96 protein-coding genes, 4 tRNA genes and 1 pseudogene (1 of these 101 cut by a window edge) are annotated in these 113,896 nt (G+C 64.5%); 55 read left to right on the top strand and 46 right to left on the bottom strand.

Translation table 11 applies throughout. The annotated features are described in order from the left end of the window. A protein-coding gene (locus FSY59_RS18055) for a LysR family transcriptional regulator (RefSeq protein WP_003051983.1) crosses the window boundary here: on the top strand, positions 1–831 show its 3' portion. Its footprint begins 132 nt before the window's first position; the window shows 831 of its 963 coding nt (coding positions 133–963); the start codon falls outside the window, past its left edge; its stop codon occupies positions 829–831. A 30-nt stretch (positions 832–861) separates the two neighbouring features. Here FSY59_RS18055 and FSY59_RS18050 read toward each other — a convergent pair whose 3' ends face one another. The 5 genes from FSY59_RS18050 to FSY59_RS18030 form a co-directional block, all read right to left on the bottom strand. Continuing rightward, positions 862–3,144, bottom strand: a complete 2,283-nt coding sequence (locus FSY59_RS18050; RefSeq protein WP_148729458.1) for a molybdopterin cofactor-binding domain-containing protein — start codon at positions 3,142–3,144, stop codon at positions 862–864. A gap of 206 nt (positions 3,145–3,350) precedes the next feature. Beyond that, positions 3,351–4,037 (bottom strand): N-carbamoylsarcosine amidohydrolase, encoded by a 687-nt coding sequence (locus FSY59_RS18045; protein WP_148729457.1) that lies wholly within the window; start codon positions 4,035–4,037, stop codon positions 3,351–3,353. Next, positions 4,034–5,119 carry a 2,5-dihydroxypyridine 5,6-dioxygenase gene (locus FSY59_RS18040; RefSeq protein ID WP_148729456.1) on the bottom strand — a complete coding sequence of 362 codons (1,086 nt, stop codon included), beginning with the start codon at positions 5,117–5,119 and terminating at the stop codon, positions 4,034–4,036. Before FSY59_RS18040 ends, FSY59_RS18045 begins: the two co-directional genes overlap by 4 nt. Before the next feature lie 133 nt (positions 5,120–5,252). Next, positions 5,253–6,086, bottom strand: coding sequence for an alpha/beta fold hydrolase (locus FSY59_RS18035; RefSeq protein ID WP_148729454.1), 834 nt, complete (start codon positions 6,084–6,086; stop codon positions 5,253–5,255). Between the two features lie 11 nt (positions 6,087–6,097). Further along, on the bottom strand, positions 6,098–6,877 hold the full coding sequence (locus FSY59_RS18030) for an Asp/Glu racemase (protein WP_148729453.1): 780 nt from the start codon (positions 6,875–6,877) through the stop codon (positions 6,098–6,100). Between the two features lie 322 nt (positions 6,878–7,199). On the opposite strand from FSY59_RS18030, the gene FSY59_RS18025 reads away from it, so the two are divergent. The 4 genes from FSY59_RS18025 (at position 7,200) to FSY59_RS18010 (ending at position 13,639) form a co-directional block, all read left to right on the top strand. Continuing rightward, positions 7,200–8,357, top strand: coding sequence for an FAD-dependent monooxygenase (locus FSY59_RS18025; RefSeq protein WP_003051996.1), 1,158 nt, complete (start codon positions 7,200–7,202; stop codon positions 8,355–8,357). A 95-nt stretch (positions 8,358–8,452) separates the two neighbouring features. Further along, complete coding sequence (locus tag FSY59_RS18020; RefSeq protein ID WP_003051999.1) at positions 8,453–9,010, top strand: (2Fe-2S)-binding protein; 558 nt, start codon at positions 8,453–8,455, stop codon at positions 9,008–9,010. After that, positions 9,007–11,982 carry a cytochrome c gene (locus FSY59_RS18015; RefSeq protein WP_148729452.1) on the top strand — a complete coding sequence of 992 codons (2,976 nt, stop codon included), beginning with the start codon at positions 9,007–9,009 and terminating at the stop codon, positions 11,980–11,982. Before FSY59_RS18020 ends, FSY59_RS18015 begins: the two co-directional genes overlap by 4 nt. 340 nt (positions 11,983–12,322) lie before the next feature. After that, on the top strand, positions 12,323–13,639 hold the full coding sequence (locus FSY59_RS18010) for an MFS transporter (protein WP_003052002.1): 1,317 nt from the start codon (positions 12,323–12,325) through the stop codon (positions 13,637–13,639). Between the two features lie 81 nt (positions 13,640–13,720). Here FSY59_RS18010 and FSY59_RS18005 read toward each other — a convergent pair whose 3' ends face one another. Further along, positions 13,721–14,164: a MarR family winged helix-turn-helix transcriptional regulator gene (locus FSY59_RS18005; RefSeq protein WP_003052004.1), complete on the bottom strand. Its 444-nt coding sequence runs from the start codon at positions 14,162–14,164 to the stop codon at positions 13,721–13,723. 311 nt (positions 14,165–14,475) lie between these two features. Here FSY59_RS18005 and FSY59_RS18000 point away from each other — a divergent pair, with 311 nt between their 5' ends. From FSY59_RS18000 to FSY59_RS17985, 4 genes are all read left to right on the top strand, one after another. Next, positions 14,476–16,629, top strand: coding sequence for a formate dehydrogenase subunit gamma (locus FSY59_RS18000; RefSeq protein WP_148729450.1), 2,154 nt, complete (start codon positions 14,476–14,478; stop codon positions 16,627–16,629). A 10-nt stretch (positions 16,630–16,639) separates the two neighbouring features. Further along, a complete protein-coding gene (gene fdhF / locus FSY59_RS17995; protein ID WP_148729449.1) occupies positions 16,640–19,570 on the top strand; it encodes a formate dehydrogenase subunit alpha in 2,931 nt (976 codons plus the stop codon). Next, positions 19,570–19,809, top strand: a complete 240-nt coding sequence (locus tag FSY59_RS17990; protein WP_148729479.1) for a formate dehydrogenase subunit delta — start codon at positions 19,570–19,572, stop codon at positions 19,807–19,809. Before fdhF ends, FSY59_RS17990 begins: the two co-directional genes overlap by 1 nt. Positions 19,810–20,279: 470 nt before the next feature. After that, entirely contained in the window at positions 20,280–21,206 is a 927-nt protein-coding gene (locus tag FSY59_RS17985) for a DMT family transporter (RefSeq protein WP_043376844.1), read from the top strand. A 22-nt stretch (positions 21,207–21,228) separates the two neighbouring features. Here the strand turns inward: FSY59_RS17985 and FSY59_RS17980 are convergent, their stop codons facing one another. From FSY59_RS17980 to FSY59_RS17960, 5 genes are all read right to left on the bottom strand, one after another. Then, on the bottom strand, positions 21,229–21,759 hold the full coding sequence (locus tag FSY59_RS17980; RefSeq protein WP_003052014.1) for a cytochrome b: 531 nt from the start codon (positions 21,757–21,759) through the stop codon (positions 21,229–21,231). A 102-nt stretch (positions 21,760–21,861) separates the two neighbouring features. Continuing rightward, positions 21,862–22,350 (bottom strand): low molecular weight protein-tyrosine-phosphatase, encoded by a 489-nt coding sequence (locus tag FSY59_RS17975; RefSeq protein ID WP_148729448.1) that lies wholly within the window; start codon positions 22,348–22,350, stop codon positions 21,862–21,864. Then, on the bottom strand, positions 22,347–22,715 hold the full coding sequence (locus tag FSY59_RS17970; protein ID WP_003052019.1) for a hypothetical protein: 369 nt from the start codon (positions 22,713–22,715) through the stop codon (positions 22,347–22,349). The genes FSY59_RS17975 and FSY59_RS17970 overlap by 4 nt, the downstream gene beginning before the upstream one ends. 96 nt (positions 22,716–22,811) lie before the next feature. Beyond that, entirely contained in the window at positions 22,812–23,882 is a 1,071-nt protein-coding gene (locus tag FSY59_RS17965) for an adenosine deaminase (protein ID WP_148729446.1), read from the bottom strand. 50 nt (positions 23,883–23,932) lie between these two features. Next, positions 23,933–24,718 (bottom strand): sulfite exporter TauE/SafE family protein, encoded by a 786-nt coding sequence (locus tag FSY59_RS17960; protein ID WP_003052023.1) that lies wholly within the window; start codon positions 24,716–24,718, stop codon positions 23,933–23,935. 45 nt (positions 24,719–24,763) lie between these two features. Here FSY59_RS17960 and FSY59_RS17955 point away from each other — a divergent pair, with 45 nt between their 5' ends. Next, positions 24,764–27,334 (top strand): ABC transporter permease, encoded by a 2,571-nt coding sequence (locus tag FSY59_RS17955; RefSeq protein ID WP_148729445.1) that lies wholly within the window; start codon positions 24,764–24,766, stop codon positions 27,332–27,334. A 2-nt stretch (positions 27,335–27,336) separates the two neighbouring features. On the opposite strand, the gene FSY59_RS17950 is transcribed toward FSY59_RS17955, so the two are convergent. After that, a complete protein-coding gene (locus tag FSY59_RS17950) occupies positions 27,337–28,212 on the bottom strand; it encodes a LysR family transcriptional regulator (protein ID WP_043374839.1) in 876 nt (291 codons plus the stop codon). 216 nt (positions 28,213–28,428) lie between these two features. On the opposite strand from FSY59_RS17950, the gene FSY59_RS17945 reads away from it, so the two are divergent. From FSY59_RS17945 to FSY59_RS17925, 5 genes are all read left to right on the top strand, one after another. Then, entirely contained in the window at positions 28,429–29,913 is a 1,485-nt protein-coding gene (locus FSY59_RS17945) for an MFS transporter (protein ID WP_043376835.1), read from the top strand. Further along, positions 29,903–30,307 carry a group II truncated hemoglobin gene (locus tag FSY59_RS17940; RefSeq protein WP_050872310.1) on the top strand — a complete coding sequence of 135 codons (405 nt, stop codon included), beginning with the start codon at positions 29,903–29,905 and terminating at the stop codon, positions 30,305–30,307. Before FSY59_RS17945 ends, FSY59_RS17940 begins: the two co-directional genes overlap by 11 nt. A gap of 94 nt (positions 30,308–30,401) precedes the next feature. Beyond that, a complete protein-coding gene (locus FSY59_RS17935; protein ID WP_148729443.1) occupies positions 30,402–32,492 on the top strand; it encodes a bifunctional 2',3'-cyclic-nucleotide 2'-phosphodiesterase/3'-nucleotidase in 2,091 nt (696 codons plus the stop codon). Positions 32,493–32,596: 104 nt separating this feature from the next. Beyond that, a complete protein-coding gene (locus FSY59_RS17930) occupies positions 32,597–33,184 on the top strand; it encodes a LemA family protein (RefSeq protein ID WP_003052034.1) in 588 nt (195 codons plus the stop codon). Positions 33,185–33,188: 4 nt separating this feature from the next. Then, a complete protein-coding gene (locus FSY59_RS17925) occupies positions 33,189–34,217 on the top strand; it encodes a M48 family metalloprotease (RefSeq protein ID WP_003052036.1) in 1,029 nt (342 codons plus the stop codon). 63 nt (positions 34,218–34,280) lie between these two features. Here FSY59_RS17925 and FSY59_RS17920 read toward each other — a convergent pair whose 3' ends face one another. Both FSY59_RS17920 and radC read right to left on the bottom strand, forming a co-directional pair. After that, positions 34,281–34,937, bottom strand: coding sequence for a Smr/MutS family protein (locus FSY59_RS17920; RefSeq protein ID WP_003052037.1), 657 nt, complete (start codon positions 34,935–34,937; stop codon positions 34,281–34,283). Next, a complete protein-coding gene (radC, locus tag FSY59_RS17915) occupies positions 34,934–35,626 on the bottom strand; it encodes a DNA repair protein RadC (RefSeq protein WP_003052039.1) in 693 nt (230 codons plus the stop codon). The genes FSY59_RS17920 and radC overlap by 4 nt, the downstream gene beginning before the upstream one ends. 119 nt (positions 35,627–35,745) lie before the next feature. On the opposite strand from radC, the gene FSY59_RS17910 reads away from it, so the two are divergent. The 5 genes from FSY59_RS17910 (at position 35,746) to FSY59_RS17890 (ending at position 39,069) form a co-directional block, all read left to right on the top strand. Next, positions 35,746–36,216 (top strand): peptidylprolyl isomerase, encoded by a 471-nt coding sequence (locus FSY59_RS17910; RefSeq protein WP_003052041.1) that lies wholly within the window; start codon positions 35,746–35,748, stop codon positions 36,214–36,216. A gap of 164 nt (positions 36,217–36,380) precedes the next feature. Beyond that, the gene (gene ispH / locus FSY59_RS17905) at positions 36,381–37,370 is read left to right on the top strand and encodes a 4-hydroxy-3-methylbut-2-enyl diphosphate reductase (protein WP_003052043.1); all 990 of its coding nucleotides are present in this window, start codon (positions 36,381–36,383) and stop codon (positions 37,368–37,370) included. A 182-nt stretch (positions 37,371–37,552) separates the two neighbouring features. Then, the gene (serS, locus tag FSY59_RS17900; protein ID WP_148729442.1) at positions 37,553–38,869 is read left to right on the top strand and encodes a serine--tRNA ligase; all 1,317 of its coding nucleotides are present in this window, start codon (positions 37,553–37,555) and stop codon (positions 38,867–38,869) included. A 31-nt stretch (positions 38,870–38,900) separates the two neighbouring features. Next, positions 38,901–38,990, top strand: a tRNA-Ser gene (locus FSY59_RS17895). Positions 38,991–38,992: 2 nt separating this feature from the next. Continuing rightward, positions 38,993–39,069: transfer RNA gene (locus tag FSY59_RS17890), tRNA-Arg, on the top strand. Positions 39,070–39,194: 125 nt separating this feature from the next. On the opposite strand, the gene FSY59_RS17885 is transcribed toward FSY59_RS17890, so the two are convergent. Together FSY59_RS17885 and xsc are read right to left on the bottom strand one after the other, a co-directional pair. Then, the gene (locus tag FSY59_RS17885; protein WP_003052047.1) at positions 39,195–40,160 is read right to left on the bottom strand and encodes a bifunctional enoyl-CoA hydratase/phosphate acetyltransferase; all 966 of its coding nucleotides are present in this window, start codon (positions 40,158–40,160) and stop codon (positions 39,195–39,197) included. 224 nt (positions 40,161–40,384) lie between these two features. Next, positions 40,385–42,196, bottom strand: coding sequence for a sulfoacetaldehyde acetyltransferase (xsc, locus tag FSY59_RS17880; RefSeq protein WP_003052049.1), 1,812 nt, complete (start codon positions 42,194–42,196; stop codon positions 40,385–40,387). 134 nt (positions 42,197–42,330) lie between these two features. Between xsc and FSY59_RS17875 the strand changes: the two genes are divergently transcribed. The 3 genes from FSY59_RS17875 to FSY59_RS17865 are packed head-to-tail and all read left to right on the top strand — an operon-like array spanning position 42,331 to position 45,828. Continuing rightward, entirely contained in the window at positions 42,331–43,155 is an 825-nt protein-coding gene (locus tag FSY59_RS17875) for an IclR family transcriptional regulator (RefSeq protein WP_050872306.1), read from the top strand. Next, a complete protein-coding gene (locus tag FSY59_RS17870; protein WP_003052053.1) occupies positions 43,148–44,131 on the top strand; it encodes an AAA family ATPase in 984 nt (327 codons plus the stop codon). Before FSY59_RS17875 ends, FSY59_RS17870 begins: the two co-directional genes overlap by 8 nt. Next, entirely contained in the window at positions 44,128–45,828 is a 1,701-nt protein-coding gene (locus FSY59_RS17865) for a cobalt chelatase (RefSeq protein WP_148729441.1), read from the top strand. Before FSY59_RS17870 ends, FSY59_RS17865 begins: the two co-directional genes overlap by 4 nt. 134 nt (positions 45,829–45,962) lie before the next feature. Here the strand turns inward: FSY59_RS17865 and FSY59_RS17860 are convergent, their stop codons facing one another. From FSY59_RS17860 to FSY59_RS17845, 4 genes are all read right to left on the bottom strand, one after another. Then, the gene (locus FSY59_RS17860; protein WP_050872303.1) at positions 45,963–46,844 is read right to left on the bottom strand and encodes an ABC transporter permease subunit; all 882 of its coding nucleotides are present in this window, start codon (positions 46,842–46,844) and stop codon (positions 45,963–45,965) included. Beyond that, on the bottom strand, positions 46,837–47,625 hold the full coding sequence (locus tag FSY59_RS17855) for a taurine ABC transporter ATP-binding protein (protein ID WP_003052057.1): 789 nt from the start codon (positions 47,623–47,625) through the stop codon (positions 46,837–46,839). Before FSY59_RS17855 ends, FSY59_RS17860 begins: the two co-directional genes overlap by 8 nt. A gap of 66 nt (positions 47,626–47,691) precedes the next feature. Further along, entirely contained in the window at positions 47,692–48,699 is a 1,008-nt protein-coding gene (gene tauA, locus FSY59_RS17850; RefSeq protein WP_003052060.1) for a taurine ABC transporter substrate-binding protein, read from the bottom strand. A gap of 564 nt (positions 48,700–49,263) precedes the next feature. Continuing rightward, positions 49,264–50,685 carry an FAD-binding oxidoreductase gene (locus FSY59_RS17845; RefSeq protein ID WP_148729440.1) on the bottom strand — a complete coding sequence of 474 codons (1,422 nt, stop codon included), beginning with the start codon at positions 50,683–50,685 and terminating at the stop codon, positions 49,264–49,266. Positions 50,686–51,306: 621 nt separating this feature from the next. On the opposite strand from FSY59_RS17845, the gene FSY59_RS17840 reads away from it, so the two are divergent. Then, positions 51,307–51,705 carry a nuclear transport factor 2 family protein gene (locus FSY59_RS17840; protein WP_003052064.1) on the top strand — a complete coding sequence of 133 codons (399 nt, stop codon included), beginning with the start codon at positions 51,307–51,309 and terminating at the stop codon, positions 51,703–51,705. Positions 51,706–51,895: 190 nt separating this feature from the next. Further along, the gene (locus FSY59_RS17835) at positions 51,896–53,332 is read left to right on the top strand and encodes an amino acid permease (protein WP_003052067.1); all 1,437 of its coding nucleotides are present in this window, start codon (positions 51,896–51,898) and stop codon (positions 53,330–53,332) included. A gap of 51 nt (positions 53,333–53,383) precedes the next feature. On the opposite strand, the gene FSY59_RS17830 is transcribed toward FSY59_RS17835, so the two are convergent. Continuing rightward, positions 53,384–54,907, bottom strand: coding sequence for a PLP-dependent aminotransferase family protein (locus FSY59_RS17830; RefSeq protein WP_148729439.1), 1,524 nt, complete (start codon positions 54,905–54,907; stop codon positions 53,384–53,386). A 265-nt stretch (positions 54,908–55,172) separates the two neighbouring features. On the opposite strand from FSY59_RS17830, the gene FSY59_RS17825 reads away from it, so the two are divergent. The 3 genes from FSY59_RS17825 (at position 55,173) to greB (ending at position 56,141) form a co-directional block, all read left to right on the top strand. After that, positions 55,173–55,249: transfer RNA gene (locus FSY59_RS17825), tRNA-Arg, on the top strand. A gap of 147 nt (positions 55,250–55,396) precedes the next feature. Beyond that, positions 55,397–55,473, top strand: a tRNA-Arg gene (locus FSY59_RS17820). Positions 55,474–55,574: 101 nt separating this feature from the next. Next, the gene (gene greB, locus FSY59_RS17815) at positions 55,575–56,141 is read left to right on the top strand and encodes a transcription elongation factor GreB (protein WP_043376832.1); all 567 of its coding nucleotides are present in this window, start codon (positions 55,575–55,577) and stop codon (positions 56,139–56,141) included. Between the two features lie 132 nt (positions 56,142–56,273). On the opposite strand, the gene FSY59_RS17810 is transcribed toward greB, so the two are convergent. The 5 genes from FSY59_RS17810 to FSY59_RS17790 all read right to left on the bottom strand — a co-directional run bounded on the left by FSY59_RS17810 (position 56,274) and on the right by FSY59_RS17790 (position 61,898). Further along, entirely contained in the window at positions 56,274–57,611 is a 1,338-nt protein-coding gene (locus FSY59_RS17810) for a lytic murein transglycosylase (protein WP_148729437.1), read from the bottom strand. Between the two features lie 120 nt (positions 57,612–57,731). Continuing rightward, a complete protein-coding gene (locus tag FSY59_RS17805) occupies positions 57,732–59,987 on the bottom strand; it encodes a bifunctional (p)ppGpp synthetase/guanosine-3',5'-bis(diphosphate) 3'-pyrophosphohydrolase (protein WP_019043560.1) in 2,256 nt (751 codons plus the stop codon). Positions 59,988–60,091: 104 nt separating this feature from the next. Further along, a complete protein-coding gene (gene rpoZ / locus FSY59_RS17800) occupies positions 60,092–60,295 on the bottom strand; it encodes a DNA-directed RNA polymerase subunit omega (protein WP_003052081.1) in 204 nt (67 codons plus the stop codon). A gap of 18 nt (positions 60,296–60,313) precedes the next feature. Next, positions 60,314–60,943 carry a guanylate kinase gene (gene gmk / locus FSY59_RS17795; RefSeq protein WP_029158642.1) on the bottom strand — a complete coding sequence of 210 codons (630 nt, stop codon included), beginning with the start codon at positions 60,941–60,943 and terminating at the stop codon, positions 60,314–60,316. A gap of 61 nt (positions 60,944–61,004) precedes the next feature. Next, positions 61,005–61,898: a YicC/YloC family endoribonuclease gene (locus FSY59_RS17790; protein WP_043374811.1), complete on the bottom strand. Its 894-nt coding sequence runs from the start codon at positions 61,896–61,898 to the stop codon at positions 61,005–61,007. Between the two features lie 89 nt (positions 61,899–61,987). Between FSY59_RS17790 and FSY59_RS17785 the strand changes: the two genes are divergently transcribed. From FSY59_RS17785 to hemW, 4 genes are all read left to right on the top strand, one after another. After that, positions 61,988–63,019, top strand: coding sequence for a serine/threonine-protein kinase (locus tag FSY59_RS17785; RefSeq protein WP_003052087.1), 1,032 nt, complete (start codon positions 61,988–61,990; stop codon positions 63,017–63,019). Beyond that, complete coding sequence (locus FSY59_RS17780) at positions 63,016–63,921, top strand: PP2C family serine/threonine-protein phosphatase (protein WP_148729436.1); 906 nt, start codon at positions 63,016–63,018, stop codon at positions 63,919–63,921. Before FSY59_RS17785 ends, FSY59_RS17780 begins: the two co-directional genes overlap by 4 nt. Before the next feature lie 93 nt (positions 63,922–64,014). After that, positions 64,015–64,614: a non-canonical purine NTP pyrophosphatase gene (locus FSY59_RS17775; RefSeq protein WP_148729478.1), complete on the top strand. Its 600-nt coding sequence runs from the start codon at positions 64,015–64,017 to the stop codon at positions 64,612–64,614. A 191-nt stretch (positions 64,615–64,805) separates the two neighbouring features. Then, positions 64,806–66,035, top strand: a complete 1,230-nt coding sequence (gene hemW, locus FSY59_RS17770; RefSeq protein WP_003052094.1) for a radical SAM family heme chaperone HemW — start codon at positions 64,806–64,808, stop codon at positions 66,033–66,035. Positions 66,036–66,050: 15 nt separating this feature from the next. Here hemW and FSY59_RS17765 read toward each other — a convergent pair whose 3' ends face one another. The 5 genes from FSY59_RS17765 to FSY59_RS17745 all read right to left on the bottom strand — a co-directional run bounded on the left by FSY59_RS17765 (position 66,051) and on the right by FSY59_RS17745 (position 71,045). Next, positions 66,051–66,410 carry an I78 family peptidase inhibitor gene (locus tag FSY59_RS17765; protein WP_148729434.1) on the bottom strand — a complete coding sequence of 120 codons (360 nt, stop codon included), beginning with the start codon at positions 66,408–66,410 and terminating at the stop codon, positions 66,051–66,053. A gap of 150 nt (positions 66,411–66,560) precedes the next feature. Next, complete coding sequence (locus FSY59_RS17760) at positions 66,561–67,886, bottom strand: SPOR domain-containing protein (RefSeq protein ID WP_148729433.1); 1,326 nt, start codon at positions 67,884–67,886, stop codon at positions 66,561–66,563. A 96-nt stretch (positions 67,887–67,982) separates the two neighbouring features. Then, on the bottom strand, positions 67,983–69,296 hold the full coding sequence (fahA, locus tag FSY59_RS17755; protein WP_050872329.1) for a fumarylacetoacetase: 1,314 nt from the start codon (positions 69,294–69,296) through the stop codon (positions 67,983–67,985). Positions 69,297–69,492: 196 nt separating this feature from the next. Next, positions 69,493–70,314, bottom strand: a complete 822-nt coding sequence (locus tag FSY59_RS17750; protein WP_148729432.1) for a 3-hydroxybutyrate dehydrogenase — start codon at positions 70,312–70,314, stop codon at positions 69,493–69,495. After that, positions 70,311–71,045 carry a GntR family transcriptional regulator gene (locus tag FSY59_RS17745; RefSeq protein ID WP_043374803.1) on the bottom strand — a complete coding sequence of 245 codons (735 nt, stop codon included), beginning with the start codon at positions 71,043–71,045 and terminating at the stop codon, positions 70,311–70,313. Before FSY59_RS17745 ends, FSY59_RS17750 begins: the two co-directional genes overlap by 4 nt. A gap of 270 nt (positions 71,046–71,315) precedes the next feature. On the opposite strand from FSY59_RS17745, the gene FSY59_RS17740 reads away from it, so the two are divergent. Beyond that, the gene (locus FSY59_RS17740; protein WP_043374801.1) at positions 71,316–73,547 is read left to right on the top strand and encodes a hypothetical protein; all 2,232 of its coding nucleotides are present in this window, start codon (positions 71,316–71,318) and stop codon (positions 73,545–73,547) included. 199 nt (positions 73,548–73,746) lie between these two features. Next, complete coding sequence (locus FSY59_RS17735; protein WP_003052108.1) at positions 73,747–74,046, top strand: hypothetical protein; 300 nt, start codon at positions 73,747–73,749, stop codon at positions 74,044–74,046. A 125-nt stretch (positions 74,047–74,171) separates the two neighbouring features. On the opposite strand, the pseudogene FSY59_RS17730 reads toward FSY59_RS17735, so the two are convergent. Continuing rightward, positions 74,172–74,495, bottom strand: a pseudogene (locus tag FSY59_RS17730) (DNA/RNA non-specific endonuclease); the annotation flags it as partial. Positions 74,496–74,731: 236 nt separating this feature from the next. Further along, positions 74,732–74,911, bottom strand: coding sequence for a hypothetical protein (locus FSY59_RS27555; protein WP_148729430.1), 180 nt, complete (start codon positions 74,909–74,911; stop codon positions 74,732–74,734). Positions 74,912–75,149: 238 nt separating this feature from the next. Between FSY59_RS27555 and FSY59_RS17720 the strand changes: the two genes are divergently transcribed. The 3 genes from FSY59_RS17720 to FSY59_RS17710 all read left to right on the top strand — a co-directional run bounded on the left by FSY59_RS17720 (position 75,150) and on the right by FSY59_RS17710 (position 76,492). Beyond that, positions 75,150–75,464 carry a helix-turn-helix transcriptional regulator gene (locus FSY59_RS17720; protein ID WP_003052112.1) on the top strand — a complete coding sequence of 105 codons (315 nt, stop codon included), beginning with the start codon at positions 75,150–75,152 and terminating at the stop codon, positions 75,462–75,464. Further along, positions 75,461–75,808 carry an SRPBCC domain-containing protein gene (locus FSY59_RS17715; RefSeq protein WP_003052114.1) on the top strand — a complete coding sequence of 116 codons (348 nt, stop codon included), beginning with the start codon at positions 75,461–75,463 and terminating at the stop codon, positions 75,806–75,808. Before FSY59_RS17720 ends, FSY59_RS17715 begins: the two co-directional genes overlap by 4 nt. Positions 75,809–75,886: 78 nt before the next feature. Then, positions 75,887–76,492, top strand: coding sequence for an ATP-dependent Clp protease proteolytic subunit (locus FSY59_RS17710; protein ID WP_003052116.1), 606 nt, complete (start codon positions 75,887–75,889; stop codon positions 76,490–76,492). A 225-nt stretch (positions 76,493–76,717) separates the two neighbouring features. On the opposite strand, the gene FSY59_RS17705 is transcribed toward FSY59_RS17710, so the two are convergent. Together FSY59_RS17705 and FSY59_RS17700 are read right to left on the bottom strand one after the other, a co-directional pair. Then, the gene (locus FSY59_RS17705) at positions 76,718–77,749 is read right to left on the bottom strand and encodes a DNA/RNA non-specific endonuclease (RefSeq protein ID WP_148729429.1); all 1,032 of its coding nucleotides are present in this window, start codon (positions 77,747–77,749) and stop codon (positions 76,718–76,720) included. A gap of 118 nt (positions 77,750–77,867) precedes the next feature. Further along, entirely contained in the window at positions 77,868–78,668 is an 801-nt protein-coding gene (locus FSY59_RS17700) for an AraC family transcriptional regulator (RefSeq protein WP_148729477.1), read from the bottom strand. A 56-nt stretch (positions 78,669–78,724) separates the two neighbouring features. Between FSY59_RS17700 and FSY59_RS17695 the strand changes: the two genes are divergently transcribed. Then, entirely contained in the window at positions 78,725–79,453 is a 729-nt protein-coding gene (locus tag FSY59_RS17695) for an aspartate/glutamate racemase family protein (protein WP_050872328.1), read from the top strand. An 11-nt stretch (positions 79,454–79,464) separates the two neighbouring features. On the opposite strand, the gene FSY59_RS17690 is transcribed toward FSY59_RS17695, so the two are convergent. The 4 genes from FSY59_RS17690 to FSY59_RS17675 all read right to left on the bottom strand — a co-directional run bounded on the left by FSY59_RS17690 (position 79,465) and on the right by FSY59_RS17675 (position 84,931). Beyond that, on the bottom strand, positions 79,465–80,538 hold the full coding sequence (locus tag FSY59_RS17690; protein WP_003052123.1) for an XdhC family protein: 1,074 nt from the start codon (positions 80,536–80,538) through the stop codon (positions 79,465–79,467). A 168-nt stretch (positions 80,539–80,706) separates the two neighbouring features. Next, entirely contained in the window at positions 80,707–82,002 is a 1,296-nt protein-coding gene (locus FSY59_RS17685) for a cytochrome c (protein ID WP_003052125.1), read from the bottom strand. 23 nt (positions 82,003–82,025) lie between these two features. Beyond that, positions 82,026–84,320, bottom strand: coding sequence for a xanthine dehydrogenase family protein molybdopterin-binding subunit (locus tag FSY59_RS17680; protein WP_003052127.1), 2,295 nt, complete (start codon positions 84,318–84,320; stop codon positions 82,026–82,028). Positions 84,321–84,322: 2 nt separating this feature from the next. Next, on the bottom strand, positions 84,323–84,931 hold the full coding sequence (locus FSY59_RS17675) for a (2Fe-2S)-binding protein (protein WP_003052129.1): 609 nt from the start codon (positions 84,929–84,931) through the stop codon (positions 84,323–84,325). 450 nt (positions 84,932–85,381) lie between these two features. Here FSY59_RS17675 and FSY59_RS17670 point away from each other — a divergent pair, with 450 nt between their 5' ends. Beyond that, positions 85,382–85,861, top strand: coding sequence for a VOC family protein (locus tag FSY59_RS17670; RefSeq protein WP_003062636.1), 480 nt, complete (start codon positions 85,382–85,384; stop codon positions 85,859–85,861). A gap of 312 nt (positions 85,862–86,173) precedes the next feature. Continuing rightward, positions 86,174–87,232, top strand: a complete 1,059-nt coding sequence (locus FSY59_RS17665; protein WP_003052133.1) for a 3-keto-5-aminohexanoate cleavage protein — start codon at positions 86,174–86,176, stop codon at positions 87,230–87,232. A gap of 256 nt (positions 87,233–87,488) precedes the next feature. Here FSY59_RS17665 and FSY59_RS17660 read toward each other — a convergent pair whose 3' ends face one another. After that, positions 87,489–88,574 carry a porin gene (locus tag FSY59_RS17660; RefSeq protein ID WP_148729428.1) on the bottom strand — a complete coding sequence of 362 codons (1,086 nt, stop codon included), beginning with the start codon at positions 88,572–88,574 and terminating at the stop codon, positions 87,489–87,491. 378 nt (positions 88,575–88,952) lie between these two features. On the opposite strand from FSY59_RS17660, the gene FSY59_RS17655 reads away from it, so the two are divergent. The 4 genes from FSY59_RS17655 to FSY59_RS17640 are packed head-to-tail and all read left to right on the top strand — an operon-like array spanning position 88,953 to position 93,024. Further along, on the top strand, positions 88,953–89,759 hold the full coding sequence (locus FSY59_RS17655; protein WP_003052137.1) for an alpha/beta fold hydrolase: 807 nt from the start codon (positions 88,953–88,955) through the stop codon (positions 89,757–89,759). 34 nt (positions 89,760–89,793) lie between these two features. Beyond that, positions 89,794–90,765, top strand: coding sequence for a tripartite tricarboxylate transporter substrate binding protein (locus FSY59_RS17650; protein ID WP_148729427.1), 972 nt, complete (start codon positions 89,794–89,796; stop codon positions 90,763–90,765). A gap of 40 nt (positions 90,766–90,805) precedes the next feature. Beyond that, a complete protein-coding gene (locus FSY59_RS17645; RefSeq protein WP_003052141.1) occupies positions 90,806–92,323 on the top strand; it encodes a carotenoid oxygenase family protein in 1,518 nt (505 codons plus the stop codon). Further along, positions 92,320–93,024, top strand: coding sequence for an alpha/beta fold hydrolase (locus FSY59_RS17640; RefSeq protein ID WP_148729426.1), 705 nt, complete (start codon positions 92,320–92,322; stop codon positions 93,022–93,024). The genes FSY59_RS17645 and FSY59_RS17640 overlap by 4 nt, the downstream gene beginning before the upstream one ends. Positions 93,025–93,178: 154 nt before the next feature. Here FSY59_RS17640 and FSY59_RS17635 read toward each other — a convergent pair whose 3' ends face one another. From FSY59_RS17635 to FSY59_RS17615, 5 genes are all read right to left on the bottom strand, one after another. Next, positions 93,179–94,657, bottom strand: a complete 1,479-nt coding sequence (locus FSY59_RS17635; protein WP_255439553.1) for an aldehyde dehydrogenase — start codon at positions 94,655–94,657, stop codon at positions 93,179–93,181. A gap of 11 nt (positions 94,658–94,668) precedes the next feature. Then, positions 94,669–95,466: an SDR family NAD(P)-dependent oxidoreductase gene (locus FSY59_RS17630; RefSeq protein WP_003052147.1), complete on the bottom strand. Its 798-nt coding sequence runs from the start codon at positions 95,464–95,466 to the stop codon at positions 94,669–94,671. A 16-nt stretch (positions 95,467–95,482) separates the two neighbouring features. After that, complete coding sequence (locus FSY59_RS17625; protein WP_148729423.1) at positions 95,483–96,457, bottom strand: tripartite tricarboxylate transporter substrate binding protein; 975 nt, start codon at positions 96,455–96,457, stop codon at positions 95,483–95,485. A 113-nt stretch (positions 96,458–96,570) separates the two neighbouring features. After that, the gene (locus FSY59_RS17620) at positions 96,571–97,398 is read right to left on the bottom strand and encodes an IclR family transcriptional regulator (protein WP_148729422.1); all 828 of its coding nucleotides are present in this window, start codon (positions 97,396–97,398) and stop codon (positions 96,571–96,573) included. Between the two features lie 552 nt (positions 97,399–97,950). Further along, positions 97,951–98,793 (bottom strand): TauD/TfdA family dioxygenase, encoded by an 843-nt coding sequence (locus tag FSY59_RS17615; protein ID WP_043374787.1) that lies wholly within the window; start codon positions 98,791–98,793, stop codon positions 97,951–97,953. Positions 98,794–99,142: 349 nt separating this feature from the next. On the opposite strand from FSY59_RS17615, the gene FSY59_RS17610 reads away from it, so the two are divergent. Beyond that, positions 99,143–100,159 (top strand): AraC family transcriptional regulator, encoded by a 1,017-nt coding sequence (locus FSY59_RS17610; protein ID WP_003052155.1) that lies wholly within the window; start codon positions 99,143–99,145, stop codon positions 100,157–100,159. Between the two features lie 73 nt (positions 100,160–100,232). On the opposite strand, the gene FSY59_RS17605 is transcribed toward FSY59_RS17610, so the two are convergent. Then, a complete protein-coding gene (locus FSY59_RS17605; RefSeq protein WP_003052157.1) occupies positions 100,233–101,150 on the bottom strand; it encodes a LysR family transcriptional regulator in 918 nt (305 codons plus the stop codon). A gap of 112 nt (positions 101,151–101,262) precedes the next feature. On the opposite strand from FSY59_RS17605, the gene FSY59_RS17600 reads away from it, so the two are divergent. From FSY59_RS17600 to FSY59_RS17555, 10 genes are all read left to right on the top strand, one after another. Further along, positions 101,263–103,380 carry a 3-hydroxyacyl-CoA dehydrogenase NAD-binding domain-containing protein gene (locus FSY59_RS17600; RefSeq protein WP_148729421.1) on the top strand — a complete coding sequence of 706 codons (2,118 nt, stop codon included), beginning with the start codon at positions 101,263–101,265 and terminating at the stop codon, positions 103,378–103,380. 263 nt (positions 103,381–103,643) lie between these two features. Continuing rightward, positions 103,644–104,840 carry an acetyl-CoA C-acyltransferase gene (locus tag FSY59_RS17595; RefSeq protein ID WP_148729420.1) on the top strand — a complete coding sequence of 399 codons (1,197 nt, stop codon included), beginning with the start codon at positions 103,644–103,646 and terminating at the stop codon, positions 104,838–104,840. A gap of 141 nt (positions 104,841–104,981) precedes the next feature. Continuing rightward, positions 104,982–106,181 carry an acyl-CoA dehydrogenase family protein gene (locus tag FSY59_RS17590; RefSeq protein ID WP_043374780.1) on the top strand — a complete coding sequence of 400 codons (1,200 nt, stop codon included), beginning with the start codon at positions 104,982–104,984 and terminating at the stop codon, positions 106,179–106,181. 159 nt (positions 106,182–106,340) lie between these two features. Next, positions 106,341–107,468 (top strand): acyl-CoA dehydrogenase family protein, encoded by a 1,128-nt coding sequence (locus FSY59_RS17585; RefSeq protein ID WP_003052163.1) that lies wholly within the window; start codon positions 106,341–106,343, stop codon positions 107,466–107,468. A 171-nt stretch (positions 107,469–107,639) separates the two neighbouring features. Then, a complete protein-coding gene (locus FSY59_RS17580) occupies positions 107,640–108,431 on the top strand; it encodes an oxepin-CoA hydrolase, alternative type (protein WP_148729419.1) in 792 nt (263 codons plus the stop codon). Between the two features lie 39 nt (positions 108,432–108,470). Continuing rightward, positions 108,471–109,718 carry a CaiB/BaiF CoA-transferase family protein gene (locus FSY59_RS17575; protein WP_148729418.1) on the top strand — a complete coding sequence of 416 codons (1,248 nt, stop codon included), beginning with the start codon at positions 108,471–108,473 and terminating at the stop codon, positions 109,716–109,718. A 261-nt stretch (positions 109,719–109,979) separates the two neighbouring features. Further along, entirely contained in the window at positions 109,980–110,996 is a 1,017-nt protein-coding gene (locus tag FSY59_RS17570) for a tripartite tricarboxylate transporter substrate binding protein (RefSeq protein WP_148729417.1), read from the top strand. Positions 110,997–111,235: 239 nt separating this feature from the next. Next, complete coding sequence (locus FSY59_RS17565) at positions 111,236–112,249, top strand: tripartite tricarboxylate transporter substrate binding protein (protein WP_148729416.1); 1,014 nt, start codon at positions 111,236–111,238, stop codon at positions 112,247–112,249. A gap of 7 nt (positions 112,250–112,256) precedes the next feature. Continuing rightward, positions 112,257–113,231: a nitronate monooxygenase family protein gene (locus tag FSY59_RS17560; RefSeq protein ID WP_003052176.1), complete on the top strand. Its 975-nt coding sequence runs from the start codon at positions 112,257–112,259 to the stop codon at positions 113,229–113,231. 36 nt (positions 113,232–113,267) lie between these two features. After that, the coding region (locus FSY59_RS17555) for an electron transfer flavoprotein subunit beta/FixA family protein (protein WP_148729415.1) at positions 113,268–113,896 on the top strand (629 nt) is incomplete at its 3' end.

Below are 113,896 nucleotides of genomic sequence, written 5' to 3'. Positions count from 1 at the left end.
GGGGCCGTCATCGTGCGCAGGGGGCGGTCGTTTGCAGGTTTCACGCCTGAGGGCGAGCAGGTGCTGGCTACGGCTCTGGCCATGCTGCGCGCGGAAGAAGGTTTGCGCCAGGAGCTGAGCGCTTCAGCAGGAGCGCTGCGCGGCCAGTTACGCATGGCCGCCGTGCCCACGGCTATGCCCATGCTCACGCGCTTTGCGGCCATGCTGCGCCAGCGGCATCCCGGCATCACGCCCGTGGTGCTGTCCATGAGTTCGGCCGAGATAGAGACCGGACTCGAGGATCTGTCCCTGGATCTGGCTCTGGGCTACAGCGCCAGACTGCCGCGGCGTGGCCCGCGCCTGCAGTCCTGGCTGCAGTACCAGGAGCACTACTATCTGCTGAGCCGGGATGCGCAGTGCGACAGCCGCCCCTTTGCCTTTGGGGCAGACATCGCCTGGAGCGAGGTGGCAGCCCTGCCGCTGTGCCTGCTCACGCCCGACATGCACAACCGCACGGTGATCGACGAGGCCTTTGCTGCCGTGCAGCGCGAAGTGCAGCCCGCCATGGAAACCAATTCCGTGCTGAGTCTGGTCATGGCCGTGGCCGAATGCATCCCCGGGGACGAAAGCGCCATGGTCACCGTGCTGCCAGGCGCCATGGTGGCCACGGTACGTCACATGCCGGGCCTGATTGCACGGCCGCTGCGATCGCCCGAGTTGCTCACGCCCATAGGCTTCATGACCCAGCAGGGCATGGCGCCCACCCGGGCTCTGTTGGCCGCGCTGGAGCTGCAGGACGATGACGAGTGGCGCGTGCAGTGCCTGCGGCATGCGGGTGCGCTGAAGGAGTGAGAGCGGTCAGGCGGGCCGGTCCTGCCCGCGTTAGGGCGTGGCCTGCAGCGCGGCACGCACCGCATCGGGTGTGAACGGGGCTGCATAGAACCGCCGGCCCGTGGCATCGAACAGGGCATTGGCCAGGGCGGCGGGTCCTGGTACCGAGGCCGATTCGCCTGCGCCCATGGGCGGCTCCTCCTGGCGGGGCATCAGCACGACTTCGATGGGCGGCAGGTCGCGGAAGCCGATGATGGGGTAGCCGCCCCATTCGCGGCTGGTCACGCCATGGTCGTTGAAGGCCACCTTTTCCATCAGGCTGCGGCTCAGCGTTTGTATGACGTTGCCGTGGATCTGGTGGCGCACGCCATCGGGGTTGACCATCATTCCCGTGTCCTGGCCCACGACCAGGCGTTGCACGGCGATGCGTCCGCTGGCGGGGTCCACGGTGATGTCGATGACCCAGGCGGCCCAGGCTGCGCCAAAGCCGGGAAAGCGGCTGTGGATGTAGCGCGCATAGGCTACGCCGCGTCCGTGCAGCAGGCCGTCGGCGCCCGGCTGTCCCCGGCTTCCGCGATGGCCTGGCTGCCATTGCGCATGGCGGGCCGTGGCATGGATCAGCTCGACGGCGCGCGGGTCGTCCAGATGGCGAACGCGGTAGTCCACAGGGTCGGCATCGGCCGCATGGGCCAGCTCGTCGATCATGCAGTCGTGGGCAAAGGAGTTGGGCAGGGCAGAGACCCCGCGCAGCCATGACGAACGCACGATGGGCGCCATGTCATGACAGGCGATGCGCTGGTTGCCATAGCGGTAGGGGGGGACTGCTGTACGGTCGCCCATCTCCAACGTGCGTGGCTGGCCCGGTATGCGGCCCGTGAGCAGCAGGGCCAGCAGTGGCGCGTCGTTGGAGGGGTAGCGCACGGCAAAATCGTAGGCCAGCAGCTCTCCCCGGGCGCCGATGGCCGCGCTCACGTCCATGAGCTGGGCAGTGCCCTTGGGCTCCCACTGGTGCTCCTGCTCACGCGTGAGCTGCACGCGCACGGGGGCGCCCACGGCCATGGACATCAGGGCGGCGTCGGCGCAGACATCGTCGGCACAGTTCCGTCCATAGCAGCCTGCGGCTTCCAGGCGCACGATCTCGATGCGCTCTTCGCCCAGTTGCAGCAGGCGGTCCAGGTCGGTGCGCAGCATGTGGGGGTTCTGCGTGCCGGCCCAGAGACTGAGCCGTCCCTCGCTGAAATCGGCCACTGCACAGGAAGGGCCAATGGAGGCATGCATCTGATAGGGCCAGAGATAGCTGCGGCGCAGCACGGTGGCTGCGCCGGCGAAGGCGTCATCCACGAGGCCTTGATCGACCAGGACACGGTGCTGGGCGGGATTGGCGCGGATGGCCGCAGACAGGTCGGAAAGATCAGGCGCGGCCGGCGCGGCCTTCCACTGCACACGCAGCGCGCGCATGGCGGCAATGGCCTGTTCCTCGCGGTCTGCGACCACGCCGACGAAATCCCCTTCGATGACGACCTGCACATTGCCGGGCAGGTGGGCCACGGAGTCGCGTTCTACAGCCATCAGGCAGCGGCCAATGAAGTCGCCGCCGTCGCGGCCCGGATGCGGCGGGCGGATCACGCGGCCATGGCGCATGCCCGGCACGCGCACATCGTGGACAAAGCTGAGCTCGCCCGTGGCCTTGGCGGGAATGTCCACGCGAGCCGCTCCCCGGCCCACCAGCCGGTAGTCGCTGGCAGGCTTGAGCTTTACCTCCTGCTCGGGGGGCGCCAGTTGCAGCTGCAGTTGCTGGCCTCGCAGCAGCTCGCCATAGCCGATTTGGCGGGCATCGCTGCCGTCGGCAAAGCGCACAGTACCGTCGCTTGCCCGGAGTCGGTCCGCCCTCGCGTTCCATTGCTGCGCGGCCAGCGCCAGCAACTGCTCGCGTGCCTGGGCGGCTGCGCGTCGCAGCGGAACGGCCGATATCTGGATGCTGGCGCTGGCAATGGTCGGCCCCTGGTTGGGGGCGGCGGCCGTGTGGCCCATCACCATTTCCAGGCGGTCCAGTGGCACTTCCAGTTCTTCGGCCACGATCTGCGCCAGCGCCGTGCGTATGCCCGTGCCCAGGTCCACATGGCCGTTGAAGGCCAGGGTGCGCCAGCCCTGCGGCGCGGCTTCGTCGGCGAGCACGGCGACGAAGATTTCCGGCGTGGACTGCACGTAGTCGGTGGCCGTGCCGGGCTGGCCGGGCGCGGGGCGCGGCGGCACCACGGGCTGGCGCACCACGAGCAGGGTGTCGGCGCGCGCGAGCAGCTGTGTGTGCAGGGCTTGGGGCTGGGGCAGGTTCATGAGAGCGAATGTAGGACAGGTTTGGCGAGCCGGCAGCAACGTTGTAGATCGGCTTGCCATTCCATGGTGTCAGCGAGGATGACCGCGCACGATTTGGCAGTGCCCAAGCGAGAGGCTCCGAGGAAGGGCCTACGCCGGCCGCGCCACCCCGCACCGAGGGTGCCGACCTCCTTGGGGTGCCGTGCAACGGGAAGCGGCGAAGCCGCTCAGGGGGGCAATCCATCCGTAGCAGCGATGGCTTGGCTCAGCGGCATCACGGCCGCGTACTTCTGGGCCATGTCGAACAGGTTGGCATCGTGCGGGCCCAGGGCGCGGTCGCCGCAGCAGTCGGCCACCACCAGCGGGCGAAAGCCCGACTGCATGGCATCGACCACGCTGGCACGCACGCAGCCGCTGGTCACGCAGCCGGCCACCACCAGGGTCTGCACACCGCGCTGGGCCAGCCAGGGCGCGAGCATGGTGCCGAAGAAGGCCGAGGGCGTGCTCTTGCGCACCACATACTCCCCAGCGGCCGGGGCCAGTTCGGGCACGATGGCGCTGTGGTGGCTGTCTTCCTTCAGGGTCAGCATGCCGGGCACCTTCAGGCAGAAGATGTTGTGGTCGGCATCGTCGTCCGAGAACACGATGCGGCTGTGCGCCACAGGCCAGCCGCGCGCGCGGGCATGGGCCAGCAGCTGCCGCGTCTGGACGATGGCTTCGGGGATGTTGCCGCCACCGAATACGGCCGGGTCGGTAAAGCCGTTGACGAAGTCGATGATGAGCAGGCCGAAGGGGGCCTTGAGCGGCAGCGGCGTGCCGAAGCCCTGGCGCGCGTAGGCGGAGATGTCGCCCTGCACTCCTTCGGTGGGCACGCTTTGCGCGCCGGTGGCCTGGCTGGCGGTGGTGTTTGTCATGCGATGTCCTTTCCCTGGCTTGCCCTTCTGGCGGCGCGCGCCAGTCCTTCCTCGTCCTGCACCACGCCGTGAATGACCGTGGGCTTGCCGTCCAGGGTCACCGTGCAATGGCGCATGGGAATGTCGATGTGGCAGGCCGTGGTACGGCTGCCCCCGGCCTCGTTGTTGGGGCCCATGGACCACAGGAAGTTGCCCTCGAAGGCACGCGCGTCCATGCCGATGTGGGTTTCCTTGTTGTAGTGGGCCAGCATGGACCAGTGGGCGCGTGGCTGCAGGCCCCAGCCGATGTGCGAGACCGCATAGGCCTCGGGGTCCTCGTAAGAGGCCATGTACTCCTTGAGGATGTCTGCCTGCAGGCCGCCGCTGATGCGCGTGACGTAGCCTTTTTCGATGACCAGCTCGATGGGGTCGGTCACGTAGTCCTTCATGGGCAGAAGGATGTCGCCTCGGTCCAGGATCACGCGGCCGTTGCTTTCGCCCTCGTCGGGCCAGGTCAGCACGAAGCCGCTTGGCCAATGGTCCCAGCGACCGGGTTGATCCACGAAGCCGTATTCGCAGATGGCTGGGAAGCTGCCCAGCCGGCAGTGCAGGTCGGTGCCCGCAGACGAGCTGATGTGCATCTGCCTGGCCGCCTCGATGCGCTTCGACGCGGCCTGCACGCGCGCACGGTCGGCCTCGGTGGGCACCAGGCGGCACAGCACCTCGGGCGGCTCCACGGCCAGCAGGATCTTGGTGCCGGTCTGCAGGATTTCGTGCTGCTCGGGCGAGAACAGCAGGGTCATCAGGTCCAGCACCAGGTCGCTGGCCTTGAGTGCAGCGATGGCGGCGGGGTTGCCGGTCAGCGGAGTCGTGCCCAGGTAGGCCAGGGAGTCGCGGCTCAGCGACTTTTCAGCATTGACGGGGGGCAGGTCCAGGCGATTGACGCGCGCGCCCATTTCGCTGGAGGCGGCGACGGCGCAGCGCAGCGTCTGCGGGTGCGTGTCGGCGCCCGTGAGCACGGTGACGGTCTGGCCGGCTTCGAGGCGGGACAGCGTGAGCACCTGTTTCCAGGCGTGGATCAGATCGATATCGCTGACGGACATGGTCGGCTCCTTGATTGACTGGGATATGGGTGGTGGGCGCGTGAATTTCGCCAGGGACACCAAGCAAGGGCCGCCCCGCAGCGAGGGTGTCGTCGGCTGCCCGTAGGCCCCCTGGGGGAAGCGGCGCAGCCGCTCAGGGGGGGCATATGCTCGCACCCAGGAAATCGCCCAGGGCCTCATAGAACCCGGCCTCGTTGTCCCAGGGAATCATGTGGCCGGCACCGGGCACGCGCACGTGCTCGGTCTGGGGTGCCAGGCCCTGCCACTCAGCCACGTCCTCGTCGCGTACCACGTCGCCGCGCTCGGCCGTGACCAGCAGCAGCGGGTGCTGGATGCGGGGCAGGTCGGCATGGATGTCGTCACGGCCGAAGTCCTCGAAGCTCTGCACGATGGCAGGCTCATGGCAGGTGTGCAGCCATTGGGCACGCAACTGGCGCTGCTCTTCTGTCCAGGTGGGGCAGAAGGCGCGCATGGCTTCGGCATCCATGCCCAGCGTGGCCTGGCGGATGGAGTCCACATACCAGGGCAGGGCGGCCGGGTAGGCGCGACGGCCCGGGCCAGACACCGGCGGATCGACGATGACCAGGCGAGTGAGCCCGGTCGGCTGGCTGCGCGCGGCACGCACGGCAATGCGTCCGCCCATGGAGTGGCCGACCAACGCCCAGCGCGAAAGGCCCATTGCCTGGGCGAAGGCGGTCACGTCGGCGGCCTGGGCATCGAGTCCATAGTCCAGGCCCGGGCCGGACGAGGACAAACCACGGCCGCGCACGTCCAGCACATAGGTGTCGAACTGACGACCCAGGTGCTCGGCCACGAAGCCCCATGTCACGGCCGGGCTGGTGATGCCGGGGATCAGGATGACGGCGTCGCGCTGCGCGCGCTCGCCATCGGCGCCGCCGTAGCGCAGATAGTGCTGGCGTATGCCGTTGGCATGGACGTTGCCGCCGTAGAGGAATGTGCTGCTCATGCGGTTTCTCCTCAGGCCTCGGCCGCCGTGTCGTAGGGATAGGCACCCGACAGCAGCGCACCTGCACCCGGCACCACGGGGTCGAGGCCCAGCTCCTTGAGAATGGCGTAGGTGGTGGCGATGGAGGCGGTCAGCACGGGCTTGCCGGTTTCGGCTTCGACCTGGGCCACGGCCGGCAGCGAGGGCATCTGCACGCAGGCCGACAGCACGATCACATCGGCGTCGGCGTAGTTCATGCCCGCCACGATGCCGGGCAGTTTGGCGGGGTCGTGGCGGCCCACGTCGAGGTTGTCGGGGATTTCCAGCGCACGCCAGTCCACCACCTCGAAGCCTTCGGCGGCGATGTAGTTCTTGACCAGCTCGGTCAGGGGGACCATGTAGGGGGCGACCAGGGCGATCTTCCTGGCGCCCATGACCTTCAGCGCCTCCACCAGAGCACCCGCGCTGGTTATCACGGGCGCGGTGGCGCCGTTGCTGGCCGTGCGCTCGGTCAGTCGGGCCTGCGAGACGCGGTGGTAGCCGTGGCCCATGGCCATGATGGCCACGAGGCAGGCATATCCCAGCACATCCACGCGCGCATCGCTGAGTTCCAGCGCGCAGCGGTCGCTTTCGCCATCCATGGCGGCCAGCTCTTCCTTCACCACTTTCTTCATGCGCATGCGGCTGGAGTGGAAGGTGAAGCGGTCCTGGGGGCGCAGCGTGGAATGGGCCTGCAGCATGGCCGGCACTTCGGTCTCCATGGTGGTGTTGGAGCTGGGGACGATCTGGCCGATGCGGAACGTTTGGGTCATGGCTTGCCTTTGCAGAGTTTTGAGGGTTTCTGATCAGAATCAAATGAGTGTGTACGCTTTATTCTTGCAAAAGATATGCCGACTTGCAAATGAGAGTTTGCTCGGTGTTTGTACTTATTTGGTGCGAAATTTGCACCAAAAATGTTGAATTTCAATTTATTCTGCCGCTCCATGGTGCATGCGTGATTTTGGAAATTTAAGTGCATACGCCTGAATTAAATGTTTTGTTGCCTGGCACGCTTCCTGCTCTCAAGCATTCATGGACGCGCCGAAGCAACGCTTGCCCCGTCTGGCTTTCAACATTCCTGCAAGGAGAAAAACTGTGTCTCAATCCCCTCGAATCGCCGTTGTCGGTGCCGGTCTCGGCGGGGCCGCTGCTGCCAAGCTGCTGCTCCAGGAAGGCTTCAATGTCCGCGTCTATGAGCAGGCGCCCAGCTTCTCTCGCCTGGGAGCCGGCATCCACGTCGGTCCCAATGTGATGAAGATCCTGCGTCGCATCGGCATTGAGGACGCGCTCAACGAGCAGGGCTCCCACCCAGACTACTGGTACAGCCGCCACTGGCAGACGGGCGACGTGCTGGCCCAGATCCCGCTGGGCGACTACGCCGTCAAGGAATACGGTGCCAGCTACCTCACCGTGCACCGCGGCGACTTCCATGCGCTGCTGATCGAGGCCTTGCCCGACAGCGTGATGGCCTATGGCAAGTTCCTGACCAAGGTGGAGGATCGGGGCAACGTGGTGCTCATGCACTTCGCCGATGGCACGACCGAAGAGGCCGACATCGTCATCGGTGCCGATGGCGTGAACTCGCGCATCCGCGAAGAGCTGCTGGGCCCAGAGCTGCCCAAGTACGCCGGCTACCTGGCCCACCGCGCCGTATTCCCCACGCCCGAAGTCAAGGCCGGCATGCTGCCCTTCGACGCCTGCGTGAAGTGGTGGAGCGATGACCGCCACATGATGACCTACTTCGTCACCGGCAAGGCCGACGAGCTGTACTACGTGACCGGCGTTCCGGTCGAGAAGTGGGACCTCGACGACCGCTGGCTGCCCAGCAGCAAGGAAGAGATGCGCGAGGCCTTCTCGGGCTGGCACCCTACGGTGCAGGCGCTGATCGACGCCACCGTGGAAGTGACCAAATGGTCGCTGCTGGAGCGCGACCCGCTGCCGCTGTGGAGCCGTGGCCGCCTGGTGCTGCTGGGCGATGCCTGCCATCCCATGAAGCCCCACATGGCCCAGGGCGCGGCCATGGCCATCGAGGACGGCGCCATGCTGGCGCGCTGCCTCAAGGAAGTCGGTGCGCACAACCATGAGCTGGCCTTCGCGCTGTATGAGGCCAACCGTGCCGAGCGCGCCAGCAAGGTGCAGCGCATCTCGCACGACAACACCTGGCTGCGCACCAACGAAGATCCGTCCTGGTGCTTCGGCTACGACGTGTTCAACGTGCCCCTGGTCGAACCCAGGGTCAAGGCCGCTGCCTGATACTCGCTGCCCTGCCGGACAGGGAATGGATATCCCCCTCCCGTCTGGCAGCAGAACGCCCACATCCTGAACCGCAGTTGCAAGAGCCTCGTCCCATGGGAATCCCAGTTCATTCAAGCAGTCCCTCCCACCTCATCTTCCTGCAGGTCAATGCACGGGCATGCGAGGTGCCGGCCGCTCCCGGGACGGCGCTGCTGCATGTGCTGCGCAATGACCTGGAGCTGAACGGGCCCAAATACGGCTGTGGCCTGGGTGAGTGCGGCGCCTGCACGGTGCTGATCGACGGTGTGGCCGCGCGTTCCTGCGTGATTCCCGTGAAGGCGGCAGTGGGCCGAGAAGTGACCACGCTGGAAGGCCTGGGATCGCGCCAGTGTCCGGGCCCCACGCAGCAGGCCTTCATTGACTGCCAGGCCGCCCAGTGCGGCTACTGTCTCAACGGCATGATCATGACGGTGGAGGCCTTGCTGCGCCGCAACCCGAACCCCACCGAGCAGGAACTGCGCAACGAGCTGCACCACAACCTGTGCCGCTGCGGCACGCATGTGGAAATCATGCAGGCGGCCCTGCGCGCCGTGCAGCTGCGTGCGGAACGGGCCACGCTGCAGGCACCCTCCGGCGTTCCATTTTCCAGCGCGGGCGAGGTCCAGCCATGAACACGGCTGACAACACCCCCGCCCTGCCTTGCGACCTGCTGCACGGGCTAACGTTGCGCCCGCCCGTCGCGGCCTGGGACGGGCTGCGCTACCAAGGCAGCGTGCCCGCCCATGCGCGGCTGGACCAGGCGCAGGCCATGTCCGGCGTGGTGGCCGCCGTGCAGCGCGAGCATTTTCTGGGCGTGGTGGCCGTGGCGCCCGTCCATGCGCGGCAGGCGCTTGCCAGCCTGGTGCCTGTATGGAAAGACGGGCAGGCGGCCTTGCAGGCTCGCCCCGTCTCTCACTCCCCCGGATCGCAGGAATCGTACGAGTCGATCGATACCGGTCGCTATGTCTGGCGCATGGCTGGTGCGAGCGCCGGTTCCGGCACGGCACGCGTGGCCGCGTGGTGCCTGGACGGTCATATCAGCCTCTGGCTGCCGCCGTGCGAAGCCGACGTACGCCAGATGATCGGCCGTGAACTGGTCGCGCTGCTGCATTGCCAGGAATCCGCGCTGCGGCTGTTCAGCGTGCCTGCCATGGGCTATGGCAGCGTGCATCCGCTGGACCTCATGGATGCGGCCGCCGATGCGGCCCTGCTGTCCCATGCCGTGGGCCGGCCCGTCAGCGTGGCCTGCGAGGCCGGGACTGCGGGTACCGGCGCTGGCCGCGAGCTGGTGCTGCGCGTGGATGCGCAGGCTTCGCAGGCGCTTGAAGCCGGCACGATGGTGCAGGCCCATGAAGGCCATGCATCGCTGCAGCTCGACCTGCTGCTGTCCGACACCCCCTGGGCCGTGCGCCCCAGCATGGCGCGCCTGCTGAGCCAGCCCGGTTTGACGCGAGCCGCCGCTGTGGCCACCGTGCTCGATGCCGGCGAAGTGCGTGAGCGCAAGGTTGTGGCCAGCCTGCGGCATGCCGGTGTCGACGATCTGAATGCCGCCCAGGTCTTTGCCCGTGAAAGCCATTGGCATGAGCAGGCCCTGGGTCTGGGGCATGACCCACTGCAGTGGCGCCTGCAGCACTTGCCCGAAGGCCCGGTGCGCGATCTCGCGCAGCAGGTGGCCGAGCGTGCGCAGGTATCACCGCAAGACGACATTCTGCAAGACACCGATGGCCGCCTGCTGGGTCGAGGCTTTGCCACTGCCCAGCTGCAGACTCTGGATGCTCAGGGCGCCGACCTGCATGCCTGGAGCGCCTGGGTGGCCGAGGTGGCCGTGCATCCGCTCACCGGCGAGATTGAGGTGACCCGGGTGGTGGCCGGCCATGACAGTCGCAGCCTGCAAGCGGCCCAGGCGGCCAGAACGCGGCCCGAAATCGTGCAGCAGGACCCCCAGTTGCTGGCCGATGCGCGCCGGTTGCTGGGCACGGCTCCCGCCTTCGACGACTGGACTGGTTCCGCCGCTTCCGCTACCGGTTTCGATGTGATCGCCAGGCCTGGTTCCGATCTGGTGCAGCAGGCGCGCGGCGATGTCGGACCCATCCGCCAGGGCGGTCTGGCGCTGGACGGGGTGGCCACGCTGCCCGCCGCCGCCGCCATTGCCAACGCCATCCACCATGCAACGGGCGTGCGCCTGCGCGAAGTGCCCTTTCGGCCCGAACAACTGCGCCTGGCGCTGGCCGGCGAGGGCGCGGGCAAATCATCCATTGCCAAGTCCGGCCGTGGCTGGGGCTGGCTGGCTGCAGGCGCCGCGGGCCTTGCCGGCATGGCTGCCATGGCCTGGCCGCTGAAGCCGGCCCTGCCGCTGACCGACGGGCCAGACGTCTCCCTTTATTCGCCCCAGGCCCTGGAGCGCGGCCGTCTGGTAGCTGCCGCGGGCGACTGCGTGGTCTGCCACACGGCGCCGGGCGGTGCCTCCAATGCGGGAGGCTTGGGGCTGGAGACGCCGTTCGGCACCATCTACTCCACCAACATCACGCCCGACAACGAAACAGGCATCGGCCGCTGGTCCTATGCGGCCTTCGAGCGCGCCATGCGCCACGGCATCCACCAGGATGGACGTCAGCTGTATCCGGCATTCCCGTACACGGCCTTCGCCAAGCTCAGCGATGGCGACCTGCAGGCCCTATATGGCTACCTGATGTCCCAGCCCGCCGTGAAGGCCAAGGCCCCCGAGACACAACTGGCCTTTCCCTACAACCTGCGCCCGGCCATGGCTGGCTGGAATCTGCTGTTCCACGACGCCACGCCCTTCAAGGCCGACCCCGCGCGCAGCGCCGAATGGAACCGGGGTGCCTATCTGGTCGAGGGCGCGGGCCATTGCGCGGCCTGCCACTCGCCGCGCAATGCGCTGGGGGCCGAAAAGAGCGGCATGCACTATCTGGGCGGCGGTGAGGCCGAAGGCTGGAGCGCCCCTGCGCTCAACCAGCTGGCCCGCGGCAAGTTGCCCTGGAGCCGCGAGGAACTGTACCAGTACCTGCGCACGGGCTTCTCGGCACGCCATGGCGTGGCGGCGGGGCCCATGGCGCCCGTCGTCCACGGCCTGGCCCAGTTGCCTGAAGCCGATGTGCGCGCCATGGCCACGTATCTGATGGAACTGCCGGGCCAGGCGGCACAGGATGCGCAGCCCGCACTGGCCCAGGCCGCGCCCGTCGTTCCTCTGACTACAACGGTGGCTGCCCCCGTGGCCACGCCGCCCCCGGCGATGGAGCGCCAGGTCAACGGCGAGCGCATCTACCAGAACGCCTGCGCGGTCTGCCATGAGGCGGGTAGTGGGCCCACTCTGTTCGGCGTCAGGCCTCTGCTGGCCCTGAACACCAACCTGCATGCCGCAAGCCCGGACAACCTGCTCCAGGTCATCCTGAACGGCATCCAGACACCCGCCGACGATGCGCTGGGCTATATGCCCGGCTTCAGGGACAGCCTGGATGACAGGCAGATTGCGGACCTGATCGGATATTTGCGTCAACGATTTGCACCGGAGGAAAAAGCTTGGCCAGACGATACGAAGACGATTAAGCGGCTGCGAGCGCAGGTGCAGGCGCATGCGCCCTAGGGGCTGCAATGGGCGGCGGCATGGGCGGTGCCGCGGATATGGATCTCTTGCCCTGGAATCTCTCCAGGGGCCGGGTCCGGACATCTGATGCTGGGGACAGGGGATGGGCAGCCACGGACGGGCTATCGCTATGCCGGCCGTACGGAATGTGCCCATCGCCTGGATGCAGATACCGACATCTGGAATCTTTTCATCGGTCCATGGAAATGGCGCCGAGGGAGTGGTTCGCTCTGGATGTGTGATGGGTGGAAAGCACTGCACGAATAGGCCGAGGCCGAATGGCGGTGCTTGCGAGAAAGACAGATTCAACAATTGCGATGACTAAAAAAGGAGTCCCTGCATGTCATCTACATATATTTCAGTGGAAAAAGGCATCCAGACTGCGGGTGTGGGCAAGTTTCAGTACCGGCTGTTCGTGATCTTCGGCCTGGTCTGGCTGGCGGACGCCATGCAGGTGCTGTCCATTGGTTTCAGTGCGCCGTCCATTGCCAAGACTTTCGGCAAGACCGTGCCCGAGGCGCTGCAGACCGGCACCTTCTTCTTCATCGGCATGCTGATCGGTGCCTTCGTCTTCGGCAGACTGGCAGACCGCATAGGCCGTCGTCCGGTGCTGATGATGGCCGTGGTGATCGATGCCTTTGCGGGAGTGGCTTCGGCCTTTGCGCCCGAGTTCGCCTGGCTGCTGGTGCTGCGCTTCATCACTGGCATAGGCGTGGGCGGCACGCTTCCCGTGGACTACACCATGATGGCAGAGTTCCTGCCCAGCGACCGCCGTGGCCGCTGGCTGGTGCTGTTGGAATCGTTCTGGGCTGTGGGCACCATCTTCCTGGCCATCCTGGCGCTGGTAGCCGTATATTGGGGCGAGGATGCCTGGCGTGTGATCTTTTTCGTGACCGGACTGCCGGCGCTGATCGGCGTGGTGCTGCGCTTCTACATCCCCGAATCGCCCATGTACCTGAACCGTAACGGTAGGTCCGAAGAGGCACGCAAGGTGCTGCAACGGGTGGCCAAGGTCAACGGAAACACGGTCGACATCCCGGCCCTGCAGCCTGAAAAGCAGGAGCGAAAGTCTCTCTTCTCCCTGTTCTCGCAGGATCTGCGCCGTCGCAGCTTCTCGCTGTTCCTGGCCTGGGCGCTGATCTCCATCGCCTACTACGGCGTCTTTGTCTACCTGCCTGTCAAGCTCAGCAGCGAAGGCTTTGCCTTCATGCGTGGTCAGGTCTTCCTGGTGGTGCTGGCGCTGGTGCAGCTGCCCGGTTTTGCGCTGTCGGCCTACGGCGTCGAGCGCTGGGGCCGCAAGCCTACGCTGATCGGTTTCCTGCTGCTGAGCGCCGTGGGCTGCATGCTCTACAGCCTGGGCTCCTCGCCCTTCGTGGTGATCGGATCGACGCTGCTGATGAGCTTCTCGCTACTGGGTACCTGGGGCGCGTTGTATGCCTTCACGCCCGAGGTCTACCCGACCGACCTGCGCGCCAGCGGGATGGGCATGGCAGGCGCTGTGGCGCGTTTCGGCGGCCTGTTCGCCCCGGCCATCATCGCGCCTCTCATGGCCACCCACTTCACCATGGCCCTGGCCGTGCTGTCGGCGATGCTGGTCGGTGGTGCGCTGGCGATCTGGGCGGTGGACGTGGAGTCGCGCAATCGGGCGCTGGATTGATGAAGGTCTGAGCGATCGTTTCAGCAAAAAGGCCAGAAGGATTGCTCCTTCTGGCCTTTGCTTCTTTGGAGCTTCAGCAACTCATTCGGAGTCGCTGCCTTCCAGCATTTTTCTGAGCAGGAAATCCAGCGCCAGACGCTCCGCGGGATTGAGCTTGCCGTAGGTGCTTTCGGTGATCTGCTTGGCAAATGGCTCCATGTCATGCACCAGATCCTGACCGGCTTCGGTGAGGTTGATGACGACCTTGCGCCGGTCCATGCGGTCATGCTCCACCTGCACCAGCTCGCGCTGCTTGAGCCGGTCCACCACGCCGCGTATGGTGGCCTGATCGATCACCGTGGCCTTGACGATGTCGGCGAGCGAGCTGCCTTTGTTGTCACGCACGGAGCACAGCACCACGAATTGTGCAGCCGTAAGCTGAGAGTCGGGAATGTACTGCTGGAAAAGCGCGGCATGCCTTTGATAGACGCGTCGCAGCAGGTGTCCGATCTGGTCCGAAAAGTGATAGCCATCCTGTGGCGTCATGGCTGATGGCGGCTGCTGAATCATGGTTCGCGTGAGCTTACCAAAAATCACGCCAGTTACCGTGATTTGCGACAAGCCAGGCGCATGGGCGAGACGCTGCAAAATCGCGTCAAAGCAGCACGTGCAGCAAGGGGGCGCATCAGGGCCTGCAGGTGCATCGGCGCAGGCTGTCAGCTCATTTGCGCATTGAATGGTGCAATCAGGAATATGAATTTGACGGCTTGCCGCTCAGGGCTTGAAATGGCAGGAGAGACAAAGCGCCTGCGCAACAGACCGCGCCGCTTCCACAATGAAAGCCCGTTGGAACATCCATGCCAGCCATTCAAGGGAAGATCATTCCCATCACCTTCGACGGAGCCGCCAGTGCCGGTTCCGCACTCGGTGGCCATGAACGCGAAGCCCTCGAGCACGCCATTGCCGACCATGCAGCGCGCCCTGGCTCTCTGATCGAGCTGCTGCACTCCCTGCAAAATGCGCTGGGCTTTATCCCGCGCGCTGCCGTGCCCGCCATTGCCCAGGCCCTGAATCTTTCGCGTGCCGAGGTCCATGGTGTTGTCAGCTATTACCCGCATTTGCGCGAGCAGCCGCATGGCAGGACGCTGATCCAGATCTGTCGGGCCGAAGCCTGCAAGTCACGTGGTGGCGATGCACTGTTCGCCCATGCGCAAGCGGCAATGGGCTGCCAGGCCCATGGCACGAGCGCCGATGGCAGCGTGACGCTGGAACCTGTCTACTGCCTGGGGCTGTGCGCCCAGTCGCCGGCCGTGATGGTCGACGAGAGCGAAGTCCATGCACGGATGACTGAGGACCGGCTCGACGCCTTGCTGGCAAAAATACAGCAAGAACAGCTTGAAACCAAGGCGGATAAATCGCGGACAACTATCGAAAATGAAGTTGTCGATGCCGCGCGCATCTATGTGCCGCGCGATGCCGCGGCCCTGGCCGTTGGCGCGAATGCGGTGGCCGAGGCGCTGCAGCGCGAGTGCGCGGCGCGAGGCCTGGCGGTGGTGCTGGTGCGCAACGGCTCGCGCGGCCTGCTGTGGCTGGAAACCCTGGTCGAGGTCGAGACTGCGCAGGGCCGTGTGGCCTACGGCCCGGTTCGGGCTGCTGACGTGCCGGGTCTGCTGGATGCCGGCATGCTGCAGGGCCGGCCCCATGCGCTATGTCATGGGCTGACCGAGCAGATGTCTTATCTGGCCAGGCAGGAGCGCCTGACTTTTGCGCGCGTGGGCATCGTCGATCCGCTGAGCCTGCAGGACTACGAGGCCCATGGCGGCTGGCAAGGCCTCAGGGCCGCTGCGGCCATGGCGCCCGAAGCCATCGTCCAGCAGGTGCTGGAGTCCGGCCTGCGCGGTCGAGGCGGGGCGGCATTTCCGGCGGGGATCAAATGGAAGACCGTGGCGGCCGCTCCAGCGCCGCAGAAATACATTGCCTGCAATGCCGATGAAGGCGATTCGGGCACGTTCGCCGACCGCCTGCTGATGGAGGGCGACCCGTTCTGCCTGATCGAGGGCATGGCGATTGCTGCGCTGGCCGTCGGTGCGACGCAGGGCTATGTCTATGTGCGCAGCGAATATCCGCATGCGATTGCGGTGCTGAACGAGGCGATTGCACGTGCCAGTGCCGCGGGCTGGCTGGGGAACAATGTGGCCGGCAGCGGCAAGGCGTTCTATCTGCAGGTGCGCAAGGGTGCGGGCAGCTATGTCTGCGGCGAGGAGACGGCCATGCTGGAGAGCATCGAAGGCAAGCGCGGCATTGTGCGTGCCAAGCCTCCGCTGCCCGCGATCGAAGGCCTGTTCGGCAGGCCCACGGTCATCAACAATGTGATCACGCTGGCGACCGTGCCCATCATCCTGGCCAGGGGCGCGGCCTTCTATCAGGGCTATGGCATGGGCCGCTCGCGCGGCACGCTGCCGTTCCAGCTGGCGGGCAATATTGCGCAAGGCGGGCTGGTGGAAAAGGCCTTCGGCCTCACGTTGCGCGAGCTGGTGCAGGACTTCGGCGGCGGCACGGCCAGCGGCCGGACCGTCAAGGCCATTCAGGTGGGCGGCCCGCTGGGCAGCTATGTGGCGCCCGAGGACTGGGATGATCCGCTGGACTATGAAACCTATGCCGCCAAGGGCAATGTGGTTGGCCATGGCGGTCTGGTCGTGCATGACGACGGCGCCGATATGGCCCAGCTGGCACGCTATGCCATGGAGTTCTGCGCCATCGAGTCCTGCGGCAAATGCACGCCCTGCCGCATCGGCTCCACGCGAGGGGTGGAGGTGATAGACCGCATCACGCGTCAAGGCGGCGCCGAGCATGCAGCCAATGTGGCGCTGCTGGAGAGCCTGTGCGACACCATGCAGCACGGTAGCCTGTGCGCCATGGGCGGCATGACTCCCTATCCGGTGCGCTCTGCACTGCAGCACTATCCGCAGGACTTCGGTATCGAGCCCGTGCAGACCGTGAACCCAGCCTGAGGAGAGAGCCATGCTGGAACATTTGAAGAACACCGATTGCGGAACGCCTGCCAGCCTGTCCGAGGAACTGGTCACGCTGCATATCGACGGCCGCGAAGTCACCGTGCCCAAGGGCACATCGCTGATGCGCGCCGCCGTCGATGGCGGCATCAAGGTGCCCAAGCTCTGTGCCACGGATTCGCTGGAGCCCTTTGGTTCCTGCCGGCTGTGTCTGGTGCAGGTCGAGGGGCGCAAGGGCTTTCCTGCGTCCTGCACCACCCCTGCCGAAGCAGGCATGAAGGTGCGCACCCAGAGTCCGCAGCTGCAGGAGCTGCGCAAGGGCGTGATGGAGCTCTATATCTCCGACCACCCGCTCGATTGCCTGACCTGCTCGTCCAACGGCGACTGCGAGCTGCAGGACATGGCCGGAGTGGTCGGTCTGCGCGAGGTGCGCTATGGCATGGATGGAGCCAACCACTTCAAGGGCGAAGCCAGGGCCGAGGTCGATACCTCCAATCCCTATTTCAGCTACGACCCCAGCAAGTGCATTGTCTGCAATCGCTGCGTGCGCGCCTGCGAGGAAACGCAGGGCACGTTTGCGCTGACGATCAGCGGACGCGGTTTCGAGTCGCGCATCACGGCAGGGCAGGGCGACGGCTTCATGGCCAGCGACTGCGTGAGCTGCGGTGCCTGCGTGCAGGCCTGCCCCACAGCCACCTTGCAGGAAAAGACCGTCGTCGAGCTGGGCCAGAGCGAGCACAGCGAGATCACCACCTGCGCCTACTGCGGCGTGGGCTGCGGCTTCAAGGCCGAGATGAAGGGTGAACAGGTGGTGCGCATGGTGCCCTGGAAGGATGGCAAGGCCAACGAAGGCCATGCCTGCGTCAAGGGGCGTTTTGCCTGGGGCTATGCCACGCACAAGGACCGCATCACCCAGCCCATGATCCGCGCCAAGATCACCGACCCCTGGCGCGAGGTGAGCTGGGAGGAGGCGATAGGCCATGCGGCCAGCGAATTCCGCCGCATCCAGGCCAGGCATGGCAGGGACTCGGTTGGCGGCATCACCTCGTCGCGCTGCACCAACGAGGAAACCTATCTGGTGCAGAAGCTGATCCGCGCCGCCTTCGGCAACAACAATGTCGATACCTGTGCGCGTGTCTGTCACTCGCCGACGGGCTATGGCCTGGGCCAGACCTATGGCACGTCGGCAGGCACGCAGACCTTCAAGTCGGTCGAGCACTCCGATGTGATCATGGTCATCGGCGCCAATCCCACGGCGGCGCATCCGGTGTTCGGCTCGCGCATGAAAAAGCGGCTGCGTGGCGACGCCCGGCGTGGCGACGCCCGGCGTGCCGGCGCCGGTTTGATCGTGATCGATCCGCGCGAGATCGAACTCGTCAACTCGCCCCATGTCAAGGCCGACTATCACCTGCAGCTGAGGCCCGGCACCAATGTGGCCATGATCACGGCGCTGGCCCATGTGATCGTCACCGAGGGCTGGCTGGCCGATGCCTATATCGACGAGCGCTGCGACGCCAAGTCCTTTGCGCAATGGAAGGAGTTCGTTGCCAGGCCGGAGAACTCGCCCGAGGCCACGGCCGACATCACCGGCGTGGCTCCCGAGCTGGTGCGTGGTGCGGCGCGGCTGTATGCATTGGGCAGTGCGGATCATCCGCAGGGAAGGCAGGTCAACTCCGCCATCTACTACGGCCTGGGCGTGACCGAGCATGCGCAGGGCTCGACCATGGTCATGGGCATTGCCAATCTGGCCATGGCCACGGGCAATGTGGGGCGCGAAGGCGTGGGCGTGAATCCCCTGCGCGGCCAGAACAATGTCCAGGGCTCCTGCGACATGGGCAGCTTTCCGCATGAGCTGCCGGGCTATCGCCATATCTCGGACAGCATCACCCGAGCAGAATTTGAAGGCGCCTGGGGCGTGAAGCTCAGTCCCGAGCCGGGCTTGCGCATTCCGAATATGTTCGAGGCCGCGCTGGAAGGCAGCTTCATGGGTCTGTACTGCGAGGGCGAGGACATCGTGCAGTCCGACCCGAACACCCAGCATGTGACGGCAGCGCTTTCGGCCATGGAATGTGTGGTGGTGCAGGACATCTTCCTCAACGAAACCGCCAAGTACGCCCATGTGTTCCTGCCCGGATCTTCCTTCATGGAGAAAGATGGCACGTTCACCAATGCCGAGCGCCGCATCTCGCGCGTGACCCAGCTCATGCAGCCGCTGGCTGGTTATGCCGACTGGGAGGTGACGCAGCTTTTGTCCAATGCGCTGGGCTATCCCATGAACTACGGTCATCCGCGCGAGATCATGGCCGAGATCGCGGCCCTGACCCCCACTTTTGCGGGCGTGAGCTACGAGAAGATCGAGCGTCTGGGCAGCGTGCAGTGGCCCTGCAATGAAGGCACCGAAGAGGCGGGAACGTCCATCATGCACAAGGACAGGTTTGTGCGCGGCAAGGGCCGCTTCATCATCACCCAGTATGTGGCCACCGATGAAAAGGTCACGCAGCGCTTTCCACTGCTGCTGACCACGGGACGCATCCTGTCGCAGTACAACGTGGGTGCGCAGACGCGGCGCACGGCCAACAGCCAGTGGCATGGCGAGGACAGGCTCGAGATTCATCCGCATGACGCACAGGACCGTGGCATCCGCGATGGCGACTGGGTGGGCATTGAAAGCCGCTCCGGCCAGACGGTGTTGCGCGCCACGGTGACCGAGCGCATACAGCCTGGTGTGGTCTACACCACCTTCCATTTCCCCGAGTCGGGTGCGAATGTGATCACCACCGACAGTTCGGACTGGGCCACCAACTGCCCCGAGTACAAGGTGACGGCCGTGCAGGTATTGCCCGTGACTCAGCCCTCAAGCTGGCAGCAGGGCTACAGGCGTTTCAACGACCAGCAGCTCGGTCATCTGGCCGCGGCGCAGATGGAGATGGGAGGTCAATGATGGACGTGAACAACCTGATCCACATGGCCAATCGCATAGCCGAGTTCTTCGAGGCCATGCCCGAGCATGACGAGGCGCTGGACGGTGTGGCCCAGCATATCCAGAAGTTCTGGGAGCCGCGCATGCGGCTTCGCATTCTGGCGGCCTTGAACGAGCCTTCCGAGGCCGCGCAGCTGCGGCCTCTGGTGCGCGACGCGTTGCACAAGCATGCCGCGCTGCTGGAGCCTGTGCAGGCATAGCGCGGTGCGCCAGACAGCAGCGCCATGCATCCATCCGGAATGTGTTGCGGGTATATTGGGTCTTTAGAGCGTGTTTACGATCTCCTCGCGCCGCGACAGAGGCTTTGCGGGCTAGGATGCCAGGGGTCGGCCCCCGCGCGCGATACCGCAGCAATAGCCGTGCTATTGCGAGGATTCGCGCGGCCGGCGAGGCAACGCCGCAGACCGCCCCTGACCGGGCGTGCGCAAAGCCGCTGTCCCGAAGGGGTGGCGCGAAATCGGGCGATTTGCTGCGCGCAGTCTCTTGCTTGCACCCCGGTGCAAGCGGCGAGCCATCGCTTCGAACTCATCCCGATTGCGCTCCAACGCGGCTGCGTTGAGATCGTAAACACGCTCTTGGATCCCTGATCTGCGCCGCTGCCCACGATCGAATGGCCGCGGCTTTTTTGTTGCCCATCTTCATGACTTCCGAATCCGTCAAAAGCTCTTTGATGAGCGCGCATCTGCGCCTTCTGGGCATGGCCCTGCTGTGGGGCGCTTCCTGGCCGGCAGGCCGCATTCTGGCGCTCAACATGCCGCCGCTGGCAGCATCGGCGCTGCGCTTTTTGCTGGCCGCAACCCTGTTGCTGCCCTGGCTGTATTTCTCAGGCGGGCTGGGTGCCCTCAGGCACTGGTCTGTCAAGACCTGGCTGGGCATGTTTGCCGCAGGCGGGACCGGGGTGTTCGGCTACGCCAGCTTTTTCCTCACCGGTCTGCAGCATCTGCCTGCGGGCAAGGCGGCGCTGCTCATTACGCTCAATCCGGTGGTCACGCTGGCTTTTGCCGTGTGGCTGTTCAAGGAACGCATCAACATCACCATTGCCCTGGGCATGTTGCTGGCGGCCTGCGGCGCTGTGGTGGTCATCTCGCATGGCAACCCCATGCAATTGCTCAACGGAACGGTGGGGGCGGGCGAGATGCTGATTCTGGGCTGCGTGGCCTGCTGGGTTTGCTACACGCTGATCGGCCGCGCCATGCTGGCAGGCGTGGATGCACTGGCTGCAACTACCGTGACTTCCCTTTTCGGCGCCGTGCTGCTGCTGGCCGCCAGCCTGGTTCTGGAAGGCCCGCAGGGGCTGGTTTCGGCATTTCAGGCCAGTGGCATGGCCTGGACCGCCATGGTCTTCATGGCCTATGGCTCCACGGCCCTGGCCTATGCCTGGTACTTCGCGGGCGTCAAATCGCTGGGCGCGGGCGCCGCCTCGGGCTATATCACGCTGGTGCCAGTGATCGGCGTGCTGCTTTCGGCCCTGCTGCTGGGAGAAAGCGTTGACGGCTCCATGCTGCTGGGTGGCGCCATGGCCGTGCTGGGCACGGGGGTGATGAACTGGGGGCGCAGACCTGTTCGGCGCATGGCGCTCAAGAAGGCGATCGAGTAGGCTCTGTGCCAGAGGCCCTTGCTCAGCGGCCCGGGCGCATGCGCTGCATCAGCCCATCCTTTAGCACGAACTGATGCCAGAGTGCGGCTGCCGCATGCAGGCCCACGGCGATGAAGACCAGGTTGGCGCCGAATTCGTGAATCTGCTTGAGGTTGCGGCCCAGCGGCATGTCGATCGCCATGGGCAAGGTCCAGGACGTACCGAAGAGAGGCACGGGCTTGCCCGACCAGCCCAGTGCCATCAAACCGAGAATCGGCATGGCCAGCATCAGCACATAGAGCGCGGCATGCATGGCATGCACGCTCATTTCCACCCAGTAGGAGCTGGCGGGTGGCGGAATTCTGCCCAAGGCTCGAACCATGAGGCGAAGCGTCATCAAGGCCAGCACGATGATGCCCAGGCTTTCATGGAGCATGCCCAGCTGTGCGCGCTCAGGCGTTCCCTTGGGGAAAAAGCCCTTGATCTCTATGGCCGCCACGGCCAGGGCCGCAGCCAGAAAAACGAGCCAGTGCAGCAGGATCAGGGGACGGGAATAGGAGGGAGAGCCTGTCATAGCGGAGCATGAAGTGGGTAAATATCTACCTTCAGTATCCGCAAACGGCTGCGCGCCCGCTTTGACGCTGCGCAGGCCATGACGCCCAGAAAAGAAAGACTCTCAGTCTGATGCCTGACTCAGAGACTGCAACAGATGGCTGCAGGCATCCTCGACCAGATCCAGCACATGCTCGAAGCCGCGCTCGCCACCGTAATAGGGGTCGGGCACTTCCTGGTCGCCGAAGCGCTGGCAGTATTCGGTCAGTCGATGCAGGCGCTCTTGCTGTGCAGGACTGGCGAGGCGGCGGGCGGCGGTTTCATTGGCGCTGTCCATCACCAGTACCAGATCGAAAGCGTCGAAATCCTGCTTCGTCAGCTGCCGCGCACGCTGCCCGCTGAGGTCATAGCCCCGGCGGCGTGCATGTTGCTGGCTGCGGGCATCGGGGGCCTCGCCCACGTGATAGCCGTGCGTGCCGGCGGAGTCCACCTGTACCCGATGCTGCAGACCCGCATCCGCGACCATTTTTTCCAGTACGCCATGGGCTGTGGGGCTGCGGCAGATGTTGCCGGTGCAGACCATCAGAACGCGAACGGGTTTGGCGGCAGTCATGGCTGATCTTTCACTGTGGCCTGTACCTCGGCCATCCTGGTTTCCAGTGTGCGGATCTGGGTCTTGAGCTGGCGCATGCTGCTTTGCATGGTCACTCCCAGCAGGCGGCGCATGCCTTCGAAGAACAGCACCATGAAGAGGACCACGGGCAGCACGCCCCAGCGCAGCCAGGGCGAGGCCTGGTTGATCCAGGCCACGGCGCAGACCACCACAGCCATGGCCACGGCAAGATAGTTCCATTTCCTCGAGCTTTGCATCTTGCTCTCGTACTTCTGCGCGGTGGCCTCGAGCTGCTGTTCGGTGACTCTGAGCTTGGCAATGGACGCCTGAATCTCTTCAAGGCTGGCGGGCTTGTCTGACGGCATAGGGCAGATGATCGTTAAGAGAGGAGGCAGGTGTTAGCCTGAATCGATTCTGATAGCTGAAAGCGCTTGAAGGGCAGGCGCTTTGGCAATATTTGTTTAGAAGTGGTGTGTGCTGCTCAATGCATCGAACTCGGCACCCCACTGCTGGCGCAGGCTGCGCTTTTCGCTCTCGTCTATCCAGGCCGCATCGATGCCGTTGAGCATGAAGTCCCTGAGGTCGGCCACTGAAAAGCCGAAGTCGCTGACCATCTTGGTCCAGGCTCCCGTGGGGTTCACATGGTGCAGCGTGGGGTCGTCGGTGTTGGGATGTACGCGAAGGCCCAGGCCGGGCATCTGGCGTATCGGGTGATCCAGCGCCCAGCGTTCGGGGGCCAGTGTGCGCAGATAGTAGGAGTTGGTCGGCACCACGGTGAACACAATGCCCAGATCGGCGCAGCGCCGGGCCAGTTCCGGGTTGTCGATGACGGTGTAGCCATGATCGACGCGATCCACCTTGAGAGTCTCGATGGCGGTCTGCAGATTGTTCCAGGGCAGGCCGAACTCGCTGGCATGGGCCGTAGTCTTGAGGCCGTTGCGACGCGCCAGCGCATAGGCTTCGACAAACAACTCGGGCGGGCGCTCGTTTTCGCGGTAGTCGATGCCGATGCCGGGCACATCGTCATGCCGGTTGTCCAGCATCCATTGCACCATCTGCACGGCGGCTTCGGCCGGGGCTTCGCGGTCGATGGACGCCACCAGGCGGCCACGTATGCCGCAATCCTCTTGCGCAGCTGCGGCGCCGGCCAGAATGGCTTGCTGGGCGACGGCATAGCTCATGCCCGAGCATTGCACCGTGCCCGTGGGGTTCCAGAAGAATTCGGCATAGCGCACGTTGTGGGCGGCGGCATCCTGCAGGTACTCATAGGTAATGCGCTCCAGATCGGCCGGCGTCTGCAGCAGCCACTCGTCGAGTGCGCGCAGCACGCGCAGCACGCCCACGGGCTTTTCGCCGCGCGTGTAGAAGGCCTCGATCTCTTCGGGAGTCAGCGGCGCCTTGGCGCGCTGCACCAGTTCGATGAAGGTGTTTTTTCTGACCGTTCCCAGCAGGTGGCAGTGCAACTCCATCTTGGGGATGGCATGGGCAAAGGCGGTCAGTTCAGGTGTGGGGGCAGTAGGCGCGGCATTCATGCCGCAGATGGTAGTGGCTTGCGATCAGCCTTGCCGTAGGCAGTTTTACGTTAGGGTGCCAGGAACAGCCGCGGCACGGACGCCGCCAGCATGGCGATGCCCGAGCAGGTCAGCAGGCTCAGCACGATCTGGCGAAAGCGCGCATCGCTCACGCCCTTGTAGACGCGGGTGCCGAAGATCACGGGCACCAGCACGGCCGGCAGCACGATGGCGAACGAGGGCCACATGGCGGGCTTGACCAGGCCGGTGGCCAGATAGCCGGCCATGGTGACGGCCAGCACCGAGAGGTTGAAGTTCTGGATCACCGTGCGCTGCACATGGCGCTCAAAGCCGCGCAGCGTGCACCACAGCGTGGGCACGGTGCCGCTGAAGCCGCCCAGTCCGCCCATGGCGCCACCGATCAGGCCCGCAACCGCATCGCTGCTGCGCGCCAGCAGGCCGCCGCCCAGCGTCAGCCGGGGCAGATGCGTGCTCAGCAGCATGGTGGGGCACCACAGCACCAGCAGGCAGCCCAGGCCGAGCTTGAACCAGTCCATATTGAGATGCGGCATCACGGCCACGCCCATGGGAATGCCGACCAGGCCACCCGCGATGAAGGGCAGCAGCGACTTCCAGTGGAAATCGCGCCGCACGGTGAATGCCGCGATGATCTGACCCGTGAGGGAGCCGAAGACCGATAGCACGGCGGCCAGCTGCGGCTCCAGCACCCAGGCCCAGAACGACATGGCCACCATGCCGAAGGCAAAGCCCGAAAGCCCCTGCACAAACCCCGCCACAGCGGCCCCCAGGGCCACGAGCAACATTGCTTCCACGTTCTGGTCTCCGTCCGATGGCATCGATTATCGTCTTCGGTCGGCAGGGAATTGCCATGCAGTTTTGGCATGGCTGCAGGCCGCTGCGCTATCGTGCAGACCATGAAAGCATCATCTGTCTGGATTCTGGGGCTGCGCAATCTCTGGCGCGATCTGCGCGCTGGCGAGCTGCGCCTGATCATCGTGGCCGTGCTGCTGGCCGTGGCGGCACTGAGCTCGGTGGGCTTTTTTGCCGACCGCCTGCAGGCCGGCCTGCAGCGCGACGCCCGTCAGCTGCTGGGCGGCGATGTGGTGGTGGTCAGCGACAACCCCGCCCCCGCGGTTTTTGTGCAGCAGGCACAGCAGCAGGGACTGCAGACCGTGGCCACGGCCAGCTTTCCGACCATGGCACGGGCCGCCCAGGAGCAGGGCGGAGCCAGCCGCCTGGTGGCGCTCAAAAGCGTGGACCCCGGCTACCCGTTGCGCGGCGTGCTGCACCTGAATCAGGGACCGGGCCAGCCAGACCTGGAAGTCAGGGCGATTCCTGAACGCGGCCATGCCTGGGTGGATGCGCCGCTGCTGGAGGCGCTGGGCCTGAAGCTCGGCGACCGACTGCTGCTGGGCGATGCGAGCTTTCATATCTCGCACATCATTGCCATCGAGCCCGATCGTGGTGCGGGCTTCATGAGCTTTGCCCCGCGCGTGATGATCAACAGCGCCGACCTGCCCGCAACGCGCCTGGTGCAGCCCGCCAGCCGCATCACCTATCGGCTGGCCGTGGCGGCACAGGCAGATGCCGGGCGCGGCGCGCAGCGGGCCGCACAGGACTATCTGGGCTGGGCACAGGAAATGGCCAAGAGCCTGCATGGCGTGCGTGTGGAATCGCTGGAAAGCGGCCGCCCCGAAATGCGCCAGACCCTGGACAGGGCCGAGAAATTCCTGAGTCTGGTGGCGCTGCTTTCGGCGCTGCTGTCGGCCGTAGCCGTGGCACTGGCCGCACGTGCCTTTGCCAACAGCCATCTCGATGCGTCGGCCATGCTGCGCGTGCTCGGCCAGAGTCAGCGCCGCATTGCCCTGGCCTATGTGGTGGAGTTCGTGAGCATTGCCCTGGCTGCCAGCGCGGCCGGCGTGCTGCTGGGCTGGGCCGTGCACCATGTGTTTGTCTGGCTGCTGGCCGGACTGGTCGAGTCTGCCCTGCCTGCGGCGAGCCTGTGGCCCGCATTGTTCGGCATGGGCATGGGGCTGACGCTGTTGCTGGCCTTTGGCCTGCCGCCCGTGCTGCAGCTGGCGCAGGTGCCGCCGCTGCGCGTGATGCGGCGCGATCTGGGGGCGCTCAAGCCAGCATCGTGGCTGGTGCTGGGTGTGGGTGTTACGGGTTTTGCGGCCTTGTTGATGGTCGCCAGCCGCGACATCAAGCTGGGCCTGATTGCCGTGGGCGGCTTTGCCGTCGCCGTGCTGTTGTTCGCGGGCCTGGCCTGGCTGGCCGTCAAGCTGCTGCGGCAGGTGGTCAATGAGAGCACGGCGCCGCGCTGGCTGGTTATGGCCACGCGCCAGGTCTCGGCCAAGCCCGTGTATGCCGTGGTGCAGGTCAGCTCGCTGGCCGTGGGGCTGCTGGCCCTGGTGCTGCTGGTGCTGCTGCGCACCGACCTGATTGCCAGCTGGCGCAAGGCCACGCCGGCCAATGCGCCCGATCGCTTTGTCATCAATGTCCAGCCCGATCAGGCGCAGGACTTTCAGGCCGCGCTGAAAAAGGCCGGCGTGCACAGCTATGACTGGTATCCCATGATTCGCGGCCGGCTGATTGCCGTCAATGGCAAGGCCGTCAGCCCCGATGACTATGAGGAGGATCGCGCCAAGCGTCTGGTGGACCGGGAGTTCAATATCTCCACCGCCGAAACCATGCCCGATCACAACCAGATCGTGGGCGGCCGCTGGCAGGCCGGCGAGCAGGGCGCGATCAGCATGGAGGAAGGTATTGCCAAGACCCTGGGCCTGGAGCTGGGCGACACGCTGCGCTTCGATATCGGCGGTGAGCAGAGCGAGGCCCGCATCACCAGCCTGCGCAAGGTGGACTGGAGTTCCATGCGCGCCAACTTCTTTGTGATCTACCCCGTGCAGCATCTGGACAACGTGGCCGTGACCTATCTGGCGGCCTATCGTGCGCCCGACATCAAGGGCTTTGACAATGCGCTGGTCAATGAATTTCCGAACATCACCAATGTCGACCTGAGCAGCACGCTGGCCCAGGTGCAGCAGGTGATGGACCAGGTCATACGCGCTGTGGAGTTCCTGTTCGGCTTCACGCTGGTGGCGGGTCTGGTCGTGCTGTTTGCCTCCGTCACCGGAACGCGCGAGGAAAGAGCGCGCGAATACGCCATCATGCGCGCCGTGGGAGCCCGGTCGGGCCTGCTACAGCAGGTGCAGAGTGCCGAGCTGGCCGGAGTGGGCCTGATGGCCGGCTTTCTGGCCAGCTGCGTTGCTTTGGCCGTGGGCTGGGCGCTGGCACGCTGGGTGTTTGATTTCGAGTGGAATGTGCTCTGGTGGGTGCCGCTGGTGGGCGCGCTGGCGGGCGCATTGCTGGCCTGGCTGGCCGGCTGGTGGGCGTTGCGCGAGGTAGTCAGCCGTCCCGTGATGATCACGCTGCGCCAGGCGGCGGAATAAGGCTAGCCCTTGAACAGCCGCGCGCTCGCAAAGTCCACGAAAGCCCGGACCTTGGGCGAGAGCTGGCGGCTGGAGGGCCAGAGCGCGGAGAACTGTCCGCTATGCGTGAGCTGCTGCGCCAGGACCTGCTGGAGCTCGCCACGCGCCAGTGCGTCGCGGGCCAGGAAGTCGGGCATATAGGCCAGGCCCAGGCCTGAGACGGCTGCGCCCAGCATGGCTTCCATGTTGTTGCAGACCAGGGAGATGGGCATGGCCGGCAGCCCGGGCAACGTCCACTCCTCAAGCTTGCCGCTGTTCAGAAAGCGATAGCGCAGGCTGGAGTGTCGGGCAAGGTCGGCGGGCGTCAGCGGCAGACCGCGCTCGGCCAGATAGGTCGGCGAGGCCGCGAGAATGAAGCGAAACGGTCCGAGTCGGCGCGCCACCAGCCGCGAATCGGCCAGCTCGCCGCTACGGATGACCACATCGAGGCCGGCTTCGACGACATCGACCAGATGGTCGTTGAAGTCCAGATCCAGCTCCACCTCGGGATAGCGGGCCTGGAATTCGGGCAGCACGGGCAGCAGAAAACGGTAGCCGATGGTGGGCAGGCTCACACGCAGCCGGCCGCGCGGTGCTTCTGCGGCGGCCTGCATGGCCGCGCGTGCATCATGCAGCTCGTCGAGGATGCGCCGGCAGCGTTCGTGAAACAGAGTCCCTTCCTGCGTCAGACGCACCTGGCGTGTGGTGCGATGGAACAGGCGCAGGCCCAGTTGCTGCTCCAGCCGCGCCACGTTCTTGCCCACGGCCGAGGCCGAGATGCCAAGCGCGCGGCCGGCCTCCGCAAAGCTCAGAAGATCGGCGGCACGTACAAAGGACTCTAGTCCGCTGAAGCTGTCCATGGTGATTGGCAACCTTGGGTTGGGATTGTTGGGAGTTCTAACGCTATTTTCGTTTGATTGGAGCGCTTTTATCGTTCATGTCTGATTGATTCACGAAGCCAGTCCTCCATGTCCTGCTCCACTTCTCCATCCTGCCCACGGGCGGATCTTCCGGTTTGCGCCCGCCGCGCATCGCCTGCCTGGGTGCTGCTGTCGGTCTGCCTGGCTGCCCTGGCCATGCCGCTGAGCTTTACCGGGCCGGCCGTGGCACTGCCGGCGCTGCGCGAGGCACTGGGCGGCGGCCCTCTGGCGCTGAACTGGGTCACCAATGCCTTCATGCTGAGCTTCGGCGCCACGCTGATGGCGGCAGGAGCACTGGCCGATGTCTACGGGCGGCGGCGCGTGTTTCTTGCGGGGCTGGCCGTCGTGGTGGGCAGCGTGCTGCTGCAGGTCTGCCTGCAAGGCAAGGGGGCCATCATCGGCTTCGATCTGTTGCGGGCGCTGCAGGGACTGGGCGCGGCCGCTGCGCTGGCGGCAGGCACGGCCGGCCTGGCTCAGGCCTACGATGGTGCCCGGCGTACCCGTGCCTTCAGTGTCGTGGGCACCTCCTTTGGTGTGGGACTGGCCTTCGGGCCCTTGCTGTCGGGGTGGTTGCTGCAGAGCTGGGGCTGGCGCAGCGTGATGCTCAGCGCGGCCGCAGCAGCATTTGCGGCACTGCTGCTGGGCCTGCGCCATATGCCGGAATCGCGCAATCCGCAGGCGCAGCGGCTGGACCTGCCGGGCGCGCTGTCGTTCACGCTGGCGCTGGCTCTGTTGACCTGGGGCATGCTGCAAGTCCCGGAAACGGGCTGGTCGCATGGCCGCACATGGCTGCCCCTGGCGGCCGCCCTGCTGGCGGCAGCGGCCTTTGTACAGATCGAGCGCCGCAGCGCCCACCCCATGCTGGACCTGTCGCTGTTCCGCTATTCGCGCTTTGTCGGTGTGCAGCTGCTGGCCGCAGCACCGGCCTATGCCTTTGTGGTGCTGCTGGTGCTGTTGCCGCTGCGCTTCATCGGCGTGGAAGGCCTGGCGCCGCTCGCGGCCGGGCAGCGGATGTTCGTGCTGTCGCTGCCCATGCTGTGCGTGCCGCTGCTGGCGGGCTGGCTTGCGCGCTGGCTGTCGGCCGCCCTGCTGTGCGGGGCGGGACTGCTGGTCTGTGCCATGGGCTTGCTGTGGCTGGGCCGCTGCGCCCCCGGCTCGGACCTGGCGCAGATGGCCGCGCCGCTGCTGCTGATCGGTCTGGGCATAGGCCTGCCCTGGGGGCTGATGGACGGACTTGCCGTGACCGTGGTGCCGCGCGAGCGCGCCGGCATGGCCACGGGCATCTTCAGCACCGTGCGTGTGGCGGGCGAAGGCATTGCCCTGGCCGTGGTCGGGGCAGCGCTGGCCGCGCTGCTGGCGCGGGAGCTGGCGGCTCTCTCTCCCTCCATGACGCAGGGCTCGGCCGTGGCCCAGATGCTGGTCACCGGCAATATGCAGGGAGCGCTGGCGCTGATGCAGGATGCGTCGGTCGCCGAGCTGCTCAAGGCCTATGGCCTGGCTTTTTCCAGCTTGCTCGATGTGCTGGCCGGCGTGACGGTGCTGACGGCTGTTGGGGTTTTCGCATTCCTGCGCTCGGGTACGGACATGCCGCATGTCCGACAATCGGGACTGACTCGCAAAGCCGCTACACATGCAGATTGAAGAAAAGCCCCCGTTTGATACCCCCTATGAATGGATAGGTGGTGAAGACAAAGTCCAGCAGCTGGTTGCCCGTTTCTATGACCTCATGGACCTGGAGCCCGGCTACAAGGAGCTGCGCGCCGCGCATGGCAGCACGCTCGACGACGCGCGCCAGAAGCTGTTCTGGTTTCTCTGCGGCTGGCTGGGCGGCCCCGACTATTACCAGGATCGTTTTGGTCATCCGCGTCTGCGCATGCGCCATATGCCGTTTTCCATCGGCATCCAGGAGCGCGACCAGTGGGTGGCCTGCATGGATCAGGCCATGGGCGAGACCGAGGTGCCCGAGGCCTTGCGCGCGCGTCTCAAGGCCAGTTTCATGAACACGGCGGACTGGATGCGCAATCGCGGCGCCTGAGTTTCTGGGCCCGGTGGCAAAGCGTCAAATTTCCTTCATGACGCTGTAAAAAGCCCTGTAGACACTGCCTGTTTTTCAACAAGCAGGGTCAACCATGCAGGATTTCGATTTGCCTGGCGCAAAGCTGCGCTCGGGCGGTTTCTTCTCGGCATTGCAGCAACGCCGCCATGTGCTGACGGCCGTGGGCTGTGCCGCCTTGCTGGCCGCCTGCGGCGGCAGCGACGACAGCAGCACAACGCCTGTCACCGCGCAGCCTGCCACGGCGACGCTGGCCGTTCTGGAGACCACGGACCTGCACTTCAATGTGCGCAGCTATGACTATTTCAAGCTGGCCGAAGACAAGACCTATGGCTTCGAGCGCACGGCCACGCTGATCCGTGCGGCCCGCAAGGAATTTGCCAACACGCTGCTGGTGGACAACGGCGACACCATCCAGGGTACGGCCCTGGCCGACTACGAGGCCGAGATCAAGCCCATCGCCTGCACGCAGCAGCTGTCCATGTACAAGGCCATGGGCGCGCTGAGCTTTGACGCCGGCACGCTGGGCAATCACGAATTCAATTACGGTCTGCCCTTTCTCAACCAGGTGCTGGGCGGCGGTCTGGATGTGGACGGCGTGGACGCCAGCCAGAAATGCGCAGGCAACGGCTATCCGGCCGTGCTGGCCAATGTCTACAGCAGCAAGACCAGGAAGCCGCTGGTCCAGCCCTATGCCGTGCTGGAGCGCACCATGGTGGCCAAGGGCAGCGACGGCAAGGAAGTCAGGCTGCCCATCAAGATCGGCGTGATCGGCTTCACCACGCCGGGCATCATGAACTGGGACAAGCGCTATCTGGAAGGCAAGGTCTACACCGAGGGCGCGGTCGAGGCGGCGAGCAAATACGTGCCAGAGTTGCGTGCCAAGGGCGCCGATGTGGTGGTGGCGCTGCTGCATGGCGGTCTGGACGGCTCGGCCTACTCGGCCACCATGGAGAACCCCGGCCTGTATCTGTCCAAGGTCGCGGGCATCGACGCCATGGTCATGGGCCATCAGCACAGCGTGTTCCCCGATCTGTCGGCCAAGCCCGCCTACAGCCAGAGCGGCGTGGACAACCAGGCCGGCACCATCAACGGCGTGCCTGCGGTCATGGCCAGCTCCTGGGGCAAGGCGCTGGGCGTGATCCAGCTGCCACTGCAATGGGACGGCAAGAAGTGGAGCGTGGCCAAGACCGGCAGCAAGAGCGAGCTGCGCAACATCCAGAACAAGGATGCAGCAGGTGCCTCGGTGTTTGTGGATGCCGATCCGGCCGTTGCGCCGCTGATCGAGGCACAGCATCAGGCGGCCATCAGCTATGTGAAGACGCCCATCGGCAGCACGGACTTCCGCATGAGCACGCTGTTTGCCGATGTGGGCGATCCCGGTGCGATCCAGATCGTCAACCAGGCCCAGCAGGCCTATGTGGCCAGCTACATCAAGGCCAATCTGCCCCAGTACGCCAGCCTGCCCGTGCTGTCGGTGAGTGCGCCGTTCAAGTCCGGCTTCCAGGGCGGCAAGGACTTCACCGATGTGGCTGCCGGCTCGCTCGCCATATACAACGCGGCTGACCTGTATCTCTACCCCAACACCGTGTACGCAGTGAAGGTCAACGGCGCCGACATCAAGAGCTGGCTGGAGGCTGCCGCCAAGCGCTTCAACCAGATCGATGTGAACAAGACGACCGAGCAGCCGTTGATCAGCAGCTTCCCGGGCTACAACTTCGACATGTTCACCACGGCCGATGTGCAGTACGAGATCGATGTCACCCAGCCTCCGGGCAGCCGCATCAAGAACCTGAGCTATCTGGGCAAGCCCATGGATACGGCGCAGGAGTTCGTGATCGCCACCAACAACTACCGTGCCACCAGCGGTGCCAGCTTCATCCCCAAGCTCGACGGCTCGTCGGCCATCTGGGCATCGCCCGATGCGAACCGCGATGTGGTGATTGGGTATGTGCGCCAGAATCCGCAGATCACCCGAGCTGCCAATGGCGCTGCCAAGAGCTGGCGCTTTACCAAGGTGACGACGGCCGGCCCGGTGGTGTTCAGCTCCGGCAGCAATGCCTTGAGCGTGGCCCAGGCCGCGGGCCTGACGGGAGTGTCCGTGCTGGCCGCGGATGACGGCCTGGGCAAGGGCATGAGCAAATATCAGCTCGATCTGTCCAGGTAGGCTGCGTTACCGCAACAACTGCCGCCGTGGCTGCAAAAGCCACGGCGGCTTTTTTCTGGGACTGGCTATGATGCGAGAAATTTTTCAGGGATAGGGGAGAGGGTATGACGGCATATATCGCGCTGGCAGTGGTGGTGGTGATCGTGATCTGGGCAATTGCCCTCTACAACCGCTTGCGCACGCACAAGAACCAGGTGGAGAACGCGTTTGCGCAGATCGATGTGCAGCTCAAGCGCCGCCATGACCTGATTCCCAATCTGGTGGAAGTCGCCCGCGGCTATATGCAGCACGAGGCCCAGACGCTGGAAGCCGTGATCCGCGCGCGCGGCGAGGCCGTCAGCGCTGCCGACAAGGCGCGCCAGTCGCCGGGCAAAGCGCAAGTCATGGGGGCGCTCATGGCGGCGGAGCAGGTGCTGGGCGGCCAGATGGGCCGTCTGATGGCGCTGGCCGAGGCCTATCCCACGCTCAAGGCCGATGCCCGCATGCAGCAGCTCAGCGAAGAGATCACCAGCACCGAGAACCGCATCGGCTTTGCACGTCAGTCCTACAACGACGAGGTGCTGGACTTCAACAACCAGGCTGGGCAGTTCCCGGACCTGATCGTGGCGCGGCTGGTGGGTTTTGTGCATCTGGACATGCTGGCTTCGACCCAGAGCGAGCAGGAGCGCGCCGTCCCTCAGGTCAGGTTCTGAGCGCATGCGTTTCTGGGAGCGACAGCGCGAAGCCAGGCGCAGCACGCGCTGGTTGCTGCTGGTGTTCGGCCTGTGCGTGCTGGCCGTGGTGGCATCGGTGCATCTGGGCCTGATGCTGGCCTGGTGGCTTGGCACTCTGGCATTCGGCGGCTGGGACTATCCCACGGGCTTTGCGACGGTGAATATCGGCGTGACCTTGCTGCTGGTGCTGGGCGGTTGCTGGATAGAGCTGGACCAGCTGCGCCACGGCGGGCGCAAGCTGGCACAGCGCGTGGGAGCGCGCGAGGCCAGACCCGGCAGCTCGCTGGCCGAGCAGCAGTTGTGCAACATCGTCCATGAAATGTGCATCGCGGCGCACTGGCCTGCGCCCCAGGTCGCGGTGCTGGCGCGGACCGAGGCCATCAATGCCTTTGCAGCGGGCTGGGACGCGCAGGACGCCGTCATTGCCGTGACCCAGGGGGCGCTGGACCAGCTCAGCCGTGAGGAAATGCAGGGTCTGGTGGCGCATGAGCTGTCCCATCTGCGCGAGGGCGACACGCGGCTGAACATGCAGCTGGCCGGCATGGTCTACGGGCTGGAGCTGATTCACAACTTCGGCCAGAGCCTGCGCGAGCGCGACAGCATTCTTACGCAATGGTTTGGCCTCTTCATCCAGGCCGCGGGCTTTGTCGGCTGGCTCGGCGGCCAGTTGCTCAAGGCCGCCGTATCGCGCCAGCGCGAGTATCTGGCCGATGCGCGCGCCGTACAGTGGACGCGCAGCAAGGACGGCCTGGGCGGCGTTCTGCGCAAGGTGCTCACGCAGCGTGAGCTGGCCGAGGAGCAGTATGGCAGCTGGGAGCAGGACACGCGCAGCCACCAGGGGCTGGACAAGCGCATCGTGCAGCACATGCTGCTGGCCGAGACACCCCATGCCAGCCGCATCGAAGACTGGCTGGAATCCCACCCCACGGTGCCCGAGCGCATACGCCGCATTTACGGCCGCGATATGCGGCCGCTGCCCTTGCCGCTCAACACCGTGCCGCAGGGAAGATAAGCCTTCGGGTTCGATCCCAGCGTAGATGAGCGCGAGCAGCTATCGGATCGCAAGGATGGGGGCTCAGAACAGCTTGCGCTTGCCCGGCTGCAGCAGCACCACCAGCGCGCCCGCGCCTCCTTCGGCCGGGCGGGCCTGGACAAAGGCCAGAACCTCTTTCTTCTGCACCAGCCAGCGCTGCACCTTGCCCTTGAGCACGGGGGTGCGGCCCGGCGAGCCCAAGCCCTTGCCGTGCACGATGCGCACGCAACGCACGCCGGTGCGGTGCGACAGCCGGATGAACTGGCCCAGCGCTTCGCGGGCCTCGTCGGAGCGCAGGCCGTGCAGGTCCAGCTGGCGCTGAATGCTCCAGTGGCCGCCACGCAGCTTGCGCGTCACGTCGAGACCGATACCGGGGCGGCGAAAGCTCAGCTGATCGTCCACGTCCAGCAGGGTGCTGACATCGAACTCGTCGCTCATGGCTTCGCGCAGCACATTCTGTTCGTCCAGCACCATCTGCAGCGGCAGCGGCGAGGGCGCCGGCTCCAGAAAGCTGACTTCGTTGCGCGAGCGCAGCGGCGTGACCTTGCCGACGCTGAGCGCAAACAGATTGCGTTCGCGTTCGCGCGCTGCACGCGCTTCGGCCTGGGCGAGGGCCAGGGCTTCGGCCTGTTCGCGCAGCTGCTTGAGATGGCGGGAGATGCCGGCCAGATCCTGCAGCGAGCGGTGTCCATGGCTCATAGCAGAGCCTCCTCGGCCATGGAGCAGGCAGCGCCCGGCCCGACGATGATGTGGTCGAGCACGCGCACATCGATCAAGGCCAGTGCGGCCTTGAGTGTGGCGGTCAGCGCACAGTCGGCGCTGCTGGGCTGCACGCTGCCGCTGGGGTGGTTGTGCGCGAGGATCACCGCGCCGGCATGATGGTGCAGGGCGCGCAGCACGACTTCACGAGGGTAGACGGAGGTTTGCGTCAAGGTACCGCGAAACATTTCTTCAAGAGCCAGCAAGCGGTTCTGACTGTCCAGAAACAGCACGGCAAACACCTCGTGCGGCCTGGCTGCCAGATGCAGCTGCAGATAGTGCTTGACGGCTTCGGGGGAGGAAAAGACTTCCCGCTCGCGCAGCTGCTGCGCCGTGGCACGGCGGGCCAGCTCCAGCACGGCCATCAGCTCGGCGCGCTTGGCCGGGCCCAGGCCTTTGACGGTTGCCAAAGCCTGGTAGTCGGCGGCCAGCAGTCCGGCCAGGCCGCCTGTTGCCTGGCGATCACCGGGCAGCTCCAGCAGCTCCTGCGCCATCTGCAGCACCGTCTTGCCGGCCATGCCGGTGCGCAGAATGACGGCCAGCAGCTCGGCATCCGAGAGCGCAGCCGCACCCCGCTGCGCGAGCTTTTCGCGCGGCTGGGCATCCAGGGGCAGGTCTTTGATGGGCATGGGTGTCAGTGCTTGCTCACACAAGGCGGGGAAGTCCAGGGCGGGCCGGCCATCTCAACGCAGGCTCGCAGAGGTTATAGGCTCGCTCTTACAATGCAGCCCAGTTTATCGGGACTTTCATGACCACAAGCGCAACCCCTTCGGATCTGCCCGTCGTGCAGGCAGGCTCTTTTCTCACGCTGCATTACCGCCTGGCGGGCCCTGCGGGCGATGTGATCAATACCTTCAACGAAAAGCCGGCGACGCTGTCGCTGGGGGCGGGCGAGCTGTCGCCGGCCATGGAAGACAAGCTGATCGGCCTGGCCGAGGGCACACACACGACTTTCGAGCTGCCCGCAGGCGAGGCTTTTGGCGAGCGCAACCCCGACATGATGCAGTGGGTGGCCCGCAAGCTCATGAACGAGCTCGGCGACCCGCATGAGCAATACACCGCGGGCGATGTGGTGCAGTTCCCCACGCCCGACGGCAGCGGCAGCTACGCCGGCGCCGTGGTGCAGGTGCGCGAGGACGGCGCCGTGCTGTTCGACTTCAACCACCCGCTGGCCGGCCAGCCCGTGACGTTTGAAGTGAAGCTGATCGGGGTACTTTGAAATGACACACCCCCTGAGCTGCTGCGCAGCTTCCCCCTTCAAGGGGAACGACGGCCTTTGCTGCGGGGCGGCCCATGCTGCGGTCGGCCCGTGCCGCCGTCCCGCGCTTCAAGCGCGCCAGTGTCATGCCGTGCGAGTGGTGCGTAGCGCCAGGGGGTATTGAAATGGTGGGAGCCAAGGAAGTCCTGCTGGCCGAGCCGCGCGGCTTTTGCGCCGGGGTGGATCGCGCCATCGAGATCGTGGAGCGGGCGCTGGCCAAGTTCGGCGCGCCCATCTACGTGCGCCACGAGATCGTGCACAACACCTTTGTGGTCAACGATCTCAAGGCCAAGGGCGCCATCTTCATCGAGGAGCTCGACGAGGTGCCGCCCGGCGCCACGCTGATCTTCTCGGCCCATGGCGTCTCCAAGGCCGTGCAGCAGGAGGCCGAGCGCCGCGGCTTTGCCATCTTCGATGCGACGTGCCCGCTGGTCACCAAGGTGCATGTGGAAGTCGCCAAGCTGGCCAAGGAAGGCTACGAATTCCTCATGATCGGCCACAAGGGCCATCCCGAGGTCGAAGGCACCATGGGCCAGCTCTCCGAAGGCATTCACCTGGTCGAGGACGAGGGCGATGTGGCCAAGGTGGCGCCGCGCCAGACCGAAAAGCTGGCCGTGGTGACGCAGACCACGCTGTCGGTCGATGACGCCGCAGGCATCAAGGCCGCCATCAAGGCGCGTTTTCCGCAGGTGCGCGAGCCCAAGCAGCAGGACATCTGCTATGCCACGCAGAACCGCCAGGACGCCGTCAAGGTGCTGGCACCCCAGGTGGATCTGGTGATCGTCGTCGGCAGCCCGACCAGCTCCAACAGCAATCGCCTGCGCGAGCTGGCCGATCGCCTGGGCACGCCTGCCTATATGGTGGACAACGCGCTCGAGCTCAGGGAAGAGTGGTTTGCCGATGCGGCCCGCGTGGGCCTGACGGCCGGTGCCTCGGCGCCCGAAGTACTGGTCGACGAGGTCATCGCACGCATCCGGCAACTGGGCGCAGTCGCCGTGCGCAAGATGGACGGTATCGAGGAAACCATCAAGTTCCCGCTGCCCAAGGGGCTGAAGATCGATGCGGCCACGGGCCTGGAGATCGAAGTGCGCAAGGCGCCCGAGACCGGACATTGAACTCTGGCAAGCTGACTGCTTGTAACTTCATAGCGCCTTGCGCATGGGACTCAAAGACTTCAGATGGTTTCTATCTGAAAATCTATGAATAGCCTGCGCAAGGCGCTTTGCTTTTGATAGCTGACTGCTGCCATCCCCCGTGTATCGGCCGGGTGCGGCCAGTCGCTCTAAAATCCCCCTCTATGCTCGACATTCAACTTCTCCGCAAAGACCTGGATTCAGTCGTCGCCCGACTGCAAACCCGCAAGAACCCCCAAGCCTTCCTGAACGTGGAAGCCTTCAAGGCGCTGGAATCCGAACGCAAGTCCATCCAGACGCGCACGGAGGAGCTGCAGTCCAAGCGCAACCAGCTGTCCAAGCAGATCGGCATGTTGATGGGCAAGGGCGAAAAGGACGCCGCCGAAGCCGCCAAGGCCGAAGTGGCCGCCATGAAGACCGAGCTGGAACAATCGGCCACGCGCCTGGACCAGATCCAGACCGAGCTGCAGGCCATGCTGGCGGCCGTGCCCAATCTGCCTCATGAGTCCGTGCCCGTGGGCGCCGACGAAGAAGGCAATGTGGAAGTGCGCCGCTTTGGCACGCCGAGGAATTTCGACTTCGAGATCAAGGATCACGTCGATCTGGGCGCGCCCATCGGCCTGGACTTCGAAGCCGGCGTCAAGCTCTCCGGTGCCCGCTTTACCGTGATGCAGGGCCAGATCGCGCGCCTGCACCGTGCGCTGGCCCAGTTCATGCTGGATCTGCAGACCGAGCAGCATGGCTACACCGAATGCTATGTGCCTTACATCGTCAACAGCGATTCGCTCAAGGGCACGGGCCAGCTGCCCAAGTTCGAAGGCGATCTGTTCGCTGCCAACAAGGGTGGTCAGGACGCCGAACCCGTGCCCGATACCGCGGCTCTGTACCTGATTCCCACGGCCGAAGTGCCTCTGACGAATCTGGTGCGCGACGAAGTGCTGGCCGAAGATCGTCTGCCCATCAAGCTGACCGCACACAGCCCCTGCTTCCGTTCCGAAGCCGGCTCCGGCGGCCGCGACACGCGCGGTCTGATCCGTCAGCACCAGTTCGACAAGGTCGAGATGGTGCAGATCGTGCATCCCGAAAAGAGCTATGAAGCGCTGGAAGAGATGACCGGCCATGCTGAAGCCGTGCTGCAGAAGCTGGGTCTGCCGTACCGCGTGATGAGCCTGTGCACGGGCGACATGGGCTTTGGCGCTGCCAAGACCTATGACCTGGAAGTCTGGGTGCCGGCACAGGGCACCTACCGTGAAATCAGCTCGGTCTCCAACTGCGAAGCCTTCCAGGCGCGCCGCATGCAGGCCCGCTTCAAGAATGCGCAGGGCAGGAACGAACTGGTACACACGCTCAACGGTTCCGGCCTGGCCGTGGGCCGTACGCTGGTCGCCGTGCTGGAGAACTATCAGAACGCCGACGGCTCGATCACCGTGCCCGAAGCACTGGTTTCGTACATGGGTGGCAAAACTTTGCTGAAGGCCTGAATTTTTAGGCTACAATAGATGCTTCGACACAGGAGAGGTGGCAGAGTGGTCGAATGTACCTGACTCGAAATCAGGCGTACGTGCAAACGTACCGTGGGTTCGAATCCCACCCTCTCCGCCAATGCGGCTGTAGCTCAGCTGGATAGAGTACTTGGCTACGAACCAAGGGGTCGTGGGTTCGATTCCTGCCAGCCGCACCAAACGTTAAGCCTCAGAGTAGAAATACTCTGAGGCTTTTTCGTTTCTGGCGTCTGCGTGAGATGGGCGATTGGCAGAAAAGCTCCGGACACCGCGGTGTCCGGCCAGACCTGGATCAGGTCTGGCTCTATGCCTGCATTCCTGCACTGGCCAGCACGGCCAGGGCGCAGGAGGCGATGCGACTGGCCACCGAGTCGGAGCGGCTGGTCAGCACGATGGGCACGCGCATGCCCAGCACCAGGCCTGCGCATTCGGCGTTGGCCATGTAGACCAGCTGCTTGTAGATCATGTTTCCAGCTTCGAGGCTGGGCGCCAGCAGAACATCGGGACGGCCTGCGACATCGGAGACGATGCCCTTGTTGTGCGCCGAATGCAGGGAGATGGCGTTGTCGTAGGCCAGCGGGCCGTCAAAGATGCCGCCCGTGATCTGGCCGCGGTCGGCCATCTTGCACAGGGCTGCCGCATCGATGGTGCCGGGAATGGCAGGGTTGACGGTTTCCACCGCCGACAGCAGGGCCACGCGCGGCTGGACTATGCCGATGGCCTGCGCCAGATCGACCGCGTTCTGGGCGATGTCGCGCTTTTCCATCAGGCTGGGGAAGATGTTGACCACGCAGTCGGTCATCAGCAGGGGGCGGTCATAGCCGGGGATGTCCATGATGAATACATGGCTGGCCCGGCGGCTGCCGCGCAGACCGGCTTCGCGCGCCACGGCCGCTCCCAGCAGATCGTCGCTGTGCAGGCTGCCCTTCATCAGGGCCCGGGCCTGGCCATCGCGGCACAGGACTGCGGCCTGGGCCGCAGCGATGCGGGCGTCGTCGGCCGTGGAGTGGATCTCGGCGGCCGACAGATCCAGACCGGCAGAGCGAGCCGCAGCCTCGATGCGCTGGCGCGGGCCTATCAGCAGAGGCTTGATCAGGCCGGCTTCCGCCGCTTGCATGGCCGCCTGCAAAGAGCTGGCATCGCAGGGGTAGGCCACGGCCACGGGAATCGGGCCGCGGGCCCGGGCCTGGTCGATCAATTGCTGGAGATGGGGACGAGGCGTGGCGGGCGCATCGTCGGCGGCCACGGCAAGGGAGAGTGGGGGAGTCATGAAAGCTCCTGCGGGGAAGTACAAGGCCCGGCGCGAGCAACGCAGGGGGTCTGGGAGTCGGCTTTCGAGGGCCTTGCGCTTTACCCAAGGCGCATGAAACCGGCGCGGCCCAACCCAGGGACACCGAGGAAGGGCCGCCCCGCACCGAGGGTGTCGTCCCCCTCCTCCGCGCAGCAGGTAGAGAGGGGGAAGGCGCGCAGCGCCTCAGGGGGTGTCAGACGGCGTCAGACAAAGTCTTTGTACTTGTCCAGCATGCGCACGGGCTTGGACAAGGCATCGCGGCGGAAGGGATCGCCGAGCTCGCGGGTGCACATGATCTCGATCACGCAGGTCTTGCCTTCCTTCATCTGCATGTCGATGGCTTTTTGCAGTGCCGGGCCCACGTCCTCGATATGGTCCACCACGATGCCTTCGGCACCCATGGCCTTGGCGATGTCGGAGAAGCTTTCGCTCTCCAGCTCGCCCGCCACGAAACGGCGGTTGTAGAAGTCCACCTGGTTCTTCTTTTCCGCGCCCCACTGGCGGTTGTGGAACACCACGGCGGTCACGGGGATGTCGTGGCGCACGGCGGTCATGATTTCCATCATGCTCATGCCCCAGGCGCCGTCACCTGCATAGGCGATGGCCGGGCGATCGGGTGCTGCGCACTTGGCGCCGATGATGGTGGGCAGGGCATAGCCGCAGTTGCCGAAGCTCATGGGAGCGAAGAAGCTGCGCGGCTCGTCGAAGCGCAGATAGCTGTTGGCCACCGAATTGATATTGCCGATGTCGGTGGACACCATGACGCGCGCCGGCATGGCTTTCTCGAGTTCTCGCAGCACCTGGCGGGGATGCAGATAGCTGCCGCCGGTCGGCGTGCGTTCGCCCTTGGCCTCTTCGATCATGTCCAGGCTGTAGGGGTCGCGCTCGTGGGTCCAGCCGTCGAGCTCCTTCTCCCAGGCGGCCTTTTCCGTGGCGATGGTGTCGGCGCGTGCTGCCTTGGTGGCATCGCAGCCCAGCGTCACATCGGCCAGGCGCCTGCTCAGCTCGGCCGCTACGGCCTTGGCATCGCCGTTGATGCCCACTGCGATCTTCTTGACCAGGCCCAGGTTGGTGTGATCGGCCTCGATCTGGATGATCTTGGCCGTCTTGGGCCAGTAGTCCATGCCATGCTGGGGCAGGGTGCCGAAGGGACCCATGCGCGAGCCCAGCGCAATCACGACGTCGGCCTGGGCGATCAGCTTCATGGCGGCCTTGGAGCCCTGGTAGCCCAGAGGGCCGGCCCACAGCGGGTGCTTGGCGGGGAAGGCGTCGTTGCGCAGATAGCCCGTGGCCACGGGAGCGCCCAGGCGCTCGGCCAGCTGCCTGGCTTCCTCCACGGCATCGCCCATGACCACGCCGCCGCCGGCCAGGATCACCGGGAACTTGGCAGTCTTGAGCAGCTCCACGGCGGCCTGCAGGCTGGCTTCGCCGCCATGGCCGCGGTCCACGCGCATGGGCTTGGGAATCTCGCACTCGATCTCGCCGTAGAAGTAGTCACGCGGAATATTGAGCTGGGTCGGACCCATCTCGGACATGGCGCGATCGAAGACGCGGCCCGTGAACTCGGCCATGCGCTTGGGGTTGCAGACATGGCCCTGGTACTTGGTGAACTCCTGGAACATGGGCAGCTGATTGGCTTCCTGGAAGCCGCCCAGGCCCATGCCCATGGTGCCGGTCTCGGGGGTCACGATCACCACCGGGCTGTGCGCCCAGTAGGCTGCGGCAATCCCGGTCACGCAGTTGCTGATGCCGGGGCCGTTCTGGCCGATCACCACGCCGTGGCGACCCGAGACGCGGGCATAGCCGTCGGCCATATGGGCCGCACCTTGCTCATGCACCACCGGGATCAGGCGAATGCCTGCGGGGGCGAAGATGTCCATGGCATCCATGAAGGCGGAACCCATGATGCCGAACATCTCGCTGACGCCATTGGCGACGCAGGTTTCCACGAATGCTTCCGAAGGGGTCATCTTGTGAACGCCTTCAACCACTTTACGATTGTCCGTTGCAGCCATCTCTGTCTCCTTGAAAATTTGAAACCTATGGTTCCGAAAAAAGAAATAACGATGTCAGTCTATGGCATTTTTTTGCTTTCGTGCAAATAAATTTCTTTTTATGGAATAAATTGACTCGAAAAATGGAAATTAATATGATCGACAACGATATGAAGCACAGCGAAGACACCCCCTCGGCTCGCCTGGACGGAGACACGCCCAATCTGCGTTTGTTCGCGCTGCTGGAAGCCGTGGCGCAGAAGAGTCAGCCCTTCACCTTGCAAACCATGGTGGAAGAGACAGGGTTGCCCAAGCCGACCATGCACCGCATGCTTGCGCAGCTGGAAGGCGCCGGAATCCTGCAAAGGGATGGCAACGGTCGCCACTACGGCACGGGCCAGCGGCTGATGCGGCTGGCGGAGAACGTGTTGCTCAACAACACCACGCATGGCGCGCGGCATGCGGTGCTGACCCAGCTGGTGCGCGAGCTCGGCGAGAGCTGCAACATCACGGCTTTTTCAGGTAGCGAGGTGCTGTATCTGGACCGCGTGGAGACGCCGGCGCCGCTGCGCTTTTATCTGCATCCGGGCTCGCGCGTGCCCGCGCACTGCTCGGCCACGGGCAAGCTGTTCCTGAGCCAGATGTCGCCTGCCCAGCGCCGCCGGCTGCTGGCCAATGTGCCGCTGGAAGCGTTCACCGGCAATACGTTGACGACCTTCGAGGCGCTGGACCAGGAGCTCGATCAGGTGCGCGCCCAGGGCTATGCCTTCGACAACGAGGAGTTCCTGCCCGGGCTGCTGTGCCTTGGTGTGCTGGTGCCCGCACCCCAGGGCAACTCCAATATGGGGCTTGCCGTGCAGGCACCCATCATGCGTTTTTCCAAGGAGAAGGCCTTGTCCTTTCTTCCCAAGCTGCAGGCGGCCGTCGCGGCGATCGCCCGCATTAACGATGACGTTCCACCGGAAGCCGATGATGACTGACCTGAGCCTGCTGCAGCCCACCCGCACCGTCAGCGTGCGCGATGTATTTGGCATCGACACGGACATGAGCGTGCCGGCTTTTGCCGAGCCGGGCGAGCATGTTCCCGCCATTGACAAGGCCTACCGCCTGAATCCGCAGGTGACGCAAGCCATCCTGGCGGGCTTCTCGCACAACCGGCGCGTCGTCATTCAGGGACTGCACGGCACGGGCAAATCCACACATATAGAGCAGGTGGCGGCGAGGCTGAACTGGCCCTGCGTGCGCGTGAATCTGGACGGTCATATCAGCCGCCTGGATCTGGTGGGCAAGGACAGCATCGTGCTGCAGGATGGCAAGCAGGTGACCCAGTTCCAGGAAGGCATCCTGCCCTGGGCGCTGCAGCGGCCCGTGGCCATGGTGTTTGACGAGTACGATGCCGGCCGCCCCGACGTGATGTTCGTCATCCAGCGGGTTCTGGAGCGTGAGGGCAGCTTTACCTTGCTCGATCAGAAGCGGGTGATTGAGCCGCATCCCTGCTTTCGGCTGTTTGCCACCATGAACACCCTGGGCCAGGGCAATCTCAACGGGCTCTATCACGGCACCCAGCAGCTCAACCATGCCCAGCTCGATCGCTGGAACCTGGTCACCAGCCTGAACTATCTGCCCCCGGCCGAGGAAGCGGCCATCGTGCTGGCGCGCGTGCCGGAACTGGCCACGGCCGACGGGCGCCGCAAGGTGGACGCCATGGTGGCGCTGGCCGGGCTGACGCGCAAGGGCTTTGCGGTGGGCGATCTGTCCTTGCTGATGTCTCCGCGTACGGTGATTAGCTGGGCCGAGAACATCACCATCTTCCACGACCTGAAGCTGGCCTTCGAGCTGTCGTTCCTCAACAAATGCGAGCCTGCCGAGCGTGCCGTCGTGCGCGAGTATTTCCAGCGCTGCTTCGCCCAGGAGCTGGCGCAGCCCGAAGAACCTGCACTGGCGTTGCTGGCATGAGCGCCGAGACCTCCGGCCCTGCCTCGCTGTCTCGCATGGAGGCCTGGGGCGGCGCCATGCTGCGCGCGATCACCGGCGACGCCAGCCTGCAGTGGAGTGGCCAGACGCTGTACCGCGGCACCACGCCCATACCCCAGGCGGCGGCCCACCATAGCCAGGTGCCGCTGCTGCAGACGGATCAGCGAGGCCTGCTCGACAGCATGGGGCTGCGTCTGCAGTGGAGCGACCAGGCCCTGTTTCAGGCGCATCTGCCTCAGGATCCGGTGGAGCGCATGGTGTTCGAGCTGCTCGAGCAGTTGCGCGTGGAGAGTCTGGTGCCCGAGGCCTGGCCCGGAGCGCGCGAGAACATGCGCCAGCGCTTTGTGAACTGGTGCCAGGCATTCGTGGATTCCGGCCTCACGGAAAGCAGTCTGGGCATCTTGCTGTTTGCGGTGGCCATCACGGCCTGGAGCCGGTTGACCGGACACGAGATACCTGAGCGCATGGCCGATCTGGTGGAGTCCACGCGGATGTCCATGGCTTGCCCGCTGGGCCGCCACTGGGATCGGCTGCGCCGCTTCAGAGACCGGCAGCAGCAGTTTGTCCAGCCTGCCCTGGCTGTCAGCCGCTGGGTCGGCATGGCGGTGCGTGCGGCGCAGGAGGATGTGCCGCGCGGTGCCGGCGGTCCCAGGCGGCGCAGCAGTTTTGCCCTGCCTCTGCACTTTGAATCCCAGAGTCAGGATGGCATGCCCGTGGCGCAAAGCGGCGACAGCCGGGCCTGGGCCGGAACCGCTCAAAGCTACCGGGTTTTCACGCGCGAGTTCGATAGGGAGGTGCAGGCCGGTGAGCTGATCCGTGCGCTGCAGCTGGCCCAGTTCCGGGAGCAGATGGACGAGGAGCTGGCGCGTTCGGGATGGCAGCAGGCCGGGCGGCTGGCGCGCTATCTGCAGCAGCGCCTGGCCAGCACGCAGCGCAACGGCTGGAACTTCGGGCTGGAGGAAGGCCATCTGGACGGCAGCCGTCTGTCCCAGCTGGTGACGGACCCGCAGCAGCGCGCGATTTTCAAGGACGAAATGCAGCGCCCCGTCAACGAGACCGCTGTCACTATTCTCATGGACTGCTCGGGCTCCATGAAAACCTTTGCCAGGCCCCTGTCGCTATTGCTCGATGTGCTGGGGCGGTCGCTGGAGATGGCCGGTGCGAGCGTGGAGATCCTGGGTTTTTCCACCCAGGCCTGGAATGGCGGCAGAACGCGCCGCCGCTGGCAGCGCGCGGGCCAGCCCCAGTTTCCGGGGCGTCTCAACGAGCGCCTGCACATTGTCTTCAAGGACGGTGCCAAGCCCTGGCGTCATGCCCGGCACGGCATTGCGGCACTGCGCAAACCCGATATCTTTCGTGAGGGCATCGACGGCGAGGCCGTGGAATGGGCCTGCCAGAGGCTGCGTGCAAAGACCGCGCAACGTCGCATCCTGCTTGTCGTCTCCGATGGCTGTCCCATGGACACTGCGACCCATCAGGCCAATGACGAGCATTATCTGGATCAGCACCTGCGGCAGGTTCTTGCCGCCCAGGAGCGCATGGGCGGCGTGAAGGTCTGCGCCCTGGGCGTCGGGCTGGATCTGGGGATCTTCTACCGTCAAAGGCTTGCCGTCGATCTGCAGCACGATATCGACGAGGCCTTGCTGTTTTCGGTGGCCGAGATGCTGTGCCGGCGATGACCGGGGTGGCGCGTGCGACAGGTATCGCGCAAGGCAGAGCAAGCCGAAACAACGGAAAACAGAAAAGCGGGAAGGCGCAATGCCTGCCCGCTGCCTGCTTGCCGCAGTCATCCCCGCAGGGGAGGCGGCCGGACTTACATGCGTCCCTTCCATGGAACCAGGCGCTTTTCGACCCAGCGCATGAACAGGTCGAACACATAGGCGATCACGCCGATGACGATGATGCCCATGATCACGATGTCGGTGCGCAGGAAGTTCGAGGCGTTGAGCACCATCTGACCCAGACCCACGTTCGCCGCCACCATTTCGGCGGCAACCAGAGTCGTCCAGCCGAAGCCGATGGCAATGCGCATGCCCACCAGAATGTCGGGCAGGGCCGCCGGCAAGATCACATGGCGGATCACCTGGAAGTAGCTTGCTCCCATCGAATAGGCGGCATTGATCTGCTCCTGTGCTGCGCTGCGCATGCCCGAGCGGGCCGCCAGGGCCAAGGGGGCAAAGCAGCTCAGGAAGATCAGCAGAATCTTCGGCGTTTCATCGATGCCGAACCAGATGATGATCAGCGGCAGATAGGCCAGTGGCGGCAGGGGGCGGTAGAACTCGATGGGGGGGTCGAAGACGCCACGTGCGATGCGTGACATTCCCATCGCAATGCCCAGCGGAACGGCAATCATGAAGGCCAGCCAGAACGCGACGGTCACGCGCAGCAGACTTGCCGAGAAATGCTGCCACAGCGGTTTGTCGTTGGCCTGCCCGGTCAGGTATTCATAGAACTGCTGGAACACAGCCTGCGGGCTGGGCAGGAACAAGGGCTTGATCCAGCCGAGATTGGTGGCGGCGAACCACAGTGCCAGCAGCAAGGCCACGGTGACGATGCTGATGCCGAGGCTGGAGCCTTCTCCGGGGGTCTTGAAGCGACTGGTCTTCACCGGTCCCGACGCCTGTGGCGCAGGGGGCTTGGGCTGCACGCGCGCGGTGGTGGCGGGCAGATGGTTGATTTGGACTGCTTCAGACATTGGCAGGCTCCCGGTGGTGAATCAGACTCAGAACTTCTTCGCGCATCCTGATGAAGTCGGGGCGCGACTTGACGGCACGCGCATCGCCGGTGCGCAGGAACTCATGGCAGAACGGCATGTCGTCGTAGACATGGGAGATACGGCCCGGGCTGGGGCTCATGACGATCAGCCGGCTGGCGAGAAACAGTGCCTCTTCCACCGAATGGGTGATGAAGAACACCATCTTGTGGGTGGCATGCCAGACACGCAGCAGGATTTCCTGAACCTGCTCGCGCGTGAAGGCGTCCAGGGCACCCATGGGCTCGTCCATCAGCAGCAGTGCAGGATCGTTGGCCAGCGCACGGGCAATGCCGACACGTTGCTGCATGCCTCCAGACAGTTCATAGACGGCACGCCTGGCGTAGTCCTGCAAGCCCACGAGGCCCAGTTTCTCTTCGGCGATTTGCGTGCGCGTCTTCAGATCCATGCCGCGCATGCGCAGTCCCAGTGCGACGTTGTCGATCACATTGAGCCATGGCATCAGCGCATGCTTCTGAAACACCACACCCTGATTGGCTCCGGGGCCCTGAATGGGTTTCCCGTCCAGCAGGATCTGGCCGCTGGAAGGCGCCAGAAAACCTGCCATGCAGTTGAGCAGCGTGGTCTTGCCGCAGCCGGATGCCCCCAGCGCGACCACGAAGTCGCCTTCATGCATGGTCAGGTTGACGGGCGCCAGGGCCTGCAAGTGTCCGCCCTTGACCTCGTAATTGACGGTCAGGTCGCGTATATCCAGAGTCGGCATGACATTGCCCTCCTATGTGAAACAAAGCTGGGAGCCACGACGGGGCTGGCCGTCGTGGGCGGGCAGTCAGCGGCCGAGCGCCTGCTTGACATAGCTGCTGGTCACGTACGCGGCGTAGTCGGGCTTGACCTCCTGGATTCGTCCCTGCGACTTCAGAAACGTTGCGGTATTGGTCATTGCCTTGGCCGCACCGCCTTCGAGCCATTGCGCGCCAAGCTGCTCCTCGGCGCTGGGAAAGCGGTAAAGCGCCATGGCTGCGGGCACGTCCTTGGGGTCGGCCTTGCTCCATTTGGCAATCGCCTTGATCTCGGGCGAGTCTGCAGTCCACTTGGCCAGGTTGTCGCGCACCTGGGCGCTGGCCCGATTCAGGGCCTTGATGAAAGCCACCATGAACTGGGGATTTTCCTGGGCGAACTTGCTGCTCACGGCAATGCCCTCGAAGGTGGGATAGCCCATCTGCGCAATGGAGCCGGAGGTCGCAATCACCTTGCCCTTTTGCTTGACCTTGGCCAGCACCGGATCCCAGACAAAGGTGGCATCGATATCGCCACGCTCCCAGGCCGCGGCAATTTCTGGCGGGCGCATGTTCATGATGTTGACCTTGCGCGCGTCAACGCCTTCCTTGCCCAGGGCCGCGACCAGCTGGTAGTGCGCGGTGGAGACGAACGGCACGCCTATGCGCTTGCCCTCCATGCTCTTGAAATTGCTGATGCCGCCGCCGTCGCGTGCCACCAGGGCTTCGGCACCGGCGATGTCCGCAGAGATCCAGAGCAGCTTGATGTCCTGCCCCTGGCTGGCGGCAGCGGTCAGCGGGCTGGAGCCCACCTCTCCCATCTGCACGTCGCCTGAGGCCATTGCCCGTATCACGTCGCCGCCGCCCGAGAACATGCGCCAGTTGATCTTGTAGCCCGTCTCCTTTTCCAACTCGCCCGATTCCATCACCAGGCGCAGAGGCACCAGCATGTCCTGGTTGGCGAAGGTCACGGTTTTCTGCTGCGCCAGCGCGAAGCCGGTCATCGCCAGTGCGGCTGTTGCGACACCCGCTTTCAGCACCCATCGTTTTTGCATTTTCATTGCCAATTTCTCCATGGTTAGAGCGATATCGGTGGAAGTCTTCGACCAGAGAACCCTTGCTGTGCTCACTCTTGCTGGCTTGCTTTCCCATTCCCGCTTCTGGCTGAACCGGTTGAAAGCCGCATCGCGAGGCTCAAAGAGCTTTCTGAGCGGATCGTAGTGAGCAACCTTGCGCAGCCAGTAGGGCCAGTTGATGTGAATCGTTAGGTCCAGTCGCGCACGGTCCTGGATGGTGCGCGCAGCATGGGTTGGCGTGCACCGCGACCGTGCATGGCAAAGCCTTGCAGGGCGAGGCTTGCGCGGGATATCTCGGTCCTGTTGGAAGGCGTTTTTGCGGCGTCTGCATGGGCTTAGGTGTATTCACTGATCACGGACAGAGGCGGGAGGATTGGGCTGTCCGGGAGGCATGAATGCTTGCGCAATATGTGTGCCAGAGGGGCGGATTTTTCCTGTGGCCGGGGCGCCCGGGGGGCGCTGCACCGCATCCGTGGATAGCATGAAAAAAAGCACCTTCCTGGTGGAAGGTGCTCTTCGTTGCGTGCGGCCGCACGGCGCCTGGAAGGGTCAGTTCTTCTCGTCGTTCATGTGATACCAGTGGTAGAGAAAGCGCTGGCCCATGCGGCGAAATGGTGCAAAGGCCTCCGAGCGCACCATATTGAACACATTCGGATATTCGAGCGATGAGTTGTAGATTGGCAACTCGAAAGCCTTGATCTTCTGGCCTGCGATGCGCTGTGCCATGCGCCGGCCCGCATGCGCAGAAAACGACACACCGTTGCCGCCATAGCCGACCGCATAGAAGACGCTTTCTCCGGGATCGGGCTGGGTGATGCGCGGCATCATGTCGTGGCTCACATCGACCCAGCCCCACCAGGAGTAGTCCACCTGGATTCCCCTGAGGGCCGGGAACTTGTGGTGCAGTCCCTCGACCAGCTTGGCCATATGGGCCGGATTGGGCGCATCGGCTCCGGTGATGGCGCTGCGGCTGCCGATCTGCACGCGGTTGTCGGGCAGCTTGCGGTAGTAAAAGCGCAGGGTACGGGTGTCGGTGATGACCTGCGTGGTCTTGAAGTTGGTGGCCGCCAGCTCTTCTTCAGTCAGGGGCCGCGTGACCAGGGAGTTCGAGAGAATCGGCATGATCTTCGAGCGCAGGCTGGGGTGCAGGCCGTTGCTGGTGTAGCCGCCGGTGGCAAAGCCGACGGCGCGTGCCTTGACCGTGCCGCCCGGTGTCCGGAGGTAGTGAACGCCGTTGCGTGTCTCCATGCCCAGCACGGGACTGGCGGGGTGCACCTTCACTCCCAGCTCGCGGGCCTTGCGCAGATAGCCGAACGCCAGCTTGAGCGGATGCACGCCAATACCGTCGGGCTCGTGCATCGCGCCACGGCAGTCGGCGTCGTCGACATAGTCGCGGCGCACGGCATCGACGCTGAGTATGCGGGCGTCATAGCCGAAGACTTCGCGCATGACGCGGGTCTCGTTGCGCAGAAAATCCATCTTTCTGTCTCGGTGGGCAATATACAGATGCCCTCCCGGCTGCGGCTCGCATTCGGGAAACTCGGCCACCAGGTTCTTGAAGGTGTCGAAGCCTTCACGGATTTCCGCGTCCAGCTTCAGGGCCACGTCCTTGCCCCAGCGCTCTATCCATTGCGAGCGATAGAGGCGGCCGCTGGCATTCTGGCCCTGGCCGCCGTTGCGGCTGGTGCAGCCCCAGGCGCTCTGGTTGGCTTCGAGAACCACTGCGCGGATGCCGTGCTCGCGGGCGAGAAACAGGGCGGTGGAGAGGCCCGTGAAGCCCGAGCCGACGATGACCACATCGGCTTCCATGTCGCCGCAGACCGGACCGTCGTCGTCGGGCGGCCGGCCTGCCGTCCCTACCCAGTAGGTCGGAGCGTAGCCAGCGCCATGTCCGGGATTTCTCGCAACCAGAGGGTCGTATTGCGGGTCGTACGGATTCAGGTGGCTGGGGCGGATGTCCTCGGCTTTCATGGCGATCGTCTCCTGGTGTGGCTGCGTTTGAAGCGGCGTTCTATGGCGATGGAATGGATGGACGCAAAGTCAATGCAGATGCCGTTGCAGGCCACTGCTTGCGGTGTCCAGAGCAGCATAGCCAGCCCCTTGCGCGGCTGGTTAGGGCCACGGCGCAGGTTTTGATGGAGCCAGCGCACCGACGGCTCATGCGACCCCGAGGCCCGGGCGCTCTGGCAGGTCGGCAAGCGGATCTTCGGGCAGTCCGCTTTCGCGCCGCCGACCGCGATACCCCTGCAGCGCCCGCCGGTGTTCTCCTATCGTTTTCACCTAACTGAAGCGGGATCAGAAGCGCTTGCCCATGGCTTGGGCCTGCATCTGCAAGCGCAGCGGCAGAGCGCAGCGCCCAGAGGAGAAACGGGTTCTTTCGGGGCAGCTGCCGCGTGCGCTGCCGTCGTTTCTCGAGGTCCCAGCGCCGTGAAGCACCAAGGCCTTGGACTTAACGATTGCCGGTAACTGGTTCTACGAACCGGAGCCGGTGCTACCTACGATGAGCCATCGGAATTTCAGGCATTTTTCGATCCCGGGCGGCCGCTCCTGCAAGGGCCGGAAGCCAAGAAATGACAGCAATCTGGAGAACCTATGAGCAAGCAAGAATCCCAACCCGATGTCCAGTTCCTGGCACGTTTTTCCGAGGCGTGGAATCGCCATGACATCGATGCACTGATGGACTTCATGGCCGATGAATGCGAGTTTCATGCCGTAGCCGGCCCCGATCTGATGGGCCGCAGCTTTGTGGGCCGTGAAGCCGTGCGCGAAGGCTTTCAGCTGGCCTGGCAAGCCTTCCCCGATGCCGCCTGGGTGGATGGAGAGCATTTTGTCCAGGGAGTGCGCGGCGTTTCGGAAAGCACCTTCAAAGGCACCAAGGCCGACGGCCTGCGTGTGGAAGCTCGCATGGTCGATGTGTTCACCTTCCGCGACGGAAAGATCGCCGTCAAGAACGCCTACCGCAAGGACCGTCCACCGGTAGCGCTTTCCTGACACGTGCCAGGCCGGCGTGCGCGCATTCTTGCTTCATGGCAGGAGAGCGCTGCACGCAGGGCTTCACACGACAATTTTCAAGCAGATAACTGAACGACCACGGCAACGGCCTGCATGAGCAGCAAGGCACGACCCGATACATAAAGCCGTGGCGACCGGTATTCCCATGCCGGCAAGACAGGAGACAAAAATGATTGGAAATCCGCATTCGTCGCCGGACGGGCTGTCGCACAGCCTCAAACAGCGGCACATGACCATGATTGCCCTGGGCGGCGTCATCGGTGCCGGGCTGTTCGTCGGCAGCGGCGTGGTCATCAAGTCGGCCGGACCGGCAGCCGTCATCTCTTTTCTGATCACCGGCCTGCTGGTGGTGCTGGTGATGCGCATGCTGGGAGAGATGGCCTGCTCCATGACAGGCGGCTCGTTTTACGAGTACGCCCGCGAAGCCTGGCGCGACCGGCCCGCCGTGGGGCAGCTGGCGGGGTTTCTGACGGGCTGGATGTACTGGTATTTCTGGGTCATCGTCGTGGCCATCGAAGCGGTGGCGGGGGCCGAGCTGGTGCGCTACTGGCTGCCCGACGTGCCGGCCTGGAGCATCAGTCTGGTCCTGCTGGTCATGATGACGCTGACCAATCTGGTTTCGGTCAAATCCTTTGGCGAGTGCGAGTTCTGGCTGGCATCCGTGAAGGTGGCCGCCATCGTGGTGTTTCTGTTCATCGCCGGCGTCTATGTGCTGGGCCTGACACCGGGCGGCGGCGGAATGCATGTCGCCAATCTGAGCCAGAACGGCGGCTTCATGCCCAACGGCATTGTTCCGGTGCTCACGGGGGCCGTGGCCGCGACCGGCTTCTATTTCGGAGCGGAGATCGTGACGATTGCTGCGGCCGAGACTGCTGAGCCACAGAAGGCCGTGGCCAAGGCCACGAATTCGGTCATCCTGCGCGTGCTGGTGTTCTATGTGGGATCGGTGCTGCTGGTGGCCTGCCTGGTGCCGTGGAACTCCAACGGCATGTCCACGCCCTATGTCAGCGCTCTCGATGCCATGGGCGTGCCGGCGGCCGCCCAGATCATGAATGCCGTGGTGCTGACGGCCGTGCTGTCGGCGCTCAACTCCGGGCTTTATGCCTCTTCGCGCATGCTGTTTGCGCTGACGCGACGCGGTGATGCGCCCAAGGTGCTGGCCCAGGTCAGCCGCAACGGCGTGCCCGTGTACGCCATCCTGGTGGCCACCTTGTTCGGCTACGGCGCCATCGTCATGTCCTATCTGTCTCCCGACAAGGTGTTCGCCTTTCTCGTGAACTCCTACGGCACGGTGGCCATCTTTGTCTACATCCTGATCGCGATCTCCCAGCTGCGCCTGCGCTCGCGTCTGGAGCGCGAAGCGCCGCATCTGCTCAAGGTGCGCATGTGGTGCTTTCCTTACCTGACCTGGCTGGCGATTGTGGGCATGCTGTCCATCGTGGTGGCCATGGGCTTTATCCCCGAGCAGCGCACGCCGCTGGCACTGGGAGTGGCCAGCCTGTGCATCCTGCTGATTGCCTATGGCGTGCGCCAGACGCTGCGGCGCGGGGTGAATCCCGAGAACCTGCTCGACGAGCTGGCACCGCCCAAGCTGCGCAAGAACTGAGGCTTCCGTCAAGCACAGCCCCGGACCGCAAGGCCGGGGCTTTTTGCATTCCTACATGCGCTGCATGGCCTGCGCCAGGGCCTTGATGCCCTGGGCGATCTGTGCCGCAGGAATGGACTGGTAGCCCAGGCGGATGAAGTTGCCCGTGTTGCGGGGAGAAGTGAAGAACACATCGCCGGGCTCGATCAGCACCCCATGCTCGGCGGCCTGGCGCGCCAGTGCCTGGGCGGGTATGTGGTCCGGCAGTTGCACCCAGCACGAGCCACCGCCACGCACGGGGGTGATGCGGCATTGGGGCAGGTGGCGGGCCATGGCCGTCGTCAGCTCGGCATGACGCTCCTTCTGGGCCTGGCCGAGGCGGCGCAGCTGGGCCTCGTAATGACCCAGCGAGATGAACATGGCCAATGTGCGCTGAATGAAGGTGGAAGGGTGGCGGATCATGAGGCGGCGCAGCGCGCGCAGTTCCTTGATCAGTTCGGGCGGAGCCACGATATAGCCCACGCGCAGGCCCGGTGCCAGGCATTTGGAGAGGCTGCCGATATAGATCACGCGGTTGTTGCGGTCCAGGCTTTTGAGCGCCGGGATGGGCTGTTCATCGAAGCTGCTTTCGCTTTCGTAGTCGTCCTCGATGACGATGAGATCGTGCTTTTGTGCGGCCTCCAGCAAGGCTTCGCGCCGCTCCAGCGGCATGGTGACGCCGGTGGGGCACTGGTGGCTGGGCGTGACGTAGAGGTACTCGAGCTTGCGCATGGCCGGGACGATGGGCAGTCCATCGCCATCCACGCCGATAGCAATGACCTGCGAGGTGCGGCTGCTGAAGATATTGCGCGCATCGGGGTAGCAGGGGTCCTCGATGCCGACGCAGGTGCCTTCGCGCATCAGCAGATCGGCCACCATGTACAGCGCATGCTGGGCGCCGACGGTGATGATGATCTCGTCGGGCGAGGCCCAGACGCCGCGGCGCGGCAGGATCTTGGTCTGCACCTGCTGGATGAGGCTGTCGTCGTCGCGCGTGATGTGATCGGGTGCCCACATGCGGATGTCCAGCACGCCCAGGGACTTGAGGCAGCACTCGCGCCAGGCGGCCGTGGGAAACAAGTCCTTGTCGAACTGGCCGTAGAGAAATGGATAGGGAAACCGCTGCCAGTCGTCTTCCTTGACGATGCTGCGCTGCTGGCTGGGACGCAGCCACAGGCGGCGCGACCAGTCGGTATGCGCCTCGGCGTCCGAGCTCCTGCCGCCTCCCGGCGTGCGTTCGGCCGTGCGGCCCTGCAGCACGTCGGGATGGATGAAATGGCCTTTTCTCTCGCGGCTCAGCAAGAAGGCCTCCTCGGTCAGCTGCTGGTAGGCCATGACCACGGTGATGCGGCCCACGCCCAGCAGCTTGGCCAGCTCGCGACTCGATGGAACGGCGTCGCCAGGCGCGAGAATGCCGGTCAGGATGGCATCGACCAGCATCTCGCGAATCTGACCCTGAAGGCTCAGGGAGGGCCTGGCACTGCGGCGAAACAGCTGCTCCCACATGGCCACGGATGGAGGAATGGAAGGCGATGCCGGTTGTCTGTCTGTCGTCATTGATGGTTCTGAATGCACTGCCGCAGCGCGCGGCGACCGGCTGCCCCGATGCGCGGGGTCTGGTTCTTCGGGGCCCATGAACGCGGCATCGCTGGGGCCGCCAGCAGCTTGCTGGCACCCGGCTTCAACGCCCAAGATTAGCGCATATGCATTTGCTTGGAATTAGGCTTTTCATGTGGTTGCAGTCCCGAAGCAGCGCGCGGGATCTGAAATTTCTGGAAGACTTTTCCACAGGCCTGAAAATAAGTATATAATTCGAGGCTTAGCGGCTGTAGCTCAGCTGGATAGAGTACTTGGCTACGAACCAAGGGGTCGTGGGTTCGATTCCTGCCAGCCGCACCAAACGACAAGCCTCAGAACTGAAAGGTTCTGAGGCTTTTTCGTTTCTGCCTTGCCTGTGGCGGCAGGATTGCCGGTGCTGGATGTCTTTGAAGAAAAATCCGGGTTTCCACCGAGCGGCTCCTAAATCTGTATATAATTCGAGGCTTAGCGGCTGTAGCTCAGCTGGATAGAGTACTTGGCTACGAACCAAGGGGTCGTGGGTTCGATTCCTGCCAGCCGCACCAAACGACAAGCCTCAGAACTGCAAGGTTCTGAGGCTTTTTCGTTTTCGGACTTTGACAGGGGCTGGCCAAGGCAGGCGCGGATCTGTGTGAAGATCGGCCTCATGAGCAAGGCTTTCACCAAAGAATCGGACGGCGACGACGATGACGACGTCGGCGCTCTGCCGCCATTGCCCACCGGCGGCAAGAACTACATCACGCCCCAGGGCTACCAGCGCATCAAGGACGAGCTGCTGGATCTGATCGACAACGAGCGCCCCAAGATCGTGGAGATCGTGCACTGGGCAGCCAGCAACGGCGACCGCTCAGAGAACGGTGACTATCTCTACGGTAAAAAGCGTCTGCGCGAGATCGACCGCCGCATCCGCTTTCTCACCAAGAGACTGGAGATTGCCGAGGTGGTCGATCCTGCCGTGCATGCGGGCAGCGACCAGGTCTTTTTCGGCGCCACGGTCAGCTATGTGGATGACGAGGGCGTGGAGCGCACCATCACCATCATGGGCATTGACGAGGCGGACAGCGCGCAGAACCAGGTCAGCTGGATTGCCCCGGTTTCGCGCGCGCTGCTCAAGGCGCGCGTGGGCGACGAGGTGGCCTTGCCCACGCCGGCCGGTGTGCGCATGCTGGAGATTCTGGACGTCAGCTATCCGCAGCCTGCAGCACGTTCCTGAGTGCACGAGCTGCAAAAAAGCGCGGCTTCCGATGTGGATGCCGCGCTTTTGTTTTGTGAGCTGCACTCACTTGAGGTTCAATGATTTCAGATAGTTTTGGTATTGAATTCGTTGATCATCAAGCGCTAAACGCTATTGTTTTTGAGATAGGTTGCCAGCCTGCAGGCGTTGCAGCAGCTCCAGCGTGGGGTAGCCGTCTGCCACCAGGCCCTCGCTTTGCTGGTATTGGCGCAGCCCGGCCCGGGTGGCTGGACCCATCACGCCGTCGGCGGTGCCGGTGGCAAAGCCGCGCTGGGTGAGTGCGGTCTGCAGCGCCTTGGTCTGCTCCCGCGTCAGGGCGCCGAGCTCGCGCGGCCACTCGGCGTTGACGCCGCCATTGCCTGCCAGCTGCGAGGCGAGCAGGCTCACGGCCAGCGCATAGTTGGTGGAGTTGTTGTAGCGCAGGATGGCGCGGAAGTTGCTGCCCACCATGAAGGCCGGGCCGCGAGCGCCGGCCGGCGCGATGATGCTGGCGCCGGCCATGGCGGGCAAGGCCTGGCCGTTCACGGCCTGCACGCCTTCTGCGGCCCAGGCCGGGCTGTTCTGGCGCGTGGCGAGTTCGGCGCGCGCGTAGTCGAAATTGGCCGGCAGGCGCACTTCGATCCCCCAGGGCTCGCTGGCGTTCCAGCCCGCGCTGGCCAGATAGTTGGCCGTGGATGCGGCCACGTCGGCCATGGAGCCCCAGATGTCGCGGCGGCCGTCTCCGTCGGCATCCACGGCATATTGCAGGAATACCGAGGGCAGGAACTGGGTGTTGCCCATGGCGCCCGCCCAGGAGCTGATCATGTGAGCGGCGTCGATATCGCCGTTGTCGATGATGCGCAGCGCGGCAATCAGCTCTTTTTGTGCCCACTCGGCACGGCGGCCGTCGAAGGCCAGAGTGGCCAGCGCATCCACGGCCGAGAAGCTGCCGAAGTTGCTGCCGTAATTGCTTTCCATGCCCCAGATGGCGGCAATCACCGGTGCTGGCACGCCATAGCGCTGGCTGGCCGCCTGCAGGCTGGCGCCGTGTTCCTGCATCTTGAGCTTGCCGGTCTTGATGCGCTGTGCGGAGACGGCGCTATCCAGGTATTGCCAGGGCGTGCGTGTGAACTCGGGCTGGGAGCGGTCGAGCCTGACGATGCTGGGCTGCAGCTTGGCGCCGGCCAGGGCACTGCCAAGCGTGCGTTCCGAAATGCCCGCGGCGCGTGCTCGCGGGGCGAATTCCTGCTTCCAGTGCGCGAAGTTGCGGGCCTGTATGGGGTTTTCCGCTGCTGCCGACTCGCCCGAGGCTTGCTCTGCCTTGGCGGCGATCACCGGCTCGGGCGCGGCCGCAGCAGGAGGTTCGGGCCGGGTGGCGCAGCCTGCGAGCAGGGCTGCCGCAATGGCGGCGATCAGCAGCTGCTGGCGGGCATTCGGGAGCGAAGGTGCGGTTTGGAGCATGAATGCCATTGTCGCCTGCTGTCGTGGCCGGCAGGCCCTTGCAGGGCGCGATGGCGCGCGCAGAATGCAACAAAATCTTTCACCCATGAAAAAGGCCGCCCGAGGCGGCCTTGTGGAGCATGTAAGAGATCAGGCCATGACGCGGCTGGCGCGGATCACCGAATGCAGGCGGCGCAGATTGCGCAGCGCATTCTCCAGCTGCACGCTGTTCTGCACGGAGATGACAAAGCGCAGATCGGTGGTGCCGATCGCTGCTTCGTCGGTCATCTCGACGCGCACGATATCGGCTTCGGCATTCGAGAGCTCGGCCGCCACGCGGGCCAGCACGCCCTTGTTGTTCTGCACCGTGACCACGATGCCGGCCTCGAACAGGCGCGTGATGTCGTCCGACCAGTCCACGGTGATGAAGCGGTCGGCATCCTTTTCGCGCAGCTTGATGGCATTGTTGCAATGGGCGTGGTGCACGACCAGGCCCTGGCCGCCGAGGTAGCCCAGAATCGGATCGCCCGGCACGGGGCGGCAGCAGTGCGAGTAGTAGACCGAGCTGCTCTCGTCGCCGTTGAGCGTGACCGCGCCCTGGAAGGGGCGGTTGTGCGTGTTGAAGCGCTCCTGTGTGATGAGCAGCGCATCGGGGCGCACGCCTTGCTTGGTCATGAAGCTGGTCATGCGCGCGGCCACCAGGGAGGCGATGCGGCGGCCCATGCCGATATCGACCATGAGGTCTGCCGGCGTGCGGTTGCCCGTGATGCGCAGGATTTCGTCCCAGACGCCCCTGTTGGCATCGTCCTGCGACGGCACGCTGTCAATGCCTTCGGCGCGCAGGGCCTGGGCCAGCAGCGACTCTCCGAGCTGGCCGGCTTCGGTCTGGGCCGCATTCTTGAGGTAGGAGCGAATCTTGGAGCGCGCGCGCCCGGTTTTCACAAAGCTCAGCCAGGCCGGGTTGGGCGTGGAGGTTTCGGAGGTGATGATCTGCACCACATCGCCGCTCTTGAGCTCGGTGCGCAGCGGCACTTCCTCGTCATTGATCTTGGCCGCCGTGGTGCGATGCCCGATCTTGCTGTGGATGGCGTAGGCAAAGTCCACCACCGTGGCGCCGCGCGGCATGGCCATGATCTCGCTCTTGGGCGTGAACACGTACACGGCATCGGGAAAGAGATCCACCTTGACGTGATCCCAGAACTCCGCCGCGTCGCGGGTCTCGTTCTGGATATCGAGCAGGGACTGCAGCCACTGGGTGGACAGATGCTCGGAGTCATGGCCCTGCTGGGCCTTGTACAGCCAGTGGGCCGCGACGCCGGCCTCGGCCACGATGTTCATCTCTTCCGTGCGAATCTGGAATTCGATGCTGACGCTGGAGGGGCCGACCAGCGTGGTGTGCAGCGACTGGTAGCCATTGCTCTTGGCAATGGCGATGTAGTCCTTGAAGCGCCCCGGCATGGGCTTGTACTTCTGGTGCAGCACACCGAGGGCGGTGTAGCAGTCCAGCGTCTTGGGGACGATGATGCGAAAGCCGTAGATGTCGGTGACCTTGGCAAAGCTCAGCTGGTTCTTCTGCATGCGCTGGTACAGCGAATACAGCGTGCTCTCGCGGCCTAGCAGCCGCACCGCCAGGCTGTGCGTGGCAAAGGCGGTGCTGACTTCGTCCTGCACGCGCTGCACCAGATCGCGGCGGCGCGTGCGCGAGCGGCCTATGGCTTTTTCCAGCGTGGCATAGCGCCAGGGATGCAGATGCTTGAACGACAGGTCCTGCAGCTCGCGATAGGTCTGGTTCAGACCCAGGCGGTGCGCGATGGGCGCATAGATCTCCAGCGTTTCGGACGAGATGCGGCCCCACTTGCTGCGCGGCATGTCGCTCATGGTGCGCATGTTGTGGGTGCGGTCGGCCAGCTTGATCAGGATGACGCGCACATCGCGCGCCATGGCCAGCAGCATCTTGCGAAAGGATTCGGCCTGGTTTTCCTCGCGGGTATTGAACTGCAGCTTGTCCAGCTTGGTCAGCCCGTCCACCAGCTCGGCCACATCCTCGCCGAAGCGCTCCTTCAGATCCAGCTTGGTGATGCCGCAATCCTCCATGGAGTCATGCAGCAGGGCCGCCATCAGGGCAGGGGCGTCGAGCTTCCAGTTGGCGCAGATTCCCGTGACCGCGATGGGGTGGGTGATATAGGGGTCTCCACTGCTGCGCCACTGATCGGTATGTGCTTGGTCTGCGTAGACATAGGCCTGGCGCACGCGCTCGGCGCTGTCGGCATCCAGATAGCCCAGATGCTCCATCAACCCGTCAAAAGCAGCAGCCGACACCCGTGCAGCCTGTTCAGCGGGCATGCGCTGAGGCTTGGCCGGTGCCGTAGAAGAAGGTGCAATCGTCGAGTTCTGGGCCGCTGTCATATTCCTTAAATGTAGCCTGCAAGTACCGAGTGCAAGGTGATAGGTACAAAAAAGCACCGACGAGCGGTGCTTAATTGTCTGTTTTGGTGCTGCGATGCAACAGCTTAACCCGGCACCTTCTTCAGCATTTCCAGGCCTACCTTGCCGTCTGCGATTTCACGCAGGGCGGTAACGCTGGCCTTGTTCTTGGTTTCAATCTTGGGGGTGTGGCCTTGATTGAGCATGCGGGCGCGGTAAGTCGCGGCCAAAACGAGCTGGAAGCGGTTGGGGATCTGCTCCAGGCTATCTTCAACAGTAATGCGTGCCATCAGGAACTCCGGGAACGGTCAGTTGGATTCAGGGATATTGAGCGACTCGAAGGTGTCGGCGCGAAGGCGCCGCTGGGCCGCATATTTGAGGCGTTGCGCGTGAATGATCGCCTTGAGATCAAAGAGCGCACTCTCAAACAGTTCGTTGATTATAACGAAGTCGAATTTTGCGACCTGCGCCATTTCCTCTTCGGCGTTCTTCAGGCGCATCTCAATGACTTCGGGTGCATCCTCGCCGCGATTTTCCAGGCGCGCGCGCAGCTCGTCCCAGCTGGGCGGCAGGATGAAGATCAGCACGGCATTGGGAAAGGCCTGCTTGACCTGCAGGGCACCCTGGTAGTCGATCTCGAGCAGCACATCGGTGCCGCTCTGGATGCGCTCTTCCAGAGACCTCTTGGCCGTGCCGTAGCGGCGGCTGTGCACATTGGCCCATTCGACAAAGCCGTTGTTGGCGACCATGGCGTCGAATTCGGCGTCCGAGATGAAGTAGTACTCACGGCCATGCTTTTCCTGGCCGCGCGGCGCGCGCGTGGTGTGAGAGACGGAGGGGTAGACGCGTGCGTCGAATTCACGCAGGGCGCGTACCAGGGAGGATTTGCCGGCACCGCTGGGTGCCGACACGACAAATAGATTTCCGGGATGGTCCATGACTTTGGGCATGACTTTGGGCACGAATCGAGCGTACGGTGTGGGTACGCCCAGGGCTTGCTTACTCGATGTTCTGCACTTGTTCGCGCATTTGCTCGATCAGCACCTTCATGTCGACGCTGATGCGGGTCAGCTCCAGCGTGGCTGATTTGGAGCCAAGCGTGTTGGCTTCGCGGTGCAGTTCCTGGATCAGGAAGTCCAGACGCTTGCCGATGTCGCCGCCCTTTTTGAGCAGACGCTCGATTTCGTCGAGGTGAGAGCCCAGACGCGTGACTTCTTCGGCCACATCGATGCGGATGGCAAAGGCCGTGGCTTCGGCCAGGGCGCGATCCCGGGCGGCCTCGGGGGCCACCGAGCCTTCGCCCAGGGCCATGGCTTCCTTCCAGCGCTCCAGAAACTTCTGGCGCTGCTGCTCCACCAGCTGCGGCACCAGAGGCACGGCGGTCTTGGCCAGCGCGCGCAGCTGCTTGATGCGGTCGAGCAGCATGTCGGCCAGGCGTTCGCCCTCGCGGGCACGAGCTGCGAGCAGGTCGGTGATGGCCTGTTCGGCCAGGGCCGGAGCGATTTCGCTCCAGTCCGTGGTGGCTGCACCGGTGCCGCTGCACAGACGCAGCGCGTCGGCCACGGACAGGTCGCGTGCCTTGGGCAGCCAGGCCTGGACGGCGTCCTGCAGGCTCAGCAGGCGTTGCAGCTGAGAGGCAGCAGGAAGGGGGAGGGATTGGTTGCTGGAGACGTCGATGGCGGCACGCACTTCGACCTTGCCGCGCTTCAGGCGAGCGGTGAGCAAGGAGCGCAGGGCCGGCTCAAGGGCGCGCAGTTCGTCGGGAAGGCGGAAGGACAAATCCAGAAAGCGGCTATTGACCGCGCGGATCTCAAGGCCCAGACGGCTGTTGGACTGGGACTCTTGACCACCCTCAGCGGATGCGCTGTGCTGGGCACTGGCGTATCCGGTCATGCTGTAAACTGGCATTGGACTTTTGATGGATGCTTGCAATTTCCCGATTATCCGGGTTTCGAATCATCCTTGAGGTTTACCGGTAAAAAATGTCTACTAAAAACAAGCCAGCGCCCCTACCGCCGGGCAGCACCATAGGCGGATACCGGGTGGTACGCAGGATTTCCTCGGGGGGGTTCGGGATTGTCTACCTGGCTCTGGATGGCGATGGCCAGCAGGTAGCGATCAAGGAGTATCTGCCTGCTTCGCTTGCCACTCGGGCGCCCGCCGAACTGCAGCCCGTCGTGGCGCCAGAGAAGTTGTCCCTGTATCGCCTCGGGCTCAAGAGCTTTTTCGAGGAAGGGCGCTCGCTGGCGCAGATCTCGCACGCCTCCGTGGTGAGCGTGCTGAATTTCTTTCGCGAAAACGAAACCGTCTACATGGTGATGAACTACCTGGAAGGGGCGACCCTGCAGGAGTTCATCGTCACGGCGCGCGAGCTCAAGGCCGAGAAGGTCTTCAGAGAGTCGACCATCCGCTCCCTGTTTGACGAGGTGCTGCGCGGCCTGCGCATCGTGCATCAGCACAAGATGCTGCACCTGGACATCAAGCCCGCCAATATCTTCATCACCAATGACGACAAGGCCGTGCTGATCGATTTCGGCGCGGCGCGCGAAGTGCTGTCGAAAGAGGGAAACTTCATTCGTCCCATGTACACCCCTGGCTTTGCCGCCCCGGAGATGTATCGGCGCGACTCCCAGCTGGGTCCCTGGACCGATATCTACGCCATTGGCGCCTGCATCTATGCCTGCATGCAGGGCATACCGCCCAACGAAGCACCGCAGCGTCAGGACAAGGACCGCCTGGCCCTGGCCCTGAACAAGCTGCGCGGCGTGTATTCGGACAATCTGATCGAGGTGGTGGAATGGTGCATGGCCATGGACCCGCTCTCGCGCCCGCAGTCGGTGTTTGCCCTGCAAAAAGAGCTGAGCCGCGAGGGCGAGCGTCGCTATACCAAGCTCAGCGTGCAGGAGCGCATGCGCATGCAGTTCGACAATATGGTGCATGACGCCAGGAAGAATCTTCAGAAACTCGGCGGCTCCGAACGTGGAGCGGTGACCGACAGCAATCGCAAACCATGAAATTTTCCGTCTTCCAGCTCAGCCGCCGCGGAGGCCGTGCCCTCAACGAAGACCGCATGGGCTACTGCTACACGCGAGAGGCGGCGCTGTTCGTGCTGGCGGACGGGATGGGCGGGCATCCGGACGGCGAGGTGGCCGCGCAGATTGCACTGCAGGTGGTTTCCACGTTGTTTCAGCAGAAGGCCAGGCCACTGGTGGAAGATCCGGCCGCGTTCCTGGAAGAGGCGCTGCTGCTGGCCCATCGCCAGATCCTGCGCTATGCCAGCACCAAGGGCATGATGGACACGCCGCGCACCACGCTGGTGGCGGCGGTGCTGCAGGAAGGCAAGGTGACCTGGATTCATTGCGGCGACTCGCGCCTGTACTGGGTGCGCGAGGGGCAGCTCGTGGAGCGCACGCGCGACCACTCGTACACCGAGATGCGCAAGGTCTCGGCGGTGCTCGCCCAGGCCAACCGCAATGTGCTGTTCACCTGCCTGGGCTCGCCCTCCAAGCCCATCTTCGATGTGAGCGAGACCAGGCGGCTGGAGGAGGGCGATCAGCTGATGCTGTGCTCGGACGGTCTCTGGGGTGCGGTGCCGACGCCGGAAATACTCCAGATCATGAACGGCAAGGCCGTGGCCCACTTTGTGCCCATGCTGGTCGACACCGCACTCAAGCGCGCCGGGGACAGCAGCGACAATGTCACCGTGCTGGCACTGGTATGGGAAACACCGAATAATTTCGAACCGTCCTCCATCTCCACCCAGGAGATCGAGGATCAGGGCTTTGAGTCCACGATACAGGTGGGGCCGCTCGAAGACTGCGAGGATGAGCTCGACGACGCGGCCATCGAGCGATCGATCGCCGAAATCAACGAGGCCATACGCCGCTCGGCACAGCGCCAGAAAGCCAAGACCTGAATCGGGTTGCAGGCTGCAGCAGGCCTGGGCTTGAAACTACTGAATCAATAGCTGATTGCGCAATCGCCACAAGCGTTTGCATGGATTTTTATGATGAAAATTGTGCTGGCATCCAACAACCGCGGCAAGCTCGTCGAGTTGCAGGCCATGTTTGCCCCGCTGGGCGTGGAGCTGATTCGCCAGGGCGATCTGTTCGAAGGCGAAGCTCCCGAGCCCTATGGCACGTTTGTCGAGAATGCGCTGTCCAAGGCGCGCTTTGCGGCCGAGAAGACCGGCTTGCCTGCCATTGCCGATGACGCCGGCATGTGCGTGGATCATTTCGGCGGTCTGCCTGGCGTAGATACGGCCTACTATTGCACCCAGTTCGGCTACGAGAAAAGCGACGACAACAATGTGCGCGCGCTGCTCGAGCAGATGCAAGGCGTGGCCAATCGCCGTGCCGCCATGGTCAGCACCCTGGTGGGCGTGCGCTCGCCCAAGGACCCCGAGCCGCTGATTGCCGTGGGGCGTGTGCAGGCCCTGCTCACGACCGAGCGCCGTGGCAGCAATGGCTTCGGCTTTGACCCGGTACTGCTGATCCCCGAGCTGGGCCAGACCTTTGCCGAGATGACGCCCGAACTCAAGCATGCCCACAGCCATCGTGGTCGTTCTTCGCGCACCATGATCGAGATGGTGAAAGAGCGCTGGCTGTAACCCCCTGAGGCGCTCTGCCTAGACGGCCCCGCGCCTTCCCCCTAGCCGGGCGCCCCTTTCTCTACGCGCTGTGCGCTATGGAAGGGGGACGATGCCCTCTCTGGGGGCGGCCCTTGCCAGGCATCTCTGAGCTGGGGCTGTGCTAGTTTTAGCGGCGTCGGTTTTGTTTGCGCTAGAAAAGCATATTTCCCATGATCCCCATTCAGCCTCAAACAGAGACTGCCGAAGCGGCGGTGCAGCGCGATATTCAGCATTACATGCGGCCTGGCACGCTGCAGCTGGGCAGCCTGCCGCCGCTGTCGTTGTATGTGCATCTGCCCTGGTGTCTCAAGAAATGCCCGTATTGCGACTTCAACTCGCATGCCTGGGCCAAGGGGGATGCACTGCCCGAGGACCGCTATATCGATGCCCTGATGGCCGATCTGGAGAGCGCACTGCCGCTGATCTGGGGGCGCACGGTGCACAGCGTCTTCATGGGAGGGGGCACGCCCAGCCTGTTCTCGCCCGAGTCCATAGACAAGCTGATTGCCGGTCTGCGTGCGCGTCTGCGCATGGAGCCCGATTGCGAGATCACGATGGAGGCCAACCCCGGCACCTTCGAGAAGGACCGCTTCAAGGCTTTCCGGGCGGCCGGTGTGAACCGTCTGTCCATAGGGGTGCAGAGCTTTGACGACCGCTATCTGCAGGCCGTGGGCCGCGTGCACGACGCCGCGCAGGCCCAGGCGGCGGTGCGCGAGGCAGCCGACAATTTCGAGACCTTCAATATCGACCTGATGTATGCGCTGCCCGGCCAGAGTCTTGCCGATCTGCAGCGCGATGTGGACACCGCGCTGGCGTTTGCGCCGCCGCATCTGTCGATCTATCACCTGACTATCGAGCCCAACACCTATTTCGCCAAATACCCGCCCCTGGTGCCCGAGGACGATACGGCCTATGAGATGCTGGACCTGATCACGGCCAGCACCCAGGGAGCCGGCATGCAGCGCTACGAAGTCTCGGCCTATGCCAAGGAAGGCCACCAGTGCTTTCACAATAGCAACTACTGGCAGTTCGGCGACTATCTGGGCATTGGCGCGGGTGCACACAGCAAGCTGAGCTTTGCCCATCGCATCGTGCGCCAGGTGCGTTTCCGTGATCCGGCCCGCTATATGGACATGGCGCTGGCCGGCACGCCGCTGGCACAGGACAACGAGGTCAAGCGCGCAGAGCTGCCGTTCGAATACATGCTCAACGCGTTGCGCCTGCGCGGCGGTTTCGCGCTGCAGGAGTTCATGGAGCGCACGGGCCTGCCCATGTCAGCCATCGCCAAGGGACTGGATCAGGCGCAGGCCAAGGGCCTGATCACGCGCGACCTGGGCCGTGTGGTGCCGACCGAGCGCGGCTTCGACTTCCTCAGCGACCTGCAGGAAATGTTCCTGTAGGTCCGGCAAAGAGATTCAGCCGCAGCGCAGCGCCGTGATCTTGCCCGCGTCATTGGTGATGACGTTCAGGCGCTCCTGGTTGTATTCCATGGTGGCGGGCTGACCTTCGCGCAGCACGCGCAGCAGGTAAGAGCCGGACTTCTGGCGGATGGTCTCCAGCGTCGACGCCACGGTGTTGTGGCCCAGATAGATCTGTACCGGTTCGGCATGGCATACCTGCAGCTGGCGTGCAGGCGGCGCGCGCGTGCCGTCGGTGGCTGCGCCATGGCTGGCGCAGCCGGCCATCAGCAAGGCCGCAGTGGCACCGGTCAGGCCCAGCAAGGCGCGGGTGGAAATTGGCAAAGGAGTGGTTCTATGCTTCATGCCCCACACCATAGCGCCCCCAGATACCCGCGCCTGCCAGACCAGACCTCGATATGCAAGCGGGTGCAACAAGATGGTCGTCAGAACTGATAGCTTTAAGCGCAATGCCATCAAGGGATTGACGGTGTTTTTGCATCAATTTCTGGCGTGCTTGCGTCTGCCCTATGGCTTGTGGGTTCCGTCCGCACTCTGAAAGATGCCGGCTTCGATATTCGCTGCCTGCAGCTTGCGCGCGGCCTTTTCGGCGCGCTTGCGGCTTTCGAAGGGGCCGCTGCGTACCCGGATGACTTCGCCTTTGTTGCTGGCCATCTTCTGCGTCAGTGCGGGCAGCTTGGACTGGTTCAGCTGGGCCACGATCTTCTCGGCATTGCGGGCCTCCGAGTAGACGCCCAGATTCAGATAGAACTTGCCTGCAACCAGATCCGTGCCGGCTTGCGGCACTTCTTTTGACGCGGCTTTTACGGGCTGCTCTTTGGGCTCTGCCGCGGGCTTGTCAGCCGGTGTTGCCGGCGGTTTTTCGCTGGGCTCGGCTTGGGCCGCTGTCTTGTCTGGCACCAGGGCAGGGGCTTGGGGCGCCGCTTTGACGGCGCTGGCGCCCGTCTCGGCTGCTGCGGTGGACGCCGGCTCTGGCGGGCGGGTCTCGGGTTGGGTGGCAGCGGCGCCAGCAGTTGCCGGGACCGGGCTTGCCATGGTGCGAGGGGCGGCGGCGCTGGTGGCGCTGTCGGCTGCGGGCCTGGTGATGGGTGCAGGGTCCGCGCTTGGCAGCGGCGCCGGGTTTTTGGCCGGCAGCAGTGCCAGGCCTGCACCTGCGGCTGCGGCCACAGGCAGGGCCAGAACCAGCATGGCGGCAGTCCTGTTGCGCGGCGCTGCAGCCTGCTCCTGCAGGTTGGCATGGGCTGCGGCCATATTGGGTGCGTCCGTGATCGCCTGCAGCGTCTGGGCCCTGATCTTGCGCCAGTACCAGCCATTGCCCAGCAGGCCGGGCACGGCCACGGCGACCAGCCACAGGGCAATGCCCAGTCCCAGAGCCATGGCCTCGGGCAGGGCAGGACGCAGGCCGAACCACCAGATCAGCGCGGCTGCCGTGACGGCTGCGAAGTATTTGGCAGCCTCGCGCCACAGGCCGTGCAGGCTGCACCATGCCAGGGTCAGCAAGGCGGCCGCCATATTCCAGCTGGGCAGGCTGCGGTCCAGGGCGTCAAAGCGCTTGAACTGGGCCAGGTAGAAGTCGCGCGAGCGCGGGTTCAGGCGGCTGGCATAGAGCTGAGGCAGCAGACCGCTGTCCTCCTCTTCGGGCGCAGCGGTCTGCCCGGCCTCGTGCTGCAGGCTGTGCTGCATGGAATAGGCCGCTGCTGCAAAGGCTCCGGCGATGGAGGCAGGCAGGGGGCTGGCGTCCGAGCGCAGAGGCTGGTCCAGCACAGGTTCCTGGCGCGGGTTCCGGCCAGTGGGGGCGAGCGCAGGGGTGGGGGTGTCCGAAGCGGAAGGCATGGCTGCAATTGTGTCATGGCGTTACGAACAGGCCGAGGGCAGATTCCCAACAAAAAACCGGCGCCAGGCCGGTTCTTTGCGGGATGGTCAAGGCGCTCAGGCCTGGTGCGCGGGCAGCACGGTGGCGCGGCATTCGCCAAAGCCGATGCGCGCGGCACCGGGCTTTTCGCACCAGCCGGTAAAGACCACGGCGTCGCCGTCGAGCAGGAAGGTGCGGGTTTCGCCGTTGCTCAGGCTCAGGGGCTTTTTGCCGCCTTCGGTGATTTCCAGCAGGGCGCCGGCTTGGTCCATGGTGGGGCCGGACAGCGTGCCCGTGCCCAGCAGGTCGCCGGGCTGCAGATCGCAGCCGTTGACGGTGTGGTGGGCAATCAGCTGGGCCATGGTCCAGTAGGCGTGGCGATAGCTGGTCCGGGTGATCTGCTCGGCGGCCTTGCCGTCGGCGCGCATCTTCTCGGTCTGGATGGCGACCGTGAGCTGCACATCGAGCGCTCCGCGCTGCGAGTTGGCTTCGGAGCTGAGGTAGGGCAGGGGCTGCGGGTCGTCGGACGGGCGCACGAATGCCGTGCGATAGGGCTCCAGTGCTTCCAGCGTCACGATCCAGGGCGAGATGCTGGTGGCGAAGTTCTTGGACAGGAATGGGCCCAGCGGCTGGTATTCCCAGGCCTGCACGTCGCGGGCCGACCAGTCGTTGAGCAGGCACAGGCCGAAGATATGCCGGTCGGCATCCTCGATGTCGACAGCCTCGCCCCAGGCATTGGCCGTGCCTGCGTAAATGCCCATCTCCAGCTCATAGTCGAGACGGTTGCAGGGCTTGAGCACGGGGTCGACATCGGGGGCCTTGAGCTGGCCGTTGGGGCGCTTGAAGTCCACGCCCGAGATGCGGATGCTGGAGGCGCGACCGTGGTAGCCGATGGGCACCCACTTGTAGTTTTCCATCAGCGGGTTGGTGGGGCGAAACAGCTTGCCCACATTGGTGGCGTGATGCACGGAGGTGTAGAAGTCCGTGTAGTCGCCGACCTGGGCGGGTACGCTGTACTCCACATCGGCCTGGGGCACGAGGCAGGCCTTGAGTGCGGCTTCCCGGGCAGCACCGGCGCGCAGGGCGCGCGACAGGGCCAGGCGCAGGGCCGACCATGCCGCAGGGCCCATGGCCATCAAGCTGTTGAGCTGGCCCTGCGCCGCTGCTGCGACCTGGGCCTGAACATCGGCGTCCAGTGCCTTGGCATCGCGAACGGCCGCCATATCCAGCACCTGATCGCCAATCGCCACGCCGCCGCGGAAGGCTTCGCTGCTGCGCTTGCGGCGAAAGACGGCAAACGGCAGGTTCTGGATGGGAAAGTCGCTGCTGCCGGTGTTGGCGCTTGCGACCCAGCTTTGCAGGCCGGCGTCGTGGGTTTCGTTCAATGCCATGTTCATCTCCTTGGAACGATTTGAATAAAACACGACTTACGCAAAACCGGTTCAGGCAAGGCGACTGCCTCAGGAGGCTGGCCGATGATGCATTCCTGCTTGCGTAAGTCCTACTAAACAGGCTGTAGCGCTTATCTGCCCAGCGCCATCAGCCGTGAATGGGTGACCGATAGATGGAGTCTTGCCGATGCCGCACTCAAGCGGCGGTGAAGCCCCCGTCCATATTCCACTGTGCGCCACGTACCTGGGCGGCGTTGTCGCTGGCGAGAAAGCCGACCAGGGCCGCCACCTGCTCCACCGTCACAAAGGCCCGCGAAGGCTGCTTGGCGCCCAGCAGCCTGGCACGGGCTGCCGCCTCGTCCAGCTGCTCGCGCTGCGCCAGGGCATCGACCTGGGCCTGGACCAGCGGCGTCAGCACCCAGCCGGGGCAGATGGCATTGCAGGTCACGGGCGTGGTGGCCAGCTCCAGTGCCACGGATTTGGTCAGGCCCAGCAGGCCGTGCTTGCTGGCCACGTAGGCGGGCTTGTGGGCCACGCCGACCAGGCCGCTGACGGAGGCCATATTGATGATGCGCCCCCAGCCGCGCTCCAGCATGGCCGGCGTGCAGGCCTGTATGGTGTGAAACGGTGCGCTCAGGTTGACGGCCAGCATGGTGTTCCATCGGTCTGGCGGAAAGCTGAGCACGGATTCCACATGCTGCATGCCGGCGTTGTTGACCAGAATGTCCACCGCACCCAGCTCGGCGGCGATGCGCCGGGCCAGGGGCGCAATGGCCTGGCCGTCGCTCAGATCCAGCGGGTAATAGCGGGCGGCCACGCCCAGTGCGTGCAGCTCGGCCAGCTGGGCATCGGTGCTGGCAGACGCCTGGGCGCTGCCATGCAGGGCAATGGCGGCGCCTTCGCTGGCCAGCTGCCTGGCAACGGCCCAGCCTATGCCGCTGGTGGAGCCGGTGATCCAGGCCACACGACCGGCATGGGGTTTGGACAGGGGCGGGTTCAGCGGCAGGACGGCGGTCATTTGAGCAAGTCCATTTCCATGTGCACGTATTCGCTGATGAAGCGCACCTTGGCCCAGTAGACGACCAGGCCCTGGGGGTTGCGGGCCCAGCGCAGCGCCTGCATCAGCGGCGTGCCCAGCGGCACGCCCAGGTGCTCGGCAATCAGCTCGTCGGCCGGGGCCACGCTCAGGTACTGGCGCGCTGCAGCGATCTGCGCGGGGTCATTGCCCAGCGCCTGCGCCAGCGTGGCGCGCTCCAGCTGCTCCTGCAGCCTGGGATAGAGGTTCTGCTCCAGGTACAGCTCGGACAGGCAAAAGCGTGCCTCGCCATGTCTGTGCACGCGCAGAAAATAGGTATAGGCCGGGGCCAGTTCGCCAGGGCAGGGAAAGCCGGCCGGAATCGGCGGCACGCAGTCATTGGCCTGCTGCAGCGTGGTCTGCTGAATCTGCTCGCCAAATGCCACGAGCTCCCGCCAGCTGGTGGGCAGCAGAAAGGACGGCGGCTTGCAGGGCTGGCTCACCACCCTGGTGCCGCCGCGCTTGCGGGTCTCCAGCAGGCCTTCGTCGACCAGCGCATGCACGGCCATGCGCACCGTGGTGCGCGAGACGCTGTGCAGCGCCTCCAGCTCTTCGACCGTGGGAATGCTGTGTCCGAGCGCCCATTCGCCGGTCGCGATCTTGTTGCGGAACAGCCGGGCCAGCTGCAGGTGCAGCTTGTCGCGGGATTGGGAGGCGGTGGACACAGCAGTCATGAGCACGGATTGGACGGGGTCAGTGTAGCAAATAAAGTATCTAAATAAATACTTTATTAAGAGGGGCACGCAGGCGCCCGGAATGGATCAATGAGAAAGAGACCTGCAGTGCACTTGGCCGTGCGCAGCGCAAGAGTTCACAAATGTCACCATTCTGTAGGTGCAAATGACTTTTAAACTCCAAGCTTTTGATAGCGGACAGTGCAAGCAGCCATTGGTTGCAATGCGCTTTGATAGGGGGAGATCCCCCGCCAGGGAGTTGGTAGTTTCATGCACAAGCAGTACGAGTGGCAGTTTTTCCGCGCCGGCGAGGTGGACCAGGTGGTCATTCGCACGGGCCAGGACATTGCCCATATTGGTGAGCTGGATCAGAAGCTGTGGGTGGCCCTGGCCTGTCCCACACGCGGCATCGAGTTCGACGGCGCGACGCTGGATCTGATCGACGAGAGCAAGGACGGCCGGATCCGTCCCCCCGAGCTGGTGGCTGCCTGTGAATGGGCCGTGGCCAGAGTGCGTGACCCGCAGGTGCTGGCCGATGGCGGCGATGTGCTGCAGCTGGGCAGCATCAACGATGCGACGCCGGAAGGTGCGCTGCTGCTGGCCGAAGCCAGGCGCGTGCTGGAACTCGCGGGCCTGCCCGATGCCGCAGCCATCACGCTGACCCAGGTGCAGGAGCGCATGGCCTCGCTGCAGGCCCTGCGCTTCAATGGCGACGGCATCGTCGGTGCGGCCACGGCCGAAGGCGACGAGGCGCTGGCCGCTCTGATTGCGCGCATTCAGGAGCTGTACGGTGCCGTGGACGGCAGCGATGGCGTGCCCGGCATCGATCGCAGCAAGGCCGAGGCCTTCTGGGAGGACCTGCAAGCCCTGCAGACCTGGTTTGCCCAGGCGGACGAGCTGGGCTGCCATCTGCAGCCGCGTGCACTGGCACTGGCGGCGGCCGAGGCCGTGAACGCCGTGCAGGCCAAGGTCGATGACTTTTTTGCGCGCACGCGACTGGTGGAGTTCGACGCCAATGCGCGGGCACCGCTCAACCCCACGGAAGAAGGCTATGCGGCTCTGGGTGCGCAGGTACTCAGCAATGCCTCGGAGTCTCTGGCGGCGTTGCCGCTGGCCGCCGTCACCGGCGAGCGCAGCCTGCCGCTGGTGCATGGCGTCAACCCGGCCTGGGCGGCGGCCCTGCAGACCCTGCGCGAGCAGGCTGTGCAGCCCGTGTTCGGCGAGGCTCTGAGCGCATTGACCGAGGCGCAGTGGGATCAACTCAAGACCATGCTGGCCCACTGCCAGCAATGGCTGGCGGAGTGCCCGGCCACGCCGCTGGGAGCGATCGGCGAGGCCGAGGTGCAGCAACTGCTGGCCAGCGGCCTGAAGGACGCGCTGATGCAGCTGCTGGACCAGGACGATGCCGAGAAGGAGCACGCCGTGCAGGCCATGGCCCTGGAAAAGCTGATCCGGCTGCAGCGCGATCTGCTGCCTTTGCTCAATAACTTTGTCTCTTTCTCCAGCTTCTATCGCCGCGAAGGCGCGGCCTTCCAGGCCGGAACCTTGTTCCTGGACGGCCGCAGCTGCGATCTGACCGTGGAGGTGGCCGATGCCGCCGCCCACTCGGTGCTGGCCGCCATGGCGAAAACCTATCTGGCCTATTGCGAGTGCAAGCGCGAGGGGCAGAAGAAAATCATCGTCGCGGCCTTCACGGCAGGCGATGTGGATTTCCTGTTCGTGGGGCGCAACGGCGTGTTCTACGACCGTGCGGGCCAGGACTGGGATGCGACCATCGTCAAGCTCATCGACAACCCGACCAGCATCGGCCAGGCCTTCTTCTCACCCTACAAGAAGTTCCTGCGCATGATCGAGGAGCAGGTCGCCAAGCATGCAGCGGCCAAGAACGATGTGGTGAACACCAGCCTCGGCGACAACGCGACCAAGCTGGTGACGGCGCCCAAGGAGCTGACCGCAGCGTCGGCTGCCGCAGCACCGGCTGCCGCCGCCACGCGCAAGACCGATGTGGGCACGGTGGCCGCCATCGGCGTGGCGCTGGGTTCGCTGAGCGCCGTGATCGTCGGCATCTTCGGCAAGTTCATCGAGCTGGGGCCCTGGATTCCGGTGGCCATTCTGGGCCTGATCCTGGCCATCTCCGGCCCCAGCATGCTGATTGCCTGGCTCAAGCTGCGCCAGCGCAGCCTGGGACCGATTCTGGATGCCAGCGGCTGGGCCATCAATGGCCGCATGAACATCAATCTGGGTCTGGGTCGCAGCCTGTCGCAGACGGCCAGGGTGCCGGTCAATGCCAAGCGCAACTTTGCCGATCCCTATGCCGACAGCCATGGCCTGCGCAACAGCCTGTGCCTGCTGGCGCTGCTGACCGTTACCGTGCTGCTGGCCTGGCGCATGCACTGGCTGGACGCCGTGCTGCCCGCCAGCTGGCAGCATGTCCCGGCGGCGACCAGCGCGCCAGCGGTCACCGCTCCGGCAGCGGCCGCAGCAGAGTCCGCTGTCAGGTAAGCCAGAGGCGTGCGCCGTCTGCAGAGGCTGGCGGCAGGCCCATCGCTTGGCTGCACCACCCAATACCGCTTGCATGGGTGCGGTATTGGGGGCTGGAGCCGGAATCTGTCCTAGAGTGCTGTTCTGTACTCACCGAAGCATCTTGGATGTGCATGCATTCAAGGTGCTTTTTCATTGCATTTGATGACAGGAGCAAGCCATGGGACGTGCCATCCATTCCGCGCATGAACTTCTCGCCACCAATGAGCGTGAGCTCTACGATCTTTCCCAGTCCGATGCGGCCCTGGTCAGGCTGAGCCCGGCCCAGCGCCGCCTGCAACTGCAGCGCGCCCGCGCCATGCGCGACCGTGCACGTGCGCTGTACCGCCGGCAGGTCGGCCATACGCTGCACCACACGGCCACCAAGCGTGGCTTCACGGGCATGGCCAATGAGCGCACCCGCCAGAAGGCCCAGGTGCTGTCCGAGGTGGTGCGCCGGCTGGCGGGCGAGCCGGCCTGAGTTCCCCGCGATCTCTGTGGAGCTTTTTAGCTATTGAAAAGTGAGCTTATTGCGCTGTTCATTCAATGATTTCAATATCAAATGCCGTTGAAATCGTTGAATGGTTTGCGTAGTCAGCTCATTTTTTATGCGTGGGGCAGATGCACGGCTGACAGCAGCGGCATGCCGGTGCGGCGTGTGAACTCCTCATAACTGATGGGCGCACGCATCCGCGCATCTGCACTGTTGGCCTGCCAGTACACCCAGCTCTTGCCGGTGCTGGCGCCATAGACCAGCTTGAAGAGGTGGCAGGGCACATGGACCTTGCCCGTCCCGATGGTGAGCGGCTGCCCGTCGAATACCGGGCCGGTGAAGACGTAGACATCGCTCTTGGCGCGCTGGGCGTAGCGGCGCCTGTCCTGCTCGACCTTGCTCCAGACGCCGCCGTTGTGGGTCTGGTTCTGCGGAAGTCAGGATTCGATTCGACCAAGCCACAAGAAGACGGAGATCATCGAGTGGCCGGCCTGGATGCCCAGTCAACCCTCATGATTTTTCTGAGCGATGAGATCTTCCCAGTCACCTGGGCGCTGATCCTCTCCGCGCGATTGCCACTACTCATCATTGTTGGGATTGCATTGATTTGCATGGTTGTCGTTGTCGGCTTTGCTGGGCTTGGTCGCTCTCCTTGATGGATGTGTCAGGAATTTCATTCCTGCTTTTTTGCGATGGCTTGTTGCATTCGATCAACATACGAGCCCTTGGGCACGCTACCTCCGGTCTTGATTGCAACAGCGCCTTGAATACGGGAAACCGCCGTTCGGGTAACGGGGGATTCGGGTTGGCTGCCGGGTGCAGGGGCACTACGGCGAACGGATGGCTTGGTCATGGAGTCTCCAATGAAGTTGCGAACGTGGCATTTTTCAGTGCCACGCAGGCACTGTCATCGATCAGTTCAATGGAGTTCATCCAGAAATATTCACTCTGGCATGGGCGTGTACGGTACAGGGCAAGTTTTTGGAGGTACCCATGTCCGGCACAGGGTGCGGTCTATGCCAAAGCGGGACGGCAGGCACGTTATCCAAGGAATGTTTGCGTTTTAGATAAGTGATTGCTAAAGTGTTGCCATGCCCGAAAACGACATCTTCAAGGCCCTGGCCGACCCCACGCGCCGCTCCATCTTCGAGAAGCTGGCCGCTGGCAGCATGCATGCCAGCGCACTGCGCGAGGGGAAGGAGATCAGCCAGTCGGCCATGTCCCAGCATCTGGCCGTGCTGCGCAATGCGGGGCTGGTGAGCGAGCAGCGCCAGGGGCGCTTCGTGCATTACGAGGTCGATCCCGAAGGGCTGGCGCTGATTGCGGGCTGGCTGGCGAAGTACCGCGCCTACTGGCCGCAGCGTGTGGATGCCCTCAAGGGCCTGCTCAAGGACATGGACCAATGAACGATATGGACAACGACGATGCGGCCTGCGAACTGGTGCAGGAGTACGCGCTGGACGCCCCGCCCGAGAAGGTCTGGCGCGCGCTGAGCATTCCCGAGTTGCGCGCGCAGTGGCTGCCGGGCACCGAGCATGCCGAGCCGTTGAGCGAGGTGCCGCAGCAGGCGCTGAGCCTGCGGCTGCGCGAGGCCGAGCCGCCCTTTCTGGAAAGCACGGTGGACCTGAAGATCAGCCCCGCTGCCGACGGCGGCACGCTGCTGCGCATCGTCCATGTGCTGACCGATGCGCGGGCGCAGACCGCCAGGGAGGCGGCCAACGATGGCGGCTTCCTGATGTACGCGACCTGAGGCGCTGCCCTGGCAACGGGGCATGCGGCGCAGGGCTGCAGCCCTTTCTTTTTCACCACCACACACAGGAGTTCGCCCATGCGCGAATCGATGATGCTCGTCCCCATGGTTGTCGAACAGTCGGCGCGCGGAGAGCGGTCCTTCGACATCTACTCGCGCCTGCTGCGCGACCGCGTGATCTTTCTCAACGGCGAGGTGAACGACGCGGTCTCTGCCCTGGTCTGCGCGCAACTGCTGTTCCTGGAGGCGGAGAACCCGGACAAGCCCATTCACCTCTACATCAACTCGCCGGGCGGGGTCATCACCAGCGGGCTGGCCATGTACGACACCATGCAGTTCATCAAGTCACCCGTGCACACGCTGTGCATGGGCACGGCGCGGTCGATGGGCTCCTTCCTGCTCATGGCCGGCGAGCCCGGCCACCGCATGGCCCTGCCCAACGCCAGCCTGCACGTGCACCAGCCGCTGGGCGGCGTGCAGGGCCAGGCCTCCGACATCCGCATCCATGCCGAGGAAATGCTGCGCACCAAGGACCGCGTGACGCGCCTGTACGCCCAGCACTGCGGGCGCAGCTACCAGGAGGTGGAACGCGACCTGGACCGCGACCGCTTCATGACCGCCAAAGAGGCCCGCGAATGGGGCCTGATAGACAAGGTTCTGGACCGGCGCACGGCAACCCTCTGAGCCGCAGCGCCAGCAGCGCGCTTCCCTTCTCCCCACCCCCGTAACCGCCACGACGCAGGTTGCCCGCAGCGAAGCGGAGGGTCGCGGACATTCGGGTCGCCTTTTCTTGGCCTACGTTCTTTTAGCGAAGCAAAAGAAGGTAGGTCGGCCGCCGGGCCGAGACCCGGCCTCTAAAAACAACCACCCGGCAGGGGCAAAGACGGCCTCCTGGCCCACGCCAGAAGGCTAACCGTGACCCTGCATCACCCCCGCCAACAACGGCATCCCAGTCCTCCGAGTGAACTCCTCATAACTGATGGGCGCACTCATCCGCGTATCCGCACTGTTGGCCTGCCAGTACACCCAGCTCTTGCCGGTGCTGGCGTCATAGACCAGCTTGAAGAGGTGGTCGGGCACCGCCACCTTGCTCTCGCCGATGGTGGCGGCGTTCTTGTTGAAGACAGGGCCGGTGAAGACAAAGACATCACCCCGGGCGCGCAGCGCATATTTGCGCGTGGCCTGTTCCACCTGGCTCCAGGCGCCCGCGTTGTGCACCTGGTTCTGCGGCACCATGTTCGCGAGGCTGAAGCTCTGGGCCATGGCCTCGGGCGTGCTCATGTCGGCCGCCGGAGCCATATGGCCGCGCGAGAAGCCGGAGCGTTTGTAGTCGTCTAGCTCGGAGCGCTCGGCGCGCGGCAGACGGGCGTCGGCATAGAACTTGTCGCTGCGCTGCAAGCCCTGGGCCTGCTGCAGCACCTGGCGATTCAGGCGCTCGGCGACGAATACCGGGGTCTTGGTGCTGCCGTTGTGCAGCACGGCAAAACCCGAAAAACACAGCTCGCGCTCGCGGGGATGAAGCTGCAGGGCCGGAGCCTTGCCGCCGGGGAAGAACTGGGGGCAGCGGGCAAAGTGCGTGGGCAGGGCCGTGGCCGTGACATCTGCCTTGTCCACCTTGCCACCCACGCTGGGCGTGTGGGCGCCGGAGCCGGAACCGGAGCGCAGACCATCCAGATCCGGCCAGCCGTTCTTGCGAAAGGCCTGCAGGGTCTGGCCGAGCGCATCGAGTGCGGGGATATGCAGGGTTGCCAGCGCCTGGCCCAGCAGTTTCTCGGCGGAGACGCTGGGGTTGAAGCTGCAACTGGCAATCTGGAAGCTGGCCAGTGCCGCAGCGCCCGCAGACAGGGCAAAGCGCCTGATGCGGGAGAAGCTGTAGCCGGCAGTCTTGGAAGCGGTGCCGCGCTTGCGCGCAGGCGTTTTCTTTTTCTTGGCGGTCGTCATTCAGGCGGCAATGGTACGCCGCCTGAATGCTGCTTGAGGCGTGATGCGGGCCGCCGGCCGTACTTTGTGTGTCCGGCAATGAAACCGTATGTGAACTGTCGGTCGAGAGGCCGGCGATTCAGGGGCAGCCTGCATGCTCCAGGCCATGATGCTGCCGATATTGTCCCGGCGTCAGTCCCAGGTGTTTGCGAAACAGCTGCCCCATATGCGACTGGTGGTTGAAGCCGCAGTCCAGTGCGATCTGCGCCAAGGGCAGATCGGCACTTTGCATCATGGCGCGCGCAGCCTGCAGCCGGGTCTCCGTGATCCAGGCATGCGGCGTCATGCCTGTGAGCCGTGTGAACTCACGCAGAAAGCGCAAGGGACTGGTGTCCACCATGGAGGACAGATCGGCAATGCTCAGCGGCCGCTCGAACTCGGCGGCAATGCGGTCCAGCACGCGTCCATAGCCGGTGCCGGGGCGGGCGTTGGCCTTGCTGGCGCTGCCTTCCTGGCAGGCCATGAACCGCAACGCAGTCTGCTCGATGGCCAGAGCGTCCGGCTGGGGGCCGAGCAGCAGCAGGCGCAGATGCAGTGCCATCTGCAATGCCGAGCGCTGGCCATGTTGCGAGATGCGCTGTGGCGGCCTCGGCGCGTCAGCCTCATGGGCGGCATAGCGCAGCACCAGATATTCGCCGCCGGTGGCCGACTCGGAAAAGACCTCCACGCCCGGCGGCGTATAGCTCAGGGTGCCAGGCCAGGTGTCGAAGTCCTCGCGCCTGTCGGAGGCAATGGCGTGCACGCCTTGCTGTCTTTGCAGCGCAATGCCCAGCGCATGCATGCGCACCGGGTCGCGGCTGCTGTAGGGGGCGCGGCCGAGCAAATGGATCTGCACGGATGGCGTATCGGTTGCCGAAGGCTGAATCAGGTGGGTCTTCATGGCGGGCTGAAATTTCATGATAGACGATGGCGGCCGGCCGGCCCACACTGCTGCTCATGAATCAAGACCTGCAAACAAGCACCGGGCCACATCGCGTCATAGGCCTGATCGGCGGCATGAGCTGGGAGTCCAGCGCCGAGTACTACCGCCTGATCAACCAGGGTGTCCGGGAGCGTCTGGGTGCGTTGCGCTCGGCCAGGCTGCTGATGTACAGCGTGGACTTCGGCCCTGTCGAGCAGGCCCAGCATGAAGGCCGCTGGGACGACGCGGCGGCGCTGCTGGCCGATGCTGCCCGGCGCCTGCAAGCCGGAGGCGCCGACTGTGTGCTGCTTTGCACCAACACCATGCACAAGGTGGCGGATCAGGTGGCGGCAGCCGTGTCGATTCCGTTTGTGCACATAGCCGATCCGGTCGGGGCGGCTGCGCGTGCAGCCGGTGTGCAGGTGCTGGGGCTGCTGGGAACGCGCTTCACCATGGAGCAGCCGTTCATGCGCGAGAGGCTGGAGCAGCAGTTCGGCCTGAAGGTGCTGGTGCCAGGCGAGGCCGAGCGCACGCAGGTGCATCGCATCATCTATGAGGAGCTTTGCGCGGGGCAGATCAGCGATGTGTCGCGCAAGCTCTATCAGCGAGCCATCGAGTCATTGGCGGCCCGTGGCGCGCAGGCCGTGGTGCTGGGATGCACGGAGATCGGCTTGCTCATCAAGCCCCAAGACAGCCTGCTGCCGGTGCTGGACACCACGGCCTTGCACGCTGCAGCGGCCGTGGATTTTGCGCTGCAGGCCTGAGCTGACGGATATCAGTGCGCCGAGCCCGGCTGGAGAATTTCCGGAATGGCGCAATGCGTGCTGGCCTCGTTCATGGCGATGTCATGCTCGTGCTTGGCCACTTCCACCGACATGGCTTGCGGCAGCGGCACGGCGTTCTTCACGGCCAGAATCTCGGCCATCACGCTCACGGCGATCTCTGCCGGAGTCTTGCTGCCGATATAGAGGCCGATGGGGCCGCGCAGCCTGGCCAGCGAGGCTTCGGTCTCGCCGAAGTGCTCCATCATGCGCTCGCGCCTGGAGTGGTTGTTGCGGCGCGAGCCGATGGCGCCCACATAGAAGGCCGGGCTGTGCAGGGCTTCGAGCAGGGCCAGGTCGTCGAGCTTGGGGTCGTGGGTGAGGGCGACGATGCAGCTGCGCGCATCGGGCTTGAAGGCCGTGACCGCATCGTCCGGCATGTCGGTGACGGTGTTGACCTGGGGCACCGACCAGCTGCCCATGTATTCCTCGCGCGGGTCGCACACGGTGACCGTGAAGCCGTTGAACAAGGCCATGGTGGCCAGGTATTCGGCCAGGGCCCCCGCACCGATCAGCAGCATGCGGTAGCCGGGGCCCAGGTGGTTGACGAGTTGCTGGCCGTCAAACTCCAGCGCGTCGGGGTGCTCGGCCGTCTGCAGGCGGACTTCGCCGCTGCCGCAGTCGACGCTGCGTTTCACCAGTGATCCGGCTTCCAGCTCGGTCACCAGTTGCTGCAGGCTGGCCGCATCGGGGTTGAATTCCAGCAGCAGCTCCAGCGTGCCGCCGCAGGGCAGGCCGAAGCGGTGGGCCTCGTCGGCGCTCACGCCGTAACGCACCAGCTGCGGTGGGCTGTCCGGAATGCCCAGGTTCTGGTTCAGGGCCTTGGTGTGTCGGGCGATCAAGTCGTCCTCGATGCAGCCGCCGGATACCGAGCCAATGGCACGTCCGTCCTCGCGCAAGGCCATCATGGAGCCCACGGGGCGCGGGGACGAGCCCCAGGTACGCACCACGGTGGCCAGCAAGGCGTGCTGGCCGGCCGAGCGCCAGTCACGCAGTGCCTTGAGTACCAAGACGTCGATATTGTCCATTGCTTGCTTTCTCTGTTTCTCTCGCTCGCTGCAATTTTGAAGCATCAGGCGGGCACCGGGTAGCGGCGCTACCCGTAAATGATCACCCGCAAAAAGGCCTTCCGAGGCCTGAAGGACAGGGAAGGCCGGCTTGTGCAGAGCAGTGCAGCGCTTTGGCAGCGCCTGCTGTCAATGCGCCTGGGTCTGCTTGCGCAGCTGGCCTACCTTGGCAGGCAGGTCCTTCCACTCGTCCCCGCCGTACTGGACACGCATGGTGTTGAGCAGGGTGGCGATCTGTGCATCGCTGAGCGCATGGCGGAAGGCCGGCATGGTGCCCAGGTCGGCATGGGCCGGATGTTGCACGCCTTCAAGCACGGCCATGATGGCGTTGTCGGGTGATGCGGAGTGCAGGCTGGTGCTCAGGGCCAGCTGGGGTCGCACGCCGAAGCTGCTGCCCGAGGGGTCTGCCTTGTGGCAGGCCATGCAGGCGCCCTGGTACAGGCGGTAGCCTTCGGCATCGAGTGCCAGCTTGGGCTTGGCGGTCTTCTCTTCGATGAGTGCCTTGGCATCGCCAGGGGCGGCGTCGGCCTTGCGGTAGCTCATCAGATAGGTGGCAATGGCGTCGAGGTCGGCATCGCTTTGCTGCGACAGGCCGTGGGCCACGGGAGCCATGGGGCCGGCTGCCACACTGTGGCGGGCCGAGAAGCCGGTCTTCATATAGTCGACCAGATCCTGCTTGGTCCAGGGCAGGGGCGAGGCCGTCTTGTCCGTCAGAGCGGGAGCATCCCAGCCTTCGGCGCTGCCGCCGGCCAGGTGGAACTCACCCGTTTTCTCGGCGGCCAGGCCGTTGCGCGGTGTGTGGCAGGCGCTGCAGTGACCCAGGCCTTCGACCAGGTAGGCACCGCGATTCCACTCGGGAGCCTGCTTTTCATCGTCCTTGACGACGCCGGGCTTGAGGTAGAGCCAGTTCCAGGCCGCAATGCCGCGGCGCACGTTGTAGGGGAAGTTCAGCGCCGTCTTGGGCGCCTCGTTCTCCACGGCAGGCTCGCTCATCAGGAAGGCGTACAAGGCCTTCATGTCCTCATCCGTCACGCGGCTGAAGGCCGTGTAGGGGAAGGCGGGGTAGAGGTACTGGCCTTCGCGGTCCACGCCGTGGCGCATGGCGCGCTCGAAGGCTTCATAGCTCCAGCTGCCGATGCCGGTCTGCAGATCGGGCGTGATGTTGCTGGTGTAGATGGTGCCGAAGGGGCTGGGCATGGCCAGACCGCCCGCGTTGGTCTTGCCGTTGGCTGCCGTGTGGCAGACGGCGCAGTCGCCCATGGCGGCCAGCAGCCTGCCCTTGGCAATCTGCTGGGGTGTGAAGTCGGCAGCGGGAATGGCTGACTGGGGCGCAATCTCGCCCTGATGGGTGAGAGCCAGGCCGGCGGCAGCCAGCACGACCACTACAGCCGCACCGCCCGCCAGAATCTTTTGGAACGTTCGCATATCTATGTTCTTTATCGGTGGAGTCACTTGGACGAGGCGGCGCTGCTCTTGGCTGCCTTGAGCGCGGCCAGCACGCGGCTGGGCGTGAACGGCACTTCCAGCAGGCGCACGCCGGTGGCGTCAAAGATGGCGTTGGCCACGGCGGCGGCGCTGGGCACGGAAGCCGATTCGCCGGCGCCCATGGGCGCCTCGTTGGGGCGCTCGACCAGCAACGAGTCGATCTCGGGCAGCTCGTCAAAGCGCAGGATGGGGTAGCCGCCCCATTCCACGGAGGTGACGCCGCTCTTGTCGAAGGTGACGAACTCCTTGAGCACGCGGCTGGTGGACTGCACCACGTTGCCGTGCACCTGATGACGCACGCCTGCGGGGTTGACCATGGCGCCGGTGTCCTGGGCGACAAAGACCTTGTCGACCTTGACTTCGCCGGTTTCGCGGTCCACGGTCACGTCGACCACCCAGGTTGCCCAGGCCGCACCATAGCCGGGGAACTTGCTGTGGAAGTAGCGGGCGTAGGCAAAGCCGCGACCCTTGACCAGGCGCTGATCGTCAGCTGCCGCATTGCGGCGGGCCGGGCCTTCCTGCCAGTTGCACTGCTTCTTGGCTTCGGCAATCAGCGCCACGGCACGCGGGTCCTTGAGGTAGCGCAGACGGTATTCGATGGGGTCGGCCTTGGCGAGGTAGGCGCATTCGTCGATCCAGGACTCATGGGCGAACACATTGGGCAAGGCGGAGACGCCGCGCATCCACGAGGCGCGCACGATGGGCACGGCGTCCTGGGAGATCACGCGCATCTTTGGGTACTCGTACTGCGGGATGGCCGTGCGGTCGCCCATTTGCTGGGCCTCGATCTTGGCGGACACCTTGCCCGTGAGGATCAGGGCCAGCGCGGTGGCGTTGTTCGAGGGATAGCAGGTGCGCAGCTCGTAGGCGGCCACATTGTTTTGCTCATCCAGGCCGCCGCGCACGCGAATCAGCTGGCCCGTGCCCTTGGGCTCCCAGCCGGCTTCCTGCTCGCGCATCAGCTGCACGCGCACGGGCTTGCCCACGGCGGCCGACATCAGCACGGCGTCCGAGCAGACGTCGTCCGCGCAGTTGCGGCCGTAGCAGCCAGAAGCCTCGAGGCGGGTGACGTTGATGTTGTCGGCATTCACGTCCATGAGCTTGGCAATGTCCTTGCACACGTCGTGAGGGTTTTGCGAGCCGGTCCAGACCTGGATCTGGCCGTTGCCCACTTCGGCAATCGCACAGGACGGGCCGATGGAGCCATGAGCGTGATAGGGCCAGACATAGTCGCGGGTCAGCGCAGTCTTGACCTGCTCGATGGCCTGCAGCGCGCCTTCGTCTTCCTGCAGCACGCGGTCGGTCTTGGCATGGTCCACCAGGGTCTGGTGCAGGCCGCTCAGCGACATATCGGGCAGGCCGTCCCATTCCTTCCAGGTGACCTTGAGCTGGCGCATGGCAGCGATGGCCTGCTCTTCGCGCTCGGCCACCACGCCCACGAAGTCGCCCTTGACCACGACCTTGACGATGCCGGGCAGATGGGCGATGGACTTCTCGTCCACCGACACCAGGCTGGAGCCAAGGGGCGCCGTGGCATCGGCGCCGGTGTAGGGAGGACGGATCACACGGCCGTGCAGCATGCCGGGCACGCGCAGGTCGTGGATATAGGTCAGAGCGCCCAGCACCTTGTTGGGGATGTCCACGCGCTGCACCGATTTGCCGATGTACTCGAAGCCGGACTTGCGCAGCTCGATCTTGTCGTCGACCTCGATCTGCAGATCCTGGCCCTGAACCAGTTCGCCATAGCCGTAGCGCTTGCCGCCGGCGATGACAAAGCCTTTCTGGGTGGTGATGCGGTCAGCGGGAACACCGGATTTTTCGCTGGCCAGCTTGATCAGCAGCTGGCGCACCTGCGCTGCGGCATGGCGCATGGGCAGGGACGACACCTGGATGGTGTTGCTGGCAATGGTGGGGCCCAGGTCCGGGGTGCGGGCAGTGTGGCCCAGCACCATGGTCACGGCGGCAAAGTCCACATACAGCTCGTCGGCCACCAACTGGCCCAGAGCCGTGCGCACGCCCGTGCCCAGGTCCACGTGGCCGTTGTAGGCGGTGACGGAGCCGTCGGCGCCAATCGCGATGAAGCTGTCCACCAGCTTGGCTGAGGGAATGGGGAAAGCGCCCTTGGCAGCCGCTTCGGGGGCGGTCTGGGCCATCAGCAGATGGCCGCCAGCCACGGAGCCGACCATCAGCATGCCGCCGGCCTTGAGCAGCTGGCGACGGGTGAGTTGAGCGTGATTGTCTTTGGTGAAAAATTTCATGATCAGGCAGCCTTTGCGGTGGTGGATGCTCCGGCGGCGGGGAGGGCCGGGTTGTGGCCCTTGGCAATCAGCTCGCGGGCGCGGGCGGCGGCCTGCATGATTTCCACATGGGTGCCACAGCGGCACAGATGGCCGGACAGGGCGTGCCTGATTTCGTCGTCGCTGGCCTTGGGCTGCTGGTTGAACAGGGCGACCAGCGCCATGATCATTCCGTTGGTGCAGTAGCCGCACTGCGCAGCCTGTGCATCGACAAAGGCTTGCTGCACCACATGCAGGGTGTAGGTGCGTGGAGTGGCTGGCGCCTGTGTCTCGGCGGCGCTGACATCCAGGACGGCGCGGTCCTGCAGGGCCTGCGCGTTGGCGGCTTTGCTGGCGTCAGGCGACAGGCCTTCCAGCGTGGTGACTTTCTTGCCGTCGACTGCCTTCAGGGGCACGGAGCAGGAGCGCGCCACCTTGCCGTCGATCAGCACGGCGCAGGCACCGCATTCGCCCAGGCCGCAGCCGAACTTGGGGCCGTTGAGCTGCATGTCATTGCGCAGCACATACAAAAGAGGTGTATCGGCAGTGGCGCTTTGCGCGTCCACTTCCTGGCCGTTCAGAGTGAATTTCATGACGTAGGTTTCAAGAGTCAGTCTTATATATGTGTAGTCAATTATATGACTAGACAAAAATAAAAGTGCCTGGCTTGATATAAAGCAGATTCGATTGCTCTGGTGTGCGCTAGCGAGGGGCAAGCAGACCGGTGCCGAGCGGCGGCTTCAGCGTTCCGGTGTGTGGCCCCAGGGCCAGGCAGGGCGCGCGTGGTTCCGCATGCGGCCCCGAGCGCACCGAAACCGTCCGGGCCGCAGCCGTGGTGAGAGCCGGACTGCCAGGCTGTTTGGCAGGGGATGACCCTGCGCTCCTGATAGGGGGATTGAAGTGCTGGGGAAATGCGGCTTCAATGCACAGACGCCGAAAGCCGCCAGTGCATCGACGCATCGGCGCACCGGTGCCTCGATAGAGAGGGGCCCGCAGTCTGCGGGTTTGCAGACATTCATCCGTCCCTGTTCAGGAGAGCCAAGATGGTCAGCAAAAACACGATTTGTCTCTGGTACGAAGGCGAGGCCCTGGAAGCCGCCAGGTTCTACGCCCAGACTTTTCCCGATAGCGCCGTGGGCGCGGTCCACCACGCACCGGGCGACTATCCGAGCGGCAAGCAGGGCGATGTGTTGACGGTCGAATTCACGGTCATGGGCATTCCCTGCCTGGGTCTGAATGGCGGCCCTGTCTTCAAGCACAACGAGGCGTTTTCGTTTCAGGTCGCGACGGACGATCAGGAGGAAACGGACCGGCTTTGGAATGCCATCGTCGGCAACGGCGGCCAGGAAAGCCAGTGCGGGTGGTGCAAGGACCGCTGGGGGCTGTCCTGGCAGATCACGCCGCGCGTGCTGACCACAGCCATTGCCGACCCGGACCGCGCCGCCGCCAGACGGGCTTTTGAAGCCATGATGGAGATGAGGAAGATCGATATCGCCGCCATCGAGGCAGCCTGGCGCGGCTAGGCGGCCGTTTGCAATAGCAGGCAGCAGGGCGGGGCCGCATTCATCCTCGCGGCCCAGTCGAGTCGCGCCGGTCCGGTGCAAGGGCGCATCGGGGCGCCCGCGTGCTCTGGCGCACTTTGCCAAGACTCGAACGTCTTAGGGCAAACGCTTTGCGGACAGCTCTCCTACAGTGAAATTGCTTTCAATTTCGACGATTCGGTACCTGCCGGCCGGTGTTGCCCATGTCTTTTGAATGCCTGGCGGCATTGCACAGGGCGGGCAAGCCGCGCCCGTGGCTGTGCGTCGAAGCCTGCATTCACTTGGAGACATGCCATGAACTTTCTCGACGGCCATCTATTCCCTGAAAACCAGCAGCCCCTGATCATCACGGCGGCGCCCTATGCCCCAGGCTGGCTGCCTTCGGATTTTCCCGAAGACATTCCCGTCAGCATGGAGGCGCAGATCCAGAAAGCCGTGGACTGCTATAACGCGGGCGCCACGGTGCTGCATCTGCATGTGCGCGAGCTGGACGGCAAGGGCAGCAAGCGCCTGTCCAAGTTCAACGAGCTGATTTCCGGCGTGCGCAAGGCCGTGCCCGAGATGATCATCCAGGTCGGCGGCTCCATCAGCTTTGCGCCCGAGGACGAAGGTCAGGCGGCCAAGTGGCTTTCCGACGACACCCGCCACATGCTGGCCGAGCTGGACCCGGTGCCCGATCAGGTGACCGTGACGGTGAACACCTCGCAGATGAACGTGACCGACCAGGCCGAAGACGCGGACTTTGCGGGCACCTCGCGCGCCAATCCCACGCTGTTCAATGCCTACAAGGAAATGACCGTGCCCGCCCAGCCGGGCTGGGTGGAGGAGCATGTGCGCCGCCTGACCAAGGCCGGCATCCAGAGCGCCTTCCAGTGCTACAACCTGAACAGCTTCGAGTCGGTGGAGCGCCTGATGCGCCGCGGCTTCTACATGGGCCCGCTGGTCATGAACTGGGTGGCGATTGCCGGTGGCATGGACACGCCCAGCCTGTACAGCCTGGCCAACTTTGTGCGTGCCGTGCCCGATGGCGCCGTGCTGACCGTGGAAAGCAATGTGCGCAATGTGCTGCCTGTGAACATGTGGGGCATTGCCGCCGGCCTGCATGTGCGCTGCGGCACCGAGGACTGCCTGTGGAACCAGGCGCGCACCGAGAAGGCCAGCACGGTCTCGCAGATCGAGCAGCTGGTGCGCATCTCGCGCGAATTCGGTCGTCCTGTCGCCACTGCCAGGCAGGCGCGCGAGATCAGCAAGATCGGCGTGTTCTACGACAGCGTGGAGGAGAGTCTGGCCGCCAACGGCTTTGCCCCCAACCGGCCCGGCGCCAACCAGGGTTTCCTCAGGAAGACCTGCTGATCCTGCGGGTCTGGCTTGCATGCCAGGCCAGGCATGCCAGGCCTCAGTTGCGGAGCCGACTTGGCCATCGAGCCGGCTCCTCGCAGCTTTGTTCAAGCCGGACAAGATCGCACTGTGCACTGCCTCTGCCGTTTGCATGCTCAGCCTGAGATTGGTTGCCGCTGCGCAACTGGACCCGCTTGCTGGAATGGCGACGGGCTGTCGCCCGTCCTGTGGGATGCCGCGCCATGCGGGAGCCCGCATCCACGATTGAGCCTCAGAACATGTGCCGCAGACCCAGTTCGAGGCCACGGGCATTGCCGCCCGGCCGAGCGCCCATTGATTCGCCAGTGATGCTGAAGCTGGCCTGTCCCCGGTTGCGGATGAAGGCCAAGGTTCCGTAGAGCGCAGTGCGCTTGGAGAGGTTGTGTACATAGCCAATGGCCATCAGGTCGGCGTCGTTGCGGTCGATGGATGCGCCGGCCGCATTGCGCCCCGCCTGGTCGATATGGTGCCAGGTTGCTTTGACTTGATGAATGCCAAGAGGCCAGATCAAACCCAGCGTGTAGTTGGTCTGGCGTGCATCGAGATAGCGCATAGTCACCACGCCGGCAGTCAGCTTGCCGGTCCCGAGGCGATAGGCGGCAGAGCCGCCGCGAATGCGGTAGTTGCCGCCGGATATCCTGATTTCCGTGCTGCCGGCAAATGCCGCCGTTTGCCAGGGTCCGCGGCTGTAGCCGACTCGCAGGCCCTTGTAGTCATGGTCTCCCGAAACATTGCCATCGCCACCGCGGGAGAGCATGGCGCTCAGATGGAAGCCGCCCAGGCTGTCGGGTGTGAAATATTGCAGTGAACCGTTGGTGCGGCCATTGCTGCTCGTCTTGCCCTTGAAGGCACGACTGAGGACGGTGGAGGCGCTGCCGTTGTAAATCGTGGTCATGCTGGCCAGACCTGCAAAATCAAACACTTCGGCAATGCCATATCCGCGAAAGACCGGTGTGTAGTCCCGTCCCATCCGTACTTCGCCCCAATCGCCGGAAAGCGCTACGGTGCTGCGGCGATCAAAGAACTGTGGGTTGCTGGATCCCGTGTCTGCGTTGATGCTGCTCTCAAGCCACAGGCTGGCCTTGTGGCTGCCGCCCAGATCTTCTTGCGCGCGCAGGCCCCAGCGCGAGGTGTAGTTGTTTCCGCTATTCATCCTCTTGGTTGTCCCGGCGCTGTTGTTCATCATGCGAACGCCCAGGTCCACCCCGCCGAACAGGGTGAGAGCTGACTGGGCATGACTGCTTTGGGTAGCCGCGATGAAACACAGTGCAGCAGCGGCTTTCTGGCTGGGCAAAAGGAACGGGCGATGAGTCTGCATTTTTTGTCTCCGTGACATTTTCTGAATGGCTCCGGATGACTGCAGGCGATCGCATTCAACGAACGAACAGGCTTTGACCGCAGCCCCAGAGGCGTTGGTAATGTCAAAGAGATAAGCAAAAAAAGAGCAGCACGCGCTGCTCGAATTCCGGATGACGGAACTCTTTTGTTGATTCGCCGCAAGGCTTGGTTCGCGCGCTCAGTGCTGTTCCGTATTCCGGAACCTGTGGCGGGATGAGCTAGTGGATGTGGCCAGTGCATCACAGAATTGTTTTCAAGCGATTGACTGCGCGCAAGTTGGCGTCAATGCGGCATTGATTCAGATCGTGCCGAAGAGTCGCCGCCATGCTTTTCTCACTTTCTTGACGCACTTTTACCTATGAGCACTGCTTACCGATTCCCTGACTATCAAGTCGCAGGAGCTGGCGATACCACAGTATTTCTGCTGCACGGGGCCTACGGCGCCAAGGACTATTTCCGCTACGAAATCGAGACCCTGGTGCGTTCCGGCCTGCGCGTGGTGGCCTGGGATGCGCCCGGCTATGGCATCAGTCCCTTGCCGAAGGACGGGCTGAGCATCGAAGGTCTTGCTGAGACCGCAGGCTGCTTGATTGACCGCGAGGGCAGTGCCGCCAACATTGTCTTGGGCCACAGCATGGGGGGCATCACGGCGCCAGCCGTCTACGCTGCCCGACCCGAGAAGGTGCATGGCGTGGTGATCTCTGCCACGGTGGGCTCGTTCGCGCAGAAAAGCCCCGAGGATCAGAAAACATTTCTGGCCGAGCGTGTGGAGCCGCTGCGCGCGGGCAATACCTTCCGTGACACGGCCGGCGCGGTGATCGATTCCATGTTTGCGCCTGGCTCCAAGGGGCCCATGGTGGAGCTGGTGCGCGAGGTGGCGCTGGGCACCCATGCCGACACCTTCTGTGCGGCCATCACCGCGATCACGCGCTATGACGGCGAGCCCAATCTGAAGCGCCTGCATGTGCCCACACTGCTGCTGGCCGGCGAGCATGACAAGGTGGGTCGCCCGCAGGGCATGAGGAGCTTGCAGACGCAGTTCGTGCCGCACGCCGAATACGCCTGCATCCCGGATGCGGGCCACTACGCCTTTGCCGAACAGCATGACCTGTTCAACGGCCACTTGCTGCGCTTCATCCGCGAACGCGTGATGTCCGTCTCCTGACTCCAGGTTTATCTTCTCCCGCAATCGAGCGACCATGAACAAGAGAACAATGCTGCATGGCCTGTGCGCCGCAGCCCTTTCGCTGTGCACCGCGCTGCCCGCGCTGGCCGGGCCGTGGCCCGAGCGTCCCATCCGGCTCATCGTGCCGTATCCGGCGGGCGGGCTGACCGACATCGTCTCGCGCATCGTCGGCGATGAGCTCGGCAAGGCCCTGGCTACTTCCGTGGTGGTGGACAACCGTCCCGGCGCCGGCGGCCAGATCGGCCTGCAGGCCTTGTTGCAGGCTCCCAGGGACGGCTACACCGTCGCCCTGGTCGTGCCCGCCACCATGGTGACGCTGCCGCTGACCAACGCCAACTACAAGATCAGGCCGCTGGAGCAGCTTGATCTCATCACCATCGCCGTGGACACCTTCTTGACGCTGGTGGCGGACCGCAAGCTGGGCGTGAGCACCGTGCAGCAGTTCGCCGAGTATGCCCGCAAGAACCCTGGCAGGCTCAACTACGGCACGCCTGGCGCAGGCACGAGCTTTCACTTCAACAACGTCATCCTGGCGCAGAAGCTGGGCATCAATACGCAGCATGTGCCCTATGCTGGCGAGGTGCAGATGCTCAACGACATCGCGGGCGGGCAGTTGCAGTACGCGCTCGTCTCCAACGCCGGCAAGACCTTCGTCGAGAGCGGTCAGGTCACGGCGCTGGCGGTGACCTCCAGCCAGCGCGTGCGCTCCATGCCCGGTGTGCCGACGTTCAAGGAGTCGGGCATCGACTTCATCTCGGATGGATGGGTGGGCTATGCGGCGGCCAAGGGCACACCGCAGCCGGTTCGTGCCCGGCTTCATGCTGCCTTCGTGCAGGCGCTCAGGGCGCCAGCGGTGAGCAGCAAGCTTGCCGAGATGGGCTACCAGGTGGTGGCCAACCAGCCCGACCAGTTCCGCCAGATCGTTCACGAAAGCAGCAAGCGTTACAGCGAGCTGCTGACGACGGGTGCCGTCAAGCTCGACTGAGCCGCTTCTCGTCAATGCGTGCCCATACCAGGAGTCAGCCATGCAGAAAATCCTTCACACCTACCAATCCACGATCACGCCGGACAACGACCATCCTTTCCTGCGCGGCCCTTTCACCCCCGCTATGCAGGAGTGGGTGGCCGACACCGCCAGCATGCAGGTCATCGGCGAGATCCCGCGCGACCTGCACGGCATCTACGTGCGCAATACGCACAATCAGGTGCATGAGGCGCTGGGCATCTATCACCCCTTCGACGGCGACGGCATGCTGCACGCCATGCACTTCGAGGAGGGCAAGGCCACCTACCGCAACCGCTTCGTGCAGACCACGGGTTTCCTGGCCGAGCAGGCGGCGGGGCGGTCGTTGTGGCCCGGCATGCTGTCGCCGCAGATGCAGGCACGCCGGGGCTGGGGCTCCATGGGTGCGATGAAGGACAACGCAGGCACCGACGTGAAGATTCATGCCGGCAAGCTGCTGGCCTCCATGTCGCAGGGCAGTGAACCCTGGCGTCTGGACCCGGTCACGCTGGAGACGCTGGGCCCCGATGCGGACTGGGCGCGCTTCGTGTCCGACGGCGTGGCCTCGCACTACAAGGTGGACCCTGCCACTGGCGAGATGATGTTCTTCAACTACCCGGAGAAGCCTCCATACATGAACTATGGCGTGGTGGACCGACACAACCGCCTGGTGCACTACGTGCCGATCGATCTGCCCGGAGCTCGCTGGCCTCACGACCTGGGCATCACGAAGAACTACACCATCCTGCACGATCTGCCCTTCCATTTCGATCCCGCACTGCTGGCCAAGGGCGAGCGCAAGATGCGCTTCTACGGCGACCGGCCCGCGCGCTTCGGCATCCTGCCGCGCCACGGTGACTCGGCCTCGGTGCGCTGGTTCGAGGGAACGCCTTGCCACATCCTGCACCTGGCCAACTGCTACGAGGTCGGCAACGAGGTGATCATGGACGGCTGCATCATGCCCACCCCCCACAAGCCCAACGTGGGCCAGTCTCTGGCCGAGGGCCGCCAGGCGGCCTACGACAAGATCCGAGCGCATCTGGACAAGCACAACAACCCCACGCTGATGTACCGCTGGCGCTTCAACATGAAGACCGGCGAGACGCGTGAGGAGCAGATCGATGACGAGATCACCGAGTTTCCCATGGTCAGCAACGACTACGTGGGTCGTCCCTACCGCTACAGCTTCAATGTGTTGTACGAGAAGGGCGAATGGCTGTTTCGCGGCCTCAAGCGCTACGACATGCTCACCAGCCAGACGCAGACGCTGGAGTACGGCAAGGGCTGCTACGGCAGCGAGCCGCAGATGGCGCGCCGCATCGGCGCCGTGGCGGAGGACGACGGCTACGTGCTCACCTTCGTCAACAACATGCTGGACGAGCGCTCCGAATGCTGGGTGATTCCTGCTGGTGACATCTCGCGCGGCCCGCTGGCGCGCATCGTCCTGCCGCATCGCATCTCGGCGGGTACGCACTCGGCCTGGGTGGAAGGTGACCGCATCCACGGTGAGCAGCGCGACCAGCGCTATGTGCCGGCATGACGGAGCCCGCACAACTGGCCCTGGTTCCGGGGCTGAACAACACGCGGGCGGTGTTCGACGGCGTGCTGGCCGCGCTGCCCGCCGCAGTGCAGGCAACGGCGCTGGACAATCCGCCGCTTGAGACGGTGGAGGCGATTGCCGCCGCGCACCTGGGGGTACTGCCCGAACGCTTCTGGCTCGCCGGCTTCTCCTTTGGCGGTTACGTAGCACTGGCCATGCTGGAGCAGGCCCCCGAGCGGGTGCAGGGCATTGCCCTGCTGTGCACAGCGCCCTTCGCTGACAGCCCTGCCGCCGCGCAAAAGCGCATCGCTGCACTGCAGGCCGTCGCGCAGGGGCGCTACTTCGAGATGGTGGAAGCGGCCACGGCCAACACCTTGCACCCCGACAGCCTGACGAACGCCGCGCTGCTGCAGGCACGCCAGGCCATGGTGAGGGACTATGGGCCCGGGCGCTACGCCGCTCACGTGCGCGCCACGGCCGCGCGCCCCGACCGCGCCCGCCTGCTCGACGGCGGTCGGCCCACACTGGTGCTGGCGGGCTCGCACGACCAGCTTTTCACGCCGGACGCGCTGGCCACCTATGCGGCGCGCATCCCCGGTGCGCAGCAGCGCGTCGTGGGCCCCGCCGGGCACCTGGCGCCCATGGAGCAGCCGCAGGCCGTGGCCCGGGCGCTGGCCCTGTGGATGGGGGGGGCTGGCTGAGGCCTGACGATGACTCCCAGCCAGCCTGCCGGCGTGTTGCGCCGGCAGGCTTTTGGCGATTGCCTGACTGGTTGCCAGCGCTTGCTGGGTGAGCGCTGGGTCTGGTTCGAATAAAAGAGAGCGAGCGAGACGTTCTTGGCCTGGGCCGTGGACTTCAGTCCGCGTCCGCACCGAGGCGGGTCATGGCCGGACGCTTGAGCGCCAGGGTCACCGTCTTTTCCTCGGTGTAGAAGTGGCGCATGCCGTCGATGCCCTCGCGCCCCAGACCGGAGTTCTTGTAGCCACCGAAGGGAAAGCGCAGATCAAGAATCATGGGGGTGTTCACCAGCACCACGCCGGCCTCTATTTCGCACACGGCGCGCTGGGTCTGGCTCAGGTCGTTGCTCCAGAGGTAGGACACCAGGCCGAACTCCGAGTCGTTGGCGATGGCCAGAGCCTCGTCGAAGTCGTCGAAAATCTGCAAGGTGGCGAAGGGGCCGAAGATTTCCTCCTGGCAAGCACGCGTGCGGTTGTGAGGCATGAGCACGGCTGTGGGCTCCAGGTAGTACCCCTTGTTGCCTATGCCTGCGGGGCGCTTGCCGCCGCACAGCAGCGTGCCGCCTTCCTGCAGTGCGATGTCCACGAAGGAGCGCACGCGGCTGTAGTGTGCGGCGTTAGACAGGGGGCCCAGTTCGTTGCGTGTATCCAGCGGGTCGCCCACGCGGATGGCGCGGGCGCGCTGCACAAAGCGGGCGACGAAATCGTCTGCGATCGAGCGCTGCACCAGGATGCGTGAGCCGGCAAAGCACTGCTGGCCGTTGTTGGTATAGATGGAGGTCAGGGCGCCGTCCAGTGCGTCGTCCAGATTCGCCGTCTCGGTGACGATGTTGGCCGACTTGCCGCCCAGCTCCAGGTCCACGCGCTTGAGGCCAGGAGCGGCTGCTGCGGCGATGGCGCGACCCGTCTGCGTGCCGCCGGTGAAGGACACCACGCGCACGGCGGGATGGCGCACCAGCGCGTCGCCTGTTATGTGGCCGCGACCGTTGACCATGTTGACCACGCCCGGTGGCACGCCGGCCTCGGCCAGTATGTCCATGAAGCGCGCCACGGCCAGCGGTGTGGTTTCGGCGGTCTTGACCACACAGCTGTTGCCAAAGGCCAGCGCTGCCGCGATCTTGGTGGAGGCCAGGGCCAGCGGCGCGTTCCACGGCGAGATGAGCGCGGCCACGCCTGCGGGCTCGCGCAGTACGAAGCGCAGATAGTCCTGATCGCTCATGCCGGCCTTTTCCACGTTCTGCGAGAGCCAGTCTGCGAAGAAGCCGAAATTGCGCACGATGCGCGGCAGCTGCCGGTGGTTCAGGTAGTGCATTGGCAGGCCGCTGTTGAGACATTCGAGCTGGGCCAGCTCGTCCAGGTGCCTCAGGGTCAGCTCGCAGATGCGGTGGAATACGCGGCGCTTGTCTGCCGAGCCCTGCTTCGCCCAGACACCGCTTTTCCAGCTGGCCTGCGCGGCGGCCACAGCGGCACCGGTTTCGCCAGCATCGGCTTCGGATAGCTGAGCCACGACTTCCTCGGTGGCAGGGTTGACGATGGGCAGCAACTGGCTGCCGGAGGGCTGCCACTGGCCGCCGATGTAGCTGGTGATGGTTTTCACGTTGCGATCCTTCAAGCTGCCATGTGGGTGCCGCCGTTGACATGCACGGTCTGGCCGGTGATGTAGCTGGCGGCGTGACTCAGCAGATACAGCAGGGCGTGTGCGATCTCTTCGGCCCTGCCCAGGCGCTGCAGCGCAACGCCCTGCACGAAGTGCTCCATGTCCAGTCCGGTCTGCTTTACCGCGCGACCGGTGCCGCCCTGGAGGAAGGCGGTGTCGATCACGCCGGGCGCTATGCCGTTGACGCGGATCCCGGGCGCCCACTCGGTGGCGAGCGCGCGCACCAGGTTGATGACGCCCGCCTTTGACGCTGCGTAGGGTCCGTAGCCCACGTGTGGAACGCGCACGCCGAAGGTAGAGGACACCAGCACCGCCGCCGGTGCGCGGCCCTGCGCGGCCGAGGCCCTCAGTAATGGGGCGCAGGCGCGTGCCACGAGAAACATGCCGCGCAGGTCGGTGTTGACGATGTCGTCCCACTCGGCGGCGGACATATCCTCCACGCGCACGCGCTCGCCGGTGTAGCCAGCCAGGTTGGCCAGCGCATCGACGCCCCCCCAACGTCGGGCGACCTGCGCGAACGCGGCCTGCACCGAGGTTTCCTGCGTCACATCGCAGGCGAGAGCGAGTACGCCTGGCGGCGGCGGGAACTGAGCGAGGGAGCGCTCGATGTCGAGCACCGTCACGCGCAGGCCAAGCGCCAAGGCGGCATGCACCAGCGCGCGGCCCATGCCGCCACAGCCGCCGACCACGAGCAGGCGTTGGCCGGACAGGGGGGTGAAGCAGGGAAGTGTGGGTTCTGCAGAGGTCATGTCGTGGCTTTCCTTGTCATTCCAGGGCGCCGACGGAGGCCAGCACCTTGTTCCAGTTGTTCGTATCCGTCACCAATCGCTGGCGCAATTCATCGACCGTGGCGTTCACCCAGGGCTGGTTGGACTGGTTGCGGTACTGCGCCTGCGTATCGGGGTCGGCCATGATGGTCTTGCCCGCCTCCTGCAGCCTGCCCAGTACCTCCGGCGGCAGGCGCGCGGAGCCGTATAAGGCGGTGCCGTAGGCCCAGTCCATCTGCTGATAGCCCTGCTCCGAGAGCGTGGCCACCTTGGGCAGGAACTCGCTGCGCTGCGTGCCCAGCACGGCCAGGGTGCGCATGCGGCCGGACTTCTCCATCTCGCGTGCCTGGCCTATGCCCACCAGGCCCATGTCGATCTGCCCGCCGAGCATGTCGGCCACCATCGGGCTCTCACCCTTGTAGGGCACGTGCACGGGATCCTTGGCCTTCATCTGCGCCAGCAGCAGGTGCTGAACGATATGCGTGGAGGTGGAGACGCCGTAGGAGCCGTAGGACAGCATTCGCTGGCGCGCCAGCGCCTCCAGCTCCAGCATGCTTTTGACGCCCAGGCGCGCAGGCACCACGAAGGCCAAGGGGGCGATGGTCAGACCCGCGATGGGAACAAAGTCCTGCGTGGCGTTGTAGCTGGTCTTGATGCCGGGAACGCGGCTGGATAGCTGCGTGGTCACCGTGAGCAGCAGTGTGTAGCCGTCGGGGGCAGCGCGGTGTACCTGGCCCGCGCCTATGGTCCCGGAGGCCCCGGGCCTGTTGTCAACCACCACGGGGGCGCTCCACAGGTCGGAGAGCTTCTTGGCGAAGACCCGGGCGATGTTGTCGCCATTGCCACCTGCGGGATAAGGCACGACCAGCGTGATGGGACGGCTGGGGTAATTGATCTCGTCTGCATGCAGCGCCGTGACCAGGAGGAGCAGGCCTGAAGCGAGCAGTCTGCGTCGGTCGAAGAGAGTTGGCATCTCGGATCTCCTTGGGCTTGGCGTTCTTGCCAATGCCTCTTGATGGAGATTCTCGAGAGCTATTGCGCTACCTCAAACCCGGTAGCAGTTGTGGTTCCGGAATGTGGAACTCTTCATGGTTCATAGATTTCGGGAGGAGCCAGCCGTGGACCAGGAGAGCGCTTCATGGCTTCACGCAACTCCTGCTCCAGCTGCAGCAGCAGCGGGCCGAGTTCCCTGCGCATGTGCTTCAATGGCATCCGCGTGGCAGGGCCCGCAAAATTGAAGACATACAAGGTGTTGCGCGGAGTAGAGAAAAACGGGATCGCAACCCCGTTCACATCACGATTCCAGGAGCGCTGTGTCGTAATGAATCCGTAGCGAGCGTACTCGGCATGTGCTGTTTCGATGCGCTCCCGAAGCAGGGGCCAGTCCTGCGCAAAGCGCTGGCTGAGTGCTTTCAGGAGGCTGGTCTGCTCTCTGAGCGGAGCGGCAACGATATAGGCGAGCCCGATTGCGGTCTCGGCAATCGGCAGCACGGTGCCGGCATCGACATTGGTGACCAATCGAGTTTCGGCAGGTGGTCGTATGGCCTCCAATACCACCAAGCCCAGGCGATCTCTGGTGCCCATGGTCAGGGAGAGCCCGGTGTCCGCACTCAGTCGCTCCAGCAAGGGTCTGGCCAGGCGCTGCAAGCCGATTTTTCGCTGCACGCTGACGCCCATGCCCAGCAACCGAGATCCCATGAGCAGTTTGCGTGTTCTGGGGTCCACGCGCAGATATCCCATGGCCGTGAGCGTCGACGTCAGCCGGGAAACCGTGGCTTTGGGCATTCCGGTGAGTGAGACCAGTTGCTGATTTCCCAGCATTTCACCTTCGGAAAAAGCAGACAGAATTTCCAGACCCTTGGCCAGGGAATGGACGAAGTTCGGATCCTGCTTGATGCTGTCATGCGTGTTCATGAGCACTGAATCGACCAGCCTTTCCTGGGCAGCTTGCGGGCTTCAGACTCTATCTGAGACAGAGCGAAACAACCATATGGCCTGCCCTAGGCAGGCTGGCCCGATCCAACTGTGCGCAGTCCATGCGCCCGTGGAAGGTCTGGACCGAAGTGGCCGTGCATCGCGGACCAAAGCGGTTCGTCCAGACCGCCGGCCTGGATGGCGATGGCGCCCGGTCGACACGACGCTCCAGCGTCCGCATATTCCCGGTTTTTTGCGCCCGGCACGCCCGCGCAGCAAGGGCTGTGCAAAGGCCGGCCGGCAAAGCCCGGCTTCGCGGGAGCGAAGGCTGCAGGCGTGATCCCTCGCTTCATGCAGCCGAGGGATGAAGAAAAAATAGCTGTCTGGGCTTTTTTTCAAAGCGTTTCAGGCAGCTTCAGCGGTCTATTCAGGGACAGTCAGGTGATAGCAGCTACTGTTTTTATAAGGCGTCAGGGATTCTGCCTGTGCCTTGCACCCTGGCCGGGCACAGGACGGGGCCGGAGTGCGGCGGTGCTGGCCGGCAATGGTTGTTTAGAAAGGCTTGTCGCCGATGATGGCTGCACGCTCCATCTTGCGCGCCGCGGGCCAGTAGTCCTGCACGGCGTAATGCTGGGTGCAGCGGTTGTCCCACATGGCGACGCTGCCGGGCTTCCAGCGAAAGCGCACCTGGTACTCGGGGATGGCTGCCTGGCTGATCAGATAGTTCAGCAGCATGCTGGCGCCGGGCGTCTTGTCCTGGCCGTAGCGCACGTTCTCGGGCGTGTGGTAGTTGGCAAAGTGGGTGGTGAAGCTGCAGACGTAGAGAACTTTCTCGCCGGTTTCGGGGTGGGTACGCACCACGGGATGCTCGACCGGAGGATGCTGGCGGCCCAGCTCCAGGCGCTTGTCTTCGGGCATGACGGCACCGAAGCCATGCTCGATGCTGGACTTGGCCTTGAGGCCGTCGATCTTCAGCTTGATGTCCTCGGGCAGGTTGCGGTAGGCCTCGGCCATATTGACCCAGATGGTGTCGCCGCCGACGGCCGGGCCTTCGATGCAGCGCAGCACGCAGCCCATGGTCGGGTTCTCGCGCCACTGGCCGTCGCTGTGATAGGTGTTCTCGTAGTTTTCGCGCTTTTCGCTGCGGTAGATCTGCACCAGGCCGGGGTGCTCGGGGTCGCTGCCGGCCACGGGGTGGTCTTCCAGATCGCCGAAGTGGCGGGCAAAGCCCACATGCTCGGCCCGCGTGATGTCCTGATCGCGGAAGAACAGCACCTTGTGCTGCAGCAGCAGGGCGCGAATCTCCTCGGCCAGGCCCTTGTCTCGGGACGCGTCGCCGAGGTGGATGTCGGAAACCTCAGCACCGATGCTGCAGGTCAGTTGTTCGACTTTCATGGTCTTCTCCTAAGTTCCCGGCAAGGCCTTGATGCTGGGCGCCGCCGTCTGATGGAAAAATTCTCGGCGCAGCAACAGCACCGGGGCTTGACCGATCGCGTCAGCTTGTTGCCCTCTTGGGTGGGTCCAAGGAAAACCCTAGGCAGCGACAGAGAGCGTCATGAGTCGGGGGCATCGGCATGCCGGGCGCTTCCAACGGTCGTGATCTACTGGTATCCATCGATTGACCAGTCATTCTGATATTGATAAATATCAATGTCCGAAATTGCAGGTTGCCCCAGGTCCTGTTTCCCTCCATGAAATCCGGGCCTGTCGCGCAGGACCCGGGTCAACCGTTTTCCAGGTCACGATGAAGCCCCGAATCCGAAGTGTCAGCCTGTGCAAATACGCCAAGGTGGCGAACGAGCTCGGCATCGACCCGCTGCGCATGTTCCGCCAGGTGGGGCTGGATCACAGCTGTCTGAGCTCTCCCGATCTCATGGTTCCCGAAGCGGCGTTTGCGCAGTTGCTCGAGGCGTCGTCCGCCCAGGCCGGCCAGGCGTCGCTGGGTCTGCTCATGGGCTCGCACTGGCGTCTGTCCGACTTCGGGCCGATCAGCCTGCTGCTGCAGCACCAGGCCAGCCTCTCCAGCATGCTCAAGACCTTCAAGGACTATGACCACATGATCAGCACCACCGTGGGCACCGAGGTGGTGACCCAGGGGCGTTATTCCATCATTCAGCTGAACCTGGATACCGAGCGCGAGAATCCGGGGCGCCACCCGGTGGAGCTGGGCATCACGGCGCTGATGAGCCTGTGCCGCTATCAGTTGGGCAAGCACTGGAGCCCGGCCAGCATCCACTTCTCGCACAGCGCACCGGGCAGCACCCTGAACCATCGCCGCGTGCTGGGCAGCGAGATCGTGTTCGGCTCGGACTTCGATGGCATCGTGGTGAGCAACGAGGATCTGGAGGCCGTCGATGCCGATCACGACAGCCTCATGGAGGGTCACGCCCGCAGCCTGATGGAGAGCCATGCACCGCGGCCCATGGCCCGGTCGCTGGAGCAGCAGGTGCGCAGCACCTTGCAGTCGCTGCTGCCCCACGGGCGCCACAGCATCGCCCACGTGGCCGGTGCGCTTGGGTACACGGCCCGCTCGCTGCAGCGGCACCTCGAAACCCAGAACACCAGCTTTCAGGAAACCCTGGATGCCGTGCGCAGCCAGGCCGCGCTGCGTGCGCTGCAGAATCCGCAGCTGTCGGTGAGCGAAGCGGCAGCGCAGGCCGGCTTTGCCGAGAACAGCTCGTTCACGCGCTGGTTCAGCAAGCATTTTCAGCAAAGTCCCAGCAGCTGGCGTCAGCAGAATCTGAGCCGCAGGCTGTCCTGAGAACGCAAACACGTTCCAAGACTTCCTTCCGAATGAAGACGCCAGCCTGCGCGCTGGCGTTTTGCGTGGTGGCTTAGGGCTGGGGCGTCACGGCCAGCCGGCTGGCTTCAGGCTGGGCCTTGGCCAGCAGAAAATCGATACAGGTGCGCACGGCCTTGGTCTGGTGCCGGTTGGGCAGGTAGAGCAGATACATATGGGTGCCGAAGATGCTGAGCCGGTACTCGTCCAGCGTGCTCAGCACCTCGCCCGTGGCCAGCTTGTCCTGCACCACATAGTCGGGCACCAGGCCCACACCCAGACCGGCCAGGATGCCGTCGCGCAGAAAAGGGAAATGCTCGGAGATCATGGTGGGCTCCAGCATCACCTCGTGGCGTTCGGCACCCAGGTAGGCAGCCAATCGCAGTTGCCGTCCCGTGACGCCGGCGGTGATCAGCGGGCTGGCGCGCAAGGCATGCAGGGTTCTGGGCAGGCCGTGGATCTGGGCGTATTCGCGCGAGGCACAGGCCAGGTAGCGCACCGTGCCCATGCTGCGCGCCACCAGGGACAGGGGCGGCTCCTGGATCACGCGCACGATGATGTCCACATCGTCGCGCAGATTGTCGGCCCGGTTCTCGAACAGCACATCGAGCACGATGCCCGGGTACAGGCGCTTGAACTCGATCAGCCATTCGCTCATCACGATCTGGCCGTAGCCGCTGGGCACGCTGATGCCCACGCGACCCTGCAGGCTCTGGCCCAGCGCCGTGATGGCCTCGCGTGCGGCCAGCATTTCGTTGTGGATGTTGCGCCCGTGCTCATACAGGCGCATGCCGATCTCCGTGGGCTCCACGCGGCGCGTGGTGCGCTTGACCAGTTGCACGCCCGCTGCCTTTTCCAGCTGGGTCAGGTGATAGCTCACATTGGCACGCGTCATCTTGAGCTTGCGCGCGGCCTGGCTGAGATTGCCGCTATCAATGATTTCGACCAGCAGGGTCAGCGATTGGGAGTCCATGGCGTGTTTGTCTAATTTTCTTTGACAGTCTGTCAATGATTCATGGGATTGTTAGAAAACATTGTCGTCGTAAAAATAAAGCCCATTCCATAAAGAGATTCAGGAGACACGCATGACCGCCGAAGCCAGCACTTCTGTCGTTGAACTCAAGCAAGACGGTGACGTCCTGCTCGTCAGCGTCAACAATCCTCCCGTCAATGCGCTGGGCGCTGCCGTGCGCCAGGGTCTGATGGCGGCCATGGAGCAGGCAGATGCCAGCGCCGCGGTCAAGGCCGTGGTCATCGTGGGTCAGGGCAAGGCTTTCATCGCCGGTGCCGATATCCGCGAATTCGGCAAGCCTCCGGTCCAGCCTTTCCTGCCCGATGTCTGCAACCGTATCGAGGCCTGCTGCAAGCCCGTGGTGGCCGTGATTCATGGCGCGGCACTGGGTGGCGGTCTGGAGATCGCCATGTCGGCGCATTACCGCCTGGCGCTGCCTAGCGCGAAGCTGGGTCTGCCCGAAGTCTCTCTGGGTCTGGTGCCCGGCGCCGGCGGCACCCAGCGTGCACCGCGCCTGATGGGGGTGAAGGCCGCAACCGAGCTGATGCTCAGCGGCCAGCAGATCGGCGCCAAGGCCGGACTGGCAGCCGGTCTGCTGGACAAGCTGGACGATGGCGCGGACCCCGTCGTCGCGGGCCTCGCCTATGCGCGTGAGTTGCTGGCACAGGGCGCGCCGCTGCGTCCCGTCAGCGCCACGCCGGGTCGTCTGGCCGACAAGGCCGCCGCCCAGGCGGAACTCGATGCGCTGCGTGCCGACACCGCCAAGAAGTCGCGCGGCCTGTTCTCGCCCCTGAAGATCATCGATTGCGTACAGGCCGCTCTGGATCTGCCGTTTGCCGAAGGCCTGAAGTTCGAGCGTGCCCAGTTTCTGGCCTGTATCGACAGTCCGCAGCGCGCCGGCCTGATCCACGCCTTCTTTGCCGAGCGCGAGACGGCCAAGATTCCCGAAGCCCGTGCCGCCCAGCCGCGCGCCTTCAGCAAGATTGCCATCATCGGCGGCGGCACCATGGGCGCGGGCATCACCGTCTCTGCGCTGGATGCCGGCCTGGTCGTGACCATGATTGAGCGCGATGCCGAATCCATCGCACGCGGCCAGGCCAATGTGGAGAAGGTCTACAACGGCCTGATCGCCAAGGGCCGCATGAGCGAAGAGGCCAAGGCCGCCATCATGGCGCGCTATACGCCCTCGACCCGCTATGACGACATTGCCGATGTGGATCTGGTGATCGAGGCGGTCTTCGAAGACCTGGAGGTCAAGAAGGCCGTGTTCAAGGAACTGGACCGCGTCTGCAAGCGCGGTGCCGTGCTGGCCACCAACACCTCGTATCTGGACATCGACGCGATTGCCGCCGTCACCAGCCGTCCGCAGGACGTGATCGGTCTGCACTTCTTCAGCCCGGCCAACATCATGAAGCTGCTGGAGATCGTCGTGCCCGCCAAGGTGGCCCCCGATGTGGTGACCACGGCCTTCGAGCTGGCCAAGAAGATGAAGAAGGTGCCCGTGCGCGCCGGCGTCTGCGACGGCTTTATCGGCAACCGCATTCTGGCCACCTACAAGCAGGCCGCCGACTACCTGATGGAAGACGGTGCCAGCCCCTACGAGATCGACGAAGCCGTGCGCGGCTTCGGCTTTGCCATGGGCCCCTTCCAGGTCACCGACCTGGCCGGCGGCGATATCGGCTGGGCCACGCGCAAGCGCCGCGCCGCCACGCGCGACCCCAAGGCCCGCTATGTGGAGATTGCCGACCGCATCTGCGAGCAGGGCTGGTTCGGCCAGAAGACGGGCCGCGGCTTTTATCTCTATCCACAAGGCGCGCGCATCGGTCAGCCCGACCCCGAAGTACTGGCGATTGTGGATGCCGAGCGCGCCAAGAAGGGCGTGGCACCGCGCCCGTTCACGGCCGAGGAAATCATGCGCCGCTACATGGCCGCCATGGTCAACGAAGGCGCCAAGGTGGTGGGCGAGGGCATTGCGCTGCGCCCGCTGGATGTGGACGTGACCTTTATCTCCGGCTACGGCTTTCCGCGCCACCGCGGCGGCCCCATGAAATGGGCCGATATGCAGGGCCTTCCCAAGGTGCTGGCCGATATCGAAGCCTTTGCCAAGGAAGACGCGCTGTTCTGGAAGCCTGCGCCGCTGCTGCAGAAGCTGGTGGCCGAGGGAAAGAACTTCGAGAGTTTGAACAAGTAACCCCCTGAGGCGCTGCGCCTGGGCGGCTCCGCGCCTTTGCCCAAGGGGGACGACGCCTTTGCCTGGGCGGCCCCGCCGCGAGGCGGCTCTTGCTCGGCGTCTCGCCGGTTGGAGCGCGTCAGTTCTTACGGTTAATTTATAAAAATAAGAGCTGTTAGCGCTTGATTTGTATTGGTTTCAGTATGAAAAGTATCTGAAAACAATGAATGACAAGCGAATAAAGCTATCAAAATAATTTTTCAACATTCACAGAGACAAGCACCATGCGTGAAGCCGTTATCGTTTCCACTGCCCGCACACCGCTGACCAAGTCGCATCGCGGCGAGTTCAACGTTACTCCCGCCGCCCAGCTGGCTGCCTTCTCCGTCAAGGCGGCGGTGGAGCGCTCGGGTGTCGATCCCGAAATGATCGAGGATCTGATTCTGGGCTGCGGCAATCCCGACGGTTTCCAGGGCCGCAATCTGGGTCGCCAGACCGTGTTGCGCGCCGGGCTGCCGCTGTCGATCGCCGGCACCACGATCACGCGTTTTTGCGCCTCGGGTCTGCAATCCATCGCCATCGCGGCGGGTCGCGTCGTGGCCGAGGGCGTGGACGTGATGCTGGCCGGCGGTATCGAAACCATCTCCGGCATCCGGGCCGGCAACAACCTGCCCACCGACATGGACCCCTGGCTGGTGGAGCACAAGCCCGAGCTGTACATGGCCATGATCGACACCGCCGATGTGGTCGCCAGGCGCTACGGCATCACGCGTGAAGACCAGGATGCGTTCTCGCTGCAAAGCCAGCAGCGCACGGCAGCGGCCCAGGCCGCCGATCTGTTCAAGGACGAGATCATTGCCTGCTCCACACGCATGATGGAGAAGAACAAGGAAACCGGCGAAGTCACCTACCGCGACGTGGTCGCCACCCAGGACAACTGCAACCGCACCAGCACCACGCTGGAGGGGCTGGCCAAGCTGGAGCCGGTGAAGGGCCCTGGCAACTTCATCACGGCCGGCAATGCCTCGCAGCTGTCCGACGGCTCCAGCGCCTGCGTGGTGATGGAAGCCAGGCTGGCAGAGCGTCTGGGCCTCAAGCCCCTGGGCGCTTTCCGCGGCTTTGCCGTGGCCGGCTGCGAGCCTGACGAGATGGGCATTGGCCCCGTGTTTGCCGTGCCCAAGCTGCTCAAGCGCCATGGACTGACCGTGGATGACATCGACCTCTGGGAACTGAACGAAGCCTTTGCCTCGCAGGCCCTGTATTGCCAGCGTCAGCTGGGCATTCCCAACGAGCGTCTGAATGTCAACGGCGGCGCGATTTCCATCGGCCACCCCTTCGGCATGACGGGCGCACGCCTGACCGGCCACATCCTGCTCGAAGGCCAGCGCCGCAAGGCTCGCAACCCCAAGGTCAAGTACGGCGTGGTGACCATGTGCATTGCCGGCGGCATGGGTGCTGCTGGCCTCTTCGAGATTTACTAAGACCCCCTGAGGCGCTGCGCGCCTTCCCCCAAAGGGGGACGACAGCCTCGCTGCGGGGCGGCCCTTGCTCGCTGTCTCTGGCGTGGGCCGCGCGGTTTGCAAGGCGGAGTGCGCTGCGCCATGGATTACCAGGAAATAGCAATGGATTTGCAATTCACCCCCCAGGAAGAGGCGTTTCGCGCCGAGGTGCAGACTTTTCTCAAGGAGAAGCTGCCCACGCATATTTCGCTCAAGATCAAGGCTGGCCAGCGTCTGAGCAAGGCCGATCAGGACGAGTGGCATGCCATCCTCAACGAGCGCGGCTGGTATGCGAATCACTGGCCCCAGGAGCATGGCGGTCCGGGCTGGGGAGCGGTCGAGAAGTTCATCTTCGACACCGAATGCGCGCTGGCCGGCGGCCCGCGCATCGTGCCCTTCGGCGTGAACATGCTGGGGCCGGTGCTGATCAAGTACGGCAGCGAGCAGCAAAAGAAGTACTGGCTGCCGCGCATTCTGAGCGGGCAGGACTGGTGGTGCCAGGGCTATTCCGAGCCCGGCGCGGGCTCCGATCTGGCATCGGTGAAGACCACGGCCGTGCGCGATGGAGACTTCTACATCGTCAACGGCCAGAAGACCTGGACCACCCAGGGCCAGCACGCCAACATGATCTTCTGCCTGGTGCGCACCAACCGCGAGGCCAAGGCCCAGGCCGGCATCAGCTTTTTGCTGGTGGACATGAACAGCCCCGGCGTGGAACTGCGTCCCATCCGCACGCTGGACGGCGACAAGGAAGTCAACGAAGTCTTCTTCACCGATGTGAAGGTGCCGGTCGAAAATCTGGTGGGCGAGGAAAACAGGGGCTGGACCTATGCCAAGTATCTGCTGACCTACGAGCGCACCGGCATTGCGGGCGTGGGCTTTTGCATCTCGGCCCTGGCCAAGCTCAAGGTCATCGCCGCCAAGGTGCACAAGAACGGCCAGCCGCTGAACCAGGACCCGCTGTTCGCCGCCCGCATGGCCCGTGTCGAGATCGACCTGGAGAACATGAAGACCACCAATCTGCGCGTGATCGCTGCCGTTGCCGGTGGCGGCGTGCCCGGTGCGGAAAGCTCCATGCTGAAAATCCGCGGCACCGAGATCCGCCAGGAGATCCTGTCGCTGATCCGCCGCGCCATGGGCGTGTATGCCGTGCCCTATATCGACGAGGCTCAGTACGAAGGCTATGACCAGGCGCCGCTGGGCGGCATCGACGAAGCCGCCACGGCCTCGGCCAACTACTTCAACTACCGCAAGCTGTCGATCTTCGGTGGCTCCAACGAAATTCAGAAGAACATCATCTCCAAGATGATTCTGGGCTTGTGAACCTGTAACCCCCTGAGTCGCTTCGCCTGGGCGGCCCCGCACCTTCCCCCAAGGGGGACGACACCCTTGCTGCGAGGCGGCTCTTGCTCGGTGTCTCCCTCGAAAGCGGTGATGCCGAGCGATCTGGATAGATGACCTGTTGGGTAGAGAGAATTTGTCATGAACTTCACACACACCGAAGACCGCCGCATGCTGGCGGACAGCCTGAACCGCTTTGTGGCCGAGCAGTACGGCATCGAGCAGCGCAACCATTTGGCCTATGGCGCAGAAGGTCACAGCCCCGCGCTGTATGCGCAATTTGCCGAGCTGGGTGCGATCGGCGCGCTGTTTCCCGAAGCGGTGGGCGGCTTTGGCGGCTCGGGCTTTGACATCAGCGTGGTGTTCGAGGCACTGGGTCGCGGCCTGGTAGCCGAGCCGCTGCTGGGCGCGCTGGTCGTGGGCCAGGCCCTGATTGCGGCCGGCACCGAAGCGCAGATGCGCCAGCTGGATGACATCATCGCGGGCAGCGCGATCGCCGCTCTGGCGCACGACGAACCAGGCAGCCACTACGAGCTCAACAAGGTCACGACCACGGCGGTCAGGACCGCCACGGGCTGGGTGCTCAACGGCGCCAAGAGCGTGGTCGCCTTTGGCGAAAAAGCCGATCTGCTGCTGGTGTCCGCGCGCACCGCAGGCGGCATGTTCGATACTGCCGGCATCAGCCTGTTCCTGGTCGACGGCAAGGCCGCCGGCATCGCCAAGCGCGGCTATAGCCGCATGGAAGGCGGCCGCGCCGCCGAGCTGATCTTCGAGAATGTGCTGCTGGCCGAGGATGCGCTGCTGGGTGCCGAGGGCCAGGGCCATGGCGTGCTCGAGCATGTTCAGGGCTTTGCGTTGCTGGCGCTGGCTGCCGAGGCGCTGGGCGCCATGGATGTGGCCAAGCAGAACACGCTGGAGTATCTGCAGACGCGCAAGCAGTTCGGCGTGGCCATCGGCAGCTTCCAGGCGCTGCAGCACCGCATGGCCGATCTGCTGCTGGAGGTGGAGCAGGTGCGTTCCACCGTCATCAATGCGGCCGATGCCATCGACAACGCCCAGGGCACGCAGCGCGAGAAGATGCTGTCTGCGGCCAAGTACACCGTGGGCTCCGTGGGGACCCTGGTGGCCGAGGAAAGCATACAGATGCATGGCGGCATCGGCATGACCTGGGAGCTGCCGCTGGCGCATTACGCCAAGCGACTGATCATGATCGACCACCAGTTTGGCGACGAGGACCATCACCTGGCGCGTTTCATGGCCTTGGGCTGAAATGAGCTACCCCCTGAGTCGCTTCGCGCCTTCCCCCTGGAAGGGGGCATACGGGCAGCCGGCGACAGCCTCGCTGCGGGGCGGCGCGGCCGGCGTAGGCCCTTGCTGGCTGTCCCTGGCGGAGTGGGCCGTTTACAGACGGGAAGTGCTGCCTAAAACTGGAGAACGAAGATGAGTGAAGTCCTGCTGACCCGCCGCGAAGGTGCCGTGCTGGTGCTGAGCAATAACAACCCGGCTGCGCGCAATGCGTTGTCGCCCGCGTTCTACGCGGCCGTCACGACCGCGCTGGTGGATGCTGCGGCTGACGCCAGTGTGGGCGCGGTCGTGCTCACGGGCGAGGGCGGTCATTTTTGCGCCGGTGGCGATCTGCGCCAGCTGGCCGGACGCCGGGAGCTGCCATTGGAGCAGCGCCGTGAAAAACTGGAAGGCCTGCACGACCTGATTCGCGCCGTGCGCGACTGCCCCAAGCCTGTCATCGCTGCTGTCGAAGGCGCGGCGGCCGGCGCTGGCCTGTCGCTGGCTCTGGCCTGCGATATGCTGGTGGCCGCCCGCAACAGCCTGTTCTCCGTGGCCTATGTGAAGGTGGGGTTGACGCCCGACGGCGGCGCCACAGCCTTTCTGGCTGAGTTCGTCTCGCGCCAGGTGCTGACGGAGCTGTGCCTGACCGGAGAGCGCATCAGCGGCGAGCGCCTGCACGCCCTGGGCCCCGTCAACCGGCTGGCCGAGCCCGGCCAGGCCCTGGCCGATGCCGTCGCGCTGGCCGCGCAGATCGCGGCCGGTCCGGACCAGGCCATGGCCCTGATCAAGGATCTGTGCCGCCAGGCACCGCGCAACACGCTGGAGCAGCAGCTGGAGCTGGAGGCGCAGCACATGGTGCGCTCCCAGGGCAGCGAGGAATCCCGTGAAGGCATTGCCGCCTTTCTCGAAAAGCGCAGCGCCGATTTCAACAAATTGCGTGCTTGAGCTCTCGACAAAACCAAGATTTTCAAGGAGACAAGGCTCATGGCCGACAGCAATACCGAACAGAACCCGGACATCGACTTCCCGCTGGAAGGAGTGAAGGTACTCGATCTGTCGCGCGTCTTCGCCGGGCCGCTGTGCGGCATGGTGCTGGCCGACTTCGGCGCCGAGGTGGTCAAGGTCGAGCACCCGGGCCGTGGCGACGATACGCGCGACTGGGGCATGCGCATCGGCAAGACCGAGACCACCTACTACAACAGCATGAACCGCAACAAGCGGTCCATCACGCTGGATCTGCAGACACCCGAGGGCGTGAAGATCGTCCACGAGCTGCTGCCCCAGTTCGACGTGGTAATCCACAACTTCAAGACCGGCGGCGCCGAGAAGCTGGGCCTGGGCTACGAACAGCTCAAGGCGATCAAGCCCGACCTGATCTATTGCGCCGTGGCCGGCTACGACAGCAGCGGTCCCGAGGCCAAGCGTCCCGGCTACGATCTGGTGATCCAGGGCGAGGCGGGCCTGATGGCGCTCAACGGCGATGCCGGCATGCCGCCGCTCAAGTTCGGCGTGGCCGTGGTGGATCTCGTCACCGGCATGTATGCAGCCCAGGCCGTGCTGGCAGCGTTGTTCCGCCGCGAGCGCACGGGCAAGGGCCGGCTCATCGAGATGGCGTTGTACGACAGCGGCATCACGGTCACCGGCTACTACGGCCTGGATGCCCTGCAGCTGGGCCACGATCCCGAGCGCTACGGCAATGCCCACCCCTCCATCGTGCCCTACGGCATGTACGAGGCCGCCGACGGGCCGTTGATCATCGCGGTGGGCAATAACAGCCAGTTCGACAAATTCTGCCGCCAGGTCGTGCTGCGTCCCGACATCGTCGAGGATCAGCGCTTTTCCACCAACGTCAACCGTGCCAGAAACCGTCTGGAGCTGCTGCCCATGCTCAAGGAGCTGATTGGCAGCTTCCCGCGCGATCTGCTGCTGGAGCGCCTGACGGCCGCCGGCATTCCCTGCGGCCGCGTGGCCGGCCTGCACGAAGCCCTGACCAGCGAGCGTACGCGCCGCAGCGGCCTGCTGCGCGACATGCCCCATCCCGTGGCCGGCACCACGCCCGTGTTCGCGCCGCCCTACCGTCTGGACGGTCAGCGTCTGCCCATTCGCCATGCGCCGCCCACGCTGGGTGAGGGCACGCGCGAAGTGCTGCAGCGCCTGCTGACGCTCAATGATGCGCAATTGCAGGACCTGCAGGCCAAGGGCGTTCTCACGCTGCCCCAGGAGCCTTCATGAAGCATCCCCTGAGCCGCTGTGCGGCTTTCCCCGTGTGCACGGCGCCCTCTCTCGCTTCACGGGAGGGAGCGTACGGGCAGCCGGCGAGACCTTCGCAGCGGGGCGGCGCGGCCGGCATAGGCCCTTGCTCGGTGTCGCTGCGTTGGGCCGTGTCAGGCTCACAGGCAGCGGACATCTCATAGAGCCAAAAATAACTGAAAAGCAAGTTTAAAGGCCGCACAAGACGGCAAACAAAGACAGCGACTTCATAGGAGACAAACCATGAGCATCCCAGTCACACGCCGCGAGCTTCTGCAGGGACTGGCCGCCATCGGCGGCGGCAGTCTGCTGGCCACGGGCGCCAGCAGCGTCTTCGCACAGGCCGGCAAGCCGGCATGGCCCAGCAAGCCCATCCGCGTGGTCGTGCCCTTCAACGCAGGGGGGGCCACCGACATCATGGCGCGCACCATCGGCGAGGTGCTGGCCAAGCGCCTGGGCCAGCCCGTGGTGGTGGACAACAAGGCCGGTGCGGCCGGCATCCTCGGCACCGATGCCGTGGCCAAGGCAGCGCCCGACGGCCATACGCTGCTGCTGTCGCTCAGCACCTCCATGCTGATCAACCAGTTCCTCTATACCAAGCTGCCCTACAACCCGCAAAAGGACATCGCGCTGATCACCCAGGTCGCAGCGGCGCCCGTCACGCTGGTGGTCCATCCTTCGGTGCCTGCCAGCAATATGAAGGAGCTGCTGGCCTATGTGAAAGCACACAAGGGCAAGCTGTCCTATGGCTCCTGGGGCGTGGGTTCGTATGCCCATCTGGCCGGTGCCTATATGAGCAAGACCATGGATGCCGACATGAACCACGCCGCCTACAAGGGCGAGGCACCCATGATCCAGGAGCTGATCGGCGGCCAGCTGCAGCTGTGCTTTTCCAGCGCGCTCAACACCAAGCCTTTCATCGATTCTGGCCGTCTCAAAGCCATCGGCGTGACCGGCAAGGAGCGCATGGAAATCCTGCCCAGGCTGCCGACCATCTTCGAGCAGGGAGTGACCGACGACGCCTATTCGATCTACGGCTGGGTGGCCATGGGCGCTCCCGCCGGCACGCCCAGGGAGGTCGTGGACCAGCTCTATGGCCACCTGCGCGAGATCATCAAGGACCCCAAGGTGCTGGAGCGCATCACGGGTGCCGGCTTCATCCCCATGATGAACAGCCCCCAGGCCTTCCGCGACAACTACCAGCGCGATATGCCGATCTGGAAGGCGCTGGTCGAGCAAGCTGGCGCCAAGCTTGATTGACCCCCTGAGTCGCTTCGCCTGGGCGGCCCCGCGCCTTCCCCCTTGAAGGGGGCATGCGGGCGGCCGGCGACACCCTCGCTGCGAGGCGGCTCTTGCTCGGTGTCCCGCGCTTGCGCCGCGACAGTTTCATAGGTTGCGGGTGGCGCGCAGCGCCATGGATCACTGAATGACTGATTTTTACGGCCTGCGGCAGTGGGCCACCACCGACGACTGCTGAGACAGCTTTGACAGGAGACTTCATGCACAAGCGCAATCCCGCACTCCAGGCCTGCACCAGCCGGCGCAGCGTTCTGGCCCTGGCCGCCGCGCCGTTGCTGGCTGGCCTGGCCGGTGGCGCCCTGGCCGAGACCGACTGGCCCGCCAAGATGCTGCGCCTGGTCGTGCCGTTCCCCGCAGGCGGCCCTACCGACACGGCATCGCGCATCGTGGGCCAGAAGCTGGGCGAGCGCCTCAAGCAGACCGTGGTCGTGGAAAACCGTCCCGGTGCCTCGGGCTCCATCGCGGCCGTGCAGGTCGTCAAGAGCCCGGCCGACGGCTACACGCTGATGATGCTGGCTACGCCCACGCTGCTGGCTCCCCATCTGTACAAGAAGGCCGGCTACGACACCGTCAAGGATTTCGCGCCCGTGGCCACGGTCTACGACCTGCCCATCGTCATCGTGGTCAACCCTGCGCTGCTGCCCGATGTCACCGATCTCAAGAGCCTGATCGCCCACGCCAAGGCCCAGAAATCGGCGCTCAACTACACCAGCTCGGGGGCCGGCAGCTTCGGTCATCTGAGCATGGAGCTGCTCAAGCAGATGGCCGGCTTCGACATGCAGCATGTGCCCTACAAGGGCGGCGTGCCCGCCATCACCGACACCATCGGCGGTCAGGTGCCCATCATGTATGCCGACCTTGTGGCCGCGCTGCCTCATATCCAGGCCGGCAAGCTGCGTGCCATCGCCGTGGGATCGCCCCAGCGCGTGAGCATGCTGCCCGACATCAAGACCATTGCCGAGCAGGGCATCAAGGGCTATGACGCCGTTTCCTGGGGCGGTCTGCTCGCGCCCAAGGGCACGCCCAAGGCCGTGGTCGAGCGCATCGCCTCTGAAGTCCAGCAGATACTGGCTGACAAGGATGTCCAGAGCAAGCTGCTCCATGCGGGCGCCATCGCCAGCTTCCAGAATCCCGCCCAGCTGGGCCAGCGCATCCAGCAGGACTACGCGCGCTGGGGCCAACTGATCCGCGACAAGGGCATTGCAGTGGAGTGACAACGACATGAAGACACGCATCACCGAACTCTTTGGCATAGAGCACCCCATCATCCAGGGTGGCATGCACCATGTGGGCCTGGCCGAGCTGGCCGCCGCCGTCTCCAACGCCGGGGGACTGGGCATCATCACGGGCCTGACCCAGCGCACGCCCGAGTTGCTGGCACGCGAGATCGCGCGCTGCCGCGAGATGACGGACAAGCCTTTTGGCGTCAACCTGACCTTTCTCCCCTCGGTCAACCCGCCCGACTACCCGGGCTATGTCAAGGCCATCATCGAAGGCGGCGTCAAGGTGGTCGAGACGGCCGGCAACAACCCGCAGAAATGGCTGCCCGCGCTCAAGGAAGCCGGCATCAAGGTGATCCACAAGTGCACCTCGGTGCGTCACGCACTCAAGGCCGAGGCCATCGGCTGCGATGCCATCAGCGTGGACGGCTTCGAATGCGGCGGCCATCCTGGCGAGGACGACATCCCCAACTTCATCCTGCTGCCGCGCGCTGCAGAAGAACTGAAGATTCCCTTTGTCGCCTCGGGCGGCATGGCCGACGGCCGGTCGCTGGTGGCCGCGCTGGCGCTAGGCGCCGAAGGCATCAATATGGGCACGCGCTTCATTGCCACGCAGGAGGCGCCCGTACACGATAAGGTCAAGCAGGCCATCGTGGCGGCCAGCGAGCTCGACACCCGTCTGGTCATGCGTCCGTTGCGCAACACCGAGCGCGTGCTGACCAACTCCGCCACGGAACGCCTGCTGCAAAAGGAGCGCGAGCTGGGCGCGGCCATCACCTTTGCCGACATCGCGCCCGAAGTGGCCGGCGTCTATCCGCGCATCATGCACGACGGCGACATGGACGCAGGCGTCTGGTCCTGCGGCATGGTCGCGGGCCTGATCCACGATGTGCCGACGGTGGCGCAGCTGATCACCGGCATCATGGACCAGGCCCATGCACTGATCAACGAGCGGCTCGCGGGCCTGGCCCGCTAAGCCTTTCACTCTTCAAAACCAGGAAAGAGCTTTCTCATGAAAATCCTTGTACCCGTCAAACGTGTCGTGGACTACAACGTCAAGGTCCGCGTGAAGTCGGACGGCACCGGTGTGGACATCGCCAACGTCAAGATGAGCATGAACCCCTTTGACGAAATCGCCGTCGAAGAAGCCGTGCGCCTGAAGGAAAAAGGCGTGGTGACTGAAGTCATCGTCGTCTCCTGCGGCGTGGCCCAGTGCCAGGAAACCCTGCGCACGGCCATGGCCATCGGTGCCGACCGCGGCATTCTGGTCGAGACCGATGTCGAGCTGCAGCCCCTGGCCGTGGCCAAGCTGCTCAAGGCCCTGGTGGACAAGGAGCAACCCGGTCTGGTCATCTGCGGCAAGCAGGCCATCGACGACGACGCCAACCAGACCGGCCAGATGCTGGCGGCTCTGGCCGATCTGCCCCAGGCCACCTTCGCCTCCAAGGTCGAAGTTGCTGGCGACAAGGTGAATGTGACCCGTGAAGTGGACGGTGGCCTGGAAACCGTGGCCCTGTCCACGCCCGCCGTCATCACCACCGACCTGCGCCTGAACGAGCCCCGCTACGTCACCTTGCCCAACATCATGAAGGCCAAGAAAAAGCAGCTGGACACTTTCAAGCCCGAGGACCTGGGCGTGGA

The organism is Comamonas sp. Z3 (assembly GCF_008121565.1).
Lineage (GTDB): Bacteria > Pseudomonadota > Gammaproteobacteria > Burkholderiales > Burkholderiaceae_C > Comamonas > Comamonas brasiliensis.
The sequence above is the reverse complement of the archived record's forward strand: the minus strand, read 5'-3'. Positions and strand labels throughout refer to the sequence as shown.

Coding starts and splice junctions, on each gene's coding strand:
- FSY59_RS17675 (WP_003052129.1), bottom strand. CDS start 84,931: ATGAAATTCACTCTGAACGGCCAGGAAGTGGACGCGCAAAGCGCCACT.
- FSY59_RS17640 (WP_148729426.1), top strand. CDS start 92,320: ATGACGGAGCCCGCACAACTGGCCCTGGTTCCGGGGCTGAACAACACG.
- FSY59_RS18040 (WP_148729456.1), bottom strand. CDS start 5,119: ATGTCCGTCAGCGATATCGATCTGATCCACGCCTGGAAACAGGTGCTC.
- FSY59_RS17765 (WP_148729434.1), bottom strand. CDS start 66,410: ATGGTGTGGGGCATGAAGCATAGAACCACTCCTTTGCCAATTTCCACC.
- FSY59_RS17750 (WP_148729432.1), bottom strand. CDS start 70,314: ATGACCGCCGTCCTGCCGCTGAACCCGCCCCTGTCCAAACCCCATGCC.
- FSY59_RS17660 (WP_148729428.1), bottom strand. CDS start 88,574: ATGCAGACTCATCGCCCGTTCCTTTTGCCCAGCCAGAAAGCCGCTGCT.
- FSY59_RS17970 (WP_003052019.1), bottom strand. CDS start 22,715: ATGCCGTCAGACAAGCCCGCCAGCCTTGAAGAGATTCAGGCGTCCATT.
- FSY59_RS17595 (WP_148729420.1), top strand. CDS start 103,644: ATGCGTGAAGCCGTTATCGTTTCCACTGCCCGCACACCGCTGACCAAG.
- FSY59_RS17855 (WP_003052057.1), bottom strand. CDS start 47,625: ATGCCGACTCTGGATATACGCGACCTGACCGTCAATTACGAGGTCAAG.
- FSY59_RS17925 (WP_003052036.1), top strand. CDS start 33,189: ATGCGTTTCTGGGAGCGACAGCGCGAAGCCAGGCGCAGCACGCGCTGG.
- FSY59_RS17910 (WP_003052041.1), top strand. CDS start 35,746: ATGACCACAAGCGCAACCCCTTCGGATCTGCCCGTCGTGCAGGCAGGC.
- FSY59_RS17985 (WP_043376844.1), top strand. CDS start 20,280: ATGAGCGCGCATCTGCGCCTTCTGGGCATGGCCCTGCTGTGGGGCGCT.
- FSY59_RS17560 (WP_003052176.1), top strand. CDS start 112,257: ATGAAGACACGCATCACCGAACTCTTTGGCATAGAGCACCCCATCATC.
- FSY59_RS17760 (WP_148729433.1), bottom strand. CDS start 67,886: ATGCCTTCCGCTTCGGACACCCCCACCCCTGCGCTCGCCCCCACTGGC.
- FSY59_RS17685 (WP_003052125.1), bottom strand. CDS start 82,002: ATGCGAACGTTCCAAAAGATTCTGGCGGGCGGTGCGGCTGTAGTGGTC.
- FSY59_RS17620 (WP_148729422.1), bottom strand. CDS start 97,398: ATGAACACGCATGACAGCATCAAGCAGGATCCGAACTTCGTCCATTCC.
- fdhF (WP_148729449.1), top strand. CDS start 16,640: ATGCTGGAACATTTGAAGAACACCGATTGCGGAACGCCTGCCAGCCTG.
- FSY59_RS18010 (WP_003052002.1), top strand. CDS start 12,323: ATGTCATCTACATATATTTCAGTGGAAAAAGGCATCCAGACTGCGGGT.
- FSY59_RS18035 (WP_148729454.1), bottom strand. CDS start 6,086: ATGAGCAGCACATTCCTCTACGGCGGCAACGTCCATGCCAACGGCATA.
- FSY59_RS17870 (WP_003052053.1), top strand. CDS start 43,148: ATGACTGACCTGAGCCTGCTGCAGCCCACCCGCACCGTCAGCGTGCGC.
- FSY59_RS17705 (WP_148729429.1), bottom strand. CDS start 77,749: ATGACGACCGCCAAGAAAAAGAAAACGCCTGCGCGCAAGCGCGGCACC.
- FSY59_RS17920 (WP_003052037.1), bottom strand. CDS start 34,937: ATGAGCCATGGACACCGCTCGCTGCAGGATCTGGCCGGCATCTCCCGC.
- FSY59_RS17990 (WP_148729479.1), top strand. CDS start 19,570: ATGGACGTGAACAACCTGATCCACATGGCCAATCGCATAGCCGAGTTC.
- FSY59_RS18000 (WP_148729450.1), top strand. CDS start 14,476: ATGCCAGCCATTCAAGGGAAGATCATTCCCATCACCTTCGACGGAGCC.
- FSY59_RS17670 (WP_003062636.1), top strand. CDS start 85,382: ATGGTCAGCAAAAACACGATTTGTCTCTGGTACGAAGGCGAGGCCCTG.
- FSY59_RS17845 (WP_148729440.1), bottom strand. CDS start 50,685: ATGAAAGCCGAGGACATCCGCCCCAGCCACCTGAATCCGTACGACCCG.
- fahA (WP_050872329.1), bottom strand. CDS start 69,296: ATGGCATTGAACGAAACCCACGACGCCGGCCTGCAAAGCTGGGTCGCA.
- FSY59_RS17650 (WP_148729427.1), top strand. CDS start 89,794: ATGAACAAGAGAACAATGCTGCATGGCCTGTGCGCCGCAGCCCTTTCG.
- FSY59_RS18005 (WP_003052004.1), bottom strand. CDS start 14,164: ATGACGCCACAGGATGGCTATCACTTTTCGGACCAGATCGGACACCTG.
- FSY59_RS17940 (WP_050872310.1), top strand. CDS start 29,903: ATGCAGATTGAAGAAAAGCCCCCGTTTGATACCCCCTATGAATGGATA.
- FSY59_RS17610 (WP_003052155.1), top strand. CDS start 99,143: ATGAAGCCCCGAATCCGAAGTGTCAGCCTGTGCAAATACGCCAAGGTG.
- FSY59_RS18030 (WP_148729453.1), bottom strand. CDS start 6,877: ATGACCCAAACGTTCCGCATCGGCCAGATCGTCCCCAGCTCCAACACC.
- FSY59_RS17780 (WP_148729436.1), top strand. CDS start 63,016: ATGAAATTTTCCGTCTTCCAGCTCAGCCGCCGCGGAGGCCGTGCCCTC.
- FSY59_RS17785 (WP_003052087.1), top strand. CDS start 61,988: ATGTCTACTAAAAACAAGCCAGCGCCCCTACCGCCGGGCAGCACCATA.
- FSY59_RS17615 (WP_043374787.1), bottom strand. CDS start 98,793: ATGAAAGTCGAACAACTGACCTGCAGCATCGGTGCTGAGGTTTCCGAC.
- FSY59_RS17775 (WP_148729478.1), top strand. CDS start 64,015: ATGAAAATTGTGCTGGCATCCAACAACCGCGGCAAGCTCGTCGAGTTG.
- FSY59_RS17980 (WP_003052014.1), bottom strand. CDS start 21,759: ATGACAGGCTCTCCCTCCTATTCCCGTCCCCTGATCCTGCTGCACTGG.
- FSY59_RS18050 (WP_148729458.1), bottom strand. CDS start 3,144: ATGAACCTGCCCCAGCCCCAAGCCCTGCACACACAGCTGCTCGCGCGC.
- greB (WP_043376832.1), top strand. CDS start 55,575: ATGAGCAAGGCTTTCACCAAAGAATCGGACGGCGACGACGATGACGAC.
- FSY59_RS17840 (WP_003052064.1), top strand. CDS start 51,307: ATGAGCAAGCAAGAATCCCAACCCGATGTCCAGTTCCTGGCACGTTTT.
- FSY59_RS17875 (WP_050872306.1), top strand. CDS start 42,331: ATGATCGACAACGATATGAAGCACAGCGAAGACACCCCCTCGGCTCGC.
- FSY59_RS17710 (WP_003052116.1), top strand. CDS start 75,887: ATGCGCGAATCGATGATGCTCGTCCCCATGGTTGTCGAACAGTCGGCG.
- FSY59_RS17570 (WP_148729417.1), top strand. CDS start 109,980: ATGAGCATCCCAGTCACACGCCGCGAGCTTCTGCAGGGACTGGCCGCC.
- FSY59_RS17810 (WP_148729437.1), bottom strand. CDS start 57,611: ATGGCATTCATGCTCCAAACCGCACCTTCGCTCCCGAATGCCCGCCAG.
- radC (WP_003052039.1), bottom strand. CDS start 35,626: ATGCCCATCAAAGACCTGCCCCTGGATGCCCAGCCGCGCGAAAAGCTC.
- FSY59_RS17740 (WP_043374801.1), top strand. CDS start 71,316: ATGCACAAGCAGTACGAGTGGCAGTTTTTCCGCGCCGGCGAGGTGGAC.
- gmk (WP_029158642.1), bottom strand. CDS start 60,943: ATGGACCATCCCGGAAATCTATTTGTCGTGTCGGCACCCAGCGGTGCC.
- FSY59_RS17955 (WP_148729445.1), top strand. CDS start 24,764: ATGGCTGCAGGCCGCTGCGCTATCGTGCAGACCATGAAAGCATCATCT.
- tauA (WP_003052060.1), bottom strand. CDS start 48,699: ATGAAAATGCAAAAACGATGGGTGCTGAAAGCGGGTGTCGCAACAGCC.
- FSY59_RS17930 (WP_003052034.1), top strand. CDS start 32,597: ATGACGGCATATATCGCGCTGGCAGTGGTGGTGGTGATCGTGATCTGG.
- FSY59_RS17690 (WP_003052123.1), bottom strand. CDS start 80,538: ATGGACAATATCGACGTCTTGGTACTCAAGGCACTGCGTGACTGGCGC.
- FSY59_RS17960 (WP_003052023.1), bottom strand. CDS start 24,718: ATGCCATCGGACGGAGACCAGAACGTGGAAGCAATGTTGCTCGTGGCC.
- FSY59_RS17835 (WP_003052067.1), top strand. CDS start 51,896: ATGATTGGAAATCCGCATTCGTCGCCGGACGGGCTGTCGCACAGCCTC.
- FSY59_RS17830 (WP_148729439.1), bottom strand. CDS start 54,907: ATGACGACAGACAGACAACCGGCATCGCCTTCCATTCCTCCATCCGTG.
- FSY59_RS18015 (WP_148729452.1), top strand. CDS start 9,007: ATGAACACGGCTGACAACACCCCCGCCCTGCCTTGCGACCTGCTGCAC.
- FSY59_RS17565 (WP_148729416.1), top strand. CDS start 111,236: ATGCACAAGCGCAATCCCGCACTCCAGGCCTGCACCAGCCGGCGCAGC.
- FSY59_RS17600 (WP_148729421.1), top strand. CDS start 101,263: ATGACCGCCGAAGCCAGCACTTCTGTCGTTGAACTCAAGCAAGACGGT.
- FSY59_RS17950 (WP_043374839.1), bottom strand. CDS start 28,212: ATGGACAGCTTCAGCGGACTAGAGTCCTTTGTACGTGCCGCCGATCTT.
- FSY59_RS17575 (WP_148729418.1), top strand. CDS start 108,471: ATGGCCGACAGCAATACCGAACAGAACCCGGACATCGACTTCCCGCTG.
- FSY59_RS18020 (WP_003051999.1), top strand. CDS start 8,453: ATGGGAATCCCAGTTCATTCAAGCAGTCCCTCCCACCTCATCTTCCTG.
- FSY59_RS17605 (WP_003052157.1), bottom strand. CDS start 101,150: ATGGACTCCCAATCGCTGACCCTGCTGGTCGAAATCATTGATAGCGGC.
- FSY59_RS27555 (WP_148729430.1), bottom strand. CDS start 74,911: ATGACCAAGCCATCCGTTCGCCGTAGTGCCCCTGCACCCGGCAGCCAA.
- FSY59_RS17860 (WP_050872303.1), bottom strand. CDS start 46,844: ATGTCTGAAGCAGTCCAAATCAACCATCTGCCCGCCACCACCGCGCGC.
- xsc (WP_003052049.1), bottom strand. CDS start 42,196: ATGGCTGCAACGGACAATCGTAAAGTGGTTGAAGGCGTTCACAAGATG.
- serS (WP_148729442.1), top strand. CDS start 37,553: ATGCTCGACATTCAACTTCTCCGCAAAGACCTGGATTCAGTCGTCGCC.
- FSY59_RS17590 (WP_043374780.1), top strand. CDS start 104,982: ATGGATTTGCAATTCACCCCCCAGGAAGAGGCGTTTCGCGCCGAGGTG.
- FSY59_RS17580 (WP_148729419.1), top strand. CDS start 107,640: ATGAGTGAAGTCCTGCTGACCCGCCGCGAAGGTGCCGTGCTGGTGCTG.
- FSY59_RS17625 (WP_148729423.1), bottom strand. CDS start 96,457: ATGCCAACTCTCTTCGACCGACGCAGACTGCTCGCTTCAGGCCTGCTC.
- rpoZ (WP_003052081.1), bottom strand. CDS start 60,295: ATGGCACGCATTACTGTTGAAGATAGCCTGGAGCAGATCCCCAACCGC.
- FSY59_RS17630 (WP_003052147.1), bottom strand. CDS start 95,466: ATGACCTCTGCAGAACCCACACTTCCCTGCTTCACCCCCCTGTCCGGC.
- FSY59_RS17585 (WP_003052163.1), top strand. CDS start 106,341: ATGAACTTCACACACACCGAAGACCGCCGCATGCTGGCGGACAGCCTG.
- FSY59_RS17735 (WP_003052108.1), top strand. CDS start 73,747: ATGGGACGTGCCATCCATTCCGCGCATGAACTTCTCGCCACCAATGAG.
- FSY59_RS17935 (WP_148729443.1), top strand. CDS start 30,402: ATGCAGGATTTCGATTTGCCTGGCGCAAAGCTGCGCTCGGGCGGTTTC.
- FSY59_RS17665 (WP_003052133.1), top strand. CDS start 86,174: ATGAACTTTCTCGACGGCCATCTATTCCCTGAAAACCAGCAGCCCCTG.
- FSY59_RS17965 (WP_148729446.1), bottom strand. CDS start 23,882: ATGAATGCCGCGCCTACTGCCCCCACACCTGAACTGACCGCCTTTGCC.
- FSY59_RS17790 (WP_043374811.1), bottom strand. CDS start 61,898: ATGACCGGATACGCCAGTGCCCAGCACAGCGCATCCGCTGAGGGTGGT.
- FSY59_RS17645 (WP_003052141.1), top strand. CDS start 90,806: ATGCAGAAAATCCTTCACACCTACCAATCCACGATCACGCCGGACAAC.
- ispH (WP_003052043.1), top strand. CDS start 36,381: ATGGTGGGAGCCAAGGAAGTCCTGCTGGCCGAGCCGCGCGGCTTTTGC.
- FSY59_RS17715 (WP_003052114.1), top strand. CDS start 75,461: ATGAACGATATGGACAACGACGATGCGGCCTGCGAACTGGTGCAGGAG.
- FSY59_RS17975 (WP_148729448.1), bottom strand. CDS start 22,350: ATGACTGCCGCCAAACCCGTTCGCGTTCTGATGGTCTGCACCGGCAAC.
- FSY59_RS17745 (WP_043374803.1), bottom strand. CDS start 71,045: ATGACTGCTGTGTCCACCGCCTCCCAATCCCGCGACAAGCTGCACCTG.
- FSY59_RS17865 (WP_148729441.1), top strand. CDS start 44,128: ATGAGCGCCGAGACCTCCGGCCCTGCCTCGCTGTCTCGCATGGAGGCC.
- FSY59_RS17945 (WP_043376835.1), top strand. CDS start 28,429: ATGCCGCTGAGCTTTACCGGGCCGGCCGTGGCACTGCCGGCGCTGCGC.
- FSY59_RS18045 (WP_148729457.1), bottom strand. CDS start 4,037: ATGACAAACACCACCGCCAGCCAGGCCACCGGCGCGCAAAGCGTGCCC.
- FSY59_RS17680 (WP_003052127.1), bottom strand. CDS start 84,320: ATGAAATTTTTCACCAAAGACAATCACGCTCAACTCACCCGTCGCCAG.
- FSY59_RS17695 (WP_050872328.1), top strand. CDS start 78,725: ATGAATCAAGACCTGCAAACAAGCACCGGGCCACATCGCGTCATAGGC.
- FSY59_RS17885 (WP_003052047.1), bottom strand. CDS start 40,160: ATGACTCCCCCACTCTCCCTTGCCGTGGCCGCCGACGATGCGCCCGCC.
- FSY59_RS17700 (WP_148729477.1), bottom strand. CDS start 78,668: ATGAAGACCCACCTGATTCAGCCTTCGGCAACCGATACGCCATCCGTG.
- FSY59_RS17805 (WP_019043560.1), bottom strand. CDS start 59,987: ATGACAGCGGCCCAGAACTCGACGATTGCACCTTCTTCTACGGCACCG.
- FSY59_RS17655 (WP_003052137.1), top strand. CDS start 88,953: ATGAGCACTGCTTACCGATTCCCTGACTATCAAGTCGCAGGAGCTGGC.
- hemW (WP_003052094.1), top strand. CDS start 64,806: ATGATCCCCATTCAGCCTCAAACAGAGACTGCCGAAGCGGCGGTGCAG.
- FSY59_RS17720 (WP_003052112.1), top strand. CDS start 75,150: ATGCCCGAAAACGACATCTTCAAGGCCCTGGCCGACCCCACGCGCCGC.